The organism is Sediminibacillus terrae, assembly GCF_009602435.1.
Lineage (GTDB): Bacteria > Bacillota > Bacilli > Bacillales > Amphibacillaceae > Sediminibacillus > Sediminibacillus terrae.
This window is the reverse complement of record NZ_VZDQ01000025.1, coordinates 1-115343: the sequence shown is the minus strand read 5'-3', so window position 1 is coordinate 115343 and position 115343 is coordinate 1. Positions and strand designations below refer to the sequence as shown.

At 39.6% G+C, this 115343-nt stretch carries 108 protein-coding genes, 2 tRNA genes, 2 rRNA genes and 2 pseudogenes (2 of these 114 only partly in view); 24 read left to right on the top strand and 90 right to left on the bottom strand.

Annotated elements, in window-relative coordinates; all coding sequences use genetic code 11:
* Positions 1 to 7, bottom strand: partial view of a HAMP domain-containing sensor histidine kinase gene (locus F6X55_RS13990; RefSeq protein ID WP_153464282.1) — the 5' end (the start) only. 1433 nt of this gene lie to the left of the window's left edge; the window shows 7 of its 1440 coding nt (coding positions 1-7); its start codon is at positions 5 to 7; the stop codon falls past the left edge of the window.
* Positions 1 to 671: the 5' portion of a response regulator transcription factor gene (locus F6X55_RS13985; RefSeq protein WP_026569174.1), read on the bottom strand. The gene continues 10 nt to the left of window position 1, outside the view; only the first 671 of its 681 coding nucleotides appear in the window; the start codon lies at positions 669 to 671; its stop codon lies beyond the left edge, outside the window. The genes F6X55_RS13990 and F6X55_RS13985 overlap by 17 nt, the downstream gene beginning before the upstream one ends.
* An 801-nt stretch (positions 672 to 1472) precedes the next feature.
* Entirely contained in the window at positions 1473 to 3557 is a 2085-nt protein-coding gene (locus F6X55_RS13980) for a carbohydrate-binding domain-containing protein (RefSeq protein WP_161993089.1), read from the bottom strand.
* 16 nt (positions 3558 to 3573) lie between these two features.
* Positions 3574 to 4215: a DUF4956 domain-containing protein gene (locus F6X55_RS13975; protein ID WP_202616147.1), complete on the bottom strand. Its 642-nt coding sequence runs from the start codon at positions 4213 to 4215 to the stop codon at positions 3574 to 3576.
* 78 nt (positions 4216 to 4293) lie between these two features.
* The gene (locus F6X55_RS13970) at positions 4294 to 4974 is read right to left on the bottom strand and encodes a polyphosphate polymerase domain-containing protein (RefSeq protein ID WP_153464276.1); all 681 of its coding nucleotides are present in this window, start codon (positions 4972 to 4974) and stop codon (positions 4294 to 4296) included.
* Between the two features lie 275 nt (positions 4975 to 5249).
* Complete coding sequence (locus F6X55_RS13965; protein ID WP_026569171.1) at positions 5250 to 5531, bottom strand: hypothetical protein; 282 nt, start codon at positions 5529 to 5531, stop codon at positions 5250 to 5252.
* A 12-nt stretch (positions 5532 to 5543) separates the two neighbouring features.
* Positions 5544 to 5945, bottom strand: coding sequence for an SHOCT-like domain-containing protein (locus F6X55_RS13960; protein WP_026770857.1), 402 nt, complete (start codon positions 5943 to 5945; stop codon positions 5544 to 5546).
* Positions 5946 to 5957: 12 nt separating this feature from the next.
* Entirely contained in the window at positions 5958 to 6323 is a 366-nt protein-coding gene (locus F6X55_RS13955) for a DUF2089 domain-containing protein (protein WP_026770858.1), read from the bottom strand.
* 261 nt (positions 6324 to 6584) lie between these two features.
* Positions 6585 to 7292 (bottom strand): nucleotidyltransferase domain-containing protein, encoded by a 708-nt coding sequence (locus tag F6X55_RS13950; RefSeq protein WP_153464274.1) that lies wholly within the window; start codon positions 7290 to 7292, stop codon positions 6585 to 6587.
* A gap of 357 nt (positions 7293 to 7649) precedes the next feature.
* On the opposite strand from F6X55_RS13950, the gene hpaB reads away from it, so the two are divergent.
* The gene (gene hpaB, locus F6X55_RS13945) at positions 7650 to 9104 is read left to right on the top strand and encodes a 4-hydroxyphenylacetate 3-monooxygenase, oxygenase component (RefSeq protein ID WP_153464272.1); all 1455 of its coding nucleotides are present in this window, start codon (positions 7650 to 7652) and stop codon (positions 9102 to 9104) included.
* A gap of 346 nt (positions 9105 to 9450) precedes the next feature.
* On the opposite strand, the gene F6X55_RS13940 is transcribed toward hpaB, so the two are convergent.
* The 9 genes from F6X55_RS13940 to F6X55_RS13900 all read right to left on the bottom strand — a co-directional run bounded on the left by F6X55_RS13940 (position 9451) and on the right by F6X55_RS13900 (position 19956).
* Positions 9451 to 10770, bottom strand: coding sequence for a Na+/H+ antiporter family protein (locus tag F6X55_RS13940; RefSeq protein ID WP_153464270.1), 1320 nt, complete (start codon positions 10768 to 10770; stop codon positions 9451 to 9453).
* Positions 10770 to 11729, bottom strand: a complete 960-nt coding sequence (hutG, locus tag F6X55_RS13935; RefSeq protein ID WP_153464268.1) for a formimidoylglutamase — start codon at positions 11727 to 11729, stop codon at positions 10770 to 10772. Before hutG ends, F6X55_RS13940 begins: the two co-directional genes overlap by 1 nt.
* Positions 11722 to 12936: an imidazolonepropionase gene (gene hutI / locus F6X55_RS13930; protein WP_237648689.1), complete on the bottom strand. Its 1215-nt coding sequence runs from the start codon at positions 12934 to 12936 to the stop codon at positions 11722 to 11724. Before hutI ends, hutG begins: the two co-directional genes overlap by 8 nt.
* A 121-nt stretch (positions 12937 to 13057) precedes the next feature.
* Positions 13058 to 14716, bottom strand: coding sequence for a urocanate hydratase (gene hutU / locus F6X55_RS13925; protein WP_153464263.1), 1659 nt, complete (start codon positions 14714 to 14716; stop codon positions 13058 to 13060).
* A gap of 14 nt (positions 14717 to 14730) precedes the next feature.
* Positions 14731 to 16257 carry a histidine ammonia-lyase gene (gene hutH, locus F6X55_RS13920; RefSeq protein ID WP_153464260.1) on the bottom strand — a complete coding sequence of 509 codons (1527 nt, stop codon included), beginning with the start codon at positions 16255 to 16257 and terminating at the stop codon, positions 14731 to 14733.
* Positions 16258 to 16367: 110 nt separating this feature from the next.
* Positions 16368 to 16820, bottom strand: a complete 453-nt coding sequence (gene hutP / locus F6X55_RS13915; protein ID WP_153464258.1) for a hut operon transcriptional regulator HutP — start codon at positions 16818 to 16820, stop codon at positions 16368 to 16370.
* 266 nt (positions 16821 to 17086) lie between these two features.
* Complete coding sequence (locus tag F6X55_RS13910) at positions 17087 to 19063, bottom strand: 7-cyano-7-deazaguanine synthase (RefSeq protein WP_161993088.1); 1977 nt, start codon at positions 19061 to 19063, stop codon at positions 17087 to 17089.
* On the bottom strand, positions 19056 to 19415 hold the full coding sequence (locus F6X55_RS13905; protein WP_153464254.1) for a hypothetical protein: 360 nt from the start codon (positions 19413 to 19415) through the stop codon (positions 19056 to 19058). The genes F6X55_RS13910 and F6X55_RS13905 overlap by 8 nt, the downstream gene beginning before the upstream one ends.
* Before the next feature lie 85 nt (positions 19416 to 19500).
* Complete coding sequence (locus F6X55_RS13900; RefSeq protein ID WP_153464252.1) at positions 19501 to 19956, bottom strand: NUDIX hydrolase; 456 nt, start codon at positions 19954 to 19956, stop codon at positions 19501 to 19503.
* Positions 19957 to 20763: 807 nt separating this feature from the next.
* On the opposite strand from F6X55_RS13900, the gene F6X55_RS13895 reads away from it, so the two are divergent.
* Positions 20764 to 22359 carry a P-loop ATPase, Sll1717 family gene (locus F6X55_RS13895; RefSeq protein ID WP_153464250.1) on the top strand — a complete coding sequence of 532 codons (1596 nt, stop codon included), beginning with the start codon at positions 20764 to 20766 and terminating at the stop codon, positions 22357 to 22359.
* Positions 22360 to 23422: 1063 nt separating this feature from the next.
* Here the strand turns inward: F6X55_RS13895 and F6X55_RS13890 are convergent.
* Both F6X55_RS13890 and F6X55_RS13885 read right to left on the bottom strand, forming a co-directional pair.
* Positions 23423 to 23941: a hypothetical protein gene (locus F6X55_RS13890; protein ID WP_153464249.1), complete on the bottom strand. Its 519-nt coding sequence runs from the start codon at positions 23939 to 23941 to the stop codon at positions 23423 to 23425.
* 882 nt (positions 23942 to 24823) lie between these two features.
* Positions 24824 to 25201, bottom strand: a complete 378-nt coding sequence (locus tag F6X55_RS13885; RefSeq protein ID WP_153464247.1) for a hypothetical protein — start codon at positions 25199 to 25201, stop codon at positions 24824 to 24826.
* A gap of 271 nt (positions 25202 to 25472) precedes the next feature.
* On the opposite strand from F6X55_RS13885, the gene F6X55_RS13880 reads away from it, so the two are divergent.
* Positions 25473 to 26918, top strand: a complete 1446-nt coding sequence (locus F6X55_RS13880; RefSeq protein ID WP_153464245.1) for an MATE family efflux transporter — start codon at positions 25473 to 25475, stop codon at positions 26916 to 26918.
* A 364-nt stretch (positions 26919 to 27282) separates the two neighbouring features.
* Here the strand turns inward: F6X55_RS13880 and F6X55_RS13875 are convergent, their stop codons facing one another.
* Positions 27283 to 28377 carry a multicopper oxidase family protein gene (locus F6X55_RS13875; RefSeq protein WP_237648677.1) on the bottom strand — a complete coding sequence of 365 codons (1095 nt, stop codon included), beginning with the start codon at positions 28375 to 28377 and terminating at the stop codon, positions 27283 to 27285.
* A 307-nt stretch (positions 28378 to 28684) separates the two neighbouring features.
* Here F6X55_RS13875 and F6X55_RS13870 point away from each other — a divergent pair, with 307 nt between their 5' ends.
* Positions 28685 to 29296, top strand: coding sequence for a YdhK family protein (locus tag F6X55_RS13870; protein ID WP_153464243.1), 612 nt, complete (start codon positions 28685 to 28687; stop codon positions 29294 to 29296).
* Positions 29297 to 29762: 466 nt separating this feature from the next.
* Here F6X55_RS13870 and F6X55_RS13865 read toward each other — a convergent pair.
* From F6X55_RS13865 to F6X55_RS13855, 3 genes and pseudogenes are all read right to left on the bottom strand, one after another.
* Positions 29763 to 30041, bottom strand: a pseudogene (locus F6X55_RS13865) (four-helix bundle copper-binding protein).
* Positions 30042 to 30248: 207 nt separating this feature from the next.
* Positions 30249 to 31391 (bottom strand): stage II sporulation protein P, encoded by a 1143-nt coding sequence (gene spoIIP, locus F6X55_RS13860; protein WP_153464241.1) that lies wholly within the window; start codon positions 31389 to 31391, stop codon positions 30249 to 30251.
* 340 nt (positions 31392 to 31731) lie between these two features.
* Complete coding sequence (locus F6X55_RS13855; RefSeq protein WP_153464239.1) at positions 31732 to 32043, bottom strand: hypothetical protein; 312 nt, start codon at positions 32041 to 32043, stop codon at positions 31732 to 31734.
* 613 nt (positions 32044 to 32656) lie between these two features.
* Here F6X55_RS13855 and F6X55_RS13850 point away from each other — a divergent pair.
* On the top strand, positions 32657 to 33223 hold the full coding sequence (locus tag F6X55_RS13850) for a hypothetical protein (RefSeq protein ID WP_153464237.1): 567 nt from the start codon (positions 32657 to 32659) through the stop codon (positions 33221 to 33223).
* A gap of 35 nt (positions 33224 to 33258) precedes the next feature.
* On the opposite strand, the gene F6X55_RS13845 is transcribed toward F6X55_RS13850, so the two are convergent.
* The 10 genes from F6X55_RS13845 to F6X55_RS13800 all read right to left on the bottom strand — a co-directional run bounded on the left by F6X55_RS13845 (position 33259) and on the right by F6X55_RS13800 (position 43272).
* Positions 33259 to 35313, bottom strand: a complete 2055-nt coding sequence (locus tag F6X55_RS13845; RefSeq protein WP_153464235.1) for a heavy metal translocating P-type ATPase — start codon at positions 35311 to 35313, stop codon at positions 33259 to 33261.
* 133 nt (positions 35314 to 35446) lie between these two features.
* Complete coding sequence (locus tag F6X55_RS13840; RefSeq protein WP_153464233.1) at positions 35447 to 35773, bottom strand: four-helix bundle copper-binding protein; 327 nt, start codon at positions 35771 to 35773, stop codon at positions 35447 to 35449.
* A gap of 79 nt (positions 35774 to 35852) precedes the next feature.
* Entirely contained in the window at positions 35853 to 36521 is a 669-nt protein-coding gene (locus tag F6X55_RS13835; RefSeq protein ID WP_153464231.1) for a response regulator transcription factor, read from the bottom strand.
* A complete protein-coding gene (locus tag F6X55_RS13830) occupies positions 36518 to 37894 on the bottom strand; it encodes a sensor histidine kinase (RefSeq protein ID WP_153464229.1) in 1377 nt (458 codons plus the stop codon). The genes F6X55_RS13835 and F6X55_RS13830 overlap by 4 nt, the downstream gene beginning before the upstream one ends.
* Before the next feature lie 22 nt (positions 37895 to 37916).
* Positions 37917 to 38627 carry a cytochrome c biogenesis CcdA family protein gene (locus F6X55_RS13825; protein ID WP_153464227.1) on the bottom strand — a complete coding sequence of 237 codons (711 nt, stop codon included), beginning with the start codon at positions 38625 to 38627 and terminating at the stop codon, positions 37917 to 37919.
* Complete coding sequence (gene resA / locus F6X55_RS13820) at positions 38620 to 39144, bottom strand: thiol-disulfide oxidoreductase ResA (RefSeq protein WP_153464582.1); 525 nt, start codon at positions 39142 to 39144, stop codon at positions 38620 to 38622. Before resA ends, F6X55_RS13825 begins: the two co-directional genes overlap by 8 nt.
* A gap of 64 nt (positions 39145 to 39208) precedes the next feature.
* Positions 39209 to 40144, bottom strand: coding sequence for a F510_1955 family glycosylhydrolase (locus F6X55_RS13815; RefSeq protein WP_153464225.1), 936 nt, complete (start codon positions 40142 to 40144; stop codon positions 39209 to 39211).
* Between the two features lie 162 nt (positions 40145 to 40306).
* Positions 40307 to 40510 (bottom strand): copper ion binding protein, encoded by a 204-nt coding sequence (locus F6X55_RS13810; protein ID WP_153464223.1) that lies wholly within the window; start codon positions 40508 to 40510, stop codon positions 40307 to 40309.
* A 25-nt stretch (positions 40511 to 40535) separates the two neighbouring features.
* Positions 40536 to 42941 carry a heavy metal translocating P-type ATPase gene (locus F6X55_RS13805; RefSeq protein WP_153464221.1) on the bottom strand — a complete coding sequence of 802 codons (2406 nt, stop codon included), beginning with the start codon at positions 42939 to 42941 and terminating at the stop codon, positions 40536 to 40538.
* A 13-nt stretch (positions 42942 to 42954) separates the two neighbouring features.
* Positions 42955 to 43272 (bottom strand): metal-sensing transcriptional repressor, encoded by a 318-nt coding sequence (locus F6X55_RS13800; protein ID WP_153464219.1) that lies wholly within the window; start codon positions 43270 to 43272, stop codon positions 42955 to 42957.
* A 656-nt stretch (positions 43273 to 43928) separates the two neighbouring features.
* Here F6X55_RS13800 and F6X55_RS20360 point away from each other — a divergent pair.
* Both F6X55_RS20360 and F6X55_RS13790 read left to right on the top strand, forming a co-directional pair.
* Positions 43929 to 44009 carry a DUF4396 domain-containing protein gene (locus F6X55_RS20360; protein ID WP_337189842.1) on the top strand — a complete coding sequence of 27 codons (81 nt, stop codon included), beginning with the start codon at positions 43929 to 43931 and terminating at the stop codon, positions 44007 to 44009.
* A 14-nt stretch (positions 44010 to 44023) separates the two neighbouring features.
* Positions 44024 to 44638, top strand: coding sequence for a class I SAM-dependent methyltransferase (locus F6X55_RS13790; protein ID WP_153464217.1), 615 nt, complete (start codon positions 44024 to 44026; stop codon positions 44636 to 44638).
* Between the two features lie 42 nt (positions 44639 to 44680).
* Here the strand turns inward: F6X55_RS13790 and F6X55_RS13785 are convergent, their stop codons facing one another.
* The 6 genes from F6X55_RS13785 to F6X55_RS13760 all read right to left on the bottom strand — a co-directional run bounded on the left by F6X55_RS13785 (position 44681) and on the right by F6X55_RS13760 (position 50561).
* Positions 44681 to 46210 carry a multicopper oxidase family protein gene (locus F6X55_RS13785; RefSeq protein ID WP_237648688.1) on the bottom strand — a complete coding sequence of 510 codons (1530 nt, stop codon included), beginning with the start codon at positions 46208 to 46210 and terminating at the stop codon, positions 44681 to 44683.
* 24 nt (positions 46211 to 46234) lie between these two features.
* Positions 46235 to 46465, bottom strand: coding sequence for an SHOCT domain-containing protein (locus F6X55_RS13780; RefSeq protein WP_153464213.1), 231 nt, complete (start codon positions 46463 to 46465; stop codon positions 46235 to 46237).
* 339 nt (positions 46466 to 46804) lie between these two features.
* Positions 46805 to 48103, bottom strand: coding sequence for an APC family permease (locus F6X55_RS13775; protein WP_153464211.1), 1299 nt, complete (start codon positions 48101 to 48103; stop codon positions 46805 to 46807).
* A gap of 166 nt (positions 48104 to 48269) precedes the next feature.
* Entirely contained in the window at positions 48270 to 49157 is an 888-nt protein-coding gene (locus tag F6X55_RS13770) for a multicopper oxidase family protein (RefSeq protein ID WP_153464209.1), read from the bottom strand.
* 77 nt (positions 49158 to 49234) lie between these two features.
* Complete coding sequence (locus F6X55_RS13765) at positions 49235 to 49963, bottom strand: urease accessory protein UreH domain-containing protein (protein WP_153464206.1); 729 nt, start codon at positions 49961 to 49963, stop codon at positions 49235 to 49237.
* A 211-nt stretch (positions 49964 to 50174) separates the two neighbouring features.
* Positions 50175 to 50561: a DUF302 domain-containing protein gene (locus F6X55_RS13760; RefSeq protein ID WP_153464204.1), complete on the bottom strand. Its 387-nt coding sequence runs from the start codon at positions 50559 to 50561 to the stop codon at positions 50175 to 50177.
* A gap of 175 nt (positions 50562 to 50736) precedes the next feature.
* Here F6X55_RS13760 and F6X55_RS13755 point away from each other — a divergent pair, with 175 nt between their 5' ends.
* Both F6X55_RS13755 and lgt read left to right on the top strand, forming a co-directional pair.
* On the top strand, positions 50737 to 51489 hold the full coding sequence (locus F6X55_RS13755) for a YwmB family TATA-box binding protein (protein ID WP_153464202.1): 753 nt from the start codon (positions 50737 to 50739) through the stop codon (positions 51487 to 51489).
* A 140-nt stretch (positions 51490 to 51629) separates the two neighbouring features.
* Positions 51630 to 52460 (top strand): prolipoprotein diacylglyceryl transferase, encoded by an 831-nt coding sequence (gene lgt, locus F6X55_RS13750; protein WP_153464200.1) that lies wholly within the window; start codon positions 51630 to 51632, stop codon positions 52458 to 52460.
* Between the two features lie 135 nt (positions 52461 to 52595).
* Here the strand turns inward: lgt and F6X55_RS20250 are convergent, their stop codons facing one another.
* From F6X55_RS20250 to F6X55_RS13610, 29 genes are all read right to left on the bottom strand, one after another.
* On the bottom strand, positions 52596 to 52961 hold the full coding sequence (locus tag F6X55_RS20250) for a hypothetical protein (RefSeq protein ID WP_237648676.1): 366 nt from the start codon (positions 52959 to 52961) through the stop codon (positions 52596 to 52598).
* 364 nt (positions 52962 to 53325) lie between these two features.
* Positions 53326 to 54786, bottom strand: a complete 1461-nt coding sequence (locus tag F6X55_RS13745) for a UDP-N-acetylmuramoyl-L-alanyl-D-glutamate--2,6-diaminopimelate ligase (RefSeq protein WP_153464197.1) — start codon at positions 54784 to 54786, stop codon at positions 53326 to 53328.
* 18 nt (positions 54787 to 54804) lie between these two features.
* Positions 54805 to 55809: a C39 family peptidase gene (locus tag F6X55_RS13740; RefSeq protein WP_153464194.1), complete on the bottom strand. Its 1005-nt coding sequence runs from the start codon at positions 55807 to 55809 to the stop codon at positions 54805 to 54807.
* 134 nt (positions 55810 to 55943) lie between these two features.
* A complete protein-coding gene (gene asnB / locus F6X55_RS13735) occupies positions 55944 to 57770 on the bottom strand; it encodes an asparagine synthase (glutamine-hydrolyzing) (protein WP_153464192.1) in 1827 nt (608 codons plus the stop codon).
* A 397-nt stretch (positions 57771 to 58167) separates the two neighbouring features.
* The gene (locus F6X55_RS13730) at positions 58168 to 59346 is read right to left on the bottom strand and encodes a D-alanyl-D-alanine carboxypeptidase family protein (protein WP_153464190.1); all 1179 of its coding nucleotides are present in this window, start codon (positions 59344 to 59346) and stop codon (positions 58168 to 58170) included.
* Positions 59347 to 59762: 416 nt separating this feature from the next.
* A complete protein-coding gene (locus tag F6X55_RS13725; protein ID WP_153464188.1) occupies positions 59763 to 60704 on the bottom strand; it encodes a toprim domain-containing protein in 942 nt (313 codons plus the stop codon).
* Positions 60705 to 60762: 58 nt separating this feature from the next.
* Positions 60763 to 62256 (bottom strand): ImmA/IrrE family metallo-endopeptidase, encoded by a 1494-nt coding sequence (locus tag F6X55_RS13720; protein ID WP_153464186.1) that lies wholly within the window; start codon positions 62254 to 62256, stop codon positions 60763 to 60765.
* Positions 62243 to 62524, bottom strand: coding sequence for a hypothetical protein (locus F6X55_RS13715; protein WP_153464184.1), 282 nt, complete (start codon positions 62522 to 62524; stop codon positions 62243 to 62245). Before F6X55_RS13715 ends, F6X55_RS13720 begins: the two co-directional genes overlap by 14 nt.
* A gap of 42 nt (positions 62525 to 62566) precedes the next feature.
* Positions 62567 to 62995, bottom strand: a complete 429-nt coding sequence (locus tag F6X55_RS13710; protein ID WP_153464182.1) for a hypothetical protein — start codon at positions 62993 to 62995, stop codon at positions 62567 to 62569.
* Between the two features lie 11 nt (positions 62996 to 63006).
* A complete protein-coding gene (gene mobP2, locus F6X55_RS13705) occupies positions 63007 to 64170 on the bottom strand; it encodes a MobP2 family relaxase (protein WP_153464180.1) in 1164 nt (387 codons plus the stop codon).
* Positions 64167 to 64424 carry a hypothetical protein gene (locus F6X55_RS13700; protein ID WP_153464177.1) on the bottom strand — a complete coding sequence of 86 codons (258 nt, stop codon included), beginning with the start codon at positions 64422 to 64424 and terminating at the stop codon, positions 64167 to 64169. Before F6X55_RS13700 ends, mobP2 begins: the two co-directional genes overlap by 4 nt.
* A gap of 250 nt (positions 64425 to 64674) precedes the next feature.
* Entirely contained in the window at positions 64675 to 65538 is an 864-nt protein-coding gene (locus tag F6X55_RS13695) for a hypothetical protein (protein WP_153464174.1), read from the bottom strand.
* Complete coding sequence (locus F6X55_RS13690) at positions 65535 to 66113, bottom strand: hypothetical protein (RefSeq protein WP_153464172.1); 579 nt, start codon at positions 66111 to 66113, stop codon at positions 65535 to 65537. The genes F6X55_RS13695 and F6X55_RS13690 overlap by 4 nt, the downstream gene beginning before the upstream one ends.
* A gap of 15 nt (positions 66114 to 66128) precedes the next feature.
* The gene (locus F6X55_RS13685) at positions 66129 to 67229 is read right to left on the bottom strand and encodes a lysozyme family protein (protein WP_153464169.1); all 1101 of its coding nucleotides are present in this window, start codon (positions 67227 to 67229) and stop codon (positions 66129 to 66131) included.
* 2 nt (positions 67230 to 67231) lie between these two features.
* Positions 67232 to 69154 (bottom strand): VirB4 family type IV secretion system protein, encoded by a 1923-nt coding sequence (locus tag F6X55_RS13680; RefSeq protein ID WP_153464167.1) that lies wholly within the window; start codon positions 69152 to 69154, stop codon positions 67232 to 67234.
* 3 nt (positions 69155 to 69157) lie between these two features.
* Positions 69158 to 69817, bottom strand: coding sequence for a hypothetical protein (locus F6X55_RS13675; RefSeq protein WP_153464164.1), 660 nt, complete (start codon positions 69815 to 69817; stop codon positions 69158 to 69160).
* Entirely contained in the window at positions 69818 to 69994 is a 177-nt protein-coding gene (locus F6X55_RS13670; RefSeq protein ID WP_153464161.1) for a hypothetical protein, read from the bottom strand.
* Positions 69995 to 70005: 11 nt separating this feature from the next.
* Complete coding sequence (locus F6X55_RS13665) at positions 70006 to 70320, bottom strand: DUF5592 family protein (RefSeq protein WP_153464159.1); 315 nt, start codon at positions 70318 to 70320, stop codon at positions 70006 to 70008.
* Positions 70321 to 70355: 35 nt separating this feature from the next.
* Positions 70356 to 72266: a pLS20_p028 family conjugation system transmembrane protein gene (locus F6X55_RS13660; protein WP_153464154.1), complete on the bottom strand. Its 1911-nt coding sequence runs from the start codon at positions 72264 to 72266 to the stop codon at positions 70356 to 70358.
* 31 nt (positions 72267 to 72297) lie between these two features.
* A complete protein-coding gene (locus F6X55_RS13655; RefSeq protein ID WP_153464151.1) occupies positions 72298 to 74787 on the bottom strand; it encodes a VirD4-like conjugal transfer protein, CD1115 family in 2490 nt (829 codons plus the stop codon).
* A 13-nt stretch (positions 74788 to 74800) separates the two neighbouring features.
* A complete protein-coding gene (locus tag F6X55_RS13650; protein WP_153464146.1) occupies positions 74801 to 75910 on the bottom strand; it encodes a hypothetical protein in 1110 nt (369 codons plus the stop codon).
* 14 nt (positions 75911 to 75924) lie between these two features.
* A complete protein-coding gene (locus F6X55_RS13645; RefSeq protein ID WP_035541924.1) occupies positions 75925 to 76188 on the bottom strand; it encodes a hypothetical protein in 264 nt (87 codons plus the stop codon).
* Positions 76189 to 76203: 15 nt separating this feature from the next.
* Positions 76204 to 76398 (bottom strand): hypothetical protein, encoded by a 195-nt coding sequence (locus F6X55_RS13640; RefSeq protein WP_153464141.1) that lies wholly within the window; start codon positions 76396 to 76398, stop codon positions 76204 to 76206.
* A 74-nt stretch (positions 76399 to 76472) separates the two neighbouring features.
* Positions 76473 to 76904 carry a hypothetical protein gene (locus F6X55_RS13635; RefSeq protein WP_153464137.1) on the bottom strand — a complete coding sequence of 144 codons (432 nt, stop codon included), beginning with the start codon at positions 76902 to 76904 and terminating at the stop codon, positions 76473 to 76475.
* Positions 76905 to 77323: 419 nt separating this feature from the next.
* A complete protein-coding gene (locus tag F6X55_RS13630; protein ID WP_237648674.1) occupies positions 77324 to 77557 on the bottom strand; it encodes a hypothetical protein in 234 nt (77 codons plus the stop codon).
* A gap of 17 nt (positions 77558 to 77574) precedes the next feature.
* Entirely contained in the window at positions 77575 to 78597 is a 1023-nt protein-coding gene (locus F6X55_RS13625; RefSeq protein ID WP_153464130.1) for a DnaD domain-containing protein, read from the bottom strand.
* A 30-nt stretch (positions 78598 to 78627) separates the two neighbouring features.
* Positions 78628 to 79122, bottom strand: coding sequence for an XRE family transcriptional regulator (locus F6X55_RS13620; protein WP_153464127.1), 495 nt, complete (start codon positions 79120 to 79122; stop codon positions 78628 to 78630).
* A 91-nt stretch (positions 79123 to 79213) separates the two neighbouring features.
* On the bottom strand, positions 79214 to 79537 hold the full coding sequence (locus F6X55_RS13615) for a DNA-binding protein (RefSeq protein ID WP_153464123.1): 324 nt from the start codon (positions 79535 to 79537) through the stop codon (positions 79214 to 79216).
* Between the two features lie 22 nt (positions 79538 to 79559).
* Entirely contained in the window at positions 79560 to 79796 is a 237-nt protein-coding gene (locus F6X55_RS13610; RefSeq protein WP_153464118.1) for a helix-turn-helix transcriptional regulator, read from the bottom strand.
* 168 nt (positions 79797 to 79964) lie between these two features.
* Between F6X55_RS13610 and F6X55_RS13605 the strand changes: the two genes are divergently transcribed.
* The gene (locus tag F6X55_RS13605) at positions 79965 to 80366 is read left to right on the top strand and encodes a helix-turn-helix domain-containing protein (RefSeq protein WP_153464115.1); all 402 of its coding nucleotides are present in this window, start codon (positions 79965 to 79967) and stop codon (positions 80364 to 80366) included.
* 147 nt (positions 80367 to 80513) lie between these two features.
* On the opposite strand, the pseudogene F6X55_RS13600 reads toward F6X55_RS13605, so the two are convergent.
* Positions 80514 to 81137: pseudogene (locus F6X55_RS13600) on the bottom strand (DNA/RNA non-specific endonuclease); the annotation flags it as partial.
* Positions 81138 to 81410: 273 nt separating this feature from the next.
* Between F6X55_RS13600 and F6X55_RS13595 the strand changes: the two are divergent.
* From F6X55_RS13595 to F6X55_RS13565, 7 genes are all read left to right on the top strand, one after another.
* On the top strand, positions 81411 to 82556 hold the full coding sequence (locus F6X55_RS13595; RefSeq protein ID WP_076572910.1) for a tyrosine-type recombinase/integrase: 1146 nt from the start codon (positions 81411 to 81413) through the stop codon (positions 82554 to 82556).
* Between the two features lie 65 nt (positions 82557 to 82621).
* Positions 82622 to 84742 (top strand): tyrosine-type recombinase/integrase, encoded by a 2121-nt coding sequence (locus F6X55_RS13590; protein WP_093106324.1) that lies wholly within the window; start codon positions 82622 to 82624, stop codon positions 84740 to 84742.
* Entirely contained in the window at positions 84735 to 85130 is a 396-nt protein-coding gene (locus F6X55_RS13585; RefSeq protein WP_076572938.1) for a DUF6262 family protein, read from the top strand. Before F6X55_RS13590 ends, F6X55_RS13585 begins: the two co-directional genes overlap by 8 nt.
* A gap of 227 nt (positions 85131 to 85357) precedes the next feature.
* A complete protein-coding gene (gene merR / locus F6X55_RS13580; protein ID WP_093106327.1) occupies positions 85358 to 85789 on the top strand; it encodes an Hg(II)-responsive transcriptional regulator in 432 nt (143 codons plus the stop codon).
* Complete coding sequence (merF, locus tag F6X55_RS13575) at positions 85776 to 86003, top strand: mercury resistance system transport protein MerF (RefSeq protein WP_093106329.1); 228 nt, start codon at positions 85776 to 85778, stop codon at positions 86001 to 86003. The genes merR and merF overlap by 14 nt, the downstream gene beginning before the upstream one ends.
* 14 nt (positions 86004 to 86017) lie before the next feature.
* On the top strand, positions 86018 to 87667 hold the full coding sequence (gene merA, locus F6X55_RS13570; RefSeq protein WP_407690262.1) for a mercury(II) reductase: 1650 nt from the start codon (positions 86018 to 86020) through the stop codon (positions 87665 to 87667).
* A 117-nt stretch (positions 87668 to 87784) separates the two neighbouring features.
* Positions 87785 to 89131 carry a dihydrolipoyl dehydrogenase family protein gene (locus F6X55_RS13565; RefSeq protein ID WP_093106334.1) on the top strand — a complete coding sequence of 449 codons (1347 nt, stop codon included), beginning with the start codon at positions 87785 to 87787 and terminating at the stop codon, positions 89129 to 89131.
* Between the two features lie 134 nt (positions 89132 to 89265).
* Here F6X55_RS13565 and F6X55_RS13560 read toward each other — a convergent pair whose 3' ends face one another.
* Positions 89266 to 89733 (bottom strand): hypothetical protein, encoded by a 468-nt coding sequence (locus tag F6X55_RS13560; RefSeq protein WP_153464109.1) that lies wholly within the window; start codon positions 89731 to 89733, stop codon positions 89266 to 89268.
* A 493-nt stretch (positions 89734 to 90226) separates the two neighbouring features.
* Here F6X55_RS13560 and F6X55_RS13555 point away from each other — a divergent pair, with 493 nt between their 5' ends.
* On the top strand, positions 90227 to 91426 hold the full coding sequence (locus tag F6X55_RS13555) for an IS110 family RNA-guided transposase (RefSeq protein ID WP_153464104.1): 1200 nt from the start codon (positions 90227 to 90229) through the stop codon (positions 91424 to 91426).
* 539 nt (positions 91427 to 91965) lie between these two features.
* On the opposite strand, the gene F6X55_RS13550 is transcribed toward F6X55_RS13555, so the two are convergent.
* The 4 genes from F6X55_RS13550 to xerA form a co-directional block, all read right to left on the bottom strand.
* Positions 91966 to 94122, bottom strand: a complete 2157-nt coding sequence (locus tag F6X55_RS13550; RefSeq protein WP_202616143.1) for a heavy metal translocating P-type ATPase — start codon at positions 94120 to 94122, stop codon at positions 91966 to 91968.
* Between the two features lie 3 nt (positions 94123 to 94125).
* Complete coding sequence (locus tag F6X55_RS13545; RefSeq protein ID WP_153464098.1) at positions 94126 to 94500, bottom strand: ArsR/SmtB family transcription factor; 375 nt, start codon at positions 94498 to 94500, stop codon at positions 94126 to 94128.
* Positions 94501 to 94675: 175 nt separating this feature from the next.
* The gene (locus F6X55_RS13540) at positions 94676 to 95533 is read right to left on the bottom strand and encodes a cation diffusion facilitator family transporter (protein WP_161993087.1); all 858 of its coding nucleotides are present in this window, start codon (positions 95531 to 95533) and stop codon (positions 94676 to 94678) included.
* A gap of 275 nt (positions 95534 to 95808) precedes the next feature.
* Complete coding sequence (xerA, locus tag F6X55_RS13535; protein WP_153464093.1) at positions 95809 to 96651, bottom strand: site-specific tyrosine recombinase/integron integrase; 843 nt, start codon at positions 96649 to 96651, stop codon at positions 95809 to 95811.
* Between the two features lie 174 nt (positions 96652 to 96825).
* Between xerA and F6X55_RS13530 the strand changes: the two genes are divergently transcribed.
* A complete protein-coding gene (locus F6X55_RS13530; protein WP_237648673.1) occupies positions 96826 to 97326 on the top strand; it encodes an ImmA/IrrE family metallo-endopeptidase in 501 nt (166 codons plus the stop codon).
* 27 nt (positions 97327 to 97353) lie between these two features.
* Entirely contained in the window at positions 97354 to 98526 is a 1173-nt protein-coding gene (locus F6X55_RS13525) for a tyrosine-type recombinase/integrase (protein ID WP_153464090.1), read from the top strand.
* 89 nt (positions 98527 to 98615) lie between these two features.
* On the opposite strand, the gene F6X55_RS13520 is transcribed toward F6X55_RS13525, so the two are convergent.
* Together F6X55_RS13520 and F6X55_RS13515 are read right to left on the bottom strand one after the other, a co-directional pair.
* Complete coding sequence (locus tag F6X55_RS13520; RefSeq protein WP_161993086.1) at positions 98616 to 100868, bottom strand: TrlF family AAA-like ATPase; 2253 nt, start codon at positions 100866 to 100868, stop codon at positions 98616 to 98618.
* A gap of 32 nt (positions 100869 to 100900) precedes the next feature.
* Positions 100901 to 101398: a CehA/McbA family metallohydrolase domain-containing protein gene (locus F6X55_RS13515; RefSeq protein ID WP_153464084.1), complete on the bottom strand. Its 498-nt coding sequence runs from the start codon at positions 101396 to 101398 to the stop codon at positions 100901 to 100903.
* A gap of 193 nt (positions 101399 to 101591) precedes the next feature.
* Here F6X55_RS13515 and F6X55_RS13510 point away from each other — a divergent pair, with 193 nt between their 5' ends.
* Positions 101592 to 102089 carry a hypothetical protein gene (locus tag F6X55_RS13510; RefSeq protein ID WP_153464081.1) on the top strand — a complete coding sequence of 166 codons (498 nt, stop codon included), beginning with the start codon at positions 101592 to 101594 and terminating at the stop codon, positions 102087 to 102089.
* Between the two features lie 174 nt (positions 102090 to 102263).
* Here F6X55_RS13510 and groL read toward each other — a convergent pair whose 3' ends face one another.
* Together groL and groES are read right to left on the bottom strand one after the other, a co-directional pair.
* A complete protein-coding gene (gene groL / locus F6X55_RS13505; protein ID WP_153464078.1) occupies positions 102264 to 103904 on the bottom strand; it encodes a chaperonin GroEL in 1641 nt (546 codons plus the stop codon).
* Positions 103905 to 103962: 58 nt separating this feature from the next.
* Positions 103963 to 104247, bottom strand: a complete 285-nt coding sequence (gene groES / locus F6X55_RS13500; RefSeq protein ID WP_026569155.1) for a co-chaperone GroES — start codon at positions 104245 to 104247, stop codon at positions 103963 to 103965.
* Between the two features lie 299 nt (positions 104248 to 104546).
* Here groES and F6X55_RS13495 point away from each other — a divergent pair, with 299 nt between their 5' ends.
* Both F6X55_RS13495 and F6X55_RS13490 read left to right on the top strand, forming a co-directional pair.
* Complete coding sequence (locus F6X55_RS13495; RefSeq protein ID WP_026770878.1) at positions 104547 to 105257, top strand: CPBP family intramembrane glutamic endopeptidase; 711 nt, start codon at positions 104547 to 104549, stop codon at positions 105255 to 105257.
* Between the two features lie 7 nt (positions 105258 to 105264).
* On the top strand, positions 105265 to 105468 hold the full coding sequence (locus F6X55_RS13490; RefSeq protein WP_026569153.1) for a YdiK family protein: 204 nt from the start codon (positions 105265 to 105267) through the stop codon (positions 105466 to 105468).
* 30 nt (positions 105469 to 105498) lie between these two features.
* Here F6X55_RS13490 and F6X55_RS13485 read toward each other — a convergent pair whose 3' ends face one another.
* Positions 105499 to 106884, bottom strand: a complete 1386-nt coding sequence (locus F6X55_RS13485; RefSeq protein ID WP_337189841.1) for an MDR family MFS transporter — start codon at positions 106882 to 106884, stop codon at positions 105499 to 105501.
* Positions 106885 to 106978: 94 nt separating this feature from the next.
* On the bottom strand, positions 106979 to 107629 hold the full coding sequence (locus tag F6X55_RS13480) for a redox-sensing transcriptional repressor Rex (protein ID WP_153464072.1): 651 nt from the start codon (positions 107627 to 107629) through the stop codon (positions 106979 to 106981).
* Positions 107630 to 108370: 741 nt separating this feature from the next.
* On the opposite strand from F6X55_RS13480, the gene F6X55_RS13475 reads away from it, so the two are divergent.
* A complete protein-coding gene (locus F6X55_RS13475; RefSeq protein ID WP_153464070.1) occupies positions 108371 to 110299 on the top strand; it encodes an ABC-F family ATP-binding cassette domain-containing protein in 1929 nt (642 codons plus the stop codon).
* Positions 110300 to 110745: 446 nt separating this feature from the next.
* Here F6X55_RS13475 and tsaD read toward each other — a convergent pair whose 3' ends face one another.
* The 9 genes from tsaD to F6X55_RS13430 all read right to left on the bottom strand — a co-directional run.
* Entirely contained in the window at positions 110746 to 111789 is a 1044-nt protein-coding gene (tsaD, locus tag F6X55_RS13470) for a tRNA (adenosine(37)-N6)-threonylcarbamoyltransferase complex transferase subunit TsaD (protein ID WP_153464578.1), read from the bottom strand.
* Positions 111783 to 112229, bottom strand: coding sequence for a ribosomal protein S18-alanine N-acetyltransferase (gene rimI, locus F6X55_RS13465; protein ID WP_026569148.1), 447 nt, complete (start codon positions 112227 to 112229; stop codon positions 111783 to 111785). The genes tsaD and rimI overlap by 7 nt, the downstream gene beginning before the upstream one ends.
* Position 112230: 1 nt before the next feature.
* The gene (tsaB, locus tag F6X55_RS13460; RefSeq protein WP_026770882.1) at positions 112231 to 112926 is read right to left on the bottom strand and encodes a tRNA (adenosine(37)-N6)-threonylcarbamoyltransferase complex dimerization subunit type 1 TsaB; all 696 of its coding nucleotides are present in this window, start codon (positions 112924 to 112926) and stop codon (positions 112231 to 112233) included.
* The gene (tsaE, locus tag F6X55_RS13455; RefSeq protein ID WP_026569146.1) at positions 112923 to 113378 is read right to left on the bottom strand and encodes a tRNA (adenosine(37)-N6)-threonylcarbamoyltransferase complex ATPase subunit type 1 TsaE; all 456 of its coding nucleotides are present in this window, start codon (positions 113376 to 113378) and stop codon (positions 112923 to 112925) included. The genes tsaB and tsaE overlap by 4 nt, the downstream gene beginning before the upstream one ends.
* 12 nt (positions 113379 to 113390) lie before the next feature.
* Positions 113391 to 114374 (bottom strand): thiamine-phosphate kinase, encoded by a 984-nt coding sequence (thiL, locus tag F6X55_RS13450; RefSeq protein ID WP_153464067.1) that lies wholly within the window; start codon positions 114372 to 114374, stop codon positions 113391 to 113393.
* Positions 114375 to 114536: 162 nt separating this feature from the next.
* Positions 114537 to 114613, bottom strand: a tRNA-Asp gene (locus tag F6X55_RS13445).
* 257 nt (positions 114614 to 114870) lie between these two features.
* Positions 114871 to 114947 (bottom strand) — tRNA-Met (locus F6X55_RS13440).
* 47 nt (positions 114948 to 114994) lie between these two features.
* Positions 114995 to 115110 (bottom strand): 5S ribosomal RNA (gene rrf, locus F6X55_RS13435).
* A 116-nt stretch (positions 115111 to 115226) separates the two neighbouring features.
* Positions 115227 to 115343 (bottom strand): 23S ribosomal RNA (locus F6X55_RS13430); the annotation flags it as partial.

Here is a 115343-nt window from a genome sequence, read left to right as displayed (position 1 = left end):
TGAACACGGAACTGATACCCCACCCCTCTGAGCGTTTTTATTTCTCCTTCTTCACCGGACCAGTCTTTCAATGATTTTCTTAACCGTTTGATCGATAAGTCGACAGCCCGGTCGCTGCCTTCGTAATCCCAACCCCATACTTGCTCGATCAATTGGTCTCTCGTAAACGTTTTATTCGGGTGCTCGGATAAGAACAACAGCAATGCTAAATCACGTGGTGTTAATTCGATTTCTTTTTGATGGAGGAGGACCCGGTGTGCTTCGTGATCTATATGCAAGGCTCCGAACTTTTTCAATTGGTTATCATCGGTGCGGAACCTGCGTAATACGGCGTTCACTCTGGCGATCACTTCATCTCCGATAAACGGTTTTGTAATATAATCGTCTGCTCCTCCGTTCAGACCGTCCAGCCGATAGTTGACGTCTCCTAGAGCAGTCAACATAATAACCGGACATGTACTTGTTTCTCTTATTTCCTTTAGTATGTGCCAGCCGTCTGTTCCCGGGAGCATAATGTCTAATAATACTAAATCAGGATTCCATTCTTGAAAAGCCGGAATGGCCTGGTTTCCTTCCATTACTACTTTTGTTTCAAAATCGGCTTTTTGCAAATAAACATTCAACACTTTGCTAATAGCGACTTCATCTTCTATGATCAACACTCTGCTCATTCTTTTCAACTCCCAAGGTTATTTTATCACAGAAAGTAAGCCTTACTTTCCTGATATTACTCAGGTGATTACCAACAATGATTCTACCAAAATAAATTTCTTTTCGTTCTGCTGTTTGATGAGTGCTTCTAATCGCTACGGCAAGACACTACGCTTTCCACGGGCACGGCTTCAACTTCCTCAGAAAGCATAGATCGCTTTCTTGTGGGATTTTCAGCTCGTGCTGTTCCCGTAGGAGTCTCCGCATCTTGCCTTCGCTGTTTTACAGTGTTCTGCATACAGGATGGTGGATGCAATTAAAAAACCAGCATTTACTACTTTGCATTGACCATGGACCAGGATTTGAACAGTATAAAAAGGTAATTCTAATGGACACTCTATAAATAAAAATCAGCAGGGTGTTTCGATTTCATTTCCGCCAACAAAGTGTTATGAAGACTACAATTACTAGCATAGAGCAATTAACATTGATTCAATGTTGCTTATCTTCCGGAGACAGTTATCTTTAACAAGGAATCTCTCACTAAAACAGAACCGCTTCAATTAACGGAGGCAAGGTACGGAGACTCCAGCGGGAACAGCGCGAGCTGAAGATCCACTTGGTAAAGCGACTTTCTTTACCAAGTTAGCTGAAGCCGTGCCCGCGGAAAGCGAAGTACCTTGCCGGAGTGCTTGCTACCAATTCGGATTAATTTGAATTAATAAAAACCAGAAATGAAGAATCGAACGAGTTCGACTGTTTAAGGGTCGAATCATCGTTCGATTTTTCTTTGGATCTCTTATTTGGGCCCTGCTTGCTATTTACTGGGATGGGGGCTGTGGCATTTCGCTTCCATCTTGCCCTTGCCGGCCTTGTCCGCGTCCGCCACCAAACATGCCGCTCGCTTGTTCGGTTTCGCCTGATTCATCCAAATACGTCATCGTACTTGTTAACGAAAACTCCAACACTTTTGTGCCGCCTTCCATTGTGGCATCTTCAAAGAATCCATCTGTTTCATCGCCGGACAGCCCACTATCTGTGTAAAGCGTATAAGATTGGTCCTGCTGTAAATCTGGTGAACTGATGACGACCGATTGAAAATCCTTTTCGGGTGCAACCGCGACAACAATGTCTCCATTGCCATCTTGTACGGAAACCGTAGAACCGGCTTCGAGCATTTCAGGAAAAGTCATCATAAACGAAGCTTGTTCCGAGCTGTCGGAAACGCCTTGAGCCATCCCGCTGCTTCCAGCAGCAATCAAAGTTCCACCCTTGATTTCAAAGGATTGGTCGTAATCCAAGGCTCCGTTGCCATTGTTCGTCGGACCGTACACGAGTACCGTGCCGCCTGTCATTTCGGCGGAAGTATTGGAGTCAAGGCCATCGCCATTTGCATCGACATAAATGTACCCACCTTCAATCGACAATTTTCCTTGATCTGCTTCTTCTTCCGTGCTTTCCTCTTCATTATCCGTTTGGTTTTCCCCAAATCCTTGCATCCCCATCTGATCTGTCCCACCATTCACGTTAAAACCATCGTCTTCTGCGGTCAGATGGATTGTTCCATCGGAAACCGTTATCGATTCCGCTTCGATTCCTTCATAACTTTTGTCGACTTGGAGGGAACCATTCGTGATGATGATTTCCTCATCTGCGTGAACCGCATCATCTCCGGTGGCCAACGTCATTTCCCCAGCTGCAACGGTCAATTCTTTATTGCTGTGCAAGGCATCATCATTCGCATCGATCGCAATGGTGCCACCGGCGATTTCCAGACTGTTTTCTGCTTTGATTCCTTTGGTACTTGGTGTATCGTCTTCTTCTGTTTCCCCATTAGTTTGTGCTTGTTCTTCCTCCATCTGTTCAGGAGGCTGTCTGTCTTCAAAATCATCGCCATCACCTTCTGTCGGCGGCTCCATCCCCTCCGCATCGTCCGGCCGTTCCGCCGGCATGTTATCTTCGGAGAAGTCCTGTCCGCCAGGCATTGTGCCCTGCCCCTGACCGCCGAAGCCGCCTCCAAATTCGGTTGTAGCCTCGATCGTTTCCGGACTGCCTCCTCCGGCCATAATCTCATATTCTCCATCCAATATGGTTACCGTGTTTTCTGACTGTACACCGTCACCGCCAGCATTTATGGTTAAGGAGCCGCTTTCCAATACAATGTTTGCTTTATCTTCATCCGCATCATTGGAGGATTTCACCCCGTCACCGCCTGCGTCGATCGTTACCAGTGCTTCATTCAATGCAAACAAATCACGGCCCACGATGCCATCGTCTTCTGCTGTAATGTCTATGGTTGTTCCGATGATTTTCAAGTCATCATTGCCTGTAATTCCATCATTATAATTGCCATTTACGATTAGATTGCCCGTTCCGTTTACCGTCAGATCATCTTTGCTGTAGATGGCGGCTTTCGGTTCATCTGCGTCCTCTTCATACACATATTCCGAGGGATCCGTGAGGGTGTTGCTTGTCCCTTCTTCGACTGAAACAACGGTTTTTTTCGCCTGTTTGACAAAAATAGGAGCTGTTGTCGTCGACTCAAGTGACAGTCCGTTCAGTATCAGTCGAACGGTTCCTTCATCCTCTGCATCGACAAGCACCTGACTGTCTGTTGCGCTTCCTTCTAAAACATAGGTTCCAGAAGTATGGATTTCCACTGTATTCTCATTGACAATGACACCGTTGTTGTCTTCTTCTACGTCAATTGACTGGTCATCGAAAGTGATGTTCGTTACATCTTGCTCTTCCCATCCGGTGTACGCATCCTCTGCATCATAGCTGACTGCCGATTGGGCCTGCTCGGTTAATGTTCCATTGTCATTTGTTTTACTACAGCCGGCAATCATGATTGCCGTTCCTATAAAAAAGGGAAGGAGAAACCTTCCCTTGATTGATTTTTTCATGTTATTCCCTCCTGGATTACGCAGTGAAATTCCCGTCATAGCTCAGCATCACGGCTGAACGGACCCCATCGATTTGGGAAACGGTCGATGTCACTTGCGCATCGTTTTCTTTCACGCGTACTTCATACGTCACTTCCACTTCATCGCCTTGCATCATCGATTTTGATTTCAGCACATATTTCTTCACCTTGTTCCCGATAACTTGTTCCACTTTCTCTCCAACTGCATCTTTATCGAATTTCACCACTAACAAATAAGGACTTTCCACTTTGATTTTGTTCGAGAATAAAGCAATCACTACGCCGATCAAAAACGAACCTACTGCGGCTAATAAAACGAAACCTGCACCACTCAGAATTCCTGCAATCACCGACCAGAACAAGAACACCAAATCCATCGGGTCTTTTATCGGAGTACGGAAACGAACGATTGACAGGGCCCCGACCATTCCAAGTGACAAGAGCACGTTCTGACTTATTCCCATAATCACAAGCGAGGTTGCCATCGTCATAATCACGAGCGATATATTGAAGGAATGGGAATAGATCACCCCTTTAAAGGTTTTCTTGTAGACTCCGTAAATAAACAAACCGATCAAGAACGCAACACCCAGCCCTAGCAAGGAATCAATAATCGAAAATGACGCGGTATTCTCCATAAAACTGGATTTAAATATATCTGAAAAATTGGTTGTAGTTGTGGTTGTTGTATATAGCACTTTTTTCTCTCCTCTTCTTTATCCATACATTCTGCTTAATTGGTATTTGGAATATGCTTCCTGCCTCGTATCTGACAGCTGAAGCAAATGTTTAATCACATCTGGCAAATATTCATCATATTTCACTTCCAGAATCACGATATCCGGCTCTAATACGTCCACCATCGGCAAGTCCTGGGCAAACATGTTCGTATTGTGCATGCTTGTCTGTACTTTCAAATCGAACGTGATTCGTACATTCCCGAACGGATAGACATAAGGTTCCCGGATATAATCGACGACCGTCCTTGGCCTTAACTGATAATGGTACATTTCAAAAAACAAGTCCCTTACTAAAGGACGGTCATCCTCTTCCATCCAGGCAATCTCTGATTTTCTGATCTTCTCGAATTCACGCTTTGTGATCTGACATTTGGATTTAAAGGTAAGATTATTCCGCTTGCTTTTTCTTTCTAAATTAATGACATGATCACACTTTCCATATATCCTCACCCGGTACTTGTCCCGGTTTAAATAACCTTCCTTTTTCTCCTGCAGCACTTTGTTATCAAAATTATCAAAGTAAGTAGAGCGGATCATATATTTTCCATCGGACGCTGCATGTGGATCGACCCTCATAAAATGAGCGAGTTTTTTTCTTAACACTTGATATTCCGCATGTGAGATGGCGTGTTTTAATTCTTGTCTTCCCAATGACATCCTGCCTTCCTCCTCCCTGGTACATTTGTTATGTTAAAGCAGAAAAGTGTCAGCAAGATGTCAAGTAAATTTTTTGTTTGGTTTTTATGAAGGGAGGGCTATTGGGTAGTTCATGAGAGAGATTGTGTAAACAGGGGAAACACGTATAAAAGTATTTTTCTTTTACTTTAACTGCACTATATTCCTTTTTTGAAACACAAAGGGACGAGGTATTAGTCCCCGTCCCTACTCATAATAAATATCGACATCCTGAAACACAGGAATTCACCTCGTTTCTACAATCTCACCATCACTTCCGTCCCATCTTCAGCTTTCACGTTAACCAACTCTAGACCTTTATTCTTTTTCAGTTCTTTGATAATACGCTTGAGTTCTGTTTTATCTACGGAGGGAATGGTAAAAGATATATTTTTCTTTTCCAGATGAGGTTTAGACCATTTGTTTGCATACCGAATCAACAGTTTCGAGGTGAAAATGGAAACACCTACGTTTAAGAGAACATAAGGAACAGGTATCGTGAATTTTGCTTCATCTGTTTTCACCTTTACATGTAGCATGTTCTGCACCCTTTACTCGATAACTACGGAGACAGTATCACCGTTTGCTGATTTCACATCAACAATTTGGCCGTCCAGTTCATTTTCGATTGCTTCTAAAATCAAATCGATATCGATATCTTTCACATATTGTTCAGACTGAGGAATCTTGGAAGCGATGTTGTGACCGGCCGATAAAACGACCTTTACCAGCTTGATCGGAAGGTTTACATTTACGTTGTCATTATCAGTAGAGATGACGCGTATCTTTAATGTTTTGTCCATGAAGCCGGCAGTCTTCTGGGAAGTTTCACTTGGTTCAATCGAAGCGCTCTGTTCCTTTTCTTTTAGAACGTGAATTAATTCAGCGCCCTTTTCCGCATCAACCTGGCCTTCCTGGACCATTGCCAACACTTTTTCAATCTCATTTTTCATTTCACATTCCTCCTATTCATCTTTTAAGATTTTGATTGCTTCATCTGCGGAGATTTCTCCCCTTTCCAGCATCATGACGACCTTTTTCTCGTCTACTTCCTTCTTCTTCTTTTGTTCATAACCCAATGCGGATGCAATGTCATTCAGCTTGCCACGAACGGTTGGGTAGGAAATTCCAAGTTCTTTTTCAACCTCTTTAATATTGCCTCTGCATATGAGAAAAACTTCAACAAAACGAAGCTGCTCTTTCGTTAATGAAGCAAACTTGAATAACTCGAATTCGTTCTCGATGGTCGTCTGGCAATGTGCACAATGCAGTTTTGTAACCGTGAGTTTTTGAGAACATACAGGACAATTTGTAAGTAGTGGATGAGCCATATCTGATTCCTTTCTTTTTGTTTAATTTGATTATATACAACAAAATTAATAATGTAAACTTAAATTGTTTATATATTTAATTAAATAATTAATTTTATTGATTTTTATTTTTATTTTTTCAATCGATGATGTTTAAATTTAAAATATACTCCATGCACTCACGAGATTCGGCTGATTAAGCGGAAAGCAGAAACTTAATCATCCTGTTTATAGACACAAAAAAGATGCCTATGACAAACACAAAGCCCTGTACAGAGACAGCTAAAAAAAGAATCCTTTATAACCAGCAAATAATTGTCCACCATACCTATCAAGTGTAGATTGAATGAATGAAATCAGTCCCGTTTTATCATCTGTCTTCACGTATTCCTTTGTATATTCAACCAGTTTATCAGACAAATCTTTATCATATGATTTAAGGTTTCTAGCAACCCACTTCCCTTCCCCAAACCAATTGCCGTCCACCCTTAAAACCAGTTCGGTTAACGTATGGATCAACTTATTTAAAATAAATAAACTTTCTTCAAAATCCTCTGAAATTCTGAAGTCTGACAAATAATCTGTGATCTGATACCTCGCTGCATTTATTCTGTCCTCATCCCAAAGTTGCGGGCCCTGTTCATAAAGTTCTTTTGCCTCTCTTTGCAGTTTCTTTCCATCCCCATGTTTATCTTCTATAAGTACACCTTCGGCACACATTTTAAGGATGGTGGGCATCCCTTTATATCTAGCTGTTTGAAATTCCAACTCAAGAGAAAAAGCTGTATAAATAAATGCTTCGATTTTCCACCCTAGAAAATGAAAACATTCAAGTCTTGGTGTTTCTGTTTCATCAATGATAATGAAGTCAATATCCGATTCTGTTGTCACATTTCCATAAACAGCACTTCCACCTAACAAAGCTACATCTGACTCAGGAAAGTGTGAAACGATAAACTGTTGAGCTATCCGCTTGATCGACTCTCTCATATAAACACCTCCCATACCAGGATATTCACCTAAATGATTGGTGTTCTAAAAGGCATTATCTATCTGAAAAGTCCTGAATCATTTTCGCTATAGATTTTCGTCCTCCCTTTTTAACTTTCCACTGTTTTTCAGCATATTATAGATCGACTATGTATATTTGGCTCATAAATGGAAAAGGATTCTGGCTTTACCCAACTGATTGATATATGGACTGGTACACGCCGGACAATTGTACGGTTTCCTTGAAAGGTTTGTCGCCTGTTATCCAGTCCTTACTTTGTACTTAAAAACAAAGGGCCCTTGTGCAAGTTAAAACCACAGGTCCTTATAAAAGTAAATGGATATGGGAGTGTTATTATGGGAGCTATCAAGGGGGCAGAATTTCTTGACCGCATCAATTCGCTGAAAACTGAAATTTGGCTAGATGGAAAAAAGGTTCAGGGAAAAATCTCTGAGCACCCCGCATTCAAAGGAATCCTTCAGACAAAGGCTTCCCTATATGATATGCAGCATGACCCTGAATTGAAAGATGAAATGACTTTCTTTTCACCGAATACAGGGGATGCTGTCGGGCTTTCTTTCTTGCAGCCCAAAACAAAAGAGGACTTAATCAAAAGACGAAAAGTAAGTGAGCATTGGGCCAGGAAAACGAAGGGCTTTATGGGAAGAAGTCCTGATTATCTCAATTCCGCTGTGATGAGCTTCGCTTCCTCATCTCCTCTGTTAAAAGGAAAAGTCAATTGTTTTCCAGAGAATATCCGATCCTTACATGAAATGGCTATGGAAAAAGACCTTTCGTTCACCCATACATTTGTCACCCCTCAAGTAAATCGTTCCATTACCTACTCTGAGTCCTCTGAGGAAGAACCCATCGTCGCCCGGGTGATTGATCGAAACGAAGAAGGAATAATTATTAAAGGCGCACGCCTTTTAGCTACTCAAGGCGGGTTGACCGACGAAGTGCTAGTTACTAGTACTCCTAATTTTTTACTGGATGAAAATGAAGCTTTTGCCTTCTCCATTCCGTCAGATACGAAAGGTTTAAAGTTTATTTGCAGAGAGTCATTTGTGGGCGGGGAGTCCCTTTTCAATCACCCTTTAAGCTCTCGATTCGAAGAGATGGATACCATCCTTGTATTCGACAATGTATTCGTACCGTGGAATCGGGTATTTTATTATGACAATGGAGTTGCAGCCGCTGAATTCTCATCCCAAAATTCTTTTCATACTTTTACAGCCCATCAATCCTTGATCAGACGAATTGTCAAAACCGAATTCTTTCTAGGGCTGGCGGAGCTTCTCGTACAAACAATCAATGTGAGCGAGTATCAACATATCCAAGATAAGCTGTCAGAAATCATCGTTGGTCTTGAAACAATGAATGCTCTATTGGAGAAGGCAGAAAACGATGCAGCTTTGGATAAGTGGGGGACCATGCGTCCAAGTGATGTTCCACTGCAGGTTGCCAATAACATCTTTCCCAAAATTTATCCTCGCTTCACTGAAATTGTTCAATTAATCGGGGCCAGCGGACTGGTTGGATTACCTACGGAAAACGCCTTTCATTCCTCGATCCGATCTGACATCGATCAGTATCTCCAAGCCGCAACGAAGAACGCAGAGGACCGGGTGAAAATATTCCGGTTGGCCTGGGACCTGACCATGAGTTCGTTCGGAACGAGACAAACTCAATTTGAAAGGTACTTTTTTGGAGACCCGATCCGATTATCAAGCCGCCTGTACAAAGCCTATCCACTTGCTGGTTATGTGAAGGAAGTCGGTGGTTTTTTAGGATTGGAAACGGATGAATAATAGTGAATTTTATTAAAGATTTTTTTATAAGGTCACGTACTCTTTCATGTTTCCACTGATTTGAAAGAGTTTTGTGAAACGTTGTCGTAATTATCTTATCGCTTTAGGTTATGCACGGTTTACATCAGGCTTGCTTTCTGACATACCTTATCTTCTTTGCTTTTTTAGCATGAAAAGAATTATTGTATGAAAAAAGCCAACAAACCTGTTTAGAATGTTTGTTGGCTTCATGGAACCGACCCCTTGTGAATGGAGGCGTAATGTCCAGTTTCTTCATCGAACGGAATAAACAGTCCGGATGCAAATCAAGCAAATAGACGGAAGGACTTGATCTAGTGGGATTTCGTTATAGCACCACAGCAGCCAGCACACCAAAAATAAACAGAGGGGTGTTGTAATGCATGAATGTCGGTACACATGTATCCCATATATGGTGGTGTTTTCCATCCGCATTCAACCCAGAGGTGGGACCTAACGTACTATCGGAAGCCGGCGAGCCTGCATCTCCCAATCCTGCAGCCGTTCCAATCAAAGCCGCAGTAGCCATCGGTGAAAAACCGACTTCCAAACAAATCGGCACGAACAGCGCTGCAATAATCGGAATGGTGCCGAAGGAAGAGCCGATCCCTATCGTTACCAATAGCCCAACAAGCAACATCACCACCGCAATAACAAGATGACTGGTGCCCAGAAACTGGGAGGCTGAAGTAACAAGTGCTTTGATTGCGCCTGTATCTGTCAAGACCTTTGCATAACCTGAAGCAATCAGCATGACAAATGCAATCATCCCCATCATATGAATACCTTCGTTCACAAAACGATCCCCGTCTCTAAACGGAACGACAACGAGGGCGAACATGAAAACAATTCCTGTGAGCGCCCCCAAAACCAGAGACTCGGTAATCAATTGAACAACGAGGGCGGCGGCAATAGCTATTAATGTAAGGAAATGATGTTTTGAAAACACAAGTTGTTCGTGTTCCACCGACGCAGCAATCTCCCCTTCTGCTAACGGGGAATCACTTATTGCACTAAGTTCCCTGTCTTTTCTGTAGGTAATAAATATGGCAAATAGTAAACCGGCAACCATACCAACACCCGGAAGGATCATCGCTTTTGTAACAGTTGAAAGTGCTACGTCCATGCCATTAGCAGACATTTCACTTACGATGATTCCCTGAAAAATCAACCCAAAACCAGCTGGTATCGTCAAATAAGGTGCTTTCAGACCAAAAGTCAACGCCGCTGCCACACCGCGTCGGTCCACCTTCATCTTGTCAAACAGATGCAACAACGGTGGAATAAGTATTGGAATAAACGCAATATGGACTGGTACGACATTCTGAGATAAACATGCTGCTCCGGCAATCACTAGTAAAAGGATCGAACGTTTTCCGCTTATTAGTTTTACAAGTCTTTTCACCAAAAAACCGACGATCCCGGAAAAACCGATCATTACAGCGAAAATCCCCAACAAAATATAGCTTAATGCGGTATCGGCCAACCCGCCCATGCCGGAAATCATGAGATTCGTTGTCTCTGTCAAGGAGAGACCGGTCAGCAGTCCGGCTGTCTCAGCAGCTACAATAATGGCAAATATGACATTCACCCGCATTAAACTTAATGCGATGAGAACAAGAACTGAAATAATAACAACCCATTCCATTAACCTTCCCCCTTATGACTTCTATTCAGAAATTGTAATACCACATGCGCTGCAATCCGGCTTGTCATGTTACGAAAGTCAATCGTCGGATCAATTTCAACAATATCGATGGCACGTACAGATTTTTCACCTCCAAGATAATGCACCGCCTCCAGAAGCGTTTCGCTGTCCATGCCTCCTGGGCCGATTGCGGGGCACCCGGGAGCAAACGCCTGGTCCAATACATCCATATCAACGGAAACATAGATCACATCGACTTTTTCTTTCAAACGATTTACGCTTTCTCGTAAAATATCAGTGATGTTGCGCTGTCGCACATCCTTCATCGTATAAATGGATACACCGTGGTCCTTCCCGTAATCATGGTATTCGCGGCTATTTGAAAAGCTACGGATGCCGATTTGGACGAGATTTTCTCCTTTTAACGTACCGGACTCTATTAGATTTCGGAAAGGCGTACCGTTGGAAGGCCCCCCATCTATTAAATTCCGCAAATCATGATGGGCATCGAATTGAATAACGCCGACTGTTCCCCTTGCTTTGGAAAAAGCTTTGATACTCGGGGAGCTTATCGAATGGTCACCTCCGAAAATGATCGGAGTCATTTCTGTCTGTGATCGGAATACTTCATAAAATGCATCTTCAATGCGTTGCTGGGATTTAATCAGGTCCGTCACGTGCATGTTCACGTCGCCAAAATCATGTAATTGGATAGACTTCAGATCCACATTGTCCTCAATGGCATATGTGGTGTAGGAAGAAAAAGCGGAACGGATGGCCCCGGGTGCACTCGCCGCACCAGAATGACTGATAGACGGCTTGGAAAGCGGGGCACCAAGAACACCAAAGCCTTTCACTTTTTCCCCATTCCATGGCACGATGAGTTCGTGCGCCTTTGTCACTTCGCTATCTTTGAAAGTCGCTTTTCCCGCAGGGCATAAATAGGGGATGTCAGCCATGCCAACCACCTCTTTCAAACACTTTTTCACCGTTTTTCCATACAGTGTTAACATGATTCACTCCATAGTGATATGGAATATACAAGTAGTTTGACGCATCCCAGATGACGATGTCCGCAGCTCGGCCCACAGCAATTATTCCTGCTTGATCCCCGCGGCCGATTGCATGAGCCGCATTCACTGTTACCGCATGCCAAATTTCTTCCGGAGTCATTTTCAGGTTTAAGGCAGCCAAATTCATAATGAATTGCAAGTTTTCGGTTACGGAACTACCCGGATTGAAATCGGTTGAAAGTGCAACCGACACACCTGCTTCAATCATGTCTCTCGCTCTTGCGTGCTTTTCTTTCCCAAGATAAAACGAAGTTCCGGGAAGCAATGTAGCAATCACGTTGTTTTCCGCAAGCATTTGGATGCCTTTATCGCTTGTGCCGACGAGGTGATCAGCTGAAACCGCCCCGACTTGCGCAGCCATTTCCGCTCCCCCGAGAGGATTAATTTCATCGGCATGAATTTTAACCTCGAACCCGGATTCTTTTGCTTTTTGTAAATACTCACGGGACTGCTCCACACTGAAAACACCCGTTTCACAGAAGATATCAACAAATTCGGCAAGGTTTTTTTCTTTGATTTCGGGAAGCATTGCTATCATTTCATTTAAAAACGTATCAGGGTCGTCTTTATAATCTTCAGGTATCGCATGGGCGCCCAGGAAGGTCAAAACCACATCAAGTTTGTGCTCCTCCTGAAGTTGTTTCGCAACCCGCATTTGTTTCATTTCCGTTTCATAATCAAGCCCGTATCCGCTTTTCGCTTCCATGGTTGTAATTCCATAGCTCATCATCCGGTTGAGATGAAATCTTGCTTTTTCGAGCAGCTCTTCCTCCGGCGTTTCACGTGTCGATTGGACGGTTGAAAGAATGCCTCCGCCCTGTTTTAAAATATCAAGATATGGCACGCCTTGTTGTTTCAACGCCATTTCGTGCTCACGTGATCCGCCGAATACGAGATGTGTGTGCGGCTCGACGAGTCCTGGTGTCACTAATTTTCTTTGGCAGTCAATTTTTTCTTTTGCCTCGATGTGTTTTAAGTCATCTGTTTTTCCAACAGCAATGACCTTGCCGTCTTTGATAGCGACTGCACCGTCCTCTAAAACATCGAGTTTGCTCATATTTTGGCCTTTCACCGGCCCCTCGCTGCCATCCATCGTTAACAGTTGACCAATTTGATATAACAGTATATCTGCTTCTTGTGTCACTCTTCTCCACTCCCTGTAAAAGATAATGGGAAGCAGACAGTATTCTGGACTGTCTGCACTCCCGTCATGTCTATTCCATCATTGGTAAATGAACACCTTTTTCTTTCGCGGTTTGAATCGCAAGATCGTAACCGGCATCAACATGGCGGGCAATACCCATACCCGGGTCTGAGGTGAGGACTCGTTCCAAACGTTTCGCCGCTTCTTCTGTCCCATCGGCAACTATAACCATGCCCGCATGCATTGAATACCCCATTCCGACACCGCCGCCGTGGTGGACGGACACCCAGCTGGCCCCGTTTACACTGTTGATCATAGCATTTAAGATCGGCCAGTCGGCAATAGCGTCACTGCCGTCCTTCATCCCTTCTGTTTCTCGATTCGGTGATGCAACCGAACCACAGTCAAGATGATCGCGGCCTATGACGATCGGTGCTGAAATTTCACCAGATGCGACCATTTCATTAATGATTTTTCCAAACTTTGCTCTTTCTCCATAACCGAGCCAGCAGATTCTGGAAGGAAGTCCCTGGAAAGATACCTGCTCCCTTGCCATTTTGATCCACTTGCATAGGTGTTCGTTATCGGCAAACTCTCTTAATATCACTTCATCTGTTTTATAAATATCTTCTGGATCACCCGAAAGCGCAACCCAGCGGAACGGACCTTTTCCTTCACAAAACTGCGGGCGAATAAATGCCGGGACGAACCCAGGAAAATCGAACGCACTTTTGAGACCTTCGTTATACGCTTCTTGCCGAATGTTGTTCCCGTAATCAAACGTAACAGCACCCGCCTTTTGCAACTCAAGCATCGCCTGAACGTGGTCTTTAATGCTTGATTTCGCTCTTTTCAAGTATTCGTCAGGATTGGCTTTTCGAAGCTCTTCGCCTTCACTAAGGGACATCCCTGCCGGCAAGTAACCGTTTAACGGATCGTGTGCAGAGGTTTGATCTGTCACAAGATCCGGAACTTCACCGCGACGAACGAGTTCTGGCAAAATTTCAGCGGCATTGCCGAGAAGGCCGATCGACAGGGGTTTGCCTTCATGCATTGCTTCCTTCGCCATCGTGAGCGCTTCGCTCAAAGACTCTACCATCAAGTCACAATATTTCGTATCAATCCGGCGCTGAATCCGCTTTTTATCACATTCAATGGCAATGACCACCCCTTCATTCATCGTGACAGAAAGAGGCTGAGCTCCACCCATGCCACCGAGACCTGCTGTAACCGTCAACGTCCCTTTAAGTGAGCCGTTAAAATGCTGGCGTGCTGCTTCCGCAAACGTTTCATATGTTCCTTGTAAAATACCTTGTGAGCCGATATAAATCCAGCTCCCGGCCGTCATTTGGCCGTACATCATTAAGCCTTTTTTTTCAAGGTCGCGGAACGTTTCCCAGTTTGCCCACGCAGGAACAATATTTGAGTTGGCAAGCAATACACGCGGCGCATCGGTATGTGATTTGAATACGGCAACTGGTTTTCCGGATTGGACTAGCATCGTTTCATCATTTTCAAGCGTCCTTAACGTTTCGACAATTTTATGATAGCTTTCCCAGTTGCGGGCCGCTTTTCCAATCCCGCCATATACCACAAGTTCTTCAGGCTTTTCAGCCACTTCCGGATCGAGATTGTTCATCAGCATCCGATAAGCGGCCTCCTGAATCCACCCCTTCGTATTTAATGTGGTCCCCCTTGGTGCACGAATGTTTGTTTTTACCTCTGCCATGACCATCTCTCCCTTTATATGAATTGTTTTTCTTCACTTACTGGATGTAAAATCGAATCCCAATTTCCTTGTTTCATCCATAATGCAACAGACTCAATATCTTTTGAAAAGGCACGGTCCTTTGTTATGGATTGGACAATCTCGCGCCCTTTCCGGTATATCCTCTGTGTTCGTGGGGCCATGTGTTGGACACCCCGAAACTCTGAAGCCTGTAATGCACAGATCATTTCAATCGCTACAACTCTTCTTGTATTGGCAATGATTTGCATAGCGTGTCTGGCCGCGATCGTTCCCATGCTGACGTGGTCTTCCTGGTTAGCTGATGACGGAATCGAGTCGACGCTGGCTGGATGTGCAAGTGTTTTGTTTTCAGACACGAGGGAAGCCGCGCTGTATTGCATGATCATCGCTCCAGATTCCAGCCCCGGCTTAGCGCTTAAAAACGCCGGCAAATCGTTTAACTGGGGATTGACTAGCCGTTCAATACGGCGTTCCGAAATGTTGGCAAGCTCGGCAACTGCAATCCCTAAAAAGTCCATGGCCAATGCAATCGGCTGGCCGTGAAAATTGCCGCCTGAGATGATTTTCTGGCCGCCTTCAAAAATGAGTGGATTGTCTGTGGCCGCATTGATTTCGATTTCGAGCTTATCCTTTACATAGTTAAGGGTTTGCCATGTTGCGCCATGTACCTGAGGAATACAGCGTAGTGAATAAGCATCCTGGACCCGGATTTCCCCTTGCCTGGTAATAAGATTGCTTCCATCTAGATATCGACGCATCCGTGCTGCCACGTCAACTTGTTCCGGGTACCCTCTTGCGAAATGGATATCTTCGTCAAACGCATCAATGATCCCGCGTAACCCTTCCATCGTCATGGAAGCAGCCGCTTCGGTTTGCAGTGCGAGTTTTTCCGCTTCCAAATAAGAAACGACTCCCACCGCTGTCATGGCTTGCGTACCATTAATCAGAGCCAGGCCTTCTTTCGCGGTTAATGTAATCGGCGTAAGTCCGACAGTGCCAAAAGCTTTCATTGTCGGCATTCTCTCACCTTTATAAAACACTTCCCCTTCCCCGATTAAAACCAATGCCAAGTGTGAAAGAGGAGCAAGGTCACCGCTGGCTCCAAGTGAACCTTGTTGGGGAACAACGGGATGAACATGCTCATTCAGTAAAGCTAACAGTTTTTCTATCAGTTGTTTTCTTACACCCGAATATCCCTTCAGAAGCGCATTCGCCCTAAGCAATACCATGGCACGGCTGACGATTTCGGAAAACGGTTCGCCGACACCGCAGGCATGGCTGCGAATCAAATTCAATTGCAGTTCTTCGACATCTCCTTTTTCGATTAACACGTCACTCATCTTTCCGAATCCGGTGTTGATTCCGTATACGGTTTTTCCTTCGTTGACTACATTCTCTACTGCTTGGCGGCTTTTGCTGACACATTTCCAGCTCTCTTTTGAAGCCTGCACTTTTTCCTGATCGTACAAAACTTGTTTGACATCATCTAACGTTAATGAATGTCCTTCCAATGTAATCATTGTATGCTCCTTTCCTTTACAGTAATAAAGTGGATATAAAAAGGGGCTGTACCGAAGAAAATTTGATTTCTTCGGTACAGCCCCCTATTGGCTAATATCTATGGGCTACATTATATGTGATTGATTCCCAATCCAATGGTTTCGTGCTCCAATCCCTTGACAGGAGCACCAATCGTTCCATAAAGCGCAATGGCCAACCATTCGCCTTCTTCTTCGTTGTCGTACGGGTTTCCCCGCACAAGCGCGAATCTTAACCCGACCGTCCGTAATATTGTACCCAACTGGACTTGCCCGCGGGTCACACCGTGAAGCGCTTCGATGATCGCATGGTACAAAGCGTGCAATTCCCTGTAAAGATCGGCCTTGATAATACCGTTTCTTTTCGCCGCTGTTTCGATAGCTGCAACGACCTTATGTGAATCCATCGAACCTACTTTCCCTGTACAAAACTGCCACTTTTGACGCTCAATTTGCTTATTAAACTCAGGATCGTTTTCAAATTGTTCATTTAATACCAACAACATCGCCTGCTTGCCAATTCTTCGGTCAACCTGTAAAAGCAAGTTCGATCACTCTCTTCTAATATCTAAAGAACTACCATTATTGTAATCGCTTACATAAATGATGTCAAAGTATTTTTTTGAAAATTTTGTTGATTGACTCGGCTTTGTCTTTTACTTCTCTTGAACTTGTTGGGCCAAAGTCAAAAACTTGTACGGAGTTACTCTTCTATTTTCGTATTGTTTTTTTCCATACAATACAAATATTGCATGTAAGCCCTCAGTCTTCGTACCATTAAACAATTAGAAAAATGTTAAAAACACCCGTTTCAACGACCAGAGTTTATATTAGTTTCTTGAAAAGATTCAAAGCCAGCAAGCCTATCCACACAATTTGGGCAAACGCCACATGGGGTTGTACTATTTGCTTGGCAAGAATATGTGTGTGCAATTGGAACATCTAAATCGATCCCCAGCTTAATGACATCTGCTTTGGAAAAGTCTCTAAAAGGCATTTCTATTTGTACAGTTCCATATTCGGAAAGCATTCCAGATAATTTATCAAAAAACTCCTTTGAACAATCTATTTCTTTAGCATGGTTAGAATTAATAAACGCTGAATAAACTTCCCCTATTCCCATTGTCTGTGCGACTGATGAAGCAATTGATAAAAATAATAGGTTCCTATAAGGTAGATATAAGTCGTCGGCACTGACCTCATCTAACCATAAATTGGGTTCTTTTATCATTCTTGACTTTGAACCTTTAAATATGTCCTCTATGTTAATCACTTTTATATGAGATAGCAATTTTGGCGGCAAAACATCTAATAATGTATTAAATTCGGTGTCCGCAAAATGCTGACCATACCTGAGGAAGACAGGCATTATTTTTTTACCTTCTGCTAGTAATTTATATGCTAAGACAGTTGAATCTAATCCCCCGGAAGCAAGTAGGAGTGCGTCATACTTTTCAATCGGATCAAAGTCTTTTTTTCCCAATACACTAAACACTGTGTCAATCAACTCATTCATGGAGTGCACAATAAAATCTGCAGATTTCTTGAGGAACAGATTTCTAACTTGTTTATAGGGATCAAATACAATTACAGGTTTACCGCTTTTAGCCATGTAACCTATCTCTACATAGGTTCCAGGATCATCATTTAATATTACCGCGATCAAAACAGAAGACTTTTCAAGCAAAGCTATATCTTTTTGAAATGCTACCTGTTGTTGCTCCTCTGGTTCACTACCAGTAATTATGCCATTTTCAACCACAGGCCTGTGTGGAATAAAGTTGTGATATTTTAAGTTATCATGCAATTCTTCAATTAATCTGGTATCAATATCTGGAAAATCAGGACCTGCTATATAGATATGATGCTTTTCCCTTTCCCCCCACGATAATCTTTTCGCAGGAAGTTTTTCAATATCATTAAAATTTAAATTTAAAATTAGATCCTTAAATTCCTCAAAAACAAAAGTACTGGCATAAAGCATTGCAATATAGGAAGCAATTTTTAATGCTAATCCGTTTGTTCTTTGACCTTGTTGAGATAAAAAAACGGCATTAAAACAATCACCAACCCCAACTGAGTGGACTGTCTCAGTTTTAAACGCTGGTGCTTCTTGCCATGTTTGTTCTTTTGTATCGTAATAAGTTGAACCACCTCTATTTTCTTTTAGTAAAAAAGAATTTGTGTTTGCCCCTAGCGTAGAGCCGACTAAATTTGTCACTGAGAAGTTGTATTGTTCAAACAATGTTGATGAAGTTGAAAGAATGATTGTACTAAACTTGAAATTATATGAAATCATTTTTTCAAGGGACTTAATCCCATATTGAACATCAATGTGTAGATTCCCATTAAAATTTTCGAACGCAGGAAAAGTATGTTCAATACTGTATTTGCCTGGATAAATTAATATATCTGATGGTTTGTACTCTTCAATAATTTGGATTAGTTGCTGATGGTAAACCGCGACTTCAGCCTCCCCCCTTAATATATCATTATAACCTTGGTCTCCATTCTCTGCAGATTCTTGAATGTTCATGATGTTTGGAGCCCCGTTTATTTCGCCCACAATAAAAGTTTGTTGTGCATTCAATTCATTCCCAAATTTTTGAACATTTTCATATAAATATCTAGGTGCTATAGCGGCTAAAGCATAATCACAATTAATGGCACTAAAAGCTCTTGCACTATGGAATATACCACCAAGCCTTAATGGTGATTGCGAAATGTCTAAATGCACATCAGTAAATACCTCACCAAGAATCAAAAAACGTTTTTGTGGTTCATTCATGTGCATTTAAATCCACCTCCACTTTTGGAATAGGTCTTAAAGCACTATAAACTACATGCCCTCTGTAACTAAATCCTTTTCTCATACACGCTAGCAAGCTACTGTACTTACTAGGTAAAAAACCGATTTCTTCACCGGTTGTTTCAGCCAATATAACCAAGCGCCCATTTTTTAATTGGTCGCTCAATAAGACCGGTTCCATTAACGCTGGAACATCTCCATGTACATTTAAATATTCTGACCTTCCAACTTCCTCAATCCCTACGTTTTTTCTTTCCATACGACACATGTCTCTGGTTGGATCAGTATTTCCTGGATAATTTCCAAAATTACCAACGCCCGAACTACCCATAATGATTTAGCCCCCTACATTTTTTATAATAGAGTATTCGGCAAAATTTGAGTTAATTCCTTCCTAATTAGGAATTTCTATCAAATTATACATTAATATCAAATAATTCCAACTTTTTTCTACTGTATATCATTTTTCCTGTTAACGTACTATCTGTTTCAAGTATATAGGGTAAAAGGTATGTAAAACTTTCTGGAGTATTATCATAGGAATATATTTTCTCTGTTTCTACCCAATCTATCTCGCCTTCCTCAGAGCCACATAGGCTCCCTGAAAATTCTTTAGTGTGAAATAACATTAGCACATCACTACTTTTTTGGTTCTCATTCGTCACTGTTAAAATCCCTCTAAAATTTACATTATCTATGTCTAGACCTGTTTCCTCTTGGATTTCTCTTTTACATGCTTCTATGGGAGATTCATATGTCTCTACTTTCCCGCCAGGTGCGTTCCATAATCCCTTAAACGGTTTCTTTACTCGTTTTTGTAAAAGCAATTGACTATTGTTTTCAACAAAACACATGGTAAATATATTGCTCAAATTATTCACCTCGAAATAGTTTTATATATTCTTAAGGTATCATGCAACTTAGTCATGTCAATCTAAAATTGTTAACAGAACTTTAAATTTATCCTAACCCATAAAATTAATTTAAAAAGACGAGCGGTAGCTCTTTTTCATTCTCTAATTAAACTTGTTTGCAGATGGCGAACTACTCGCACTAAAATTCGGGATCGCATATTATCCAAAAGGAAATTTTCCTGGATGCAGATAAAAAATACTTTGACATGGAAGTACAAGTAACAATTGTCAGCCATTCAATCCATAAACTAGAAACTTAGGATATACCGTCTCCATCTCTTCGAGGCTTCTCCTTTAAGCTGAAGTGGCGTTCTCTTTTTGAAGAATGACTGAGTCGCTTCTACTTTAGTGTTGCCTTTTTCCAGCTTTACGCATTGCAGTACAGTCCGATTATAAAAGCGGTTTATGACATATAAATTATATCCACACTACACTTTATTATTGATTGAAGCTGGTATTGATATGGTTGGCTGTAACATCTTTAAGAATGCTAGCATTTTGCTATTCTAAATGAAGCTAAAAAATTGTCCACTAATCCTCCTTTTTATATCAAGGAATTAGTCATACGGTTTTATCGTTTTCTATTACAGAGTTTGATGAGCTGTGCAGTAAATATATCTGGTTGATTTTTTGTCTTACTTACCCATCAATAACATCCCAACTATAACTCGATATGAGAAAAACCTACCCGTTTGCCTGAGTATGGAAAAATAAAGGAGATTTTTACTTTATGTAGAATAATTATATATAACGGAGGGAGTCTATATGGAAATAAAATTACAGCTTTCTGATTTATATTTGGGCAATATAGATGCAAAGCATGAGTTACTAAGTAATACTGAGGATGAACGCATAAGGTTTAAAGATTCTTTTTTTATGCCGGAGAATATTATACTTAATGATTATTTTGATGGGAGAAAATTCTTTGTTACTGGTTTAAAAGGTACTGGTAAAACAGCGTTGCTCAGATATATGGCCATAAATGTAGAAAATGAATTGAATGCCCAAACTTCATTTGTCTTATTCAAAAGTGATATTAAAGAACAAGATAGAAAAGATTTTTCAAAAGCAGCAAGAACAGTTGTTGCTAATAATAACTCAGAAAAGATGGATACTACTGACAATGATTATGAAGATGTATGGAGATGGTTTATACATCGTCAAATTGTAGAAGTAATTGAAAGTAGAAATCTAACTATCTTTGAAAATGATAAGAATTGGAAAAGGTATTCTACTTGTATTAAGGCCCCTAAACTTGGAGATGAGGAGTCTGGAATCAAAAAACTATTCCCCAAATTAAAAAGGGGAAATGTTGAATTAAATGCAGGACTAGACGGTGTTTCGGGAACATTAGGATTGGAGTTTGACTGGGAGGATAATAATCAAACTAAGGTTAGTTTTTCTAGCTTAGTAAAACAAGCAGATAATCTGTTTGAACGTTTGGTTTCTTCCAATGAAAAATTATTTATTTTTTTAGATGAATTAGAGTTAACATTGGGAGTTACAAAGCAATACATAAGAGATAAAAAATTGATTAGAGATTTAATTATCGCTATTAACGACTTTAACATTAAGTGTAGAAAGAAAAGATATAATATATATATAATAAGTGCCATTAGATCAGAAGTTTTAACTGCAGTTGAATCGTCTGGTAAAGAAATCAATAAAATTATCTCCGATTTCGGGACTCCGATTGTATGGCACCAGTCGGGAGGGAATATCTCTAATCATCCTATATTACAAATAATCTTAAAGAGGATTTTAGCGTCTGAAAAAATTCATGATTTGAACCTTGATGATTCTTATGAAGCAATTTGGAATAGATATTTCCCAACTAAAATTCAAAATGAAGAAACTCCAAGATATATACTTCATTTAACATGGTACAGACCTCGAGATGTTATACGATTACTCAATCTTGCACAAAAACAACATCCAAAAGCCACTAAGTTTACACACCAAGTCTTTGATGATGTCAGGAAACATTATTCCACGGAAAGTTGGGTTGAACTATCTGAGGAGTTAAGAGCGATTTATAACGAAAGGGAGATTTCAGGAATCAAAAGAATGATTTATGGAATAAAGAACCCTTTTACTTTTAACAATATTAGAAAACATGCTGAAAGTATTAGAGAAATGTATTCTGAAGTTGATGTTCTCTTAGAAAGGCATAAGATAGGAGAAATTTTATCATATGCATATAGAGTTGGATTGTTAGGGAATACAGGAGAAAAAGTGCGTTTTGCACACAGGGGTGACGACGAAATATTGCTCGAGAAAACTATAATGATTCATCGTGCATTGTGGGCATCATTATCAATAGAACACAATACTCAAAAATTGCAAAAAACTAGAGGATAGTTCCTATCAAAACTTGAGTAACCTCGAATAAAGAAGCTCTAGAAAATTCAAGAGCTTCTATTCTATTTTTCTTCGCTTAACTATTTTTAAAATCCCACAGTTTGGCCAGAAAACTAATACTTATAGAACAACCTTTTCACTATAAGGTAAGTTCTTACCCGTAATTATTTGTTGCGTAGTATATTGGTCTACTACACAATACAATAGATAATCTGACCTATCTGCTGAAGACTGATCTTATGATCCAATCTTTATATTGTACTGAATTATTATATGGTTTTATATCTTTTTATCTTCAGAAGTGTTCGAATGGTAAACAATCTGTTATCTTTAGTACACTTTTTGTAAGCTTAGTGTTAAAAGCTATGGTATAGATTTTCCAATGGGTATAATCAAGATTATTTTCTGATAATTTCGAAAGGCAAAATTAAAAATATGTATCTTCACTTAACCAAAAAAGCCGAAAAAAGAGACTCCTCATTAGTTTAATCAACTAATGAGGAGTCTCAATATTATTTCAAAATGCTACAAAATCCTTATATATCAATGGGTTGGACGGGCAGTCCAGCTACAAGGGCTAGTCGCTCGCGTCATAAGCAGTTCACCTTCAATGACCAGAGAACAAGTCAGTTTGCGGCAATCTGCTTATGCGGGTCGCGACTGGCAAGCCCTTATCGCTTTCTAATGTTACATCATGCCGCCCATTCCCTGAGTATATTATATACATAATTAAAAGAGGTGAAAGCACCTATTCTATCTGTGTTTTAAACGTTACGTTTAAGAATGAGATTAAATAAGCTATCAATATTTATGAACAGTATCCAGTCAATATCCAGTCATATAAGAACAGCGGTTAGAAGTAATGCAACCCATGGTTTCATCAATTTAAATACATACAAATAACTTATATAAACTGAAAAAGTGCACTTTACCAAATTAAACAGGAGTATAGGGTTTGTTAGGATAAATATGCTATTAAATAAAGGTTTAAGTATGACAAAAAATCGCTTCCCATTTTTAATTAGAATAAATACTTATCATTGAAAGTAAATAGTTTTACTTGTCACAGGTTAAACAAGTTTTTAAACGTCTGATATGTTTCTTCCTGCTCTTTTCGGGAACTCACTGGAGCTGTATCTTTCGCTAATTTATCCATTAAGGCGATATAACGATTGAGGATCATCATTTGCTGCAGAGCCATATGAACATGAATATTACGGACATTTTCGACTTTCATCCTTAGTCCTGAATTAAAATTTTTATTAGCCATTGTTTCTGCAGTATTCTTGAGTTCAATTAATATATTCTCTTGACTCATGCCTACGGAGATTTGGTGACAGTTTATCTGAACCGGTTCCCATTTATGTAAGTCATTGATTCCAATGGTTTCATTTTGAACGGGATTCATAAGCTCAACCATAACCTTCACATGGTTTTTCATGATCATGTATTGTTCTGTAGCTACCTGCTTAATTTCTGTGTTTTGAATGCTGCATATATACGATGCTAATTTATCCATTTCAGCTTTATGAACAGGTAGGTGTTCAGCCATTAAACTTAAGTCTATCATTTTCAGAATCATAACAGTCATTCCTCCTTACCTTCATGTGTATTCCTCCAGATTTGAATAATGACTGAAGAAGGAGTTAATTAATACAAAGGTTATTTTAATCTTTACCAGAGAAGATTTACTAGGAAACATAGCCACCACATTTGAGGTCTATGGTTATCTATTTTCTTTAGTAAAGGGTTTATTAACGGAAGGGTATAACAGGTTACTAAACCAGGCTAGGATTTGTTGGTGGTATAACCGATGGCAAAGTAAGTTAGCTCGTCAACCATTAACAGGGGCTGTCCTAAAGTCGTGAGTATACTTTTCCGGACAGCCCTTTGTTAACTATTTAGTGATGGCCTCCGCCATTTTTATGCTCGATTTCTAATTTAATGTCAATTACCCCCTGGGTTTCATAGGAGATATCATCGAGAGCACCTAAGATAAACCCGTGATTATAAGGTCCCCATGGGGCTTTCTTCAAAGACAGGTTTTACTTTTGCAAGATACCTATCGACGTTCTCTGTTATATCACCTTTCTCTAAAACCAGTAATGGTGCATGCTTTCCTAGATGCGCGAGCGGTGCGGTAACCAGTGAAAAAATCGGTGTTTCGGATGATATAAACGAGAAACCATGACCCGGATTATTAATGCCCCACCCGAACCCGTTTTCTCCATCTTGGAATTGGGTAAATTCGAGACCAGCTTCACTCGGGTTCTCTCCCTTAATCCTTGTAACATTCCCTAATTTTTTCAGTTCCTTTTCTACTTTTTCAGAAACAACCAAGGTGGACCTAAAATATACATATTAGGATTTTCTCGTTTTTTAATTGCATCTTTGGTAGATTCAGGTATCTTGTCTTCTGAAACATATAGGACAGGTTCCGGCATGTGAGCGATCCAATAGGTAGCTATAATTGAAAAATCCTTATCTTTATCATTATTGTTTCTTCTGATGCAAAGCTTGCCGGGTTATCATCATTTATTTGATCAATGGAATAATCTTCGAGTGCACTTAATACATTTTCCGAAACATCCCCCATTACTTTCACTTGTGTTCCTTCACTGTTCCCTTTAGGCTGCAGGCGAATGATTTCATTCATCGTAGATTTAGGAATGGACTCGTCGTTAATCAATAGAACCGGTCCGTTGTTCGGATGATGAATTAAGTCCGCGCTTGCCAAAGTCAACTGCCAGCTGTCCACTGCTGAAAAAATAATGGTCCCAGGACGGTTTTCTTCATGCGTTGCCGTCCATATCAGCTGAGAGGTCATGACTGCTAATTCCACCGGGGCACTTATCCAGTCTGGTAATGTTCTTGGTGCTTAAATATTTCAAGTTGTTCGTTGCTTGTTCATTATTTTTCTTTGGCATACCTGCGAATTGTTTTTTGTGTTGGTTTAATTTGATCATTTTATCACTTCTAAAAATTATAAGTGTATAGATTATATATAACCTGCTATGGAACAGGTGAACATCAAATAGGTGTTTACCTATATCTTCTTCGGGGGAACGACTAGATATAAAAGAAATGAAAGGGAAGGGAAGGAGAAGAATAGCATGCCTACACATATAGAGAATGCCCGTATTGATGAGGCGGCCACAAACAAAGAAAAAATAAAAATAATCTTGGTCTTGGCGCTCCCAGCAGTTATTGAAAACTTCTTCCAGACGATTCTGGGATTTGTAGATACGTACTTTGTGTCCCAGATAGGACTTGCGGAAGTTTCTGCCGTAGGTGTGACGAATGCTGTATTGGCTATTTATTTTGCAGTATTCATGGCATTGGGGGTGGCAGCGAACGTCTATATCGCCAATTTTTTAGGAGCGGAAAAGATAGAAAAAGCAAGACATATTGCTCAGCAGTCGATTGTTGTAGCAGCTATTTTAGGGATATTAACAGGTTTAGTGACTTTATTCTTTGCGGAGCCTCTGTTGCAGCTGATGGGAATAGAGGAAAATGTGCTTGCAGCCGGTTCCCTGTACTTCCGAATTGTCGCCATTCCATCAATTTTTATGGCATTTATGTTTGTCCTTAGTGCAATTTTGCGAGGAGCGGGAAATACGAAGGCACCTATGTATGTAGCTATAGTAGTCAACTTGATTAATGCAGGGCTGGATTATTTACTTATCTTTGGTGTCTGGTTTTTTCCTGAATGGGGGATTGCTGGGGCAGCGGTAGCTACAGTCACTTCCCGTATTTTGGGCTCCATCGGTCTGTTCTGGTATATTCAGAGATCTGATATGCTTAAAGTGCGCAGTGACTATTGGCACTTGGACAAAGACCACCTGAAGGAGCTGTTTGTCCTTGGAAGTCCGGCAGCTGGAGAAAGATTGATCATGCGGGCAGGCCAGATTGTCTATTTTGGGTTAGTTGTAGCGTTAGGAACGAATGTCTTTGCAGCCCATCAAATCGCCGGAAATATTGAAGTCTTTTCCTATATGCTTGGGTTTGGCTTTGCCACGGCTGTCACAATCCTTGTCGGACAACAAATTGGTGCCGGAAAGTATCAGGAAGCAAAATTATATGCGAAGTTAGGGGTTTATCTGGCTTTCGGAATCATGACCTTATTCGGGGCCATTCTTTTCTTTTTCGGAGAGTGGGCCGGTTCTTTCTTCACGGAGGATGAAACGGTTGTCAATAATATCGGCACAGCCTTGAAAGTTTCCGGTGTCTTCCAGCCGTTCTTAGCGGTTGTCATTGTCCTGACTGGAGCCTTTCAAGGGGCTAATAATACAAAATTTCCGATGTATTTAACAGGAGTCGGCATGTGGGCGGTTCGTACATTATTTGTGTACCTGTTAGGTATCAAACTTGGCTGGGGACTCCTTGGCGTATGGATTGCAATCGGAATGGATATCACTTTCCGTGCGATTGTGTTAGCCATTCAGTTCTCCAGGGACAAATGGGTGGCACGTAAAGAAGAACCGGAAGAAGATCCAGAATCTGATTGTCATCCTCAAACGACCAAAGAGGACCTGCCTTCATGCGTCAACAGTTATTAAACCACTTTCCATTGAACAAGATGGTTGTACAATCGTCTTGTTTTTTTACGTTAAAATCACCAAACACCACAGCAGATAGGAATCCTCACAATGCAGCGGAAAACTTTTGAGGAGTTCCTTATTTATTACCTATATATCAACAGCTTCATTTAACACAGCCAAAATTTAAGAGAGTTTAACTATGTTTAGGGTTATAGAATAAGATAAACTTTGCTTTCCCCATTACAACTTGTTTTTCATAATCATAACCCGTTTAAGTAATTACCTTGAATATCGATACAAATAGAATATACTTTTCCATGCTATTTAGATTAATAGACCGTCGAGAAATATTGACAGACTAAATCAATGGTTTGCTGAGAAGTTATTCTATTACTTCTATAACAGTAAACATGCCGCCTGTATCACCATCCGCGTTCATGGTATGATGAGGTTTATGACAATGAATCGGCCATTTGCCTATATTTTCTGCTGTGAACTCAACATCCCAGGTTTCACCAGCAGCCACATTAATAGTATTCTTCGTGAGTTGTGCAGATTTATCAATGCGGTTGCCATCAGCAGCTACCACTTTAAAGTCATCGCCATGCATGTGCATTGGGTGAGAATTGCCACTGAGATTGGTAAACCGCAGACGTATTGTTTCTCCTTTTTTCACCTGAATCGGTTTTGTATCCGGATAAGCTTTTCCGTTAATGGTGAACGTATTCGGCTCCATTCCTAACGGGTTGATTTCATAGGCTTTTGAATCTTCGCCTGCTCTTTCTGTCACTTCTTCCATCACAGAATGTTCTTCCTCACTCATTTCGGACGTTGGAGTCGCCATTTCCATATCACCATGACCTCCCGCGCCTTCAAGGGTCCATTCCTGAAGCATCATGACAATATCTCTGTCCACTTGCTGGTTCTGTTTTTTCGGCTGTATGACAAAAGCTCCTCCGAGCCCCATCAATTCTTGTTTGGACACATTGGTGTGCGAGTGATACATATAGGTACCAGACTGTTCGAGTGTGAAGGAATACGTAAAGGAATCACCTTGTTCAATGGTCGGTGTATTCTGGATAGAGGTTACACCATCCATGTCATTCGGAACCTTAAGGCCATGCCAGTGGACAGATGTTACTCCTGGGAGGTTGTTCGTCACCGTAATTTCAACCTTATCGCCTTCTTCTGCGATCAGTGTCGGACCCGGCGTGCTGCCATTGTATCCCCACGCCTTTCCCTGATAGCCACTGGTGAAAGTCTGTGTCACCGGTTCAGCTGTCAATTCAAAACGTTTGACTCCGTCTTCCTCTTCGCCGTGCAATGTTTCTACTCCTGGCGATTCGACCAGAGCCGATTTAGATGTTGATGCAGTTGCACCGGTATCGGATGTCGAAGCCAGTGATAATTGCCGGTATATAAACGTAGAACCCATGACCGCTAATGCAACCAAAATAATAATCCATTTTCTTTTCATAGTACTGTCCCCTTTTATAAGATTTAGCTCTATAAACGTAGCACGCATTTATTGAGAAACTGTGCATTATTTCCAGCATAGATGTGATAAATTTGTGACATCATTGAAATTAAGTAATATTGATAGAGGTGTTACCAGAAGGTGGTAATATATGCTAAATCAAAAGAATTCGCCCTCAAAAACCTTTCAATAAATCAAGAAGAGCATTTTCAATGACCCGCCTTTCTGCACAAAAAATGCATATAAGGGGGATACATTAAAAAGGTGAACTTTACAAACAACGGGGAAGAATGGGAGGAAAATAAAGATGAAAAATTTGAAGTTTCTTTTAATCGTATTATTTGTGGTTTTATTGCTTGTATTAGCTGCTTGCTCAGGGGGAAATGAAGGAGAGCAGCAGGAATCGTCGGACCAAAATGAAAACCAAACCGAAGAACCATCTTCAGATGAAAATACGGAGGAAAGTTCGGAAAGCCATGAAGGTATGGGGCACTCGGGATCCAGTGAAGTACCGGAAGGCCTAAAAGCAGAAGAGAACCCGGAATTTGAAGAGGGCAGTACAGCGATCATCCAGGAGGCTCATATGAGTGGGATGGAAGGAGCACAGGCTACGATTGTAGGGGCCTATGATACGGTAGCTTATTCTGTTTCTTATGATCCTACCAATGGCGGGGAACGTGTGGAGAATCATAAATGGGTCATCCATGAAGAAATTGAAGAGGCTGGGGAAAAAGCCTTCGGACCAGGAGAAGAAGTGACCCTTAGTGCTTCCCACATGGAAGGAATGGATGGAGCAGAGGCTGTCATTGATTCAGCTGAGGAAACTACCGTTTATATAATTGACTTTACTCCAACGGATGGAGGAGAAGAAGTCACCAACCATAAATGGGTTACAGCGAATGAACTTTCAGCTGAGTAGTACAATCTCAACCGGAAGATTTTCCAGGCGAAATCAAAAGATTTCGCCCTTTTTTATGGCTGATAAAGGTTATAGGTATGTAAAAAGAGAGTGTTACAGGATTAGAATTATTGACTTAGATGAAATTTTGCTTTTCTATAAAATCTTATACGCTTCATCTCGATTCATTTTTTTCTCCTTAGAAAATAGACATAAAAGAAAAGATAGATGTTTATCGTAGTTGCCTTACTATTATCATTACTATTGACAAGAAAGTTCCATACCTCTCCACCATAACCAGCGCATGGTCATCTCAATGGTTTTTGGTACAAATTGTAACGAGTCAAAGAATCTTGCTGTTAGTCCCCCAGTTCTATGAGTACAATTACATTATTACTCTTACATAGTATGGGTATAAATATTAATATATCAAGAAAAAAGCCTAGCACAAGTGCTAGGCTCAATTAATGTTCTATTAGTAAGGAATTTATGCAATGCTTTTACATGTATCCGGACATTTAAAGCATGCTTCGGTACATTTTTGACAACGGTCATGTTTTTCACATTAATTCCCACACACTTCGTAAATTCTCGCACAAGCTTCTGCTAGTTCGGAAACAAATGGACTTCCACTGGAAAGGGATTTCTCAAGGAAAGCACAAATATCTGCGCATTCGCGGTCCATACGAATACACTGGGCCATCATTTTCACTTTTCACGTCGTCTTCCTGAGACATGCATCATAACAATGGTTGCAGGATTCCATACACTCATGTAAAAATTGAATAGCGGACTAATACTGTTCATGTGACATTAACAAAGTCCTCCCTTTAAAACTTATTACATAGGTATGGTTCAGTGAACTATTGAGTGAGCAATATTATATCAGTGTTTCAATTCTTACATTTAAAAACGAGGCTAAACAAGCTTTCTATAAGTGAACATTCCGGTCATTAAAATAAGCTATCACTATTTAATTAGAATTCACTTTCTTCCCTTCGTCCCTATAATAACTTTCAAACACTTCAGCAAATGCATCAACTGAGTTATAGAGCTCTGTTAGATTATTATCAACACCTCCAAACTCTAAAAGTAGAGCTCTTTCAGTCAAATCTTGGTTATAAACCCCATTACCTTCAGATTTCGTTTTGACAAACACACCACGACTAATTCCAGGATAACTCCTTTCCAAAGCATTATGGAGTTTTGTAGCAATATCCAAGTTCTTTTCATAGTTCTTATTCTCTTTACCAACTACGAAAAAGAGTCGAGCGTAGTTGATACCATTAATATTTTTAGTTGTAATTGTGCCCGGCTGTGAATCTCTATGAATATCTATCAAGTATGTCAGCTTTTCATTCTGAGCAATAGCTTCTTTTACTAATCCTCTTGAATATTCGTAAGAGTGATTATAATTCCAATTCTGTTCTTTTAATCCTTTGGTTACATCTAATTGATTATGATTAACACCTATTCCTTTGCTTTCTAATTCGTTCATTAACTTAGCTCCTACCGCAATGACATTGACGTCTTTATTCGTACTAGAGGCATCGGTAGAATCATCGCTCTTAATTAAAGGCTTAAATGCCTCCCAACTATGAGAATGGTAAATGTAAACCACTTTATCAGTTACTGTTTCCGTTTCTTTATGTGGGTTTTCCTCATTCGCCTTATCCACCTCTTCTTGTACAATATCTTGTTCATTTAACTGACCTTCAGAAGGTGGAGGCGATTCTGACGGGAGGTTCCCAATATCCGTTCCTTCACCGGCAATGACTATTTCAGTATGATACCTTTCTAAACCTGGAATTTCCCTCCCAAGTAAGCTACGAAAATCCCCAATTTCCACATTTGTTGCTAATTTCATCAAATCCATTGTTACTTTATCCTCGCTATATAAAATACCTAGGGGTTTTATCTCTTGTTGTATAAGAAACAGATAAACATTATCCGGGAGAATTTGCGAAATAGATTGCAGCGTCGGAGAATAGATATGTTTTTTTACAACACTGCTTGTCAGAATAGAAACCATCAAGAAACTGCATAGTATGGTAACTAAAGAAATCTTGAGAACAGTAAAAAAAGGACCCTTGTATTTATGATTATCGTTTGCCATTCCCCAACCGCCCTTCAACAGAAAGCTTATACTACTAACTCTATGCTGATGAAGGATAACTAGAATCTCTTATTTTTAATAGATTCAAATAATAAGAGTTGCTTATGCTCAGCAACGCCATAGAGGTGAGTACTATTAATAGTTCCCTTCCATACCTTTATACAGATTGCTTAATAAAAATAGTTTATACTCAATCTGTTTCTTACTTTCTATATGAAAATCCCAACATAAAAGACCTGCAATAAAAATACTCAAAAATAAACTCTCTTCCAAACATCATAAATTTAAATAAGATAAAAGCTGACCCGGATTCATGAATCCGGGTCAGCTTTTTTAATACTCATTGGTTATGTTCCATTTCTTTGAAGTTCTTGCTAGGCGCAGCTCCATTCGTACCATGCATGTTAATATACATCTCTTTTATTTCCTGATTCGTCATTTCCGGATGCATTTCTTCCACTAGATTTTTCGCCTGGCCAAAATTAATAACAGCATTTGACTCTAGCATCATTTGATGCATTCTATCCATGTCCATCATTTGAGCGCTTTTTTCTTGTGGCATTTCCATCTGCCCGCTTTTAGCGCTGACTCCCGTCACACCGCCAGCAGCAATTATTCCAAATGATAATGCTCCAATTATCAACTTTTTCATTTTTATCAGCTCCTTTTTGTTAATAAGCTTAGTATGAGATTAAATTATCAAGATTCTATGGAGAAGTGATTAAGATCTGTTAACAATATTGAATTTGCTCCATTTCTTACTTAATACTTTGTTTGACCAGCCGCCCATCAGCAGGTCAAGAAGCGAATGATTATTGCAATTTGCATCATGAACCAATTGAGGAGCTTCAAATAATACGAAGTATACCAGCGCCATCTATCCAACAAACCAATCCCGAAGGATCTATCCTTCACGAGGCATACGAGGGAGAAATGTCGATGTGTGGACTTTACGGGTTACAGCAATAAAGACACAGAGCCACTACCATTTATGATTGTGGCTCACTTAAGGTACTAGTGGGTCATATTCTTGTCCGAAGTGAAAAGGAAGAGGCGGCCCCTCATCTATACCTTTCCACAGCATCACAGTAGGGGAATCTTACCATCCCCATGATAAGTGTTTTATATAGAAGGATTAAATTTCCACACTTTCATCACAGCAAATAAAATCCCTCCAATAAATATATTAAAAGTGAAAATAATTCCCATCCAAACGTCATAAAGTTAAGTAGGTAACGATTATGGGTCACCAAAGGAGAATAGGAATGAGTGATTTTCAACTTTTTATTGTATTGGCTTTACTATTAATTGTTATTTTTTCACTTATATTAACGAAGAAATTTCATGCATCTCTTCATCATAGCCAGCGCATGGTCATCTCAATGATATCCGGGACAAGTATTGGGCTTGTTATTGGATTAATGCTGGGTTCGCTCTTTCAAGGAAATTTGTTCATTTCTACAGTTTTAAGTATATCAGCAGGAGCTTTTATCGGAGGGGTGTGTAACTGGAAACTAGGAATGGTTTCCTGTATTGAGGGGCTATCAGCTGGATTAATGGGCGGAATGATGGGAGCTATGCTAGGAGAGATGATCTCTATTACTGAATCCATTATTCTAATTAAACTATTCATAACATTAGCTGTATGTTCTCTGTTTTTATACCCTATGTTTGCATGCACTTCTTGTCCTGACCAATCCATCCCATCAAAGAAATGGTTTCTCAAACCTATCCTGTTATTCTTGCTGGTGATTAGTTTTTTATTAGGAGGAAGTTGGTTTGTCAGTGAGCCTACGCATCAGAAAACTCCACACATTCACCATTCATCATAAGGACGAGGCAAAGAAAATTTCTTTGCCTCGTTTTACTATTCTGCTTTTAGTAACTTCGCGTTAATGGCTACAACCACCGTACTCAAACTCATTAAAACTGCTCCTACTGCAGGACTGAGTACAATACCAATAGGAGCTAAAACCCCAGCTGCTAAAGGAATGGCAAATATGTTATAACCTGCTGCCCACCAAAGGTTTTGCACCATCTTCTTATACGTATTTTTAGATAAGCTTACAATGGAAACAATGTCTTTGGGATTACTTTTTACAAGGACAATATCTGCCGTTTCGACAGCCACATCCGTTCCACTTCCAATGGCTATCCCTACATCTGCAGTCGCCAAAGCCGGTGCATCATTAATTCCATCTCCAGTCATCGCGACTTTTCTTCCCTGGGATTGCACTTCTTTCACTTTATCAGCTTTGTGATCAGGTAATACTTCAGCGTACACTTCATCAATATCCAACTGTTTTGCCACCCAGTTCGCGACTTTTTGATTATCACCGGTAAGCATAACAGAATGAATATTATTTGATTTTAGTTCTGCTATCGCTTCTTTTGCCGAATCCCGAACCATATCAGCCAGAGCGACCATTCCTATAAATTGATCGTCAAGTAAAACAAATACCACTGTCTTACCTTCTTCTGATAATTCATTAAAAGAATCTGTATCATAAGAATAGCCTTCATCTTTCATATAACCAGGGCTCATGACTTTTACTTCCCTATCCTCAACAGATCCTTTCAATCCTTTTCCTGTGATGGATTCAAAATCCTTTACTTTTCCAAGAGATATCTCTTGTTCTCGAGCTTTTTCAAGAATACCTCTAGCTAAAGGGTGTTCAGAATTTTGCTCGACACTTGCTGCCCAATACAACACATCATTTTCCTCTTGTTCATTTGGAATAATATTCGTGACACCAAATTCACCTTTGGTTAACGTACCTGTCTTATCAAATATGACGGCGTCTATATTCCTTGCATTTTCGAATTGAGTCCGATTTCTTATTAATAGCCCTTGCTTAGCTGACAACGAAGTAGAAACGGCTACTACAAGTGGTGCTGCAAGACCTAAAGCATGAGGACAAGTGATTACCATAACGGTTACCATACGTTCTAAAGCTACATCAAAAGAATACCCTAGAGCTACCCAAATGATAAATGTGGTAATACCTGCGCCCAGCGCTAAATAAAAGAGCCACTTTGCGGCCCGGTTAGCGAAGTCCTGGGCTCGGGATTTTGAATTTTGAGCTTCTTGAACTAGTTCAATCACTTGAGATAAATACGTATCGTCTCCCGTTTTCTTCACTTGAATCGTGAGACTGCCTTCTTTGTTTATGGATCCACCGATAACCTCATCTTCTGCTCCCTTTTCTACAGGTACAGATTCTCCAGTAAGCATCGATTCATCAATAGCCGATTTACCTTCTGTAATTACTCCATCTACAGGAATCTTCTCTCCGGGTTTTACGAGTACAAGATCCTCCGAATGAAGTTCATTTAATGGGACATCTTCTGTTTCTCCATTTTCTTTTAATCGGTGAGCTTCATTAGGCATTAATTTCACTAACTCTTGTAAAGCATTCGATGCTCCCATTACAGACTTCATTTCAATCCAGTGACCTAGCAACATAATATCAATTAACGTTGCCAGTTCCCAAAAGAAGTTTCTTCCTGACCATCCGAAAACAACAAGAGAACTATATACATAAGCAACAACGATCGCTAGTCCTATCAGGGTCATCATGCCAGGATTTTTTTGTTTTAATTCATCTACTGCTCCCGTAAGAAAAGGCCAACCACCATAGAAAAACACAAAAGTTGCCAAACCAAATAAAACGTATTGATCGTAGAGGAAAGAAATATCCAGACCAATAAAATTCTGAATCATTGGAGACAAGATTAATATAGGTAAGGTTACGGTTAAAGATATATAAAACCTCTTTTTAAAATCTTCAACCATCGTCCCATGATCGTGCCCCTCGTGATCTTCATGCCCATGGTGATCGTGCCCATGATCATGTTCCTCATGACCATGTTCATCATGGTTTTCATTTTGCTTTTCATGTTTATGATGTTCGTGTCCCAATGTAAATCCTCCAATCTTTTTTTCTATGTGTTCATTCTTTCTTAATACTTTTACCTCGTAGGGGTATATCTAAACATTCATCTCAAGAAAAAAAGACTAGCAAAAGTGCTAGTCTTAGTTATTCGTAATTATGTTATGCAATGCTCTTACATGCATCCGCGCATTTAAAGCACGCATCTGCACACTTTTGACAATGGTCATGGTCGTGTTTTTTACATTCATTTCCACAATCTTCACAAATTTTTGCACAAACGCTAGCTAATTCTGCTGCAAAAGGAGTGCCTCTAACTAGAGATTGTTCAAGATAAGCACAGATATCTGCACACTCTCTGTCCAAACGAATACACTGAGCCATCATTTTTATGTCTTCTTCTTGTAGGCATGCATCATAACAATGGTTACAGGCTTCCATACACTCATGTAACGATTGAATTGCGGACTGGTACTGTTCATGTGACATTAATAAAGTCCTCCTTTTAAATTTAATTACATAGGTATGGTAACCCTATACCGGTATAATTAAACATCTTTTACAAAATTTATTTTTCCCATTTGTAACCGACCCCCCATATCGTTTTCAAGTGAGAATCAATAGGAAAATCCTGTTTTCGAATTTTTTCTCTCAGATTTCGAACATGAGAATCAATGGTTCTCCCCTCTGTTTCAGAGGCAAATCCCCAGACCAATTCTAATAGATCTTCACGTTCATAAACTTGATTCGGTCGTTTGAGGAGCAGCCCTAGCAATTTGAATTCTTTAGGGGTCAAACGAATTTCTCTATGTTTAAAATGCAGTTGATACGAATCTTGATTCCATACTAAACCATTTATTTCAATTTTCTTTTGATTCGTTCCTCGCCTTAAAAGGGCTTCTATACGAGCGAGCAAAATTTCCTCATCGAACGGTTTAGTAACATAGTCATCGGCTCCTAAATGCAAACCATGAAGAATATCATGCTTTTGATCTTTCGCCGTAAGCATGATAACTGGAATGTCCGTTCGTTCTTTTATTTTCTTACATGTCTCAAAGCCATCCATATTTTTCATCATGATATCTAATAGGATTAAATCATAAGATTTTTTATCCAGTTGCTTAAGAGCCTGATAACCACTCAAAGCCTGATCACAGGTCATCCCATGAGGGGTTAAATATAAGGAAAGTAAATTCAGCATTCTTTGTTCATCATCAACAAGTAAAATTCTAGTCATAAACTTCCTTCCTTTGGCCAAGATACTTGAATGCATAAGCCTTCTTGATTCATGGCTTCGACTTTTCCTCCGTGAATCTCGACTATCTCCTTAACGATGGCAAGTCCCAAACCTGTACCCCCTAAACCCCTCGATCTTGATTTATCAATTCGATAAAGGCGATCAAAAAGATAGGGAAGGAATTCTTCTGGGACACCAGACCCTTCATCTCTTACTTTAATAAGAACTCTCGTATGCAGGTTATTAACCTGGATATGGATTCTTGGTTGCTCTCCGGAATACCTTAGAGCGTTGTCTAATAGATTCATGATCACTTGCCTGAAACGAATTGGATCTGCATATATATCGATTCCATCAGAACAATCGATACTCACTTCAGCCTCATTATTCGTTATCAATGGGTACATTTTTTCTTTTGCTTCGAATAGTAATGGTTTAACTTCACGCACTTCTGGCTGAATAGCGAACGCATTTTCATCCATTTTTGCTAATTGAAAAAGTTGTTGAACCATAGCTGTAAGACTTTCGGTCTCTTCTTTAATGATTTCAAGGTACTTTCTTCTATCCTCTTCATCTGTTTGCTCCCGTGATGCAATATCGGCGTACCCTTTTAAGTAAGTTAATGGAGTGCGTAATTCATGTGCAATCGAAGACAAAAAGTCGTTACGTTCCTTCTTCATTCTTTCTAACTCTTCCGCTAAACGGTTGATGGAATGAGCTAAGACTCCAAGTTCATCATTATAATGCTCACTCAACTCCACATTTGTCTCTCCACTGCTTAGCTTTTCAGTTTCTTCTTTCATTCTAATAAGGGGCTTTGTAACCTGTTTCGAAAGAGTGAACACGACCACCAAAGTCACAACAAGGATGAGCACCATGACAAAAATAAACTGTTGAGAAAGATGGGACGTAAGATCCCGGATAATTGAAGAGGGAGAAAACATATACACGTTCCCTCGAAGCTCGCCGTTGATAATAATGGGAGATAAAGTGGCAACATAGGGCGAGTTTTTCCATTGCTCTTCAATAATCATCCCTTGATCATTAGGACTAGTTCTATATTTTTGAATCAGCTCTTTCTGAAATGAATCAATAGCTGATGAACTAGTAAGAATTTTGTCTTGGTTATCTGTAATGACTACATCTGTGACTGCCTCCGTTTCCATTAGCGCCACATGATTAAGCGTAGACTGATCGAACTTTTTTTCTAATACATTTCGGTGACTGCTCCCACGGCTTAAAAGCCCCTCTAATACTTCATCAATTTGGTAATTTGATATATTGGTATACAAAATAAAGAATAATGAGAGTTCAATAATGGTCATTAGGATAAAGAACAACAATCCTATTTTCAATGAAATACTTTTCTTCATACTGTCCCCTCAATTCAGATAGTTAGAAGCCAGTCCATCCTCCAAAAAATTGATTAGTAATGAAGGAGGTCAATCGTGTCATCCATCCAAAAAACAAAAACACCCCCATAATAATCATGACATATCCGCCAAACTTAACAATTTTCCGATTATGTCTTTTGATCCACTTTATACGGCCAATAAACATAGCCATCAAGAAAAATGGAATGGAAAACCCTAGAACATAGCTGATCATGTAGAAGACAGCCTCATCAGGGGAGGAAACACCTAAAGCAATAACAGCAGCAAGAATCGGCCCTGTACATGGGGTCCATCCAGCCGCGAAAGCCATTCCCACAGCACTAGAGCCTAAATATCCAGGAGGTCGATTTTTCAACGATACTTTATATTCTTTCATGAAGAGTATAGGTTTATAAAAGCCGACGACAACCAACCCTAAAAAAATGATTAGGATTGCTCCCAATTGACGAATCAGATCGTCATAACGAATGAACCACCCTCCGATCCATGAGGTAGAAAAGCCAATCGCGATAAAAATGATTGAAAAACCAAGAAGGAAAAAAGTTGTGTGGAGCATCGGCTGCTTTTGGAAAAACTTTTTTCTTTTTTGTAAATCATCGACAGACATACCCGTAATATAGGATAGAAACGCCGGATATAACGGGAGACAACAAGGCGATATAAAAGATAAGAACCCCGCACCGAAGGCTAAGAACACATTCACATCAGCCATCTGACTCCCTCCATTTTTCCGGCTGAATTTTCTTCATATAATCACGAACTTGAGGTTCCGTCAATCCCGCAGTAATTCGATCGACTACTTTACCATTTTTATCAATTAGAAAAGTAACAGGGATGGGTCCAATACCGTAAGCATCAAGAAGCTCTTCACGGCTATCCATCAATACAGGGAACGTCATACCTTTCCGTTCCACAAAGGCAGATACCGTCACGTCGTTTTCACCCACATCAACGGCTAGAACTTTCACACCTTCATCCTTAAACTTTTGATACTGACTCTCAATATAAGGCATCTCTTCTTCACACGGTTTACAATACGTAGCCCAAAAATTGAGGAACACTCCTTGTCCTCTATAGTCACTCAGCTGTACGGTTTCTCCAGATAAAGTTTTTAATGCGAAATCTGGTGCCATATCTCCTGCATTCACAACTTCTGAATCTTTAGTGAAATTTTGGTATAGGACAAACCCGACTACAAACATAAAGAGACTCAATACCACAATTCTCATCCACAAACGCCGCTTTTTTTTCTTTTTCAAAAATAACCTACCTCTCTATAGTAAATTTCACTTTTTATTTTGTTTTCCCTTGGTCTATAATTTGTTTCCATGATTCTCCAGAGTTTGTAGTCATGTAACTGTTCCCTTTAATTGTGAAGATAACAAACTCACCATCCGTGTCTGGGTTTTTAGAGATATACATGACAGCATCTTCCTTCAACTTAGGGAGTTTCATATTTTCTTTTGATTGATCATTCCAATCATATTTCTTCAATAAAGGCTCTCCGGTATAAAGACCGTAGAATAATCGATCTTTTGTGAAATACAAACCGCTCCCTTGTCCTTGTTCAGAAATCATCTTGAAGGTCTCTCCTCCATCTTCACTGAGGTAAATCCCTGTCGCACTTGCCACCGCCACGATATTCTCATCATCCGGATGCACGGCAATTTGAAAGATTTTCTCTCCTAAGTTTTCAGCCTTGATTTTTTTCCAAGTCTCCCCTTCATCCGTGCTTTTATAAAGCCCTTTGTCCATCTCAGAATTAGGCCTCTCGTTCAATACATAAATCGCATGATTGATTGCCCCTACTCCCATTGCATGAAAATCGACTTCTCCTTCAAAAGCAAGAGCTGATAGGTCTTCATCGGTCAAATCTCCTTTTTGAAGTCCAACAGGGTTAGGTAAATCACTTTGTTTACCAGGATGACCAGAAGTATAAAAACCATCATCGACTGCATTAAAACCCATATAATCATTTTTGTGGTATTTAGATTCCATCCAATCCCCATCTTGGAAAAGCTTAACCCCTGAATGAGCGGCGTATGCAATTGTCTCTCCATCAACATACCCCATACCATGCACATGCTCTATTGATCCATCAAATGATTCTGTAGCTGTTTGTAGGGATTCTTTTCCCCCTTCCTTTTGGTTACTTTCTTGTTCTGATTGGCTACACCCAGCAATAGCTGTAATCGATGCCAATATCAAAAGGGTAAATCTCATATTCATTTCAAACACTCCTTGAAGAAATCTCAACTCATCCTCTCAAAAAATTATCGAGAAAATGTGAAGAAATTCTATATTTTTTGAACCTCTCTCCAAATAGAAAAAAAGCCTGAAGATACAACCTTTGTCGTAGCTTCAGGCTTTCATTTTTCTTTTAGTTCTTATTTAAGAAACTACATCGTACCCCTGTTCTTCGATTGCTTCAGTCATTTCTTGTTTACTAACATTCTCATTTGCAGAAATGTCAACGTTCCCTGTTTTCAAATCTACTTGTACATCTTGTACTCCCTCAACCTCTTTTAAGGCACCTTTAACCGCTTGTTCACAATGTCCACACGTCATTCCTTCTACTTTAATAGTCGTTTGCATTCTTGATTCATCCTTTCTAATTTAATTATATCTTCACACGCTTCAAACGAAGCGAATTACTAACGACACTTACAGAACTGAACGCCATCGCAGCACCAGCCACCCATGGGGCTAATAATCCAATTGCAGCTACAGGAATACCCGCTGTGTTATAGGCAAGTGCCCAGAACAGGTTCTGTCGAATATTCTTCATTGTCTTACGACTTAGTTGGATGGCCTTACTCAAATGTTCAAGATCTCCACCGATTAGTGTGATGTCGGCTGTTTCAATGGCGACATCTGTTCCAGTCCCAATAGCAATACCAATATCAGCTGTAGCTAAAGAAGGAGCATCATTGATCCCATCTCCTACCATAGCGACTTTCTGACCCTGTTTTTGCAGCTCCTTCACTTTCTCAGCTTTTTCTTCAGGTAAAACTTCGGCAATGACACCATCGATTCCAACTTGCTCCGCAATGGCTTTAGCCGTCCGTTCATTATCCCCTGTGACCATGAAGACCTGGATCCCTAACTCTTTCAGGTCGGCAATCGCTTGCTTAGAAGTTTCTTTTACCGTGTCAGCAACCGCGATATACCCTTTGATTTCTTGGCCAATCGCAATAAACATGGCTGTTTTACCTTCAAGTTCTAACTTTGAAAAAGCCTCTTCATATTGTTGATAAGGTAAGCTCTCACGTTCCATCAGTTTTCTAGTCCCAACAAGGACTTTTTTATCTTCTACTTTCGCTTGAATCCCATATCCAGGAATCGCTTCAAAGTCTATAGCTTCCTTGAGTTCTACGTTCTGCTCATTTCCGTAGGCGACAATTGCCTCGGCTAGTGGGTGTTCAGATGCCTTCTCGGCAGCGATTAAATCAGCCAGCCACTCCTCTTTATCCTCACCAAATGCAACGAAATCGGTAACTTCAGGCTTACCTTTCGTCACTGTACCTGTCTTATCTAATAGAACAGTGGTTATGCTTTGTGTCCCTTCTAAATATTCACCGCCTTTAAAAAGGATACCCTGTTCAGCCCCTTTTCCGGTACCTACCATGATTGAGGTGGGCGTTGCAAGACCTAGTGCACAAGGGCAGGCAATAACGAGTACAGCAATTGAAGCTTCAAGGGCTGCAGGCAATTCGCCTGGGGTTACAAATACAAACCAGCTAATAAACGTAAGAACGGCGATTCCAACGACAATTGGTACAAAGATTCCAGATATGATGTCTGCCGTTCTTTGGATAGGGGCTTTTGAGCCTTGTGCTTCTTCAACAATTTTAACAATTCCTGCAAGAGCTGTATCTTTCCCAACCCGCTCAGCTTTCATTTGTATAGTACCGTTTTTGTTGATGGTTGAGCCGATAACAGAATCTCCTTCATTCTTTTCAACTGGAATGGACTCTCCTGTAATCATGGACTCATCTATAGACGATTTCCCTTGAACTAAACTTCCATCTACGGGGATTTTCTCCCCTGGTTTAACTAACAATATATCGTCAACTTCTACTTGATCCACAGGGATCTTTACCTCTTCACCATCTTTTAGGACCGTTGCTTCTTTCGCTTGGAGGTTCAATAGCTTCGTTAAAGCAGCCGTAGTACGCCCTTTTGCAAGGGATTCGAATAATTTCCCAACAAGGATCAAGGTAATGAGAACAGCACTTGTTTCAAAATAAAGCTCAGGCATAATTTGAGAGTTTATCTGCCAGCGAACCGCCTCGACCAAACTATAAAAATAAGCTGCCGATGTACCTAATGCTACTAGCACATCCATATTGGCACTCTTATTCCGTAAGGAGCGATATGCGCCTACATAAAACCGAGCACCAATATAGAATTGCACAGGAGTTGCAAGAATAAATTGAAACCAAGGATTCATTAGAATTTCAGGAACTGGCAACCCAATCTCCCACGGCAAGTGGGCAATCATGGTATATAACAGTGGAAATGAAAGGAGAACAGACATCCATAAATGGCGTTTCTTTTTCTTGATTTCCTCTTCCTTATAATCTTTCTGTTCCTCACGATCTTGTTTGATCACTGCATCATAGCCAAGCTTCTTCACTTTGGCGATGATATCGTCAACGCTAACTCGGTTAGGTTCGTATTCAACAAAACCAGCCTCAGTTGCTAAATTGATCGTGGCCTGGTCAATTCCATCCATCTTGTTCAATACTTTCTGAATCCGTGATGAACATGCAGAGCAAGTCATCCCGTGAATGTCCAATTCTACTTGCTCTTTCTGGACACCATACCCTAGCTTTTCAATTTTGGCAGTAATGTCGGAAGATTGTACTCGCTCTTCATCGTAATGGATACTTGCTTTTTCCATCGTCAAATTCACATTGGCCTCAACGCCGTCCATTTTGTTCAAGACTTTTTCAATACGCGTTGAACAAGCCGAGCAGGTCATACCGGTAATTCCTAAATTCATATCTTTTTGCTCACTCATAGACACGACCCTCCTATTTGGAGAATTGTTGGACCACCTTCATTAATTCATCAATTGCTTTCTCGCCCTCTCCATTTTTAATGGCACTTGCTACACAATGATGAGTGTGACGTTCAAGTAACGAATGGCCAACTTTATTTAAGGCTTTATTTATAGCTGAGATTTGGATAAGAATATCAACACAATACCGATCCTCTTCCACCATTTTTTGTATTCCTCTTACTTGTCCTTCTATACGTTTCAACCGGTTCATAACAGCTTCTTTTTCTTGAACTGTTCTAGGTTTTACAGGTTTTTTATTACTGTTTTCCGGTAAGTATTGGTCTTCCATGTTTGAATTCCTCCCTTAGCATTAAATATACCCCTATGTGGTATTGTTAGTCAACAGTAGTGTTTTAATATTAATTCTCGTGCTAGTTATGTTTGGGAAAATACCATTACTGGGTATGTCAACAATATTAGAGGTGATTATATGTTAGTTACAGTCTCATGGATTGCACTAATAATCGACTTATCTCTTCCCTTATCATCATAGTTGATGACATCCGCGATCCACAAATGATGAAGGTTATGAACTTTGTATAGCCTATAAACGGATGGTTTTTTGTTCCATTCGCGCGCTGGACATACTTTAAATGGGGCCGATTAAAAGCTAAGAACTTGGATATAGACTATCATCGCGGACGCCCAGCAAAAGTGTTCATTTTCACTAGCCATTGCTCAGCAGCCTGTACTCTCGGAGATCCAGTTACCGTTCCAATTGTAGCTATAACTGGATTGACGATTATTTGCTCATTATATGGTTGAATTCATCTTAGCGTATATCTTTGAAATCAATAAAAATAAGGGAGTCATAGGCTTAATAAAAGCTGCTGTTAAAGCAAATTCACTTTCTTTAATTGCCTATGAAGAAGTAAGAATTTTCGGTTGGATAGCTATTGCTCACTACATATTATTTACAGACCAACTGAGATTACGTAATGGTTCATGATGCAAATTGTTATGATCCTTGGTTTCCTTACTAGTTATCCAGTCAATTGGTTGCTTGTAGATCTAATCTGTCATTAAATGGGGGAAATCATATGGACAAAAAACAAACGGAAAAAATTAAACAACGGTATAATCGAATATCCATTGTGTTCGATCTAATGGACCACATGATCCGTGATCAATGGAGAGAAAACCTTCTTAAAAAGGCTTATGGAGAAACACTGGAAGTAGGTGTAGGTACCGGGACTAACCTGAAGTATTACAATGATCAAACTAATGTAACGGGTATAGATTTCAGCCCCAACATGCTTCAAAAAGCTAAACAAAAAGTCAATCAACTTTCAGGTCACTTTGAATTATTAGAAATGGATGCTCAAAACCTAAAATTTAATGATGATACTTTCGATACTGTAGTATCTACTTGTGTTTTTTGTTCGGTGCCTGATCCTATTCGAGGTTTAAAGGAAATCAGACGGGTGACAAAACCTACCGGACAAATTATAATGCTTGAACATATGAGAAGTGATGTGGAATGGGTAGGAAAGATCATGGATATTTTAAACCCAATTGGCCTATCTATTATTGGCGCAAATATAAACAGGAGAACAATGGATAATATTGAAGTGGCCGGTTTAAAAATTACTCAACAAGAACAATTAATGTCCTCTATTATGAGAAGAATCAAGCTCTCCCCCAACAAAAAATAAAGACGATTCCCAAAAAGGAATCGTCTTTATTTTTGTTTTGTTTCATGGCTGGTTACTATTTTCCCCACCTAATCCAAACGGTGAATAAACACCCTCATAATCAACGATAGTCACCATTCCGCGATCAGCATGGTTATTATCGTGACAGTGAAATAACCACTCCCCCTTGTTATCAGCTTTAAAGTAGACTGTGTAAGTTTCACCAGGCTTCACATGAATTAAATCTTTAACGATCGGAGCATCATAAGGTTTCCCGTTTCTCGATTGCACTTGAAAACGATGCCCATGTAAATGCATCGGATGGTTAAGCATACCAGTGTTTTTGATTTTCACCTTGACAATGTCTCCTTCTTCTACGGAAATCATAGGGGTATCAGGGAAAACTTTATCATTAATTTGAAAGGCCATTCCTTCTCCCATATTCATCCCCATACTTAAATCCATTTGGTAAGAAACATCGGTTTCAGGCACCTTATCGAATAATAATTGTTCACTTCCTTTAGATGTGCCACTTCCTATGGAGGATGCAGTCTCTACATTCAAATCATTGCCATCTGACATGTTCTCTTTTCCATTGGAAACAACCGGGATTTTCATTTGGTCAGCATTTTGCAATTGAGGATCTTCTCCAATAACCTCTAGACCTTTCTTTTCTTTTGTATAGGCCACATCAATACGTTCACCAGGTGCAATTTCCAAAGTGTTTATTGATTCTCCAACTTGCTTCACATCTTCAGCATCCGTTGCTAATACCTTCATAGAACCTTTCGGAAAAACTAATCGATGTCGTTGATAACCAGCATTAACAAAACGCAAACGTGCGGTTTCTCCTGCCTCCAACTCTAATGGCTGAATGGCTGAACCCGATTTACCATTCACCGTTAACGTATCATACATCTGCTTTGTATCAGCTTCTCCGTCTCCAGACATGGACCCCATCATCATTCCACCCATATTCGATAAGCTTTGCTTCTCTTGATTCACAGCCCACTCATCTAGTATGAACGTTTTATCTTTTTCAAATTTCTTGCTTTTTTCTTCAATTACTAATGGTCCATATAGCCCTTTATCTACTTGCTTTGAACTATGCTGATGTGAATGATACCAATAGGTACCTGCATCGTTAGCTATAAACTCATAAGTAAACGTATCCCCAGGCTGAACAGCATCTTGAGTCAGCCCAGGCACCCCATCCATTTGGTTAGGCAAAATCATTCCATGCCAATGGATCGTCACAGGGACATCCAGTTGATTTTTCAAACGCACCTTCACATAATCCCCTTCAGTGACATGAATGGGCTCCCCAGGAACCTTTCCATTATACGTCCAGGCTTCCACTTCTTTGCTCTCATTTATTTTCCAGATTGTTTCTTTGGCTTTTAGTTCAAAGGTTTTGACAGGTCGATTTCCAGCTTTTTGTGTCTCCAGATCCATAATGCTTACCCCATCTTGTTGGACTCCTGCCGGTAAGGATTGCTGGGTCGAGCCTGAAAATGGAGATTGGAAAAACATCCATACTCCAAAACCTAATAAGACAGCTATAAGAATTGATCCAATGATCTTTCGGTTCATTTGTTTCACCTCTCCAGACTTTCACTACTGTTCTAGTTTCTTTTTTAATCGGTCGTATTCTTCTTCAGATATTTCTCCGTTTGCCAATCTGCGCTTTAAAGATTCTAAGGATCCATCTTGAGGAGGTTTTTTACTCGTATTTGGTTTCATCATCCACACGACAATTAAAATAATGGCCACTAAAATAATAAGACCTAATAATCCATAACCGAAAAAGCCGCTCCCCATACCGCTTCCGTTCATCATTCCATTCATAAACAATACCTCCTTTTCATTTTACATACCTATACCACGGACCGTATAAAATTAATCTGTTTAAAAACGTCGTTCTATTGTAAGTACGACGTTTTTAAATAATTCATTTGGTTTGGTTTCATTAGTGTTTAAATCATCTTAATTTACTTCAATGATTCATATATTTTGAAATACCGGAAAAAAACATAAGCACATTGAATGTAAACTTATTTCTAATGATAAAGTACACACGTGCATAATTTGTGCAGAATAAATTTTGTACACTCAACCAGTAAGAAACACCCTTCTATATTTTAATAATGGTGTTTTTATTGTGCTCTGTTTTATTAATGAATTGGCTCACTTCGCTGGTCTGTTCTTCAAAAACAAGTGTTCACCAATAAAAATTAATACAATAAATAATATAGAGACAGCTACGATCAACCAGTCGGTATTCAACTTCACCCATGTGAAAGCCAACAATACAATAGCATCTAACAATAAAGCAGTTAATACAATTCCGGAATTAGCATTAACTTTCTTTCGTAAATGTTTGAAAACTCCCCAGTGGACAATCATATCCATGACAAGATATAAAATAGCCCCTACAGATGCAATCCGAGTTAAATCGAAGACGACTGCTAGAAACATCGCCAACACCACTGTATATACAAGGGTGTGTTTTTGAACTCTTCCTGGCATGCCAAAATGCTTATGAGGAATTAATTTCATATCCGTAAGCATAGCCAACATACGTGAAACAGCGAAAACACTTGCAACAATACCTGAAATGGTAGCTATAATAGCAATAGCAACTGTGAACCAAACCCCGAAGTCACCAAAGGCAGGCCTAGCTGCTTCTGCAAGGGAATAGTTCTTCGCTTCAATAATATTACTCAAGGATAAATTGCTTGAAACAGCCCATGCTACAAGCAGATAAACAACAAGGCTAATTAAGATGGTAGCTATGATCGCTCTTCCAATATTTTTCTTTGGATTCACAATCTCTGAACCGCTATTAGTAATCGTTGTGAAACCTTTAAATGAAAGGATGGTTAAAGCTATAGCAGCAATCATACTAGCCACCGTCGAATCAGGCGTACCGCTTCCTCCCCCTGCTGGAACAACAGAAAAACCGGCCACCCATAATCCTCCCATAGCAAACACGACTAAACCTATTATTTTTAGGAGGGAAATAATGGACGTAAACGTTTGAATAAAGCTATTACCCGAAATATTTACTATAAAAGCGAATAAAAGCAATCCTACACCGAGAACAGGAACAAGGAAGCTCCCTTCATCTATATTAAATATTTGCAAAGTATAAGTTCCAAAAGTCCGGGCCACTAAACTTTGATTGATCACCATCGATACGGCCATCAGCATAGCAGCTGAAGCAGTCAATGTACCCTTTCCATAAGCTTTTACTAGGAACATTCCTATTCCACCAGCAGAAGGATACTCATTGCTCATTTTAACGTAAGAGTAAGCGCTAAATCCTGTCACTATCCCCCCTACAATAAACATGAGTGGAAACCATGTTCCAGCTAATTCTGCAATCTGTCCTAGTAAAGCAAAGATTCCCGCACTTATCATAACTCCTGTTCCAAGTCCTATTGCCCCTATGAGCGAAAGGCTATTTTTTTTATACTCTTCCATAAAATCACTCCTTTGACACAGTCTACTTACCGTCACTACCCATTCTTTGTGCAGATTTTATGCATTTTCCATACCTGCCATTCATAAATACAATACTTTATCGTAAAAAGAAGAATGATACCTATTTGATCAGGTATCATTCTTAAAATAGATTGAACATGAATTTTTATCCCTTTATATACTTCAGTGATGTCATCATACCTCCGTGCCCCTCTGCGTGATTATTTGACATATGATGGGGCGTGTGACAATGAAACGGCCACTCTCCTGGGTTATTTGGGTCAACTATCAAGTCAAAAGTTTCACCCGGTGACAAGGTAACGCTGTTCCTCTTCATTTTCATTGCATCCGGAAGTGGATTTCCATCTTGGTTTTCAATTTCGAACTGATGGCCATGGATATGCATGGGATCGGGGCTGTGACCAATACTTCCTAGCCGGATCCTCACCTTTTCCCCTTCTTCTGTTTCCATCGGGCTAACATCAGGAAAGCAACGTCCGTTTATGGTGTAGAAATTAAATGCGTGGGAGTGTGGGTTTATTTCATATGTTCCTTTTTCCACACTTCCATGCTCTAAATCCTTTAAAGCAAATTCTTGCAATAAAAGGAAATAATCATGCTCAACAGGATCATTTTTCTCTTTGATTATGAAACCTCCTCCAAGTCCCATCATTTGCTGTTTCATTGAGTTATAGTGAGAGTGATACATGTGAGTACCTGGAGCATTAATTACAGTAAATCGATAATCATAATACTGTCCTGGCTCTATCTTAGGAGAAGGTTGGAGGGTCACGCTACCGTCCATTTCTACGGGAATATCTAGTCCGTGCCAATGGACACTTGTTGACTCCGGAAGCTCATTATTCACCCTTATGTTCACTTGGTCACCCGGGTTTACTATGATAGTTGGCCCTGGTATAGAACCATTATAACCCCATCCTTCAATAAACACTCCGTTCAATAATTCTTTTCGGACTGGTTCAGCTGTTAGCTCAAAATATTTTATCCCATCCTTTTTCTCCCCATAAAGTTGTTGCTGATCTGGTGTATGCATTTAAAATACCTCCCTGTAGTATTTATCCTTTCCATAACCTCATCCTTACTGTATTAAACCTAGAAAGCCATGTTTGTTCACCAATAAGTTAAAGCATCCAAAATACCAACCGCAATTAAGATCCATCCAGCAGCTTTCTGAACTAGCCCACCAATCTTTCGCCCTTTTTTCATGAATGATCCTCCTAAATTGAAGTACCAAATTAGGAAAATGGAAACAATTAAAGGAATAGAAGTTCCCACTGCAAAAACGGAAGGTAGCACCGCCCCGTATGACGTAGATAAGACGACCGGCATTAACGTCATAAAGAACAAAATAAACATGGTTGGACAAAAAGCCAGAGTAAAACTCACGCCCATAAGAAAGCTTCCCCAATAACTATCTCTCAAAAATCTTTCGGGAATTTCAGCTAATTTTATACTCCATCTCATACGGAAAATGCCCAGCATGAATAATCCGATGACAATTAGAAACGGACCAATCATTTTCCTAATAAACGGTATGTACGAGGTTAAACTGGACTGAATTTCTTTTCCAAGCATCCAAACGATTAACCCTAAGGTGGAAAATACGAAAATTTTCCCTATGATAAAGAGCAAAACATGAAGCCAGGGTACGTTGGATTGCAATGATCGATTCCCATAAATAGTTATGGCTCCAATATTACCTGTAAATTGACAAGGTGCTATGGCTCCCACTAAACCGAGTAAAAAAGCAGAGAGAAGAGGAACACCTTCCCACTGTAAAGCTAAGTTAAAAAAAGGTTGACTAAAGACATTACTTATTTCACTAAAAAATTGATACATCCCTTACCTCCACGCTTTAAAGTCATTTAGAATCTTCAACATGTGCGCACTAGTAAACGTCCTTCATAACGTTCAAATAAAAAAATATTTTTCTAAAGTCTCTTTTCATCCTACATTGATGTTGTGCAGATTCTGTGTAAATTTCAATATTATTTTAGAGCAGAAAAAGCCACCCATAATAAATGGGCGGCAATCTAATTTATCTTTTTTATTAAATTGCTTTTTCAATAGATGATTGCAAGCGCTGTTCAACATCTTCAGCAATTTCAGCTAATTTTTCATCATCAGCCAACCCAATTAATGTTGTTGGTTTCGGCATACCTACTTTCACTTGTCCTTCTTCTTCATATACGACTATTTTACACGGAAGAAAATAACCGACCATTTTGTTCTCCTGAAGGACACGATCCGCTTCAACTGGATTACAGACTTCTAATACTCTATAAGGAGTATTAAATCCCATCCCTTTTTCTTGTAACTTACCCGTTAAATCAAAGTTCCAAAGAACACCGAATTTTTCTTCTTTTAAAGAGTTTTCCAGAGAAGAAATAACCTCATCTACGGTTTTGGATGTTTCTTTCGTAAAATCAAATTGCATAACTTCCACCTCTCTTAATTTTTTATTCTATTATACACATACCCAGTTCCGTATAAACAAAACTAAAAAAATCTTCTTCTAAATCTATTAAGCTATGACCTTAATGTATAAACTGTAACCTAAGTGTCAATTATAGGTGATATATACAAGCTATTAAGATTAAGGGAGATTAATTATGAAGGTTCATAATCAGATTTTTCTGAATAGCATTACTATCGGGTTGTCTTTTTCCCTCATAATTTTTGGATTATCCTTTCATATAATTTCAGCACGTGCATTCGAATTTCCGAAAGAACTAGTAACGTTAGTAAAAGATGATCAAGAGACTGGTTCTATTCAGTACATTATTTCTCACAGTAACAAGGAAGAAGTATACATGAATAGAAAGGATTTTTTTCAAAAAGCCTCTAAACTAGAGGATGCATTTACAATTACTTTATTACAAGTGGGGCATGATAACGGTCATCATATTTTAGAATTTACAGGCGAGAAAAAGTTATCGAACAGTGCCTACCTACAAATGAAATGGGTGGGAGTAGAAAAAGAAGGTTTAGACCAATATGAAGTATACTTATTAGTAAAGATAAAGGGACCGTGGGTTGATGAGCAGAATGCTCTCAAGCGTTGGAAAACGTTAAAACACCAACTAGGTATTACTGGCATTTCTCCACAATTGAACCTTATGATTGAAAAAAAGTTCTACAAAAGAGTACCAGAAGAAAGAATAGATAAATATGCTAAACTTCTCGTTGAGGAACTGGATGGAAAAATCACAAATAAATACTCCGATAGCAGCCAAACAATTTTAGAAGGTTACTCTCCTCTGATGAAGGATACAGCCGAGACAGCTTTTCCAAAAAACAATGTGCAATTGGCCATTAGCAATAAGGCTATTCAAGTGGGCTCTCCACTCCTTGTTCTAAATTAACTTCAGAGCATATTATATTTCTATAAAACTAGTATAATCCTTCATAGAATATTACTAAGTTCTCCACAATTTCTTGATAATTTTTCTTCATCTTTAAAGTGAACAGAACTATATTCTACATTCATGAAGGAGGAATTTAGGTGAATTATGAGGCCGAACCTTTAAGTCGAGTATTTATCGAATTGGGGCCTTTAACTATATATTGGTACGGTGTCATCATTGCTGCTGGGGCCTATTTAGGATTGGTTCTCGCTCTACGAGAAGCAGAACGTATTGGTGTAAGCAAAGAAACATTCGTCGACCTGGTGGTTTATGCAATTCCAATTGCAATATTATGCGCACGAATCTATTATGTAGCATTCGAGTGGGAACGTTATGCTGAGAGGCCTCTTATCGACATAGTTGCAATATGGGAAGGTGGTATCGCCATTCATGGTGCTATAATCGGAGCCACCTTAACAGGTTTGATTTTTGCAAGGGTGCGTAAGGTTTCTTTTTGGAAACTCGTAGATATTGCTGCCCCAAGTATTATTCTGGGTCAAGCAATTGGACGCTGGGGGAACTTCATGAACCAGGAAGCACACGGGGGACCTGTATCTGAAGAATTTTATAATAATTTCATGCAACACTTGCCAAATTTCATTATCAACCAAATGGCCATTGATGGTATTCTATACCATCCAACTTTTTTATATGAATCTTTGTGGAATATTACAGGATTCACCCTATTAATAATACTTAGAAAGTACAATCCAATTAGAGGAGAGGTTTTCTTAAGTTATGTCATCTGGTATTCGTTTGGTCGTTTCTTTATAGAAGCGATGCGTACAGATAGTTTATATATGATTTGGAATCTTCGCACTGCGCAAGTTATCTCTGTTGTGCTCATTGTTTGGGCTATTTGTACAATCATCTATCGTCGTTATTTCCTTAAAATAAGAGTACATTATAATAGAATAGATCAAAAATAACTTGTAAAGACCAGTCACTAACTTATATTAATTTATTTCGCCGCCTAACTTTATTTATAAGAGGGCGGCCATATTTATGTGGAAATAATCTTGTAATTCTATATGAATTACACACATTGTAAAATGGTGTGTTATTTACACTAAATATTTCAATAAAAGCCACCCTAATGAAATAAAAACACCGAATGACATAAGCAGTATGGTTATTAGGATCCCGATTTCTCTTTTACAATACCATAAATATTCATAATAATTTATTTCGCCCTTTGCAAAGCGTAATCCATTCAGATTTGATTTTATAGAGTAAAGTTTCCCATCATCGTCTGATAAGATTATTTTATCAATTAAAACAGTGGAATTTAAAAATTTGAATTCAGTATTATTCTGGACTAGTATAGACGTTCCGTCAGCCAAAATTAACTTAATCGGTTTATAGATTGAATTTTTCTGAATTTCTATAAAGCAGCCTTTTGCCTGTTGTTCAATTGCACCGTTGTCCAAACACACCATGATCACCTCTGCATTATTTTATTTCAAATTGGAAAATTCGTGAATCTTATCTAAATCCGCTACTAAAATAATCAACCCTTTTATAAAAAAACATAACAGAAGGCGGCAAACTCCTTATCATAAGGGGTTTTATTACATTCAACAAAGCACTCTTAATATCCTCCCACAAGTTTCATGACTCGTAAGGGGATATTAAGAGTTACAGCGAGATTTAAATATCCATTCATTTTCATTTGTAGAGTTTATTTAATAGCATGGAAGATATTACAGTAAGAGCATGTCAAAAGTTATGTTAAACATCTTATATAATCAATAAATATAGTTCAGTTAAGAAGTCGCTAACACTTTAATTTTGTTATTCTTCTTTTTCATTTAAAAAATACAACGCAGCCTCTTCATCATCTTGAACAGGATAATAATAACGTTGTTGGTACTTCTCATACCCCTTACCTGTAATGAGAATCCAGTCTCCTGTTTCGGCCATATTTATGGCACTTTCAATTGCTAATGTACGATCTGTTATCACCTTTCCCTTTTCATTCCCATACTTTTCTTGAAGTCCAATTAAAGTATTCTTCATCTCTATCTGGGAAACAGAGTTAAGATCATCGAAGGTAAGGATATAACAGTCACTCATCTCAGATGAGATTGATATCATCTCCCTTCTTTTGGTCGTGTCTCTGTCCCCTCTAAATCCAAATACATGAATAACCTTGTTCGAAACCTGCTCTCTCACTGTATTCAAGCAGTGAAAAAGAGCATCGGGAGTATGAGCATAATCAATGATCAGGGTAGCTCCATTATTAAGATGTTTAACATTAAATCTGCCCTCTACACCTTCAAAACGTTCAATCGATTGGACGATACCTTCTTTCTCAACTCCTATTTGTTTCGCTGTCCCATAAGCTATCGCGATGTTATACATGTTATGAAGTCCGTACAGCAAAGGTTTTATCGAAATTATTTCGTTATTTTCTTTCAAAAGTAAACTCCTTGGGTTAGAAGCATAGCTTTCCAGTTTCACATCCCTTTTCCCATATTCACCTATGGTTATCGTGGGGACTCCATGACCCACAAGCTGACTCGCCAATTGCTGGCCCCAATAATCATCCGTGTTAACGATAGCTTTTCCGTCTTCTTTCAACATCTCAAACAGCTTTCTTTTAGCTTGGAAATAGTCTTCCATAGAACCATGATAATCTAAATGATCATGAGAAAGGTTGGTGAATAAAGCATAATCGAACGAGAGCCCTTCAATTCTATGCTGTGTTAAAGCGTGGGAGGATACTTCCATGACCACCACATCATCTTTACTTCCGGCTAATAGTCTATTTATTTCTAGTAAGTTAGGTGTGGTATTGATTGTTGGATAAACCTTTCCATTAATAATGTTTTTTGTGCTACCGAAAAAAGCACAAGAAGATCCATTATTTTCTAAAATATGTGTTATAAGAGAACTGGTGGTGGTTTTACCGTTTGTACCTGTGACGCCTATTAGTATCTTGCCATCCGTAGGAAAGTCATAATAATGGTCACTAATCAACCCTAAAGCTTTACGACTATTCTCCACTTGAAAATAGGGAACAGATAAATTCGGCCACTTTTCTTCCCCGATGATCGCACAAGCTCCATTATCAATCGCTTGTTGAATATAAAGATGTCCGTCCTGTTGATATCCTTTGATTGCAACAAATAGATATCCTTCCTGGACATCTTGTGATTTATAGGATATTCCCCTTATAATCGTTTTGGAGTGTTCCATTACACTGTCTCTTGTCTTGCTATTCAGGATGGCCCCTACTTCATGAAGTTCCATTCTTGTACTCCTTTAAAATCATTGTATAATTACGGCTCTACTGCCCATTTCTTTGTAACTTTTGAATAGTTTCTCTTCTTCATATACGACTTCACCCTTAAGTGGATTCATTACATGTACCTTGCCATTTTCCCATCCAGTTAATACCATGGCGTGTAAATTAGTATAAGATGAATGGAATTTTTCTGTCCCATACATATACCATCCTCCACTTTTAACAGGTGTTGAAAGATCTAGCGTCGTCCACACCATAACTGGAGTGCCGGTCTCAATGTAATTCAATATTTCTTTTTTAGAGCTACCGCTGACTTTTTTTGCAGTCAAATTTTTATCCGTGGATGCGATTAACTGGTTTGCTGCGTCCACAATCGGATCCTCAAAAACATACCATCCACTATTTTCACTTCTAGGATTACCTCCATATGCCTTATCAGGATTAGCCCCAAACCGTTTGCCTTCCTTGTAGCTAAATGGTTTTTTTATGAGATAGTCATCGGACATCGTAACTTTTGTTACATCGATTCCTTCGTAGTTAAGAATTGATGTAATCGAAGTTATTTCACATCCATTTGGAAATTCAGGTTCCTGCATAACTGTAGGAAAGTCTAAAAGGGTGGGTTTCCTTTCTTCATATATTTCAAGTATAACTGGGGTTTTGGAAAGAGAGTGTCGATAGAGTTTTCCATTCTCTAAAGGTAACGGTCCACGTTTTCTATCAGGTGAGGTGACAATAACTTTATAGGATTTACCAGCTGTCAGCGGCCCCGTTTGTATTCTTCCCAAATCATCTGTTCGTTCAGAAGCTTTTAGGTCACCTTTTTCTTTATCTTCCAAGACCACGGTGTAGTTTTTAAGAGGTTGGTTATTTCTGTTGTTTCTCAATATGAAATTCCCCTCTGACTGAATCACCCTCCCCCCTGGCATATCCCTTGCTCCTTTACTTGTTTTATCACAAGGTAAAGCTATAACTAATACACCTATACACAAAGTAGGAATCAGAATATATACCCATTTTTTTCTCATCGAATTCCTCCCTGTTTATGATTAAAGATCCATAGAAAATTTTAATAAAAGCTCTCCTAAAAAAGGAGAGCTTTTGTATATAGGGCGTTTTGTGGAGGCATCAGTAAAAATTTCCAATACGAACTTAGAAGCGATTAATATTCTTCAAAGTACTTTTTGTACCAAACAAGAAACATAAATACCGTCCAGACTTTACGAGCATTGTTCGCTTTTCCTTCGTAATGGTCATTTAGAAGTTCTAAAAGTCCATTCTTATTAAAGAATTTCTCTGCATTTGAGCTTTCAAAATAAGACTTTATCGTTTTATAATACTTCTCATTCCGAATCCAATTCCTAATGGGAACCGGGAAACCAATTTTTTTACGATTTGCTGATTCTTCCGGCAGCGCACGTGCTGCTGATAACCTAAGAGCGTATTTTGTATCGATCTCATTCACACGATATTTATCTGGTATTTTCGCTGCTGTTTCCATCACTTTCTTATCTAAGAAAGGTACCCTTAATTCAAGAGAATGAGCCATACTCATTTTATCGGCTTTTAATAAAATATCATCAACAAGCCAAAGATGGAGATCTAAGTACTGCATTTTTGTCAGGTCGCTTTTATCTTTCACCTGATCAAAATAAGGCTGTACAATATCCTTAACGGATGGAGCATTTTTATAGTCTTCTTTTAAGAGAGCTGTTACATCAGTTTCTTTGAAGATATTTGCTTGGCCAATAAACCATTCTTCGGCAGGGAGACCTCCTCGAACAAGAAAATTCTTTCCTTTGATATCAGGCAATTGCTTCGCTGCTTGACCTAAAGGCTTACGCACCCATAGAGGAAGTTTTCTGTACTTTCTCAAAGGCGCTGTCGTTTCATACTCGGCATACCCCCCGAATAATTCATCGGCACCTTCCCCTGAAAGCACGACCGTCACATCACGACTTGCAAGCTCTGCTAAGAAATAGAGTGGTACAATTGATGGATTGGAATGAGGCTCATCCATCATGTATTGAATATCTTCCAGTTTTTCAAAGCAGAGTTCAGGATCTAAAACTTCATTTACGTTCTCAATTCCTAGATTATCTGAAAGAGCCTTGGCATTATCAATTTCTGAGAAGCTTCTGTCACTAAATCCTACAGTAAACGTTTTATTAGGCTTTAAGACTGAAGCCACATAACTTGAGTCTACCCCACTGGATAAAAATGAACCCACTTTTACGTCACTAATTTTGTGCGCTTGTACAGATTCCCTTATGACATCATCAATTTCACCAACAAGTTCTTCGAGAGGCTGATCGGATTCATTAAATTCTGGTGACCAATAACGTTCTACTTTCAGTTCACCATTTTGATACGTCATATAGTGCGCAGCAGGTAATTTATAGACCCCTTTGAAAAAGGTCTCATTTGAGACAGGGTATTGAAACGTCAAATATGGCTTTAATGCCTTTTCATTAAATTCCTTTTTAAATTCCGGGTGAGGCAAAAAGCTTTTAATTTCAGAACCAAAAAGCAACGTGCCATCCATTAACCCATAATAAAAAGGCTTAATTCCAAACATATCGCGCGCAGCAAACAACTTCTTCTCTTGTTTATCCCAAATGACAAAGGCAAACATTCCCCTTAACTTTTCCACCAGATCTTCTCCATATTCTTCATACCCATGGATTAGAACCTCACTATCCGTGTGCGTTTGGAAAATATGCCCTTTTGAAATAAGTTCTTCTCTCAGCTTAGGGAAGTTATAAATTTCCCCATTAAATATCAGAACGAGTAATCCATCTTCATTATAAATCGGTTGACTTCCATGATCTAAGTCAATAATACTTAATCGTCGGAAGCCAAGCGCAGCCTCTTTGTCTAAAAACACTCCTGATGAATCTGGACCTCGATGAATAATACGCTCGATCATCTGTTCTATAACCGCCAAATCGTTATTTGTACTTCCAATAAATCCTGTAAACCCACACATTTACTCTTCTCCTCCACTATTTTACTAGCTTTATTATTCTAATGAAAAAATATGGAGAAACTATGAAGAAGGGTAAATTATTTGAGTAGTTTTTTATTTTCTTTGAACACTGTTACCTTAGTAGCCAAGTTTGATTTTAAAAGCATAAAAGTATTAAGAGTATGACCTTAATGATAGAAACTCTAAAACTTTTCGACAACTAACTATACGTTCAAATAAATTAGATAAATGCAATTACTTAAATCACCATCGTGAATATTCAAAAAAAAATGATTAACTTCAACTGATTTGTAAAGTGTATGGGCTTGTCTCTATTTATCATTACTTGATAAATCAGTTTTCACATCATTGTAGCGCTAAGTTACACTTATATTTAAGAAAAGATATTATTAATTCTTTAACATTTGAAAGGTTGGCCCAAAAATGTACTCTTTTTAATCAAACGATAACTTCCTGGGCAGGTTATTGCCGGGTACTTCTGATTATGAGCTTGAAAATCACTAGGGCCTTGAACATTTGCTGTATTAATAGAAAATAAATTCTCTAAAATTGGCAATTTAGGTGCGACCTTTTCTAATTCAACTGAAGATAACACTTTTCCTTGAGCTGTAGAAATAATTAAATCCCCTGAGCTTTCAACCGTTTTTTCAATTTTATCTACTTTTAAGTGTGTGTACGATAGCGTTTTAGGAAGTCGATATTCTTCCTTTAAAAGTGTAAATGTACTTCCTTTTTCAAGAGTTGATGTCTGAAAATTATTAAATCCATAGTCAAGTAACTTTTCTGTATCCTCATACGCTTGATTTTGATTTACAGTCTTTAACGTAATGACAATTAAGCTTGTTTGACCTCTAGTAGCACTTGTAGCTAGAGTAAACCCTGCTTGATTTATATAACCAGTTTTTCCACCCGTTATACCTTTATAAGGATTTTCTCTCATCAATTTATGATGAGTGTAAAGGGTGGTGTTCCAAGACTCACTCTTCCAGACAAGCCTCTTAGTACCGAATATAGTGTTAAATTGATCATTCTTCATGGCGTATTGTGTAATTCTTGCCAAGTCCTTTGCTGTAGTCATGTGAAGTCTATTAAATAGTCCATGAGGATTATAAAACGTCGTATTTTTTACGCCTACCTTATTTTCGAGGTATATGTTTAGATCAGCCGTAAATTGAGCAACATTATCACTCAAATGCTCAGCAATAGCAACACCTGCATCGTTCCCAGAGTTAATTAATAGGCCTTGTACAAGCTGTCTAAGTTTTATCTGGTCACCCTCTTGAATGTAAACACTTGATCCGGCAGTTTCACTCGCTTTTTTACTAACAGTTACCCGTTCATCAAGGTCTCCGTTTTCAATCGCGTAAATAGCAGTAGCAATTTTAGTTAGGCTCGCAGGATACATTCTTCTTTCTGCATTTTTTTCGTAAATAATTTCACCTGTATTTTTTTCTAATACAATAGCCGATTCACTAGAAATCGCTGGAGGTGTGACATCTTTTTCCGCGTTTATTGTGGGCGAGAATGCAACATAAAAAGTAAAATAGACTAGGATAGTTAAAACAGATTTCTTCATTGATATGACTCCTTGTTTTGTATTTTATATTTTAAGAATGACAATAAACCTAACGTCATACGAACATCTTGCAAGCTAATTATAGAGGTAAATCCATTATATTTTGACAAAAGTCGACTAAATTTAACAAAAATGTAACACGATTCACTTTGCTTTTTATAAAACACAAAAACTCTCAAAAGTTCACTAGACTTTTGAGAGTTTACTCGGATGTATTAAGAAATGTTTCCAGGAATCAATTCGTGTACGACATCATATCGTTATTTACTTATCCACTTTTATCACTTTAGTGCATGTGAACACTACTTTACGATAAGCATCAAGGATACGTAATACATATGGAACTAGTCCAGGTTAGTCGTTACTATATTACGGAACACACCTTCGAGAAGTTAAAATCCTATATTTAAATTATTCTATCCTTCTCTATAACTCTTTTTGTTTTGAGGCATAAAACTTTGGATTTGCAGCTTGGTCTTCTTGATCACCTCCATATTCCAATCTTTATTAATAGGAAAATCAATTTTAGCTATAGTGTCTGTCATTAGCTGATGATACCTGTTAGCAAACTCTCTTCCAGCCTTATCATTATCTGTACAAAAAGTTATCTGCTTCACCTTATGACCTTCTTTGCCCATCCGTTTTATTTCACCAATCATGGTCTGCCGCTTAAGCCCAGACATGGAAACTAACCGAGTGTTCTGCAGTTTTTCCTTCTTAATACTCCAATAGGACAACGCATCAATTGGGCTTTCAAAAAGATAAATAGAATGTGGTTTACCAATATCAACTGAGAACCCAGCCGAACCATGGCTGTTCCTATCAATCCCTTTAAACATTCTCCCATCTTTCATAGGAGAAGTACCTTGTCGATCTGCCCCTACGATCTCTCCCTGCTGCTTCCACTTAAATACTACATTTCCGAGCTTATCCTGCGCGATTAAATCTTTGCTATCAAGCCAATTGACAATTTTCGGATGAATCTTACGTTCATTCGTAAGATAATTTTTAGCCTTTGTCCTATCATTCACTTCATAATGAGAAGGGTATTGATAAGGCTTTTTAGGCTTTTGCTCTTGAAAATTATCTTTCACTTTATAACCTTGTGCATTCAGATCCAGAACAGCCTCCGGAAAGCTCATGCCATAAAACATTTTCGCAAAGTTAATGACTCCAGCTCCTTTTTCATCTTTCGAGTTCCAAGCATACATTTGGTCTTTAATCACTAGGCTGTCATGCACTTGATGTCGGTAGTACCTCCCTTCTCTCTTCAATGGTTCTCCCTTACGCTCAAGATAGTCTATGAGATCCACATTACGAGCAACTTCCACTTGGTCCGCGCTTACATGTTTGGCCATGCAGCACTTCCTCCTTTCTAAAATTAGATATAAAAAAAGACAGGGAGAAACTCCCTGTCTAACGTTCAACCTCTATTTTTTCCTTTTGCTTTTCCTCCTGGTGAAAAGCCCCCTTGTTATCCTTTCCATTCTTCATTTCCGAACTGGTGCTTTCCATCCCTTTCTCTTCATGAAATTCGCGATCCAGCTTACTTTCTATTTGAGATAGTCGCTGCTCTCCACGATCCGTTAAAGGTAGCTCTTTCAATTCTTGAAGAGATTCCTTTTTAATTTGGTACACCTCTTCTTTACTGTGAGTCTCTTGATAAGCACGCATCTGATTTAAACGGTCTTGCCGGTCATTGTTTTCTTCTTTATCCAATTCTTTTCCAACTGTCGGTTCAATAAAGTTCATGAGCTCTTTTTTATAAGCATCTTTGAAGTCATGATGAGAATATTCCTCATCGGCCTTTTCCTTCTTAACAAATGGCCCGTTATCCTTCTCAGCCTTTCTCACTTGGCTTCTGTACATATCTCGAAGCTTTTCTGAAGGTAACTTCTCCCCTTCTTGTTTCTCCTCTTCCACTTCATGTTTTTGTTCTTTAGCATCCATACTTTTCTCCCCTTCCTTTTCTTGTTCCATTGATTCTTCAATGGTCATAATGAATTCTTTAGCTGTTGACTGAACTTCTTGTAGTAGCTTTTCATGGTCTTTAAATTCATGGTCCTTGGTCCAGTGATGCAGATAATCCAATGAGTAGTCACTGGTATCGATTTTGAAATAAGAAGCAACGGTATAAGCAGTCATTTCCGCCTGAAACTCTTTCTCCGGCTTGGTATAGTCATTCATGTTTTCTTCTGTATGAAGTTTGGCATGAGTTAGTTCATGTAACAGCGTCTTTGTGTCCTGACGCTTCGAATTACGCGGATTAAGAGCTACTTCTCCCCGCCCGGTATAACTCACTCCTTTGGCTGCCCCTAACTCTTCATAAGGCTCTACAATTCGTATGTTATTTTTCTCAGCTATATCCTCCATCCCTCTTCGAAGCTGACTGTAGTTTTCAACCTGTCCATCAATCCATTTGTTAGGAAAGATCTGGGGTAAATCCTTTTGAGTGGCTGATGTTTGAGAGATATCAAACACACTTCCTGTAGAATAAACAAGACGGCCATCTCGTTTGTCGAGTTGACCGTCTTTAACTAATTGCTTTTCTTTTTTCGTCGCATACTTTAGAGGTTTCCATTCGCCCTCTTCATTTTGAAATTGCTGACCTAATCGATTGGGTACAAGAATCTTTAAACTTTTCTCTCCTTTGTTTACTGGAAATCCTTTTTCTTTCCAGAATGCATAGGAACCTACTGCTTCAGCACCTGGAAACTGAGAATCAATTAACGCTGTATTGCGTGGGGAATATCGGTGGAACTTCCCCATAAAGTTTAGATACTCTTTCATTTGTTCAGGAGAATGAAAGTGATTGGAGATGCTCTTTTCCATTCCCTCCGTCAATTGATTGATCTCTTCTTTCACCTGTTCCGGCGTTTTCTTTTTATAAGGTTGTTTAGTCTTTACCATGATCTTCAGCTCCCTCACTGATGTTCATGAGCTCTTCCATTTCCTCTTCGTCATAGTTTGGTTGGGTATCTAGAATTAGTTCCTTCGTTGATTTATTAAATGGAATGAGAAGGTTCTCTTGATTCACTAAATGTTGTTCAAGATCAGACATTTCTTCATCATTTAATTTTAGACTATATTCCTCTTGGCCCACTTCCATCACAAGCTCGTTATTATCGCTTAATCGATTAAAAACTCCTACCTCATAATTGCTATTAAATAAAAGCATTTTCTTTCACTCCTTTGGTTTATAAATTTACACTTAATATCATTAGTTTGATTGTGATTGGGTCTCTGCGACACTAATTCTCTTTTGACGCTGGTGACTGATTCTTTCTTCGACTGCTTGTCTCGCATCCTTCATCGCTTGGCTCTCAAAGATCGGTGTCGTAACACAGTTTTCTAAGTTTTGATCCATCGCAAAACCATTCATTAATTCAAGAAGTACTTGCGTATTTTTATCGCTTCGATTGGCTGCTAACCGCAACCTTTTCACTTCTTCAGAAAATACGTCTTGGAAACGTTGAGCCATCAAACTCATGAGATATTCTTGTGATTGTTCCTTCGCATTCTGTGCTTCCCATTCCTCAATCATACGATCCAAAGCTTCACCTGGATAACGAATATGGTGCTGTTCCTGATACTCTTTAATTAACGCAATTGTCTCTTCATGCAACGTGACATTTTGACGTTTTCTCATTCATGGACCCCCTACCTTTCTCTTTCAATTTCTCGTTCTAACTTTTGATGATCCAAGTCATTGATAAACTGGTCATACGTTTGTCCCAATGAACGTTGAATGCTTCTTAAGGAACGTTGCAATTGAATTCCTGATGGCATGGACTTATAAGAGGAATTTGTTTGTATCGTTTGCCTAGGATACTGCTGGTGTTCGTACCGTTTCATTTCTTGTAAGAACGCATTGCCCATTCGTTTATAGAGATCATCCATCTTGTTTTGCTTGTAATGTTGGTATCGCTTCTTATCCTTAGACCCATCCCCGTAGGCCCGTTTTAATTCATTCACTTCTTGATCCAATTTATCATGCAGCTGCTTCATATCTTTGCCATGATACTTATCTAAATATCTTGTCGTTAGTTCATCAATCTTCGGTCGAATATGATTCAGCGTTTGATAGCCATAGTGCCACTGTCGCTTATCCTCTGGCAAGTGATTATACACGTCGAGGAACAGAGGTTTTATTTCTCTATTGCTCCATTTCATGCTGCTATTTTCTTTCTTTGCATTAACCATGTGGTCACGAATCAACGTGTTAATTTGATTTCGTTCTTGCGTTCGATCTAACAATCCATTCACGACTTCACTTTTCATCGCGTCTAATGTTTTCGGTTTTCGCTTTCCACGGTCACGAGTCGGATTGGGTTCGACTGTAGCCACATGAATATGAATGTTATCGGTGTTATAGTGAATAGCCGCCGACCAAACCGCACTCTTTTGCAATCCCTCTTTTTTCATCATGGCCTGCATAGATTTCCGTGTTACTTGCTTCAAAGCATCTTCATCTAAGGTGTGTGTCTTTGAATCATAAACGCCTCGTTTTTGAAGCCAATCATTATCAAATGTAATGACATCTTGCCACATGATACTGTTCTTCTTTTGAGCCTGTTCAAATAATGATTTAATCCCCTGTTTTGCTTCCACCGATAAACGATTCGATTGCTGAGTAAACAAGGCAGATGTTTTATCTGGATCGTCCATGTAGTGATTATATAAACTAAACAAGGAGCTATAAGCTTCCCCTTTTCCTTTCGCTTCTTCACGGTCCACGTATTGCACATAATCCTGAAATCCTTTCTTATTCGCTGTCACAAATTTTGTTTTTAAAACCACTCCAGGCGTTACGGTTTCACTCATGCTTCTTCACCTGGTTCTTCAATCTGTAAAAGATCATTCATTTCTCGAATCGCTGTATAACAATGAGCCATCGTTTGAATGTTTCGATCGACTAATTGCTGGAGTCTTTGTTCCCGATTGTTCTCTTCTCGAAAGACAGCTAACTGATGCAACTGAGCATGTAAAAACTCTTGCCGACTTATCCCTTTTTCTTCCGCAAGTTCGTCAATTCGTTGAACGGTTTTTGGATCCATATAACGAATTCTTACTTCCATTACAATCACTCCTTTTGATGAAGTTCCTAAAACTAGTGAATAAAGAGAAGAGCATAAGGGGTTTTTGTTCCCACTTGGCGTGTGAATCCCGGCAGAGCCGGGCAAAACGAGGGAACAAGAAAATCTCCAGATGTGCGGTCGCTGTGAGGCTAAAACAGGAACGTTCATTCGTGTATTCGCCGTGATGTGTGGTCCCTGCACAGGAGATGTGCGGCCCCTGTGTTGTCCTTAATAACAACCTTCGTCCTTTTTAGTTCGAAATCATTTCTCTTTTTTCTTCTAACATCTCAATCTTTTCAACGATGGTTTGAATAGTTAGTTCATGTTCAGCTGCCTCTTGATTGATCTGGTCTTTCTCATTTTCTAGGTGATGAATTCTAGCCTCCGTTTGCTTTTTCTCTTCCTCCGTTTCGTAAAGAAGCTCTGATTCTAATTCAACGGTTTTCTGTTCAATTTCTCTGATTCGTTCATCGATCATTTGAATACTTTCCTTCTTCTCTTTTATTGTTTCTTTTGCCTCTTCGATCTGTTCAGATACAGCAGCCACTTCATATTTCTGCTCCGTTAAGATGGTTAATTGTTTGTCCATTTCCACTCTACGTTGATCTGTATAAATACGTGCCAGCTCTTTCTTTTCCTCACCCCCTTTCAAGGAATTTTGAGTACTCTCTTGCGTTAAAAGCGTATTGGCATTTTCCTTATTTAAATCTAAGGCCATTACATCAAAGGAAGGACTTACCTGTTGGATGCTAATGACATATCTGCTTTCATCGTTATACTCAACGTGCGTTGGTAAATCGCGTTTTGGATGCTCTTTTTCCTGAGCCGTGAAGCTTAACTTTTCATCTAATAAAGTGGTTGATTTATTAAGGTTTAAGGTGACAACCATCAACTTTTTCGTTGGATTATAAACCCAGTCTTTTATGGTCAGTTCGCCTGATCCTTGTAAGTTCAGAGGTTCATTGACAGGCGTTTGTTGAACTTTACTCTGCTCTTCATCACCAAATATAAAACCAGAAAACAAGAAAAAAAGAAGCGCCATAGCCATGACGCTTAATCCAATAAGATATTTTTTTGAGGTTCCTTCCGTGATGTGTTTCGTTTGTTTCTTCATGAATAGCCCTCCTCTTCTACGTCTTGAAAATCTGTTATTATCCAGTGCCCTTCTTCTCTATGAGCATTTATTCTGAGGAACACAGGAGACACCTGTTTTTGATCGCTCTGTAAAGAATAGAGCGTGTGTTTAAACTTAACTAATACGCTAGCTTTATTGTTTGTGAGATTACCTGTTTTGATGAATATTTCTACTTCATCCGCCTCCGTTTTCCTGTCTCCTTTATAGGTATCTGTAGGAAAGAAGGTTGCAGCTAAATCTTTACTCATCACCTTGTGTGCTTCTTTTTTCCTTTCTTGGTATGTCTCTTTATCCTGTGTAAAAGCAACCTCTATAAACACAGAAACCTGCTTCACTAAAGCGTCATATCTCGCTTGAATGTCAGCAGGTTCCTGTTTTTGTAACGTCATCTCTAATTCGGTTTTTTCTTCCATAACCTTTTCGTTTTTCACCTTTAATTGATGCAAGCTTTCCTGTAGATCATCACTCGATGCTGTGCGTGCAGCATATATGTTAACCGATGTGAGAACGATTAACAGAACGACAAACAGGACAAAAAGAACACGTCTATTCATCAACGTTCTCCTTTCTTAGAGCCCAAGATAAGGGGCAGGATTCACATCAGAACGATACTGTTTTTTGGTCCGAACTTCAAAATGTAGATGGGGACCTGTAGAGTTTCCTGTCGAACCACACTTGCCTACTTTTGTTCCTTTTTGAATCATCTCCCCGTTTTGTACACTTATCGTATACAAATGAGCATAGTGACTATAAAGTCCCTCATCATGTTTCACAAGAACGTTATTTCCATATCCAGAGTTTTTTCTTACCACTTCAACCACTTGACCGTTATCTACGCTTTGAATAGGCGTTACGGCGTTCGTACAAGCAAAATCAATACCTCTATGCATGTCCGGTGTACCATCAAAGGGATCTGAGCGCATTCCGTAATTAGATGTTTGTGTGAGTGCTCCTTCAACGGGCATAACCCAATCTCCTGTTGGTTGTAAATCTGCTTCAATAACTCCGCCTTTAAGGTAACTTAAAACAGCCTCAACATAACCAATATCCCCATAACAAGCTCCTGTTTCTGCCGACTCAGGTCTAATGCAGGTATACATGCCTGTATGCTTCAATTTCTGGTACTTCATTCTTGAAAATTCGATCGCTAACTCTTTGCTGTATTCTCCATTGTTGTGTTCGTTTGCGTAATCAATAAACCCTCCACCGAAGTTATAAGCTTGGAGGGTTAGCTTAATATCTCCCCCTGCTTTATCCAGCATTTCAGAGAAGTATCGGATCCCGACATTAATACTTCTTTCAGGATCCTCTATCGTGTTTGGAGGTAGACCGAGAGACTCACTTGCTTGCATCACATCATCCAGACGTCCACCAGATTCCTGCATCGTTTTGGCCAAGAGAAGCTCCACATACTTGGACACCCCATACTTTTCAGCATATTCTTCAAACAAAGGACGGTACTCTTCTAGTGCGGCTGAAACTTGCGCTGTTCCATTTACCACATCAATGGACCTCACGTCCTCACTGGAGGAAGACTTTTGATAACCGATCAACCCTGTAATGACTGAAGCATACAAAAGCATTTGTAGAAGGAAAAGAGCTACCAGAATACCAATCAACCAAAGCCATACTTTCCGAGGGACTAACCCCAGGAGGAGGGACCAAGGCATCCTTATGCACCTCCTCCAAACAAGGCTAATTCTTCGTCCGATACCTCTACCTTGAAACGAATGTTTTCAACCGCACGGATGCTTAACATCGTCTCCCCTGTTTGTAGGTAAGGGATATCTTTTAATTCACTTTGGCTTAACTGCCCCATGAATATTTGCTGCATCATCTCTAAGTTGTTACTATCTTGCTGCATAATAATTTTGTATTGGGTCAGTTCAAAAAGCTTCTTGATTTCCTCTACCATACTCTGATCCGAACCCTCAGGAACAAAATCACGGATGGTGTGACTGGCATAGAGAAGAGCACCAAAATACTTCCTGGCCTCTCGGCTAAACTTTGTAAGAAAATCAAGAGCACTCTCACTTTTCTTCTTTGTATTAATGATGTGGTGAGCTTCATCCATCAAGATGAGATATCGTACAGCGTCTTCAAAAGCTAATTCTCCTCGATTATAAGCATCAAACTGAGGTGAACCGTTCGTTAGCATGGAGTCCCACAGGAGGTTGAGTACATTAAACAATTGCGCTTGGAAAACCTCTGCCCTCATTTGCGATAGGCCCCTAAGGGTAAACGTAACGACCTGTTGCTCATCAAAGTGTTCGATGGTTGATACTCCATTGAAGAGATGCGCGTAAGTCTCTACAAGGTTACGAATGTTTAATTCGATGCTTTCCAGGCGTCGTTTCCTTTCCTGACTCAACTTCTCCTTTTGCTTCCCTTCCTTGATATTTTCATAGAGTTGTTCTTCGATAAAGGCAAGAAAATCGGTGAAGATAGGGTACTCATGGACAGAAAGTTCGGTTATATTTGAATTTGAATCATCGTTCCATAAGCCAAGCTTTTCATAGAGCTTTCTTAATAGATTTTCATATTCTTTTAGTTCACTATCATTCGCTTCAGGTGCTAAGAATTTATAGAATGTCGTCAATTTGGATAAATGCTGAGTAAAGGACGTATATTCGTCCTCTGCCGTTCGATACACCTGCAAAGGGTTGATGACCCCATCTGAACCATCGAGAGCAATCTGCTTCCCACCTAAAGCTTCCGTTAACTCCACAAATTCTCCTGTGACATCAAACGTCCGGACCTTATATCCTTTAATCGCATTATCCAGCATGATCTTCTTAAGAGTAGTAGATTTTCCTGCCCCCATCGCTCCTACCATGACTCCGTTATAACTTTTACGCTGCTGATCTCTATGAAAAAGATCAAAGACGACGTTTCCTCCTGTGAGTGTCGTTCCATAGAATGTACCGTAAGGATCGTTTAAGCTAGTAAAATGAAAAGGAAAGCCACCAGCTAACCCTAATGCGGGTATCGGATGACCTTCCCTTTTGTTTCGATAAGTGGATTGTTCTGTATAATTCGTGAGTAGTGATTTCCATTCGAATTCCTGTTCGTTTAAGAAGATAGATCCTCGAAAATTCTCGTCCTGTAAAGTCGATAAGACGACTTTCACTTTGTCTTCCAGCTCTTCTCTTGTTGGTGCACTTACATAATGCCTAAGGTGAACACGTTTAACGATCTCTCCTTCTTCAGACACCTGATTGTACAGCTGCCGCAAATCATCGTAGTTATTTTGCGCTTCTATGATTCCTGCATTATCTTTTTCATTAATCATTCTGGAACTCTGTTCAGCCATCCCTTTGTTCAAACCATCTCGAACTTTGTAACGATCGTCAGAGACAATATCCATCGTAGTAATGACATTCTCCATATTGAAAATAGGCTCTAACCAAAAATCTGAAACATTTTTAGGGAAGGAATAGACATGGACACAAACTTCATAACCGTCTCCTTTCCGGGTGAAGGTTTCGTGAAATTTAATTCCTCCTTGCGGTTGAATATGGGCCAGTAAGAAAGGGTTATATCCTTTTTCTTGTGTTTCTTCGGCATCACTTTTCTTCTTTAAAAATGAGAACATTCCTTAACCCCTCTTTTCTAATTTAGAATTTTGATTGTTTAGCTTATAGAGCAAATCAAGCTTCTTTTCATCGGTTAACTCAATGACCGGAGCGACTCGCCCAAGATAACGCCGACAATTGTTTCTATACTCAGCAAGCTGTTTAAGGCTAGTCGCGTAAATATATAAATAAAATTCTCTATTCGTCCGGTAGGTCTCTAAAAAATGCAGCTCCTCTCTTTTTCTAATTAAAAAGCGTTCATATAGAGGAGCTTTGTTTTGAGCAATCTTGTAATTAATCGCATCCAGTTGTTTTTTCATATTAACCGGAAAATTCATAGATACGATCTTGATATCCGGCGCATACGATTGAAAGAACTTGGCCATCTTCATGATGTCGTATTCGGTTTCCTGGGTAGATGGAGAATAAATATCCTTACTCTGAAGTTGTACCACGTCCATATAGCCCCCATCTCCTTTTAATTGAAAGGATCCTTCCTCGGTCATGTCTTGAATGGGAAGAACCTCAGCTATGGACGGAATGGCCACCTCTCTCTTTTTCTTTTTAACTTTCGACCTTTGCAGCTTCTTGTTTTTCTCAGTAGTTTTTCGTTCATCAAAAAGAGCCATTTTTTCGGAATTGTCTTCTTTAAAGAAAGGGTGGCCTTTCTTATTCTTCTTCATTTAAAGTCCTCCCTCATTTTTCTTTCCTGCTACTTCATGAATCAGGTCAAAAAATACGCCGACCGTCTCATGCTCCCATCCAGACAACCACCGAATCTTCCGTGCTTCTATTTTTGTTAAGTCTCGTCCAAGCTGTTCTTCAAGAAGTGCCTTAAACTTTTGAAACATATTCTTCATCATTTAACTCTTCATATTTGATCACCATTCCTACCATCCTCCCGTTCTTTTTTATCGATGGCACAATAAGCAATTCGGTCCCTTGTGACAGCTAAGAACAAGGCTTTGACCATACGGAGTTTAGGGTTCGTTTTGGGGCGGATTAACCAAGCAACCATCAATATGATCCAAAAAATCGCATAGTACCAAACGAATGAAGAATGAACGACATATCGGAATGTAAAGCCTATGCCGCCTAAGATGAGTACCACAAGTAAGTCTGTAAGATAAAATAAACGGTTGATCTTCAACTCACTTCCAATTTCGGATGGTATCTTGTATTGCAATAAAAACCCTCCTTCATAAAAAAACGCGAACCAAGTTAAGACTCAGGCCCGCGTTTCTTAATTTTATTTATCCAGTTCTCTGTAGTGTTTCGAGATAAGTTATACGTCCGTTTTGCACTCTGAATCTTAGGATTATGATTGAATCGCTCACCAAGGCGATCTTTCATATAATTCCCTATCGTTCGCTGCTCTGTTCTATATTGATTCGGCATCGGAATGTCATCTGTACTTTCTGGAGCTTTCACACCTGATGTTTCTGTTTTTGTGCTTGCAGCTATTTGGTCTGTCTCTTCCTTAGGTTCATTATCGTTCGCATCTAAACGTTCGCTTCCTTTTTCACTACTACCTATATTTCCTTGTCTTGTTTCTTTCATAGGTTTATTAGATAAAGTTTGCTCATAGCTGTGGTTTGGAGATGGGACATCCAATCCTCCTGGGGAGCCTTCTTGTAGAGAGGCCATAGAGGATCTCTTCTCCGGAGAAGGCTGTGATTGCCCCTGATTTTCATGGGTAGCAGGACTATTTATTTCCTCAGATCTTCTGGTTTCCTTTCCTTCCAAAGAACCTTTTTGGCTTTTCTGATTGTATGTCATTGGACTTGGCTCTTTCTTTTGCGAGTTTCCTTGAATTCTATTTCCTTCTTTTGAAGAGAAACTAGATGACGGATCACTTTTTCCATTTGTCTGCGCTTTTCCTTCACCTTTGCGCCCATAGATACCAGCGACTGCTCCAGCTGTTCCGGCACCTGTATTCATCAAGGCTGATACACCACCACTTGTAATAGCTCCTGCAGCTTTCTTCACGGGAGGTCCGAGTGTTTTAGAAGCTAGGTAACCACCCATCGCAACATGCCAGGCATTTTTCAATCCAGCATCTATTCCAAAGAGTTTTTGCACGATATTAGGACCATCAATGACAGCCAAACTTCCTGCAGTTAAAGCAATCAGATACCCAAGTCCTTCAAGATTATTATTTATAAAAGTTGTGTAATACATATACACACGTAAGCTTAAGAAAATCATGATAAGCGAAGCAAAAATGCTTCCAATATTCTTAATGATCGCTTTCAATCGCTGGCCCGTGGATATATCAGAATACGCCATAATTAGCGCCACGATATGATTAAAGCCAAGCTCAAAACAGAGCTTGGCTACTTTAATCGATATTAATATCATGGTAAAAGCCATCACGGAAAGAGTTACGATGGCAGTAAACCAATCCACATGCCACCTGTAATAATTTTCTGGAAGAAAATCAAACAGCCCGCTCTTGCCTAACTCAACAAGTCCTTCTTCACCATTTGATTCTAACCCTACCTTATTCATTACGATTTCTTTCCCTTTAGATGTGAGTTGGTCTCCATTTGCTTTTTCGAATTCCTTAGTCATCGTCTCATTTATAGAAATTTTATCAATGTTACTAGGAGCAACATGGTGCCGGTTTTCCACTTCTGGGTCTTCCCATCCATATTCATCATAGACAGAAATATCCGTAATATGGTCTTCCATTACTCGATCAGAAGTGGTAAAAGAATCTGTTTGTACTTTCGCTACGTCCATTGCATCTCCAGTAAAGTCATTAACTTTCCCCATTCCAAAAGACAACAGAGTAATCGTCATGATCGATATAAATAGGTTCATTGGAATGTCAGATCGATTCTTTTCTTTATTAAAGATTAATCGAAAGCCGATCATTCCCAATGAAATGGCCAGCATGATATAGAGAACAGGCTGGATGGTTTCGAGAAAGTTAGTCACGGGATCGCTCGAAAAGAAATCCGTTAAGGTTAAGACCTGATCAACCATTCCTTCCAGACCATCAACAATCATTTTCAAGAATAATATCGTTCCCCACCCTACGATCCTTAACCCAGATGTAAAGATATTATTCGTTGATAAGACTTCGGAAAACCTTAACAATATCTCTAACAGCTCTTCATCGGACACTCCATCACCACCTTTATTATTTTTCCATTTTTCATCCCTGCTCCACTGGTGTTTCCTGTTCTTCAATTAACTTATCTATTTGTTTGCGAATGTGACTATACACTTGTCGGTTAATTTCTTCATGATCACCTAAAAGCTTTAAGTTATAAAGAAAAGCTTCCATAGGTTCCTCATTCATTTCCTCCTCACTGTGTTCTAAATGAGGAGCAACTTGTTGATGGATCAGGGAGAATGTGCTTTTATCGAAGAACTCACCGACTTTTTCCTTCCTCCACCATTCCGTAGATTGTTCTGAATCACTGAATGGTCCATTTTGCGAGCGATTTTCCATATCCTCTACCGCCTCGTCTGTCTGTGCTTTATTAGAATAGCCAGTTTGAAAATCAATAACTAAGTCTGCTGGATGAACATGGCGGTGTGGGGTCGAAATCTCTTCTTCCGTAATGGATCTACCTGGACGGAATTCTGAACTAAGATACGTGTGAGCATATTTCATACTGTACTTTCCTGTATTATAAATAGGAAAGGCACGAATTTTTCGTCCTCTCTTATCACGTCGTAATAATACTCGGCGTACTACCGTATCTCCTTCCTCTAATTCCTGCAGTTCATTGGCCGTTAGAAGGTCTCTTCCTTCCGTACTTTCCGTTTTCGACTTATCCAGGGAAAAAGTAGATCCAGACCGCGTTTGAGTATTTAACGTTTTCTTTCCTAACTTAGAAGAAAAATAGGAAGCTGAATCATAGTCAGCACTCAATATATAAATTTCATTCCCGCAGTTACCTCGGATGGTCGCTTGTCCATCTTCTCCATACAAGTCTTTTAATTGAGCATAGGATTGAACAACTAAGTGGAAACGAATGTTTCTTCCCAAACATACCGTTATTTTATTTTCCATATCTGCTATCGCAGGCATATTTCCAAACTCATCTAACATGAAGACCACTTCTCGTAAGCATTTTTGTCCTTTGGCAATGGCTGCATTTTTTGATAATACATAATACAATTGGCTAACGAAAATAGACGGTATAGCATGAGTGGACGTATCATAATCCGGTGTGACCATAAACACTGCAATAGGCTTAGTGGAGTAAGTAATTTCTTTCACTTCCATAGTGTTGCTGGCGGACGTGTAAGAAAAATAAACCTTGCCCGTTTCTTCATCTACTTTATCAACCCGAATCGTCGAGCTATCCTTTTGAACTTCTTTATCTTTTGAAGTACCAGGAGCCGAGTTTTGAGAAATAACTAATTGATCACCGACTTCTAATGAGGTTTTAAAGTTAATGGTCCATGTCCCACTCTCACCTGATTGATTGACTTCAGTGGATCCATCCGGGAATGATATCATCACTTTGGAAAAAGGATCACCTCGCCCCTTAATACTTTGACCGAAGCCCACTCTTTTTAAATCTAAAGAGTTTTTTGCTGTCATCTTAGCTGTTTCACTCATTGTAAACTTCGTCAATCCATTCATCGCTGTCGTAAAAATGCTTGATCGAGTATTCCCTTTGGAAAAATTACTCGTTGCATATTGACCTTTCGCTACATGTGATTGGGGTAGTTCTTGGAAAAATTGATCCAATGCATTGTATTCTTGACCCTCTTCATCCATTTCATTTCTGGTCCCTAACTCTGAGAGCATGTTGGCGACCGTGTACATCGTAATTTTTTCTTCCATCCCTTCGGTTATGCTTTTCTCTGTAACCGCAAGGATCATAGCATTTACAAGTGATTTAGCTGAATCATCCCACATAGGTTCTTTAGCATTCGGATTGTGATAAAGCATATGAGTAATGGTTTCGCAAAGCGTTTGAGCTGTAGAATAATCACCATCTTTATATGATTGTTTAACCAGTTCTAGTAAATTAAAGCTCATGCTTTGCATTGGGTTCATTAAGTTTAAAACCTCAACCTCATATCCTCTTCTCTCCAGCGTCTCCCGGCTAGAAGCAAATAACTCCCCTTTGGGGTCATTGATGACTAAAGAAGGCTGATTTTCAGCACGAGTGTAAGCATCTATTGTTGGTATTACATAGGTTTGACCCTTACCACTCCTTGTCGTACCAATAATCAAATTATTGACAGGTGACGGATCAATAAAAGCTTTGTTTCCTTTTCTAGATAACACAGGGCCACCTTGACCTTTATATGGTTGCTTTCGATCAGGAATGGCCTTGTACTGTTGTTGAATTTCATTTCTAGTTGCAAATCTCTGGGAACCTTTTTCGTCCGTGCCTACGGGTTTAAAGTTACTTCTAAGTTTGTAAATCATGTGGGCTATACCGACTAAGCCGATTAAGGCCGCTATTCCATAGTAGAAAGGTTGTTCTTGCATATGAAAATCTGTCAAAAATGAAGCTTTAATTTCTATTGGTTCACTGAATTCTGGGAAAGTCTTTAAGGTTGACCACATGGCATATCCCAAATTCCATACGAAAGTACTGACCAGCATCGTGGATATAAAAAAACAGATGCTTAGGAGAATAAGCACCTGTTTTTTAGCAATGACTGATTTCAAATGAATCACCCTCTTATATATTGTTCTTTTGGCTCTCCAGCTCATCTTGTTGTTCCTTAAGCGAATCGATTTTAGATTGATTTTGATCTTCTGACTTTTTCTCTGTTTCTATTTGGCTGTTTATCTTAGTCAACTGTTCCTCAATTTCTTGATACTCATTAATCTTTTTATTCAGTTCATCATTTTTCGCTTCACTGGCCATCTTTTTTGCATCTTCCAATTGACCAAGCCTCAAATAAGCGATCCCCTTTTGTTTATACAGTTCAGGAGACATCGCCATATCTTGAATATCCACCGCCTGTTTGTATTCCCCATTATGAAAGGCTATTTTAAATTCACCCAAAGGACTTGGATAAGCTTCTTGAAAGGAAACCAATTCTTCCAGACCATGAACTTTCATGACTTGCTCAGCCAGTGAAGAAGTTCTTTCCTTTCTTACATATTGCAAAGCTTGATCATACTTTTTAAGTTCCACAAGAAAATGAAGCAATGTTTGGCGCTCCGATTCCGTTAAGGTTTCCATTCCTTGTAACTGATCTACAGCTTTTTTCTGATCACCTGTCCAGTAACCTTCATAAGCCGTTTTTACATTCTCCATTTTTTCCAGCTCTTGTGTCGTGGCTTTTAGGTCTTTGCCTTGATTGCTTAGAAGTATAAATAGAGTAATGGATGTAACTATAGCCACCATTAATGTGGTGCTGATCACACTCACAAAAATTTTGCCACGCTTACCAAGTTGCTTCCAACTCGACTTTTGTTCTTCCTTCTCTTTCAATACTTCTGTCATATCAATTTGATAAGATGCTGGTGTATTAGAAGTTAATTGTTGAAGAAAGACATCCCTTTTTGTTTCTTCATTTTTATTTTCCATGGGTAACTGTAAAAGCTTTTGACAAACATGGTCATAAATATTGGATGTCTCTTCTTTCCCCATTTCATATGAGCCGTTGTACAGCTTGTCTCCTTCTTCATTAAATATCATGAAATCTAGCAGAATTGGCTTTGCATTTTTCTTCTTTAATTTAGCATCCAATTCTGCCGTTAAAATGACAATTTCCTGGAAGGAATAAGGGTGGAAGCTTGAAATTTCACCATCCATTTTTGATGTGAATAATACCCTCATGAATCTACTCTCCTTTAAAAGATCACCTGACTGTCAATGTATTCAGCGATAGCTGTAGCTCCCATTAGAACGACAAGTCCAACGGCACCACCAATAAACCACACGATAGAGCTTTGGCGACCTCTAACTCCACCCCATATAAGATGGTAGGCTCCTATACCAAAAGCAATGGCAGCCGAGATAATACCCAAAAGCTGCATGGCGGTTAGAATTGATGCCCCAGTAGATTGTAAATTACTAATGGCAGCAAGCATGGAATGATCTGCAAAGTACTTCATTAAAATCTCCCCTTATTAAATATTTTTGTTCTTGTTTTCTTCATCCACCCCTTTGTAATGGAGCAATGACTTCATAACGACATCTTGGTTTTGTTGAATGTAGTCTTGATGCTTTTCATGAAGCCAATCATTGTAAGAAATGTCTTGGATGGTCAGCAACGTCTGAACTAAGTCTTTTGATTGCTTAAGTTCACGATTAGTAACGCCCATTAACATTCACCCCCTTTCAAGGTTTTCGTCCATAAAAAAAGAAGCGACCTATTAAAAGATCACTTCTATCACGATTAATTATTTTTTATGAATTTTTCTAATGCATCTTCTTTCTCACCAGTTGAGGAATAATCAACATCCCTCAGAGAAACATACTTTTTCAAAATTCCATTTTCATAAAAACCTAGAGTCTCGAATTGAATATCCTTGAGTCCTAAGTCTCTAGGTTTCAAATCCTTATCCAACATTTCATCTGACTTAGCATTAATTTCTTTTACACTAATTTCATCAATTTCTTTCTCAACTAATGAAATATTATCTGTTCGCTCTGTTTTATCTTCCGTATTATTAAGTAATATAAAAGCTTCATCATTGCCTTCAATATATTCGCTTAGTTCCTCTGGTGATAAAGACTCGACTTGACCTGTGGCTCCTTGTGACCCGCAACCAACCAGGATTAGAACCATAACAAATCCAGTCAAACCACCGATCCAACACTTTGCCATCAGATCAATCTCCTCTCAAGTGATTTGTATAACGATTCTAACACCTACTTAAATATAAATCCATGATTTGGAAGATTATCTTGATGGTTTAAAGATTGTTTTTGGCAAGATACAATCAACCCTATGCAGCATTCCCTAATGATTATAGTGTACTGCAAAGCACAACGTTTCTAGCATATACGAAGAACTTTATATATCTAGGTCTTAATATTAAAAGTTTCATCAGTAGTCCCCTCACTTTAAATAGAAAAACCATCGTTGATATAACGCTTACCCGGTCACTAGATGCGTTTCGAGTAACACGCACCCAACACTCATCAACAGCTAGGAAAATTCTGTGACCTTTCTTTTCCTAGCTTAGATATGTAGTTTTCAAGGATCTAAATGTGCTATCTAAGCACGTATTAAAATCGTTATATTTACTTAACAGGTTTCAGTTCACTCATAGGGTTTTTACGTTTAGCAATGGTTCTAAATTGACCATCCTTAACAGTTCGAATTCGATAATAGATACTAGACAGCTTTTCAGCAGTACCATGGCGATCCACCGCCCAAATGCCATGCACATTATACCTTTTTCCTTCAAAGGTTTTTACATTGTCAGCTTGTGAAGAAATATCATAGTAAGCAAAGTGCTTTTTATTGGTTTTCAACTTACCACCTCCCATGTTTATGGCTCGCCAGCTACTCTAAGCTTTAATTGTTCTAATAAAATATTTTTCGCTGAGCGTTTTCCTTCCCGAATAGAAGCTATATCTTCTTCAGAAAGGTTATATCGATCATCAATAGATTCAAGAATATTCTCCCTCGATCTTTTTAGCTTAATCGCTAACTCAATGGTCCGAGCTGTATCATCAATGCTAGGTTGTTTTTTTATATCCTGCTTTTTTTGTTCTTCGTGGTTGTTGAACCATTCAGGAATTACTTCCTTTTGGGAAGACCTATTAGTTACTGAACCATTTCTATTCTTTTTATTTTTATATTCCACCTCTTCTGTCTCTGCTTCTTCTATTGTTCGAATGCCTTTATTGATCCAAGACTGAAGAATACTCTTCGCATATCCCCACGTTGGTTTATTACGGTCCAACGAACGCCTCATAGCTTCCAAGATTAATGGTTCTCCAAGGTCCTCACTCCAGCTCACTATATCTTCTGAAATTTTAGGACGTATAACGCCAAAGTTGTTTTGATAAAATTGAATGGGACATTCCATCTGTTCTGAAGTAGTCGTAGTAGTAACAAACTCTTTTACATTCTTAACTTCTTTAAGTTCTCTTCCATTCTTGTATGTGTCTTTTTGCTGTCTATCTGATGGTAAAGTGTTGTTCTTCTGCTGGTTATATGGTGTTGTTCTGTTGTCATTTTCTTCATCGTTTGATTGATAAATTGCCCAGTTATCAACGGTTATGACACTATATTTGTTGGTGGATTGTACAGAAATAACTCCATCTTCTTCGAGTATTTTCAAGTAATCACGAACAGTAGACTCATTCATATTCAATTCAGAAGCAGCTTTCTTACGACCGAATATAAACTGTCCAGGTTCCAGTTTTACACTTTGCCTCCCCACCCTTGATTCCGTACTTTTATGACTTGACTTTGTAAGACAATATATGAAGATTTTTAGCATCTTTTCATTTTCAAAAATTTCACTATGAAGGATTTTCCGATGAAGCTTCAGCCACCCTTGCATTATTTCACCTTCTTTCTATACATGTGATAATCAGATGATATAGCCTTTAGATTTTAAACAGGTGTGGTGTTTTTCCCATATTTTCAACCAACTTATATCGTACTCATCACACAAAGTTGCCAGATACACAGTAGAGAAGTGAACTACACTAGCCATTATATCTGCAGACCTATGGATGTCTTGTAAATCCATAGAGTGGATACTATATAAGTCTTCTGTCCATTTCACTTGAGCAATGCGTCTAAGTGCTTCCTTTAACTCTTTCTCTAATATCAATTGGAGAAAGTATTTATCGTTAGTGGCTCTAGGAATACTATCTAACTGTGTAATCCCCCATCCGATATATTCATTAACAGCTTCCAGAGCTAGCCATGGACTATTATATTTTTCGATAAAGTATTTGGTGGTTACAGGGGGGATCTTCCGTTCTCCTCTTTCTTGCTTAGAGATATACTCCCTAGATTGAAACATGTCAATTGCCAATTGCTGCTGTGTTTTATTAATACCCTTTCTCTCTGCTCTCATATAATTTGCAGACTTACTAAAATTAATTGAACTCCCCCCTTGTTTTGTACCATCAGCTATATTCTGGTTAATTTATGATAGATTTATAGAGTTATATCACACCAAAGCTTCTTTCTGGTGCTGTTTTTTCGGAGATCTCAACATGATCTCTAATCCAACTCATTACTAAATCTTTAGGATAAAGTGTTCTACCTCCAACATGAATCTTTGGAAAGTCTTCTCGCTTTAGAATATGAGCGTCTAATGACTGTACACTTACATTAAAGACATATTCGGCTAACTTAGTGCGGTCCAATAAATATGGCAACTCTGCTTCTCTTTGGACATCTTCTTGAGCCTTTTTTGCAATATCATAAAAGATATCGTACACCTTATTATTAAAATCGGCTTCAGGTTGTAATTTTGCTTCAAACAATTAAATCATTTCCTTTCTTCAATTATTTTAATACTTGAGAACTAAAAGTATGAGTTTCTTGTACTTTTTGACCGAATAAATAACTGATATCTTTTCCCAATAGTTCTGATAAACGAATAGCTACTTTAAGAGTTGGTGTTGAATATCCATTTTCCCAATTAGCTACACTTTGTTTTCCCTTATACCCCAAACATTCAGAGAGTTGAGTTTGACTCATGTTAGCTTTAATCCTTGCTTCTTTCAAACGTCTATTTTTCATTATCTCACCTCCCTTGTATGAATAACTTGTACTTAAAAGTATATGTACAAGTTACTTGTATGTCAACACATAAAAACAAGATTCTTGTACTTTAGTTAAAAACATCAATAAATAACTCTAAAGATGGTACAATAATCTTGTACCTAAAAAAGTGAAAGGATTCTAAAAATGCTCTCACAAAGACTTAAATATTCTAGAAAAACCAAGGGACTCACTCAAAATGAATTAGCAAATAAGATTAAAACGACCAAGGGTACAATTAGTAACTACGAAAATGGTTATAGTACACCTTCAAATGAGATGCTTATTAGTCTTGCTAATGCATTAGATGTGAGTGTTGATTATTTATTAGGTAGGTCTGAGACTACAGTAAACCAAACAAAAGAAAATGAATACAATACTATCAATGAAATAAATAAGCTCATGGATAAGTACGGGATTGAAGATGCTGCATTTTTCGATTTAGAAAAATGGAAGGCTATGGGGCCGGAACAAATTCGGGAGTTGGAAAGTTATTTTCAATATCTGTTAAGAAAGTCAAAAGAGCTTGAACAGGAAAACAAAAAATAGAGCGTATCCGAAGACACGCTCTATTACTTCAGGCGATTTTTATTGAAACCAACCTTTACTCCAGAGAATTCTAAATTGATATAAATATAAAACTTGCAAAACAGACATGTTCTGCGTTCATTTATTTGTTCTCAGCGTCCAGAAAATTTACTCCCCAACCATACCATCTCCATCATTATCTCTCATGTATTGATATAACCAATGATCACTCGTAATCGGCATACTGAAACCAGCATCCTTTGCTTCCTGGATCGTCACCTGACCATTGCCATTCGTATCAACGCTAGAAACGTCCCCTTCCTCGGTGGAGCCGTTGGAATTGGAGGAATCGTCATTAGTTAGTCCGAGTGATTCATTCACTTCGTCTGGATTTACATTGTCGAAGGTATCGATGATTTCATTACCATGTAACGTGTAAGTATATTGATAATCGGAAGGAACTTGCGTTTTCGTATCAGGATAAGTGATTATTGCTTCAAAATTTGTAGCGCCCCCTGCCTTCCGTATAGCATCTTCCAAGTACGCTTGATCCCCATGCCGGTTCAGGGTGCTTTCTTGTGGGGTAATATTATATGCGTTAGAAACCCCTCCTAGAGAGTCGGCAATGATATGTCCTTCATCTAACTTATCACTTTCGACACCAGGTACTTTTGCTTCGTCTGAGAAATATCTGCCGGATGATAAGACCGGTTCCGCACTATCGTCCTGCAGAATGATTTCATCAGCCACGACTTTCACTAACTGTCCGTACTCATTCGTTAAATTAAGATACTATTCCATTGGGTAATCAGTCTATTATGAAGGCTACTTACCCCCTTTTTTTACATAATTAATTGAATAAATAATGGTTGAATATAGGGTTTAATAAGTATAAAATGTAACAATATACAGGAACGTTTGTTTGTCTTTTGAGGACGTAGCTTCGGTGCGAGGGCAGCACTCCGCAGAAACGATAGTTTGAGGATCTTAAAGAAACGAAAATAACGGTAATCCTTATATAAGGAGAAGCACTATCGTAAATTATAATTGGTTGGAGATGTTTTCATGAAGGTAGAACAAATATTGATTGGGAATAGAAAAGTATATCTGCTAATTGATTCAAATGGATTACCCGTTGAACCCGTTGCAAAGTACATGAAATATCACTATAACCAGGAGAGTAGTAGCAATACTCTACAGACTTACTGTACAGCTTTGAAATATTACTTTACATATTTAGAACAAATAGGAATTGATTATCAGCAAGTTAACTTTCAAATATTATCTGACTTCGTTGCTTGGCTCAGAAATCCTTATGAAAGTAATAAAGTACTACCTCAGAAAAAAGAGAAGGCTAAACGTAGTGAAAGAACAGTTAACACTTATCTTTCAGTAGTGTCATCGTTTTATGATTTTCTATACAGAAATGAATTAATTGAATCAGGAATCGTAGATAAGTTGATGAAGAAGATGTTTCTAGGTGCAGGTGGAAGTGGATATAAGGATTTTTTATATCACGTAAATAAAGACAAACCACGTTTTAAAAATGTACTCAAATTAAACGAACCTAGAGCAAGAGTAAAGGTATTTACAAAGGAGCAAGTTAATGAAATCTATAAATCTACCACTAATCTTAGGGATAGATTTATAGTAAGATTACTTTTTGAAAGTGGCTTCCGTATAGGTGAAGTTCTCTCCTTATTTCTTGAAGATTTTCAATTTGACGCTGTACAAAGAAAGCACAAAATCCAACTAAAAAACAAAGGAGAGTTACCAAACGGGGGGAAGTTAAAAACAGGAGAACGAAAGATTGATATTTCCCAGGGACTAATGGACTTGTATGATGATTATTTGTATGAAGTACTTGATGAATATAATCCTGACCATAACTTTGTATTTGTAAAGGTCCGTGGTAAGAACGCTGGAGAACCTCTAACCTATTCTGATGTTTATGCCACTTTTAAAGAGATTGAAAGGAAAACGGGCATATATATTACTCCACATCTATTCCGACATACACACGGAACTATATTTTATCTTCAAACAAAGAACATAAAGGCAGTACAAGAACGTCTAGGTCATGCACAAATCCAAACAACCATTGACTTATATGTTCATCCTTCAGAAGATGATATTCGTAAGGATTGGGAGAAAGCCTCTCATGCCTTTGAAATTGGGCGAGGCATAGAGAACAAAGAGAATGCTTTTTAATCAGGTATTCCTGGCAGAGTAGTTCCCTTTTTTAGAGCTATATTAGTATGTTAGGAGAGAAAACATTGGATAAAATCATACCAAGTAATTCAATACCCAATAAAAGTGAATATTGGGACTTAATCGCTTCCACCCTATCCTCTTACGAGGTTAAAGAGATATCCGACAATGGAAAAGTAGCGAGAAGAGTTGTAAATGATGATTACTTTTTAGTCAATGATGTTTGGAATATACATGAGATTGCCAAGGTCCCTAATTTTAAAGATACGAATACAAAGAGAATAGCACATAACCTTTACTTTGAATGCGATAGTTCCACCATCAATATGGAACTGAAATTTGTTTTTTTTAGTCAACTTTTTTCAGACCGTTGGGCATTACGGTCTTTATTTAAAGGTCTAAATCATAGCGTAAAATTACTGGGTGAATATTTAGAAGAAAGGCATCCAAATCTCACTTCCCTTCTTGATTTAGACATTGAAAAAGAGGAAAAGCTATGGATATTTTGGCTGAATCGAAAAGGAATAAAGACAAGGTATATTACGACTCTAAGGGGGGAAGAAATCAATGCCAAGACGTTACCAGCCAAATCTATCCGAATGATATATAATCCACTCTTACGACTAACGGATACTCGTGATGAATGGGAGAAGGATCGATGGGATATACGGGAGCTGAATAAAAGATACGATTTTGGATTCAATGTTTCATCAACTTCTTATTACATTGATTTTTTAGGAATTGAGAACAACAGTTTTCGCAAAGTATTTAAAGAATATATAAAAGGCCGTCTAATCAGTGGCAAAAATTTCGTTTGGGGTACATCGTTACAGTATAAAGTGTTCGTTGGTAATTTTTTGAACTCAATTTCAAAACAAAATCCTAAATGGAATGATTTGAGAGAACTTGAAAGAAAACATTTGGAAAAGTACCTAGAAGAGTTAAATGAACATACAACGAAACTTACCAATCCTAAAAGCTATATTAATAAGGCATTAAAGCTTATTCGTAACTTTATTAGAGACCTTCAAACTTTCGAGAAGTTCGAAGATTTCGCACCTAAAAAAACCGTGCATCGCCTAATTTATTCTGAAGACATTCCTACTGTCCCTAAAAAATCAGATGATGATATTAATTACATACCTGACTATGTATTGGAACAACTGTTTGATAATCTAAATGATCTTCATCCAGATGTACAGCCAATTGTATGGATTGCTTTCAAAACTGGACTTCGCATAAGTGATACATTGGGATTGACGCAGGATTCTTTAGGTAGAATAAATGGAAAACCAAACCTTACCACAGATATAGAAAAAACCTATGTAATAGGTCATAAAATACCCATTGATGACCATCTAGCAGATATAATTGCAGCTTTAATTGAGCGTTCTAAGCAATACAGCAACGATGATAACAACCCAGAAAGATACCTTTTTGTTCGCTACCGAGGTTCCCGTAAGGGAAGACCATTGAGTTCGAATTTTTGTCGAGCAGAACTAAACCATTTAGCAAGAAAAGTGAATATAACAGATGAAGCAGGCGAATTGTTTAAATTCAATAATCACATGTTCCGACATACTTATGGAATAAAATTGTTAAACGGTGGAGCTGATATTTTAACGGTGCAGGAGTTATTAGCCCACGCATCACCCGAAATGACCTTGCAATATGCTCGTCTGTTAGATGATACGAAACGTAAAGAATTCGAAAAGGTGTTGAAACAAGGTGTATTTACTTTTAACGTAAACGGGGAAATTCATCAGATTTCAGAAAAGGAAGATATTCCTGAAGGCATCCTTGATATGCTGTGGAAAGACGAGAAGTTAAACGCCTTAGATAACCCTTATGGGACATGTCGGGCGAGGGTCAATGGGAATTGTCCACTAGCAGCAGAACCCCCTTGTCTTACAGCCAACGATGGCAAACCTTGTTTTGATTTAGCTGTTGGAATGGATAGTTTCGACGTGAAAAAATATGAGTTACTCATTGAGTCTGTAACCAAGAATATTCAAACCGCAAAAGAGTATGGCCGGGAAGAGATGGTAAAAGCAAATAAAAAGAACTTGGAGAGATATCAAAATATTTACGAGATCATCAAGGGTGGAAATGTGATTTTTGGCCGCTTTGATCGTATGAAGAGAAAATATGAAAGTAAGAAAAAGAATGGTGTTAAAAATGAGTAATTTTGACCGTGAGGAGCAAATAAGGCAGTTGCATCAACAACGAAAGCAGAAAACCAAAGATAAAGTTGAGGAAGCTATAAAACGCCTTACAAAGAGTTCTAAAGTAATTAATTTTAATAGCGTGGCAAAAGAAGCAGGAGTAGCTAAAGCTACTCTTTACAACCACATAGAGCTTAAAGAACGTATTGCTTTCCTTAGAGAACAACAAGAAGAAGCCTTTGTGGAGTCTAGTACCAAGCGTGATGAAAATAATCAGAAAGCTGTAATTGCTTCCCTTAAAAGAAGGGTTGAAAAGTTGGAGAAAAAGAATAAAGAACTGGAAGAAGAAAATAAACAGTTAAGGGAAAAAGAAAAAGAAAAACTTTCAGCATACTTTACGAAGATATAAATCCTTCTGCAACTAAGGGCAGTTATCTTGAGACCGAGTCTTCAAGTAAAGGGCAGGATTGTAGAAGGCTTAGTTTCGAGATACCACAATCAATCGTTAATAAATAAGGAGAGTGAATTTTTCGGCAAAAAATAATCTGTTGAGTTTAAGATTGGAAAAATAAAATCGATTCACACTTGACCCTGTATTATAGTACAGGGTTTATATTATATGTAGAGGTGATTGCTTTGGAATTTAAAATCAGCCAGCTAGCCGAAGCTTGTAATGTGAATAAAGAAACTATCCGTTACTACGAACGCAAATCATTAATACCTAAACCATATCGGAACAATTCAGGTTATCGCATATATGGAGGGGCCACAGTGAAGCGCATTAATTTTATCAAGAAAATGCAAGATCTGGGTTTTTCACTAAGTGAAATCCACAAGCTACTAGGAGTGGTGGATAAAGATTCTGATCGTTGTCAGGATATGTATCAATTCGTTTCAGAAAAACAGCAGGATGTTGAAAAGAAAATTAGAGAATTGCAACATATACAAAAAGTGTTGAATGAATTGAAGATCTGTTGTCCGGATGAAAAAGACCTGTATGCCTGCCCGATTATAGAAAAGGTGATTGAAGGTGGAGAGCAAAAGGGGGCACTGTATGAGGGGGAATAAATGGTTTATCGGAAGTTTGACTGGATTTTTCGTAACCCTTCTTTGTTGTGCGACGCCTTTGTTAGTAATTTCACTAGGTTTACTTGGTCTAGGAGCGTGGGTAGGTTACTTGGATTACGTTTTAATTCCACTATTGATTGTATTTTTGATCCTTGCGGTAGGGTCTTATAAAAGAAGTAAACCAACATCAACTAATAAGGACTGTTGCTCTTAAAAATGAAGGAGGAGATGAATATGAAAAAAATTCAAATGGAAATCAGAGGAATGACATGTGCAAGCTGTGAAGATCATGTAAGGCAGACACTTCAAAAAAATGGCGCTGAAAATATTCATGTCGACTATCAAGAAGGGAAGGCTGACTTTCAATTACCAGACGGGTACAAGGAAGAAAATATAAAGGAAAAACTACACCAGACGCCGTATCAACCAGGGGAAATGATTCGTATTTCCTCCGATAGTGAAAAAGGTGTTTCAGGTGAAGGGTACGATTACGATTTTTTAATTATCGGTTCCGGAGGGGCAGCTTTTTCTGCGGCCATTCAAGCTTCTGAGAATGGATTACGGGTAGCCATGGTAGAAAAAGGGGAGGTTGGAGGCACCTGTGTCAATATCGGATGTGTTCCTTCTAAAACCCTTATTCAAGCTGGACACATTCAATTCCAAACCGAACAACAGCCATTCCAAGGTTTGACGACTTCGGCCCAACAACCAGATATGATCGGGCTGCAAAACCAAAAAGAGAAGTTGGTTAACCAATTGCGTAAAGAGAAGTACGAAGACCTTATTCAGGAATACGGGTTCGATCTCATTAAAGGAGAGGCTTACTTTCGTGATTCACACACCATATCCGTAGAGGGAAAACATCTAACGGCTGAGTCCTTTTTAATTGCTACTGGGGCTTCTCCTTTCATTCCGGAGATTCCTGGATTGAAAGAGACTTCCTTTTTAACAAGCACATCTGCTTTAGAGTTGAAAGAAGTTCCTAAGCATCTGGTTATTATAGGGTCGGGATACATCGCCCTGGAATTAGGGCAAATGTATCGCCACTTAGGCGCGGAAGTCACCCTCATGCAACGTAGTGCAACATTCTTGAAACATTATGATCCCGAAATCTCTGAGACCGTTGAAAATATGTTAAAAGAAGAAGGCATCACATTATTGAAAGGTGTTAGCTATCATAAAGTCGAGGACAAAAACGGTCAAAAGTTCGTTCATCTTGAAGTGGAAGGGAAGCCTGAAACCATTCAAGGCGATCAGCTTCTCGTTGCTGCAGGAAGGAAGCCCAATACAGAAAAACTCCAAGGAGAGAACATTGATTTAGAATTGGGGGAATATGGAGAAGTCTTAATTAATGACTATCTGGAGACCAATATCTCTCATATCTATGCAGCTGGTGATGTAACACTTAGCCCTCAATTCGTTTATGTGGCAGCTCACCAAGGAGGTATTGTTGGACAAAACGTATCCAAGCAAACGAAAAAGACACAAAATCTGGAACATGTTCCTGCAGTGACGTTTACGACTCCTTCGATTGCTTCTATTGGGCGGACAGAACACCAGGCCAAACAAGCAAGCTATGATGTGAAAACGTCCGTGCTTCCCTTAGAGTCAGTTCCAAGAGCACTAGTGAACCATCAAACCCAGGGTATTTTCAAATTAATTATGGATGCAAAAACCAACCAGATTATTGGTGCTCATGTGGTAGCTGAAAATGCAGGGGATGTCATTTATGCAGCTACGTTAGCTGTGAAATTTAAATTAACAGCCGACGACCTTCAAGAGACCATGGCTCCTTACCTTACAATGGCAGAAGGGTTGAAGTTAGCCAGTCTTACGTTCGATAAAGATGTCTCCAAACTGTCTTGTTGTGCAGGCTAGCAAAAAGTTCTCCGTAAGTTACGATGAACTTTTTTAAAACCATGGATAAGGTACAGGGTTTGTCATTTCACAAAGTAGGCAAACGTAAATAAGAAAGATTTTAGGAGGTAGATAAATATGACCAATAAATACGATCTTATTGTGATAGGTTCAGGTTCTGGAGGGTCAATCACAGCAGCAAAATGCCTGAAAGAAGGCTGGCGTGTGGCCATGATAGATGATCGCCCGTATGGAGGTACTTGTGCCCTGCGAGGGTGCGATCCGAAAAAAGTGCTTCATGGAGCTGCAGAACTATATGACTGGCATAAACGAATGAAAGGAAGCGGCATTCACGGGGATGTAACCATCGATTGGCCGGAACTTATGGCATTCAAAAAGACATTCACGGATGACGTGCCGGATAAAAAAGAAAAGGCATTAAACAAAAAAGGGATGGACACTTACCATGGAAAAGCTTCTTTTATCAACGACCGACAGTTAAGGGTCGAAGATGAAGTTCTTGAAGGGAAATATATATTGATAGCTACCGGTGCCACACCGACGCCATTATCGATTCCGGGAGAAGCATACATGACGCATAGTGACGAGTTCCTCGAGCTGGATCGACTTCCGGAGACAATCGTTTTTGTTGGAGGCGGGTATATTTCTTTTGAATTTGCCCATATTGCGGCACGGGCAGGGGCAAAGGTTCATATTATTCACCGCGGGGAACGTCCACTGAAACATTTTGACAGCGACCTTGTCGCTTCCTTGTTACAAAAGAGCGAAGACCTTGGCATCGAAGTTCATGAAGAGTATTCGGTGGAAGCTATTGAGAAAGAAAACGATTCTCTTGTGGTCAGAACCCGTACCAAAGGAAAAGAAATCTCCTTTTCTGCAGATATGGTCGTGCACGGTGCAGGCCGGGTCCCTGCGCTCGACTTGGACTTGGAACAGGGGAATGTTGATGCAACGAAGGATGGGATTTCTGTGAATAGTTATTTGCAAAGCGTGACGAACCCACGTGTCTATGCTGCAGGGGATGCTGCTTCAACTAGTGGACTGCCTCTCACCCCGGTAGCGAGCATGGAATCTCACATTACAGCTTCCAATATCCTGAAAGGAAACCATAAGGAAGTAGAGTATCCGCCTATGCCCTCTGTTGTCTTCACTGTACCAAAGCTAGCTTCGGTAGGGATGACAGAAACAGAAGCGCATGCCTCGGGGAGGGATATTGACGTGAAACACCAGACGGTAGATGGGTGGTTTACGTATAAGCGTACGAACGAAACGCATACCGGGTTTAAAATCCTGGTAGATAACGATAAAGATCAGGTTGTTGGAGCTCATCTAATTAGTGAAGAAGCAGACGAACTGATTAATCACTTTGCAACGGCGATCCGGTTCGGGATACCTCCCAAAGAAATGAAACAAATGATGTATGCCTATCCAACAGCAGCTTCTGATATAGCTCACATGCTATGATTGCATAGCATTTCCTATTTCAAAAGGATCGACGGTAATATTTTTAATAGAACTAAAGCTAGAATATCTTGAAATCGAGTTTTCAATAATCGGGGGCGTTTCTTGAAGATAAGATCAAAATAAGGCCACACATTTTAGATATGTCTAATATGTGTGGTTCTTTTAATACCAAGCGTAAAAGCCTCTAACCTAAATATAACATTCGTAAAGGCCCAGTACTCCCTGTCTCCGTAACCTATATCTACTACGACATTAGAGGCTCGATCTCCACTGAGGTCCCCACCATCTACTTCCAGTCGTTCATATCCTGAAAATAGGTCATCCTGTGTTTGTGTTTCAGTTGAGTCTTCCTCTGTGGGTTCCTCCTCAACAACAGTGCTTTCTTCTTTTTCACCACTAGTAGTGGTATCAGCAGATGAATTTCCTTCTTGTATATCTGTTTCTCCGTCTGATTCATTATCTTTCGTTGCATCATCTGCGGTTACTTCTTGTGTTTCTATTTCCACCTCTCCTTCTGAAGTGGCTGGATCTTCGACATTGGTGCAACCAATCATAAAAAAAATCATCAAAAGTAAAGTTAAATAGTTTATTTTCTTTTTCATTTTGGACACTCCTACATAGTTTTTCCGCTCTGTACCTTCATTCATTAAATTCTAATAAACTAACATGTCCTACTTTTTCTTATTATACATTTGTAGGTTGTAGGCAAAATATTAAGTTAAGCTTTTTATTTAACACAATTCTAGGTCTAATATTATTTTACAGTAAATGCTCATTTTTTGGTGATTTTTCACTGAAAAATACTGCCCATTAATAAAAAAGCGATTGCTCTTATTGAACAATCGCCCCCTATCGTATTATAAGGTTAACCAGTTTATCTGGTTGACCTATTTTTTATGGGTTATTCTTTAAGTAGCCGGGTAGGACGTTCGCCCCCGTGGGACTCTGATCCCGTCTAGTATACTGTCCACCCCCTACTTGTAGAAACATGTTTGAGGCTGGTTGGGACTTAGATCCCGTATAACAAGCGAAGCTATGACACTACAAGCTAGGTTAGGGGCTGCCGGTGAATCTAACAAAAGGACGTGATAAAACATGGATCCAGTCATTGGCCTGGATATTGCGAAGGGAAAAAGCCAAGTACAAGCCTTTTTACAGAAGAAAGATCCTTACAAGAAGAGCTTTGTTTTCGAGCATAATGTTTTAGGGTTACATGATTTTCATCGCTTTTGGTTAGAGGTGGAAGAAATCACAGGGCGACCTCCGGTCGTCGTTTTTGAATCTACCGGTCATTACCATGAACCCGTTTTACAGTTCTTAGAAGAGCATCAAATTGTCTATTACTTGGTGAATCCGGTTCTATCTCATGAAGCTAAAAAAATGAGCCTAAGGAAAGTAAAGACGGACGCCATTGATGCCTTTCGTTTAGGGGAATTGTATTATCTATATGATGACCTTCAACCTTTCAAAAAGAAGGCTGTCAAAATCATGAATTTGAGGAATCTAACCCGTCAACATGACGCTCTAACGGGCACTTATGTACAAATTAAACTTCAGTTCCAAACGGTATTGGATCAAGTGTTTCCGGAATATAAGACGGTCTTTGGATCTCTTTATTCACCGACCTCCTTACGAACGTTACTCCACTATCAAACACCTCAAGGTGTTCGGGAGGAAACGAAGGAAAAGATCGCTGAAGTCATCCTCCAACAAGGAGTTAAACGCTCTTATGGATGGGCACTAGATAAAGCTCACCAACTCAAAGAGGCAGCAGGACGAGATCCTTTCAAGCGGAATCTATACTCGAGTCATGTGGTGAGTTTAACGATGTTCATTCAACTTCTTCTCCAATACCAAAGGCACCTATCGAAGCTACTGAAAGAGATAGATGCCCTGGCTGAAGAATTTGATGAATATAAAATTATCCGATCAATTCCCGGTATTGGTGGAAAGATTGCGGCAACAATCCTATCCGAGATTGGGGATATTGATCAGTTTAACCACCCTAAGAAGCTTGTTGCCTACGCGGGGATTGACCCAAGTGTCCATGAATCGGGACAGTTTAAAGCAACCATTAACCGAATTACAAAGCGCGGATCGTCTAGCCTTCGCAAGAGTCTATATAACGCAGTCCAATGCGGAATAACCAAGAATCGCAATCCAAAACTAAGAGCTTATTACGATAAGAAACGCGAAGAAGGTAAGCCCCATAAAGTGGCGATTATTGCTTGTGCAAACAAGCTCATTCATTGGATCTATGCCATCTTAAAAAGTAAAAAGGCTTATGTGATTTAGAAAAAACCAATAAATTACTTATATAGAAAATGCTTCAAATCGATACTGTTGAAGTTTATTTAGTATGTTCATTTTTATTGTACCATGTCTGATTCATCTTTTTTACCCTTACCTATTGACCTTCTATTAGCTGGTATTCTTGAAGACTTGATTTCAAGATAATTAAAGACTATTCACCCTAAGGGATTACAGTTTGCCAAAGTCCAAAACATCGTTGTACAGGTTAAAAAAGGCCCCTAATAAGGGACCTTCTTATCTCTTATCTTATTACTCTTGGATATTGAAAGGTGGGTTAACTTTATGAGTTAATTTCTTCTCAGCGTGTAAACTCCAATAAGGATCATTAAGCATACCTCTTGCAATAGCTACAAGTTTTGTATCTCCTATTTGTAATGGTTACTTCCGCCAGTTCTGGGCTGCCTCACCACCCTAATTTAAGAGCCATTTAAGTAATGCTGTGGGCCCAATGAAAATAGAGGTTTATATAAGGAATGACGTCCCCCTTAGACCCTCCAAGCAATTTAGAAACTCCTACATCCTTATTCGTCTTCTTTCACACTCATAAGCCGTAAACCATTTAGAGCCACTACAATTGTTGCCCCCATATCCGAAAGAATGGCAATCCAAAGTGTTAGCCATCCCGGAATAACTAACAGAAGGGCAATAACCTTAATAGCAATCGCAAAGAAAATGTTAGCCTTAATAATATTTAACGTTTTACGGCTGATTTTAACAGTAAACGGAAGTTTCCTTAAATCGTCCCCCATTAAAGCAACATCTGCCGTTTCAAGTGCTGTATCTGTTCCAGCCCCACCCATTGCAATTCCAACGGTTGAGGCTGCTAGAGCCGGAGCATCGTTAACACCATCACCAACCATAGCTACGTTTCCGTACTTGGATTTCAATTGTTTAATCACGTCTAACTTATCTTGTGGAAGTAACTCTGATTGAATGTCTGTTACGCCGACTAGACTGCCGATTGCATCAGCAGTACTGTGGTTATCACCTGTAAGCATAACTGTTTTTTTAATTCCAGCTTTGTGTAAAGCTTCTATAACATCTTTGCTTGATTCACGCACTTCATCCGCAACGGCAATAATAGCTAGAATTTTTTCATTTGTACCTATAATCATAGCTGTTTTCCCTTGTTTTTGTAGGGATATAATATTTTGGTCTAATTCCTTATTATAATTAGACGATAATAATTCTTTAAATAATTTCGGACTACCAATATAATACGTATTTTCATGTACTTTTCCTTTAATTCCTTTACCCGTAATTGAAGTAAAGTCATCTACTGCTACCTCAGAATAAGAAATACCGTCCTCTTCAGCCTTTTTCATTATGGCCGATGCAAGAGGATGTTGAGAACGATATTCTAGGGCAGTAATAATCGAAAGTAGTTCTTGTTCATCTGTATGAGGGCTCAACACTTCATAGTCAGTTACCACAGGAACCCCTTTTGTTAAAGTCCCCGTTTTGTCAAACGCAATTGCTTTTAATGTACCAACTTCTTCTAGGTACACCCCGCCTTTGACAAGAACCCCTTGTTTCGCAGCATTACCAATGGCTGATACAATTGAAATTGGAGTGGAAATCACCAACGCACAAGGACAACCAACGACAAGAACAGCTAGACCTTGATAAATCCATGTTTCCCAACTTCCATCAAAAAATAAAGGAGGTAATGTAGCAACTAATGCTGCAATGGCCATAATGATAGGAGTATAATATTTAGCAAATTTATCGACAAAAGCTTGGGATGGTGCCCGTTCGCCCTGCGCTTCTTCTACTAGATGAATAATTTTAGATATTGTTGTATCTTCAACAAGCTTTGTTATTTTTACTTCAAGTAATCCTTCTTCATTAAGCGTACCAGCAAATACTTCATCTTCTACAGTTTTCTCAACAGGGACTGACTCCCCCGTAATCGCTGCTTGGTTAATGGCAGAATAGCCATTGACAATGACACCATCCATCGCAATTTTTTGACCCGGTTTAACTATCATAATATCCCCGATCGCAATATCATCTACGTGAATCGTCATCTCTTGTCCATTTCGTCTAACCAATGCTTCCTTTGGTGCAATGTCCATTAATGAACTGATTGATTGTCTCGCTTTATCCATAGAGAATCGTTCTAAAGCTTCACTAATGGCAAAAAGTAAAACGACAATTGCTACTTCTGCCCATTCCCCAATAATGACTCCACCAATGACAGCAACAGTCATAAGAGTCCTCATATCAAACTGAAGTCGAACTAAGTTTTGTAAACCGACTTTGAAGAGTGACGTCCCACCGACTATCATCGAAGTAATAAATAATAATGCTGTAACGATGTTATCATTTCCGTTTACAAACCGGGAAGTGAAACCGATAACCAAAAATAAAACTGAGTACAACAATGTACTGTGTTTTTTATAAAACGGTAACTTTTCTTCTGTACCAGGATCTTTATCCTTTTTTTCTGAACTGTCAGGAACTACTTTTAGGTTCTCAAAAGCCCCAGCTTTTTCAAGCTCCTCTGTTGTCGCTTCACCGTAAACAGAAATTTTCGATGCGCCAAAATTTACTTTTGCATCGCTTACACCAGCTAATCCTTTTACGTTATCCTCAAATTTTCCAGCACAATTTGCACACGTAAATCCTTGAACACGATATACATTTTTCTCATCTTGAGATGCTTCGTTACTCACAATTTACACCTCCTGACCGTGAACCATCGCCGTTACAATCATACTTGTAACATGGGGGTCATCAAGGGAATAAAAGACTAACTTACCTTGTTTTCGACTTTTAGCAATATGCATGTTTCGTAAATGACGTAGATGATGAGAAGCTGTAGCATTCGTTGTGCCAATAATGTTTGCAACATCACATACACATAGTTCAGTTTCCTGCGTTAATATATAGGCAATTTTAAGCCTTGTTTCATCAGATAATGCTTTAAAAATGTCCGCGGTTGAAGTGAATTTTTCATTTTCAATCTTCCGCGATAATCGGTTAACTATTTCCTCGTCGTAGCAAAAAACCTCACATTGATCATCGTTTATTTTAGTGTGTTTGGTTTCCATGATTTCACCCTCACATTCAAATGATTGTTTGATTATATATACAATCTTATAAGGAACCTGTATAGATTGTCAATAAAATAAACAAATGATTGTTTGAATATCTAATTGAATATGTGTTAAATAAGTTTAAAAAGAATCAAGATCTGACGGATCACTTTTGTAAGGTATTAAAAATTCACTTCACTGAGGGATTCAATTCAACAAATGTCATAAGGCTGTTATGTTGTTTGTGCATTAATTCTTTAATTTCTTCAGTTACATGGGTCATTTCCTTAATTGATAAATCCGGTTGAAGAGAAACAGAAACATCTAAAATGACCTTATTACCTGAGACTCTCGCTTTCACATCATTGACTTTCTCTATTTCTTGAATATCTGAAAGTGATTCTTTGTATTGGTGTATCTTTTCAGGATCGATCCCATCGGTTAAAATTAAGGCGGTTTCTTTAAAGATCCCCCATGCTGCCCAGAGAATGATTAGACCTACAATCGTACCAGTGACAGGATCAAGCCAGGATAGTCCAAATTGAGCGCCAGTGATACCAACAACAGTACCAAAACTTACAATCGAATCCGACAGATTATCTTTTGCGATTGACCTTAACCCTTGACTGTTTACTTTTGAGGCTATGGTTTTATTCAAAAAGTAGATTAAAATCATGAATAGACCACTTCCGAGGCCAACCCATATTGCAAGAGGATTCGGTGTAACGAAATTTTGATTTACCATTGTACGAACGGTATCAACTAAAATTTGTATCCCTATTGCAGCTATGACAAAGGCAGCCACCAACGAAGCAATATTTTCGGCTCGCCGATGTCCATAAGGGTGGTTCTCATCCTCCTCTTTTTTTGCAATTCTCAACCCAATGATTAGGGCAACAGATGTAATAATATCCGTAAAATTATTAAACCCATCGGCCATTAATGCCACGGAATTGACCTGCCAAGCAATAATGATTTTCACAAGTGATACTAATAAATAGGCAAATGTACTAATCCATGCACCAGTTTTAGCGTTCAAGAATCTCATTTTATTACCTCCCTTCTTCATTATTTCCAAGTAGTTTTTCATTAAAACGTTTATTTGAATGTATAACAATTCACATGGGAACACGTATAGATATTTTTAATAAATAAATGCAATATTATCTCGAAACTGAGTCTTCCACAATCCTGCCCTTTTCTTGAAGACTCAGTTTCGAGATAATCTTTCTAATGCTTAATAACAATTATTTCAAATTGACCCCTTCCCCACAAGCATTATTTACAAAAAATAGAAGCCGTGTCTTCTCACAGGAACGGCTCCTAAAAATATTTACTATAGAAATCCTGTCTTAACTTACCACTTAGTTGAGCATAAATTTTCGTTGTTTCACTTTTCTCATGCCCTAACAAGCTTTGGATAACTTCGATTGGCGCTCCATTATTAAGCAAATGGGTAGCGTAACTGTGCCTTAATTGATGAGGGTGTATTTCTTTATTAATGGCTGCGCGTATGGATATACGTTTAATAATATATCGGATGATCTCAATACTCATTCTCTTTTTAGGTCTTCTGTCTGTAATAAATAAACATTCATCATGATCCTTGCGTCCCTCTATATATTTCTGTAGCCATAGTGAACAACGAATACTGAAATAAACTTCTCTTTCTTTATCTCCTTTTCCTTTTACAATAACCGATCTTGCTGAGAAATTGATATCCTCCCTATTCAGGTTTACTACCTCTCCGATACGGCAACCAGTTGAATAAAAAAATTCGAAAAGTGCCCTTTCCAGGGAAGTTAAGCACGAGTCCCTTAGTTGCTCAATTTCCATCTCCGTTAGAAACTTAGGGATTCTCTTGCCAACTTTAGGTTCTTTTAATTTAATAGCTGGATTTTCATTAATAACACCCTCTTCATGTAGCCACTTGAAAAAAGATCGAAGGAAACGAACCTTGTTTCCAAGACTAGAGGGTTTTAGATGTCCGCCCACCTCAACCAAGTAACTCTTTAGCTGATCGATAGCCACCTCTTCTGTATCAACATCTCCAAAGTATTTCACCAACATATTGAATTGTAAGCAGTATGTTTTCAGTGTTAGTAGCGAGTAACCTTCAATCTTTTTATCGACATAATACTTTTCCCAAGCTTCTGTTAGGAACATTTTCTATCACTCTCCAAAACTATGAATCTTAACTTCATTATGGTTCTGGAGATAAATTCCTATACTTTAGTTTCTTTGCAGAATAAGTAATCCTAATCCCCCTTTAATTAATCCATTTTTTGTAATTATTTATTGAATAATAGAACACTTGTTCGTATAATGCTTATAAGGATGGTGATTAGTTTGAGGTTTCCTTGCTACACAACCACAATTTTAGAAGATCTTGTAACTCAGTGGTATAAAAATCACAATTTTAAAGAACCCACTGACTTAAGTGTTCATAACATTGGATATGAAAACCAAATCTTTGTTCAATGTAGACCGACTCAAGCTAGTTATATGAAAGTAGGGAAGTTTCAAGAAATTGTTTTAGATAGTCGCCTTCCCCAGATAAACCAACGAGAGCAATTCTTCCACGAGCTATGCCACGCATTGAGACATGCTGGAAGGCAGTTAATAATGCCTAAAGATTTTTATGATCTTCAAGAAAGAGATGCAAGGCACTTCACTCTTTATGCCTCGCTACCCTATCACATGATTAAAGAGTATACGTTGAATGATCCTGAAATCATTGATGTATGGTCTCGAGATTTTAAAATTCCGTTAGATATATGCCAAGAACGACTGGAAAAAATAAAGCGACGTCCTATTGTACCAGTCAAAACCATTTTATAACTTACAGTTTAGATAGGAGGTAATACTATGGCATATCTAAGAAAAAGAGGTAACAAGTGGTCCTATCAATTAGAATGGTTAGATCCAGTCACCGGAACAAGAAGAACAAAGTCTAAGGGTGGTTTCACAAGAAAATCAGACGCAAGAGTCGAAGCAGAGGAACTAGAAAAGGAGTTAAGAGAAGGTTCCTTTGTGGAAGAAAACAATATTACTCTTAACGAATTTGCTGATGAATGGCTTAATTTCTATGCTAAAAATTCTAAGGTTAGCTCGCATCGTGCACGTACTAAAGAATTGAAGCACTTCAGAAGATATTTTTCAAAAATGAAGTTATCTCATATTACAAGAAAACATTATCAAGCATTTCTTGATGACCTACACGAAAAAGGATACGCCCATAATACCCTGGATGGGATCCATACTACTGGCCGAATGTTATTTAAGAAGGCATTAGAATATAACCTTATTAAAACAAACCCAAGTGAATTCGCAAAAATCCCAAAGAAAATTGAAACGGTGGAGGAAATTGAGCAGAATGAAGAGGTAATAAAATTTTTAGAAAAGAATGAGCTGATAACTTTTTTAAAAACAGCTAAAGAAAAGGGATTAGATAGGGACTTTATTATGTTTCTCACCCTCGCTTATAGTGGCTTGCGTGTTGGAGAAATGCTGGCACTCAAATGGGCCGATGTGAACTTTGATAATGAAACTATCCGCATTACAAAAACCTATTACAACCCAAACAATAATACGAAGAATTTTCAGCTGCTCACGCCTAAAACAAAAGGATCTATACGGACGTTAAAAATGGACAAGCAAGTGATGAATGAGTTCAAGAAGCATTTAACTTACCAAAAAGAAATTAAAATGGCTCTTGGAGATCTGTACAATGATTTTGGATTTGTATTTGCAAAAGAGATTAATAATCCAGGTTATCCTGATTTTATAAAAACGGTTGAAAACCGTATGAGACGTCTGTTAAAGCTTAGTGAAATCGATAAGAATGTTACACCACATTCCTTTAGGCACACTCATACCTCTCTTTTAATTGAGGCAGGTGTAGGGACAAAGGAAATTCAGCAAAGATTGGGTCATGGAGATATAAATACAACTATGAACATCTATGCTCATATTACAAAAAACATGGAACAAAAGGCTTCAGATAAATTCAGTGAACTAATGAAAGGCGCATTGGATTAATTAAAACAGCCCGATCATTCACTAAAGAAGTATTTAGTATAATCGGGCTCTAATAAACTAAAATGTAAATAGGTAGATCAACTACAATTCTAAGAGTAGTATTTTTCTTGCCTTTTACGAAACGCTTCCTCTGATCCTTCCATGATATCTAAGATAGACTCTCTTACATCCTCGTTATCTATACCACCTTGGTTTCTAACCATACCGTTCCCCATCTCTGTCCTCAATGCATAAACTAACTCTGCGTCTCCATTTACTGGTAAGTTTGCATTATGAGATGTCACAATTACTTGTCTATTATTTTTAATATTTCTAATCAGTGGAACAAGTTGGTTATAAATAAAATCTGAGTCCAATTCATCCTCTGGTTGATCAATGATAATCGGACTAGTTCCTTCGGTAAACAATAGTGTCAATATTGCAGTGTTTTTCTGACCATCAGACAAACCATTATCTAATAATGAACCAGCTCTGGAACCATCATCTCTAAATAAAGTAATGTCGATTTCGTCATTAATTCGTTGTATCATTAATTCATCCCAGATTTGAGCATTGCTCAACAACTCGACCAACTGGTCATAGTGTTCTTGTAGCTCAGATGGAACTTTATCTTTATTCTCAACCCATTGCAACAATAACTCCCATGGGGTAGAAAACGATTCCTCTTTCAAGAATTTAGCAAACAAAGCACCTCCTATTTCCTCCCAGTTCCTTCCCAATCTTGTGTTTCTTTTTACCTTAATATTGTTCCAATGTCTTAAGAAGCTTGTTTCGTCCCCCATATGGTTAATTTCAACTTTAATAAAAGGTTCGTTATTGGCTTCTATTCTCGGTATCGCACCACGTTCAATTAATGAGTGAATTTTTTCAATTCTTTCTTTCGTCTCCTGATTCCATACCTGATATAACGTTTCAAATAGTTCTTCAAGTTTTTCCACACTTTTTTGCAGCTCACTTATTTCTATTTCTAGCTCTTCTAGCTGTTTTTCCTTTTTATTTTTCTGTACATTAACATCTTTTAAAATTTCTAGTTCTTCAGGTTTTAAGCCCTCACGTTCACACGCCTTTAGAAATTCAGCTTCTGATTCTTCGAAACTATTATGGACCATTCCCCACCATTTATCATTCTCTATTGTTAGCATAGCTATTTTTTCTTTGTATTTTTGAAGAGCTCCCTTTACTTCTCTAGCAAGGTCCCCATTAGCTTGCTGTACACCAACATTTAATTCGTTAAAAAAGTCTTTATTACTCCAACTTTTGTCTTCTAAATTTACTAACTCGTAACCTTTTATGACAGAATTCACTTTTTCATCCCACTCTAATACTATCTCTTCTGTATCTGAAAGTATTGTTTCTAAATATTTTTTTGCTTCTTGATTTGCTAACCTCTTTTCATTTTCTTTCTTAACTGCAACAAATGAATCCCAACGGCGTTGTAATTCATTAATTTCTTGATTTAGACTTCTTCTCTCACTAATTTTTCTATAAAGTTTATTCTTTTCATGTTGATATGAGCGAATATCTTCTTTTATTGAGCTTTCTTGTTGCTTCAGAGCATCTATGCTAGCTCCTGTAATTTGATCGATTATACGTAAGAGGTTTTGAGTGTCATTTGCAATATTTGAAATTTCTCTTTGACTATATATTTGAACACCTAATTTTTTAAAGATTGTTTCTGGATCATCAATATCTTCTTCTCTACTTATAATCTTACTTTCACCATCTGACATATCATGTTTAAAGGTATCTGAACCACTTATGTCTCTCCATGTCAATTGTAATTTTGATTCTGGACCTAAAGTATTTCTTATTCTATCTAAATTTTCAATATTATCTCTTTCAATTTTATAGTTAGCGCACAGTCTTATGTACTCAAGTATGGAGGATTTACCGGCCCCTCTACCACCTATAATGCAATTAAAATTTGGCGAAAAATTAATAGTTTGGTTTTCGAGAAAAGCTACATTTTCAATTTGTAATGATTCAATTCTTCCATAACGTATATCCTCCGAAGGATTTGGGTCTTGTAAAAGAATTCTAGATTGGTGATCCTTTAAGGCTTGTCTTAAAGCTTCTATTGTATTCTCTGACATACGAATCCATGAGTGTCGTTTTCCAATATAGCCCTTTCCACTCTCAGTTAGGCTGTAACAATCTGAGGACATCACAGTAGCTATGGGGTTTTCCCTCCTCCAATCTGGATGACAATCGGATCCAGATAATAATAACCTTTGCCACCCTTTTGAAAGTGAACTTATAGGGCCTGGCACTTCAATGGCCAGTAATCGATTATCTGTTAGCATATACTTCTGAAAATGCTCTGATAAAAAACGGTCGTTCAACATACCACTCTCTGATAAAGGATGAGCAGCAATTACAATACCTTGATAAGTAGGATCTTCCTGAACTGCATTAACACTTGGTCAAATGTACATGGAGAAGGTAAGATTTTTCCATCATTTGTCCTCCCAGTATAATGGAGACCAAGTGCTGTCACTTTATCATCAATAAATCTTAACGGGGTGGATGGCCCATAAAGACAAAGTAAATGAACACCATTCCCTTGAGAGATTTCAATTTCAAATCCTGGGAAGATAACTAGAGGGTCCCTTCCAACTTCTTCTGCAATCATTCTATTACGAGAAATCAAACCTTCTAAAAACCGCATTCCTATAAAATTATGATCAGTTATACCTATCACATCTAATTCTACTTCGTGACATCGCTTTAAGTACATATCTACTGATTCATTCAGCTCTTCATCAGTACAATTTCCATTTATGAAACTTGGGTCTTTTCTCAGCCAATTTAAATGATCCCCAGGAGTCTGCATTTGCAAGTCACATTTATACCAGTTCATCCCCTTATACATAACAACTCTCCTTAATTATATGAAATTCACTATACGTATCCAGCAACTAACTTTTACCTTAAGTAAAATTATACTAATTAAACCTAATTACTACAATTAATCCATTATTATCTAATTAAAATGAATTTAGGTTCTATCTTCGTCGTATATATAATATATATTTAAGTGATTGCCTTTTAGAGGAGGATATAAATTGGAAAAAAAATTATTAATTGCTGTATTAGGTCATCGAAACTCAGGAAAGTCGGAAACATGGAAAAAATTATTTAATGACCAAAATATTAGAACTGCTCAAAAATCAGAAAGAAAGCTTTGCGTAGGACCTAGCGGTGAACGCACCGGGGTATTCTTAATAAATGGCTCTCCCCAAGAGCGTGGAAAATCAGTTGAAGAAATTATTCAAGTCAACTACAGCCCTAAAATTGTTCTATGTTCTATCCAATTTAAAAAAGATGCTTTGAACACCTTAAAATACTTTCAAGATAATGAATATTCCATCTATCTACATTGGCTTAATCCTGGATTTAAAGACCCTTACGAATATATTGATTCTGAAAACATAATACATGAAATTCTAAACATGAAAGCTTTAGTAGGTAAAAGGGATGGAAAATGCAACGCCGAAGGTAGAGTTAAAGAAATAAGAAATTATATTTATAGTTGGGCTAGAACAAATGGTTGCTTAGAATAAATCATTTGCGAATGAACACATAAATAAATAGAAGAATAAAGCCTCCCTAGAGTTTTATAACTCTAGGGAGGCTTATATGATTTAAACTTAATTTCATAGAAATCCAGTCAAAATCCAGTCAATATTCATTTATAGGGTATCAAATCCCTGTGTAGCAAAGGGTTTGAGGACAGCTTACATCATGCCGCCCATTCCGCCCATGCCACCCATGTCTGGCATACCGCCGCCTGCAGCGCCGCCGTCTTCTTCTGGGAGATCAGCAACGACTGCTTCGGTTGTCAGGAACATAGCTGCTACAGATGCTGCGTTTTGTAGGGCAGAGCGGGTAACTTTTGTTGGGTCGACGATACCGGACTCAACCATATCTACCCATTCGCCGCTTGCTGCGTTGTAGCCTACGCCGACTTTTTCGCCTTTCAAGCGTTCTACGATAATAGAACCTTCCAGGCCGGCATTGTGGGAGATTTGACGAACTGGCTCTTCAAGCGCACGAAGCACGATGTTGGAGCCTGTTTCTTCGTCGCCTGTCAGCGTCAATCCTTTCACAGCATTGTAGATGTTGACAAGTGCTGTACCACCACCGGCAACGATACCTTCTTCTACTGCAGCGCGAGTAGAGTTCAGGGCGTCTTCGATGCGAAGTTTACGCTCTTTCAATTCTGTTTCGGTAGCTGCACCGACTTTGATGACAGCAACACCGCCTGCAAGTTTAGCAAGACGCTCTTGCAGTTTTTCTGTATCGAATTCTGAAGTAGATTCTTCTACTTGTGCACGGATTTGTGCTACGCGTGCAGAGATTTTTTCTGGATCTCCGCTTCCTTCTACAACAGTAGTGTTGTCTTTGGTTACGACAACTTTAGAAGCGCGGCCCAGCTGTTCGATGCTAGTGTTTTTCAGATCCAGTCCAAGATCTTCAGTTACGACTTCTGCACCAGTCAAGGTAGCGATGTCTTCAAGCATTGCTTTACGACGGTCACCGAAGCCAGGAGCTTTAACGGCAACAGCATTGAATGTTCCGCGAAGTTTGTTTACTACCAATGTAGCAAGTGCTTCGCCTTCTACATCCTCAGCGATCATTAGAAGCGGCTTGCCTTGTTGTACGACTTGCTCCAGTACAGGAAGTACTTCCTGGATGTTGGAGATTTTCTTATCCGTGATCAGGATGTACGGATCTTCAAGGACAGCTTCCATTTTATCCTGGTCTGTAACCATATAAGGAGATGCATATCCACGGTCGAACTGCATACCTTCCACTACTTCAAGCTCGGTGTTGAAGCCTTTGGATTCTTCAATTGTGATAACACCGTCGTTACCAACGCGCTCCATCGCTTCTGCAATCAGCTTACCTACTTCGTCGTCGCCAGAAGAAATAGCCGCTACTTGCGCGATGGAGTCTTTGCCTTCGATCGGCTTGGAGATTTTTCTAAGCTCTTCGGTTGCAACTTCTACCGCTTGTTCGATACCGCGGCGGACTCCTACAGGATTAGCGCCGGAAGCAACGTTTTTCAATCCTTCACGGATCATTGCTTGAGCCAACACAGTAGCGGTGGTCGTACCGTCACCGGCAACATCGTTTGTTTTCGAAGCAACTTCGGATACCAATTGCGCACCCATGTTTTCGAAGTGGTCTTCCAACTCGATTTCTTTGGCAATGGTAACACCATCGTTCGTAATCAATGGGGAGCCGAATTTTTTGTCCAGTACTACGTTACGGCCTTTTGGTCCCAATGTAACTTTAACTGCGTTTGCCAATGTGTCTACACCGCGAAGCATCGCACGGCGAGCGTCTTCACTAAATTTGATTTCTTTAGCCATTTGTATGCCCTCCTTGAACTTTTAAAAATTATGTTATTGTAAATGGTCCTTCGCTTCCTTAGCTGATTACAGCTAAGATGTCGCTCTCACGAAGAATTAAGTATTCTTTGCCTTCGTATTTTACTTCTGTACCAGCAAACTTCGAGAAGATGATGAGGTTTCCTTCAGCTACCTCTGGGGCAACTTTTTCTCCATTATCTGTGACACGTCCTGAACCTACCGCAACGACTTTCCCTTCCTGCGGTTTTTCCTTTGCAGAATCAGGAAGCACGATACCGCTTGCTGTTTTCTCTTCTTGCTCTACAAGTTCAATAATGACACGATCACCTAGTGGCTTTAACATGTGTGAAACCCTCCCTAACCGTTATTTAATTGGTTTGTTTGTTAGCACTCGTGAGTGATGAGTGCTAACACAGTTATTATAATAATCAATTCAATTTGATTTTGCAAGCAATGCAATCATAAATTTTTTCGACAAATTATGAACGGCCTGCAAACAGCAAAAAAGGACTCCCGCCAGCATTCCACTACGGCTGCAGCAGGAGCTATTCAGTCCTTCTACTACATGACTATTCTAATTGTATGTTAAAATACGTACAATGATGTAGTAAAGTAAATCTGTTTTTGAAGGAGTAGTTTAAGGTGCCTAAACGATATTGGTATGTCATCATGACCTATATAATCATGCAGCTTTCCGGAGCTTTTCTCGTACCGTTCATCGATATGTGGAACATAGATCGGTTCACCTTCAGTGTCAGCTGGAGCATCATCAGCTTTGTTGCCGCCCTTGTGATCACCTTGCTGTTATTACGGCCGGACATGCGGCAGGGCAGTGACCGGAACGCTTCCGGAGCCGGCGGCATCATCGGCTGGAGTGTACTCGGAGTGGCGATGGCTTACATGGCGCAATATGCGGCTGTCATCATCGAAACATTGGTTCTCGGTATCAAACCGGGCTCTGAAAACACGATGCAGATCATGGAGATTGCCAGAGCAGCTCCGATTTTCATCATCATTCCTGCTCTGATTGCACCGATTTTAGAAGAAATCATTTTCCGGAAAATCATCTTCGGCAGTCTGTACAAGCGGACGAATTTTTTCATCGCCGCTCTAGCATCTTCGATTATTTTCGGTCTTGTCCACATGGATGTCACTCACATCATCACCTACACAGGCATGGGACTGGTGTTTGCCTTTCTTTATGTGCACACCAACCGGATCATCGTTCCGATTATCACCCATATGGCCATGAACACCATCACGGTCATCGCCCAGTTTAGTGTGGACCCGGAAGAACTTGATCAAATGCTTGAACAATGGGAAAAAATGCAAATGATCTTAATTGGAGGCTAATCAGTTTATGAGAACATCCCCGTTGTTTATGGCTTTCTTGTATTTTGCAATGGGAGCTGTATTCACCTATATTGCAGCCCAATCGGTGGAAGAAACGATTTGGAACTTCATCACGATCCTGCTGGCTATTTTCGCCACCCTCGATTTTGTCGTTTCCTTCCGATTGATCGGCTTGCATTTTAAAATTCGAAAATCGAAAAAGAACAAATAGCTCCGGCCATACAAAAACAGCTGACACCCGTCAGCTGTTTTTTGTATCATTGTTCGGTTTTCCATTCAGGATAAAAGAAACGGGAACGACAACAAGCATCAGTATCGAAGAAAAAATAAAAGCTTCGTTGATTGCCTGCAAGGCCGCCTCTTCTCCGGCCAATCCACTGACAGCGGAAATTTGCGCTCTTCTTACCTCATAGTAAATCGAGAAAAACACAATCCCGAAGGCAGAAAAAATTTGCCGCAATACGTTGTTCATCGCCGATCCTTGAGCGACCAGCTTTTCGGGTATGGCATTCATCCCGGCAGTGGTCGCCGGCATATTGGACATGCCAAGACCCGCACCACGGACCGTGTTGATCAGCAATATCAGCCAAAATGGTGTCGATAACTGAAGGTTCCCCAGGGCAAAGGTGGTAGCCGCCAACAGCAGCAGCCCTGGCGGAACCACATAGCGTGGCCCTTTTTTATCCAGCAGTTTCCCGCCGAGGGTCATGAACAAACCGCTGCATAAAGCCGCCGGCAGAAACAACAAGCCGGTCTGGATTTCGCTCAAGCCGTACACATTCTGGATCAATAGCGGCAATAAAAAAATACCCGAAAACAGTCCGATCGATGCGGTGGCCGTCACTACGATGGAAACAGCATAGGTCGGGACTTTGAAAACACTCAGTTCCAGAAGCGGCTGCTCTTGTCTTTGTTCGTAAATAATGAACAGGATAATGGCTGCCACGCCTCCACCGATCATGAGCAAACTGAACGGCTGTGTCAACAGTTCCCATGTCGAGCCCCTGCCGAGGGCAAACAAAATCGCCCCGACACCAGCTGTCACCAGCAGGAAACCGGTCAAGTCGAATTTCAGATTCGGGTCCGGCTTGGTCGGAATCAAGTATTTACTGGAGATGATCAACCCGATAAGTCCAAATGGAATATTGAATAAGAATAGAAAATTCCACGGCAAAAATTCGATGATCACGCCGCCGATGGTCGGCCCGATTGCCGGGGCCACCATCGCTGCAACTCCATAGATACCAACGGCAAGCCCGCGTTCCTCTCGGGGAAAGGCCTGGAAAATCAAGGCCATGGCAATGGGCATCATCAGCCCGCCTGCCATGCCCTGTACCGCCCGCGAGGCAATCATCATTCCCAAGGTATGGGACAATGCACCGGACAGCGAGCCGACCAGAAAAATCGATAAACCAATCAGGTAAATCTTTTTCTTCCCGAACCGATCGCCCAAGTAGCCGGTCAGCGGCATCGTCATCCCCATCGATACCATGAAAATTGTCAAAATCCAGCCCACCGACACTGCGTTGGAGTCGAACAGCTCAATGAAGTGCGGCAAGGTCGGATTCAACATGCTGTTGTTTAAAATCACGGTGAAAGTGCCAAATAAAACAGAAACGACAACCAGCCATTTAGAATCTATTTTCTTGATACGTCCACCCCCCTATGAGTTTACGGTAAATCGTAAACCTATACCCTCTTCAGCGAGAGGGTATGCAGGGTTAGTCTCCCGCTTCTTCTTCCAGAGGGTAATGCTTGAGAAAGTAAACCAGCGACTGAAGCTCGACGGATAAATCGATGTGATGCACCCGAATATGATCGGGAACGGTGATCCGTGCGGGTGTGAAATTAAGGATGCCGGAGACACCGGCATCGACCAGTCGCTCGGTAATTCCCTGTGCTTCTGTGGAAGGTACCGTCAGTATGGCGACAGCCGTATTTATTAAATGATCTTCCAAATCATCTACATGATACACAGGGACACCGCCAATATCGGATCCTACTTTGTTCGGGTCGGCATCGAAGGCCATTTCGATTTTCGTATTGTTGTTTTTCATAAAATTATAATGAAGAAAAGCTGTTCCAAGATTCCCGACTCCGATGAGTGCGACCTTGGTCACTTCGTCCTGATCAAGGGTTTTCCGGAAAAAACTGAGCAGGTATTCGACATTGTAGCCATACCCTTTTTTTCCCAATGCACCGAAATAAGAAAAATCCCGGCGGATGGTGGCAGAATCTACTTTGACCGCGTCGCTCAATTCCTTGGATGAAACGCGCAGCTTTCCCTGATGATGCAGGTTATTGATAAATCGGTAATATAGTGGCAGGCGCTTTGCCGTTGCTTGTGGTATTTTATTTTGCTCGTTGTTCATACATATCCTCCTTACAGTTGCCCTTCTGTCCTGTGTCCGCTCAATCGTGCGGTGGTCCAGGTTTATCGATGCCTTTTTCGGATAATCGATGACCAGCTATCAAGCTCCTGTACATAATATCATTTCGTAACCGTTATCTTTTTTGATTAGGCAGTTTTCTAAAGTCTGCTTAAACAGAGTGCCGACTAGACCTATCGGCAGCATATTTCGCTTATCACCGAGTGCCTTTGCGAAGTGTCTTGATTAAACTTTTTTGGTTCTTTTGCAACTATGGGTCTATAAGCTAATCAGTTGCTTCTTTTAACAAAGTAAGCAGATTCCCAGCGAAGGAAATACACGGAGACTCCTGCGGGAGGAAAGGCCTAGGGGAGACCCCACAGAGCGTAGCTCGAGGAGGCTCACCAGCCGCCCGCGGAAAGCGTAGTGTATTTCCGCAGCGTTAAACACCAACCAAGAGATGGTGGATGATTCCGTTGATTCTGCCAACAAGATGGCTGGCATGATGGTGAATATTGCGGAAAAGGTTTTCCTTTATACAAGTACTTTTCTTATTTTGTTTAACTTCTTTAGTTTATCAAAAATTCAGCAATAAGTCGTGATTTTATTCACATTCTTTTCCATACTTATCACTATATCGAAATCGGGGGAACGCATGAAGCAAAATAATCACCGGAAGCATTGCTGTGACGCTTGCCACCGCAAAGAGGATTAAGATACACTTAAAGCATTGAGGTGAACAAAATGATTTTGATGCAAGTCAATGACATCACAAAAAGATATGGCGCCGAGCTTATCTTATCCAATATAAAATTAGAAGTGCAGACCAATGACCGGATTGCTGTCGTCGGAAGGAACGGAGCAGGAAAATCGACGCTGTTGAAAATCATCGCGGGAATCCTGCCCTTTGACGAGGGGGAAATCCACAAGCCGAAAGAGACGACACTTGGCTATCTCGCCCAAAACACCGGTCTCGAATCAAATCAGACGATTTGGCAGGAAATGCTGGGCGTATTTCAGCATTTTGTCGATACGGAACAAGAACTGCGGGAAATGGAATTACAGATGGGTGACCCGGATGTGCTGGAGAATCAGGACGCCTATCAAAAATTGCTGGCCGCTTATGACGCCAAACAACAAGCCTTCAAAATGGAGGGCGGTTATCAGTATGAAGCAGACATCAAGGCCGTCTTGAATGGCCTTCATTTCTATGAACAGGATTGGGATACATCGATAGCAGAATTGAGCGGCGGCCAGAAGACCCGCTTGGCACTGGGCAAGCTGCTCCTATCCAAGCCGGACATCCTGGTTTTGGACGAGCCCACCAACCATCTTGATATCGAAACCCTTTCCTGGCTGGAAGGCTATTTGAACAATTACAGCGGTGCCGTCGTGATTGTTTCCCATGATCGCTATTTCTTGGATAAAACGGTCGAAACTGTCTATGAAATATCCCGGAACCATTCTACAAAGTACCATGGGAATTACAGCAAGTACCTGGAACAGAAAGCAGCCAATTACGAACGGGATGTAAAACAATTTGAAAAACAGCAGGCTGAGATTAAAAGAATGGAAGAGTTTGTCCAGAAAAATATCGTCCGTGCTTCTACGACAAAGCGGGCACAAAGCCGCCGTAAACAGCTGGATAAAATGGAGCGCCTGGATAAGCCGCAGGGAGATGAATCCTCGGCAAAATTCACATTCGATATCAACCGCCGCAGCGGTAATGACGTATTGAAAGTGCAGGACCTTGCCTTTCGGTACGAGGATAGCGATAAACCTATTTTTTCCAACCTAAGCTTCGATGTTTCCCGAGGTGATAGCATCGCCTTGGTCGGACCGAATGGCGTCGGCAAAACCACGTTGTTGAAAACGATTGTCGGCGACTTGAAGCAAGCCAAGGGGAACATCCAGCTCGGAACCAATGTACAAATCGGCTACTACGATCAGGAACAAACCCGGCTGCATTCCAACAAAACGGTATTAAACGAGCTTTGGGACGAGTATCCGATGACCAATGAAAAAGACATCCGTACTGTTCTCGGGAACTTTCTGTTTTCCGGAGACGACGTGCTGAAAAATGTAACGAGCTTGAGCGGTGGCGAAAAAGCCAGACTGGCGCTTGCCAAGCTGATGATGGAAAAAGCCAACCTGCTGATCCTCGACGAACCGACCAACCATCTTGATTTGGACAGCAAAGAAGTACTGGAATCAGCATTGATCGACTTCCCCGGCACGATAGTGTTCGTTTCCCACGACCGTTACTTTATCAATAGACTGGCGACACAGGTTATCGAAATGCAGCCTGCCGGCAGTACGATTTATTTAGGAGATTATGATTATTACCTCGATAAAAAACAAGAGGAATATGAATTACAACAGCTGAACGAACAAGACCGTACTCCAGAGCAGTCGGCAGCTGCGGCTAAGACGACTTTTGAACAGGAAAAAGAATTAAAAAAAGAAAAACGGAAGAAAGAACGCCGCATCCAGGAAATCGAACAGGAAATCGAATCAGTGGAAAAACGAGTGGAAGAAATCGATGCGTTGTTATGCGACCCAGATATCTATCAGGATCACGAAAAGGCGTTGAAGCTGACGGAAGAAAAAGAACAGCAGGATTTGCAATTGGAAAACCTGATGGAAGAATGGGAAGAGCTTCATGAAGAGTGACGAAGTGGCCGGGACAAAACCCTGGCCATAAAAGTAAAAAACGAACCGGTTTGGTGCATACATCAAATCCGTTCGTTTTTTTCTTTTTTGTGTCCCTTAAATAGACTTCTTTTATCCTGTGGTTTGTTGCGTGTTCCTAACCTTTCCATCGCTATAACGATTGGCAGGTTCATTCCAATCAAAATAGTGAGTTATGCACAAACTTACACACATGCCAAAACCGGTCTAATAAGTTTTCCACCATTTTATCCCCATTATCCACAAATAAGCATCCATTTATCCACAAAAGCTGTCAACATATCCACGCTTACTCTCCCAAAGCTCGGTTGATTTTCTCCACATATTGAAAGCTATCCTGTTGATAAGTGGTTTTTTTGCAGCAAAAAAATCTGTCCTGCTGAGTTTTGCCCACACCCAGGGGACAGATTTTTTCTTTGCCTTTAAATTTATCGCTTTAATCCTCTTTTGCCGTATCGTTCCAAATCCAGCGATGGATTGGCATTCAAGTCCCAGCCTGCACGATGTCCTTGCTGATAAGCGATTGTGCCTGCAGCAGCGATCATCGCCGCATTATCTGTACACAAGTCCAGAGGAGGTATCAATAGTTCCTGTTTAGCATCGTCGAACTTATTATCCAGCGCTGTCCGCAATCCTTTGTTGGCAGCTACTCCGCCTGCCACTATGACTTGCTTCACATCGTACTGCTGTGCCGCCCGATACGTTTTTTCCGCCAATACCTCGACAACGCTCGCCTGGAAACTCGCTGCTACATCTTCATCTTTTAACGTTTCCTTGCGCTGTGCCGCATTGTGCAGAGTATTGATGACCGAAGATTTCAGCCCGCTGAAACTGAAATCATACGAGCCTTCTTCCAGCCATGCCCTTGGGAAAGCAATATTTGCTTCTCCTGTTGCAGCTAGTCGATCCATTTGCGGACCACCGGGATAAGGCAGATTCAATGTCCTGGCAACCTTATCATAGGCTTCACCCGCTGCATCATCACGCGTTTCGCCGATCACTTCAAATGAACCATGCTCATGCATGACAATCAATTCAGTATGGCCTCCGGAAACGACGAGCGCCAATAGCGGGAACTGAAATTCCTTGATAAGGCGGTTGGCATAAATATGGCCGGCAATATGGTGGACGCCGATCAACGGTTTATGCTTGGCGAAAGCAAGCGCCTTGGCCGTGTTGACACCTACCAGCAGTGCGCCGACCAATCCAGGTCCTTCCGTCACGGTGATGGCATCCATTTCCTCCGCAGTCATATCAGCTTGTTGAAACGTTTCCTCCAATACCATGGTGATTTGCTCGACATGATGCCTGGACGCCACTTCCGGCACCACCCCGCCAAACCGTTTGTGGCTCTCGATTTGGGAAGCAACCACATTCGAGACAATTTCCGTTCCATTTTTGACGATGGCTGCGGCTGTCTCATCACAGCTGGTTTCTATTCCTAATATATATACATCGTTCTTTGTCATAATTTCACCCACATTACTAATGCATCTTCATAATTGTCTGTGTAATAGTTTTTCCTGATTCCGCCCGGAACGAGCCCGAATTTTTTGTACATGTTCTGAGCAGGCAGATTGGATACCCTCACTTCCAGGGAAAGCTGCTTTGCCCCTAAGGCTACTGCCTGATTGATAACAAAGTGGAATAATGCCTGGCCGTATTTTTTCCCTCTATGCTCCGGAAGAATCGCGATATTGGTGATTTGTGCTTCATCGATGATCACCCATAAGCCGCAGTAACCAATGACCGTGCCGTCTTTTTCGACGACGAAATAAACAGCATATGGATTTTCTTTCAATTCATTCACAAAAATGTCCTTGGTCCACGGGGTTCCGAAGCTGACAGCTTCCACCTGCATGACTTGGTCGATATCCTCTACCCTCATTTGCCTGATGATTGTATCTGACATATTAGTTCTTCCCCTGTTGTTCCAGCCATTTGGCCTCGGCTTCTACAAGCCTTAGGTATTCTGGCGTCAAAGCATGGACCGGCCCCGATTCTTCCAGCGCCCCGGCTTCAGCCAGATATCCAGCCCGCGGATAGTGGCTGACGAGCTCCGGAATGATGGCCAAATCCTTCATATAATCGGTGATAACCTGTCGGTGCAATTCGATGTCCGGACTTAAAAACACGACATGTTCCCCGCGTTGCGCCAATTTTTCCAACCACTCGGCAAATGGAATGTTCACTTCATTTTCTTCTAATGAAAGGGCGCCGTCTTTGTTTTTGTAGAGTCCGGTGTAAACGAGCCCTCTACGCGCATCGAAAAACGGACAGATCGACGCGTCCGTCAGCTGTGCCTGCAATGCGAGTGCTTTTAAACTCGACACTCCTGTCACCGGAATATTCAGTGCCCATCCCATTGTTTTGGCAGTGGTCAAACCAATCCTCACACCGGTATAGGAGCCAGGTCCTTTAGCCACGACTATCCGGTCGAGCTGCTCCGGTGTCATCTCTGTTTCCTTCATCAGTTGGTCTATCGCCGGCATGAGGCGGACGGAGTGATTTTTCTTAGCATTGGTTGTATATTCTCCGGCCAGCGAACCATCCTTAAGAATAGCAATCCCCAATACTTGATTGGAGGTATCTATCGCAAGTATATTCATCGAGCTAGCTCCTTACAAATGGATTCAAAATGATGTCCTCTCGGGTAAAATGTAATCTCCCGTTCCTGTTGTTCATTCAATCGAATGTCAATATCCAGGCGGTGGTCCGGCAAAAAATCGGCAATATAGTGAGCCCATTCGATCACCGTGACCCCTCCGCCATGAAAGTATTCATCAAAACCGATGTCTTCATCGCTGTCTTCCAATCGATACACGTCCATGTGGTATAACGGGAGTTCACCTGTGTATTCTTTGACGATGGTAAAAGTAGGACTGTTTATCGTTCTACGCACTCCCAGACCTGCACCCAGCCCTTTAGTGAAGGTTGTTTTTCCTGCTCCCAGATCCCCTTCAAGTGTCAAGACATCATTGGGCTTCAGTAAAAGTGCAAGTCTCTCTCCTACTTTTCTTGTTTCTGCTTCTGTCTGTGTCGTTATCGTTAACTCTTCCATCTCTATTCTCACCTATTTCAAATGTGTATAGCCTGCTTTGTCCAGGATTGTATGACGATTTCCTTCGTGCAATACAACATTGCCTGCCCCAGAAGACGGGGTGGTTACTACGCCTATTTTCGCAACAGGAATCATAGCCTTATTTGCTGCCGATAAAACGATGGGCCAGTCTCGTTCTGGAATCGTCCCGAGCAATTCAAAATCTTCGCCGCCAAAAAGCTTCCACTTCCGCTGCTGTTCCCTTTTGAACCTTTTAAAGCTCTGATGAACAGGAATTTGCTCGTCGTATAAATGAAGGGAAACATTGGAAGCTTCCGCAATTTCTGCAGCTTCATTGGCTATCCCGTCACTGATATCATTCAAAGCGACTCTTTCGGCGGCATGCAACGCTTTGGCAAATGAAACCCTTGGAGACGGCATCCGGTGTCTGTGAATAAAATAGTTTCTTGCCTCTTCAGGCAGACCTCGACCACTGTCCGCATTTGTCAGCAGATCCAGTCCAGCAGACGCATCACCCAAAGTACCCGTGGCAAAAACGATATCCTTCTCTCTTGCATGACTCCTATACCGTACTTTATTCTGTTCAACATACCCGATGATGGTGACAGAGATGGATAACTCCTTACCTGAGACAGTATCCCCGCCAATTAAATCGATATGATACAGGGAAGCAAGATCATCCATTCCTTTATAGATGGATGCCAAGTCTTCTTCGCTCCATCCTTCCGGGATAACGATTGATATCATATAAAAGGCAGGCGTACCTCCCATTGCGGCAATATCGCTTATATTTGCCGCCAACACTCTATAACCAACATGATAAGGGGCCATTGTTTTCCTGGTGAAATGGACGCCCTCTACAAAGGTATCCACTGCTGTTACAATATCCTGATATGGTTGTCGAAACACTGCTGTATCATCGCCGATCCCCTTTATTAGTCCGGATTGACGATGTACTTTCGGGGCAATGGATCGAATAAAAGAGAACTCATCCATTCGCAATTCCTCACTCAGTTTATAATGTTATTTCCATCATAGCAAAACAGGTAAGAAAAAGAAAAGGAGGCGTCACGCTTAGAGATTCTCCTTTAGTGTCGTACGGACATAAATAAAGCCCTAGGAATTTTTCCTAAGGCTTGTCATTGTTTGATATGTAAGTGGCGGTCCGGACGGGACTCGAACCCGCGACCTCCTGCGTGACAGGCAGGCATTCTAACCAACTGAACTACCGGACCAATATGTATGAAGTAAAATTCAACGTTGTAAGAAAATTAATTGGTTGCACTCTTTCAAGTACTACTATTATTTTCTTGCGAAGAAGTAAACTCAACGTTGTAAGAAAATTAATTGGTTGCACTCTTTCAAGTACTTGGATTTTTCACTTGCCAAGGAGTAACTCGACGTAGTAAGTGAAATATTTTGGTTGCACTCTTTCAAGTACTACTATCATTTTCTTGCGAAGAAGTAAACTCAACGTTGTAAGAAAATTAATTGGTTGCGGGGGCAGGATTTGAACCTGCGACCTTCGGGTTATGAGCCCGACGAGCTACCAGACTGCTCCACCCCGCGACATTGTAAATAACATAATAAACGTTATTTATAAGAAAAGTATTTATGCCTGGCGGCGTCCTACTCTCGCAGGGGCAAAGCCCCAACTACCATGGGCGCTGGAGAGCTTAACTGCTGTGTTCGGCATGGGAACAGGTGTGGCCTCTCCGCTATTGCCACCAGACATCGGTATTCTTTTAAGAAAAGTGTACCTTCAAAACTAGATAAGAAGGAAGACATCAACGAATTTCACACGTTTGAATCTCGCTCTGCGGACAAAGTCCGCGACGCTTTTTGTTTTAAGTTAAGTCCTCGATCGATTAGTATCCGTCAGCTGCACGTGTCACCACGCTTCCACCTCGGACCTATCAACCTCATCGTCTCTGAGGGATCTTACTCATTTAAAATGATGGGAAG

What these genes read in the sequence shown, in the direction of transcription:
- F6X55_RS13980 (WP_161993089.1), bottom strand. Translation starts at nt 3,557, where the DNA reads ATGAAAAAATCAATCAAGGGAAGGTTTCTCCTTCCCTTTTTTATAGGA.
- F6X55_RS13975 (WP_202616147.1), bottom strand. Translation starts at nt 4,215, where the DNA reads ATGGAGAATACCGCGTCATTTTCGATTATTGATTCCTTGCTAGGGCTG.
- F6X55_RS13970 (WP_153464276.1), bottom strand. Translation starts at nt 4,974, where the DNA reads ATGTCATTGGGAAGACAAGAATTAAAACACGCCATCTCACATGCGGAA.
- F6X55_RS13965 (WP_026569171.1), bottom strand. Translation starts at nt 5,531, where the DNA reads ATGCTACATGTAAAGGTGAAAACAGATGAAGCAAAATTCACGATACCT.
- F6X55_RS13960 (WP_026770857.1), bottom strand. Translation starts at nt 5,945, where the DNA reads ATGAAAAATGAGATTGAAAAAGTGTTGGCAATGGTCCAGGAAGGCCAG.
- F6X55_RS13955 (WP_026770858.1), bottom strand. Translation starts at nt 6,323, where the DNA reads ATGGCTCATCCACTACTTACAAATTGTCCTGTATGTTCTCAAAAACTC.
- F6X55_RS13950 (WP_153464274.1), bottom strand. Translation starts at nt 7,292, where the DNA reads ATGAGAGAGTCGATCAAGCGGATAGCTCAACAGTTTATCGTTTCACAC.
- hpaB (WP_153464272.1), top strand. Translation starts at nt 7,650, where the DNA reads ATGGGAGCTATCAAGGGGGCAGAATTTCTTGACCGCATCAATTCGCTG.
- F6X55_RS13940 (WP_153464270.1), bottom strand. Translation starts at nt 10,770, where the DNA reads ATGGAATGGGTTGTTATTATTTCAGTTCTTGTTCTCATCGCATTAAGT.
- hutG (WP_153464268.1), bottom strand. Translation starts at nt 11,729, where the DNA reads ATGGCTGACATCCCCTATTTATGCCCTGCGGGAAAAGCGACTTTCAAA.
- hutI (WP_237648689.1), bottom strand. Translation starts at nt 12,936, where the DNA reads ATGGATGGCAGCGAGGGGCCGGTGAAAGGCCAAAATATGAGCAAACTC.
- hutU (WP_153464263.1), bottom strand. Translation starts at nt 14,716, where the DNA reads ATGGCAGAGGTAAAAACAAACATTCGTGCACCAAGGGGGACCACATTA.
- hutH (WP_153464260.1), bottom strand. Translation starts at nt 16,257, where the DNA reads ATGATTACATTGGAAGGACATTCATTAACGTTAGATGATGTCAAACAA.
- F6X55_RS13910 (WP_161993088.1), bottom strand. Translation starts at nt 19,063, where the DNA reads ATGAATGAACCACAAAAACGTTTTTTGATTCTTGGTGAGGTATTTACT.
- F6X55_RS13905 (WP_153464254.1), bottom strand. Translation starts at nt 19,415, where the DNA reads ATGGGTAGTTCGGGCGTTGGTAATTTTGGAAATTATCCAGGAAATACT.
- F6X55_RS13895 (WP_153464250.1), top strand. Translation starts at nt 20,764, where the DNA reads ATGGAAATAAAATTACAGCTTTCTGATTTATATTTGGGCAATATAGAT.
- F6X55_RS13890 (WP_153464249.1), bottom strand. Translation starts at nt 23,941, where the DNA reads ATGATTCTGAAAATGATAGACTTAAGTTTAATGGCTGAACACCTACCT.
- F6X55_RS13880 (WP_153464245.1), top strand. Translation starts at nt 25,473, where the DNA reads ATGCCTACACATATAGAGAATGCCCGTATTGATGAGGCGGCCACAAAC.
- F6X55_RS13875 (WP_237648677.1), bottom strand. Translation starts at nt 28,377, where the DNA reads ATGAAAAGAAAATGGATTATTATTTTGGTTGCATTAGCGGTCATGGGT.
- F6X55_RS13870 (WP_153464243.1), top strand. Translation starts at nt 28,685, where the DNA reads ATGAAAAATTTGAAGTTTCTTTTAATCGTATTATTTGTGGTTTTATTG.
- spoIIP (WP_153464241.1), bottom strand. Translation starts at nt 31,391, where the DNA reads ATGGCAAACGATAATCATAAATACAAGGGTCCTTTTTTTACTGTTCTC.
- F6X55_RS13855 (WP_153464239.1), bottom strand. Translation starts at nt 32,043, where the DNA reads ATGAAAAAGTTGATAATTGGAGCATTATCATTTGGAATAATTGCTGCT.
- F6X55_RS13850 (WP_153464237.1), top strand. Translation starts at nt 32,657, where the DNA reads ATGAGTGATTTTCAACTTTTTATTGTATTGGCTTTACTATTAATTGTT.
- F6X55_RS13840 (WP_153464233.1), bottom strand. Translation starts at nt 35,773, where the DNA reads ATGTCACATGAACAGTACCAGTCCGCAATTCAATCGTTACATGAGTGT.
- F6X55_RS13835 (WP_153464231.1), bottom strand. Translation starts at nt 36,521, where the DNA reads ATGACTAGAATTTTACTTGTTGATGATGAACAAAGAATGCTGAATTTA.
- F6X55_RS13830 (WP_153464229.1), bottom strand. Translation starts at nt 37,894, where the DNA reads ATGAAGAAAAGTATTTCATTGAAAATAGGATTGTTGTTCTTTATCCTA.
- F6X55_RS13825 (WP_153464227.1), bottom strand. Translation starts at nt 38,627, where the DNA reads ATGGCTGATGTGAATGTGTTCTTAGCCTTCGGTGCGGGGTTCTTATCT.
- resA (WP_153464582.1), bottom strand. Translation starts at nt 39,144, where the DNA reads ATGAGAATTGTGGTATTGAGTCTCTTTATGTTTGTAGTCGGGTTTGTC.
- F6X55_RS13815 (WP_153464225.1), bottom strand. Translation starts at nt 40,144, where the DNA reads ATGAATATGAGATTTACCCTTTTGATATTGGCATCGATTACAGCTATT.
- F6X55_RS13810 (WP_153464223.1), bottom strand. Translation starts at nt 40,510, where the DNA reads ATGCAAACGACTATTAAAGTAGAAGGAATGACGTGTGGACATTGTGAA.
- F6X55_RS13805 (WP_153464221.1), bottom strand. Translation starts at nt 42,941, where the DNA reads ATGAGTGAGCAAAAAGATATGAATTTAGGAATTACCGGTATGACCTGC.
- F6X55_RS13800 (WP_153464219.1), bottom strand. Translation starts at nt 43,272, where the DNA reads ATGGAAGACCAATACTTACCGGAAAACAGTAATAAAAAACCTGTAAAA.
- F6X55_RS20360 (WP_337189842.1), top strand. Translation starts at nt 43,929, where the DNA reads ATGATGCAAATTGTTATGATCCTTGGTTTCCTTACTAGTTATCCAGTC.
- F6X55_RS13790 (WP_153464217.1), top strand. Translation starts at nt 44,024, where the DNA reads ATGGACAAAAAACAAACGGAAAAAATTAAACAACGGTATAATCGAATA.
- F6X55_RS13785 (WP_237648688.1), bottom strand. Translation starts at nt 46,210, where the DNA reads ATGAACCGAAAGATCATTGGATCAATTCTTATAGCTGTCTTATTAGGT.
- F6X55_RS13780 (WP_153464213.1), bottom strand. Translation starts at nt 46,465, where the DNA reads ATGAATGGAATGATGAACGGAAGCGGTATGGGGAGCGGCTTTTTCGGT.
- F6X55_RS13775 (WP_153464211.1), bottom strand. Translation starts at nt 48,103, where the DNA reads ATGGAAGAGTATAAAAAAAATAGCCTTTCGCTCATAGGGGCAATAGGA.
- F6X55_RS13770 (WP_153464209.1), bottom strand. Translation starts at nt 49,157, where the DNA reads ATGCATACACCAGATCAGCAACAACTTTATGGGGAGAAAAAGGATGGG.
- F6X55_RS13765 (WP_153464206.1), bottom strand. Translation starts at nt 49,963, where the DNA reads ATGTATCAATTTTTTAGTGAAATAAGTAATGTCTTTAGTCAACCTTTT.
- F6X55_RS13760 (WP_153464204.1), bottom strand. Translation starts at nt 50,561, where the DNA reads ATGCAATTTGATTTTACGAAAGAAACATCCAAAACCGTAGATGAGGTT.
- F6X55_RS13755 (WP_153464202.1), top strand. Translation starts at nt 50,737, where the DNA reads ATGAAGGTTCATAATCAGATTTTTCTGAATAGCATTACTATCGGGTTG.
- F6X55_RS13745 (WP_153464197.1), bottom strand. Translation starts at nt 54,786, where the DNA reads ATGGAACTTCATGAAGTAGGGGCCATCCTGAATAGCAAGACAAGAGAC.
- F6X55_RS13740 (WP_153464194.1), bottom strand. Translation starts at nt 55,809, where the DNA reads ATGAGAAAAAAATGGGTATATATTCTGATTCCTACTTTGTGTATAGGT.
- asnB (WP_153464192.1), bottom strand. Translation starts at nt 57,770, where the DNA reads ATGTGTGGGTTTACAGGATTTATTGGAAGTACAAATAACGATTTGGCG.
- F6X55_RS13730 (WP_153464190.1), bottom strand. Translation starts at nt 59,346, where the DNA reads ATGAAGAAATCTGTTTTAACTATCCTAGTCTATTTTACTTTTTATGTT.
- F6X55_RS13725 (WP_153464188.1), bottom strand. Translation starts at nt 60,704, where the DNA reads ATGGCCAAACATGTAAGCGCGGACCAAGTGGAAGTTGCTCGTAATGTG.
- F6X55_RS13720 (WP_153464186.1), bottom strand. Translation starts at nt 62,256, where the DNA reads ATGGTAAAGACTAAACAACCTTATAAAAAGAAAACGCCGGAACAGGTG.
- F6X55_RS13715 (WP_153464184.1), bottom strand. Translation starts at nt 62,524, where the DNA reads ATGCTTTTATTTAATAGCAATTATGAGGTAGGAGTTTTTAATCGATTA.
- F6X55_RS13710 (WP_153464182.1), bottom strand. Translation starts at nt 62,995, where the DNA reads ATGAGAAAACGTCAAAATGTCACGTTGCATGAAGAGACAATTGCGTTA.
- mobP2 (WP_153464180.1), bottom strand. Translation starts at nt 64,170, where the DNA reads ATGAGTGAAACCGTAACGCCTGGAGTGGTTTTAAAAACAAAATTTGTG.
- F6X55_RS13700 (WP_153464177.1), bottom strand. Translation starts at nt 64,424, where the DNA reads ATGGAAGTAAGAATTCGTTATATGGATCCAAAAACCGTTCAACGAATT.
- F6X55_RS13695 (WP_153464174.1), bottom strand. Translation starts at nt 65,538, where the DNA reads ATGAAGAAACAAACGAAACACATCACGGAAGGAACCTCAAAAAAATAT.
- F6X55_RS13690 (WP_153464172.1), bottom strand. Translation starts at nt 66,113, where the DNA reads ATGAATAGACGTGTTCTTTTTGTCCTGTTTGTCGTTCTGTTAATCGTT.
- F6X55_RS13685 (WP_153464169.1), bottom strand. Translation starts at nt 67,229, where the DNA reads ATGCCTTGGTCCCTCCTCCTGGGGTTAGTCCCTCGGAAAGTATGGCTT.
- F6X55_RS13680 (WP_153464167.1), bottom strand. Translation starts at nt 69,154, where the DNA reads ATGTTCTCATTTTTAAAGAAGAAAAGTGATGCCGAAGAAACACAAGAA.
- F6X55_RS13675 (WP_153464164.1), bottom strand. Translation starts at nt 69,817, where the DNA reads ATGAAGAAGAATAAGAAAGGCCACCCTTTCTTTAAAGAAGACAATTCC.
- F6X55_RS13670 (WP_153464161.1), bottom strand. Translation starts at nt 69,994, where the DNA reads ATGAAGAATATGTTTCAAAAGTTTAAGGCACTTCTTGAAGAACAGCTT.
- F6X55_RS13650 (WP_153464146.1), bottom strand. Translation starts at nt 75,910, where the DNA reads ATGAGGGTATTATTCACATCAAAAATGGATGGTGAAATTTCAAGCTTC.
- F6X55_RS13645 (WP_035541924.1), bottom strand. Translation starts at nt 76,188, where the DNA reads ATGAAGTACTTTGCAGATCATTCCATGCTTGCTGCCATTAGTAATTTA.
- F6X55_RS13640 (WP_153464141.1), bottom strand. Translation starts at nt 76,398, where the DNA reads ATGGGCGTTACTAATCGTGAACTTAAGCAATCAAAAGACTTAGTTCAG.
- F6X55_RS13635 (WP_153464137.1), bottom strand. Translation starts at nt 76,904, where the DNA reads ATGGCAAAGTGTTGGATCGGTGGTTTGACTGGATTTGTTATGGTTCTA.
- F6X55_RS13625 (WP_153464130.1), bottom strand. Translation starts at nt 78,597, where the DNA reads ATGCAAGGGTGGCTGAAGCTTCATCGGAAAATCCTTCATAGTGAAATT.
- F6X55_RS13620 (WP_153464127.1), bottom strand. Translation starts at nt 79,122, where the DNA reads ATGAGAGCAGAGAGAAAGGGTATTAATAAAACACAGCAGCAATTGGCA.
- F6X55_RS13610 (WP_153464118.1), bottom strand. Translation starts at nt 79,796, where the DNA reads ATGAAAAATAGACGTTTGAAAGAAGCAAGGATTAAAGCTAACATGAGT.
- F6X55_RS13605 (WP_153464115.1), top strand. Translation starts at nt 79,965, where the DNA reads ATGCTCTCACAAAGACTTAAATATTCTAGAAAAACCAAGGGACTCACT.
- F6X55_RS13595 (WP_076572910.1), top strand. Translation starts at nt 81,411, where the DNA reads ATGAAGGTAGAACAAATATTGATTGGGAATAGAAAAGTATATCTGCTA.
- F6X55_RS13585 (WP_076572938.1), top strand. Translation starts at nt 84,735, where the DNA reads ATGAGTAATTTTGACCGTGAGGAGCAAATAAGGCAGTTGCATCAACAA.
- merF (WP_093106329.1), top strand. Translation starts at nt 85,776, where the DNA reads ATGAGGGGGAATAAATGGTTTATCGGAAGTTTGACTGGATTTTTCGTA.
- merA (WP_407690262.1), top strand. Translation starts at nt 86,018, where the DNA reads ATGAATATGAAAAAAATTCAAATGGAAATCAGAGGAATGACATGTGCA.
- F6X55_RS13565 (WP_093106334.1), top strand. Translation starts at nt 87,785, where the DNA reads ATGACCAATAAATACGATCTTATTGTGATAGGTTCAGGTTCTGGAGGG.
- F6X55_RS13560 (WP_153464109.1), bottom strand. Translation starts at nt 89,733, where the DNA reads ATGAAAAAGAAAATAAACTATTTAACTTTACTTTTGATGATTTTTTTT.
- F6X55_RS13555 (WP_153464104.1), top strand. Translation starts at nt 90,227, where the DNA reads ATGGATCCAGTCATTGGCCTGGATATTGCGAAGGGAAAAAGCCAAGTA.
- F6X55_RS13545 (WP_153464098.1), bottom strand. Translation starts at nt 94,500, where the DNA reads ATGGAAACCAAACACACTAAAATAAACGATGATCAATGTGAGGTTTTT.
- F6X55_RS13540 (WP_161993087.1), bottom strand. Translation starts at nt 95,533, where the DNA reads ATGAGATTCTTGAACGCTAAAACTGGTGCATGGATTAGTACATTTGCC.
- xerA (WP_153464093.1), bottom strand. Translation starts at nt 96,651, where the DNA reads ATGTTCCTAACAGAAGCTTGGGAAAAGTATTATGTCGATAAAAAGATT.
- F6X55_RS13525 (WP_153464090.1), top strand. Translation starts at nt 97,354, where the DNA reads ATGGCATATCTAAGAAAAAGAGGTAACAAGTGGTCCTATCAATTAGAA.
- F6X55_RS13515 (WP_153464084.1), bottom strand. Translation starts at nt 101,398, where the DNA reads ATGTATAAGGGGATGAACTGGTATAAATGTGACTTGCAAATGCAGACT.
- groL (WP_153464078.1), bottom strand. Translation starts at nt 103,904, where the DNA reads ATGGCTAAAGAAATCAAATTTAGTGAAGACGCTCGCCGTGCGATGCTT.
- groES (WP_026569155.1), bottom strand. Translation starts at nt 104,247, where the DNA reads ATGTTAAAGCCACTAGGTGATCGTGTCATTATTGAACTTGTAGAGCAA.
- F6X55_RS13490 (WP_026569153.1), top strand. Translation starts at nt 105,265, where the DNA reads ATGAGAACATCCCCGTTGTTTATGGCTTTCTTGTATTTTGCAATGGGA.
- F6X55_RS13480 (WP_153464072.1), bottom strand. Translation starts at nt 107,629, where the DNA reads ATGAACAACGAGCAAAATAAAATACCACAAGCAACGGCAAAGCGCCTG.
- F6X55_RS13475 (WP_153464070.1), top strand. Translation starts at nt 108,371, where the DNA reads ATGATTTTGATGCAAGTCAATGACATCACAAAAAGATATGGCGCCGAG.
- rimI (WP_026569148.1), bottom strand. Translation starts at nt 112,229, where the DNA reads ATGTCAGATACAATCATCAGGCAAATGAGGGTAGAGGATATCGACCAA.
- tsaB (WP_026770882.1), bottom strand. Translation starts at nt 112,926, where the DNA reads ATGAATATACTTGCGATAGATACCTCCAATCAAGTATTGGGGATTGCT.
- tsaE (WP_026569146.1), bottom strand. Translation starts at nt 113,378, where the DNA reads ATGGAAGAGTTAACGATAACGACACAGACAGAAGCAGAAACAAGAAAA.
- thiL (WP_153464067.1), bottom strand. Translation starts at nt 114,374, where the DNA reads ATGGATGAGTTCTCTTTTATTCGATCCATTGCCCCGAAAGTACATCGT.